The sequence below is a fragment of the Moritella sp. Urea-trap-13 genome (genome assembly GCF_002836355.1).
GTDB lineage: Bacteria > Pseudomonadota > Gammaproteobacteria > Enterobacterales > Moritellaceae > Moritella.
In genome coordinates this window covers 115,344-208,819 of sequence record NZ_PJCA01000038.1, presented here as the reverse complement: position 1 = coordinate 208,819, position 93,476 = coordinate 115,344, and the positions used below count along the sequence as shown (strand labels likewise).

The following is a 93,476-nucleotide window of genomic DNA, read 5'->3' as shown; positions in this document are numbered from 1 at the left end:
TTTTTATTCAAGAAAAAATCTTGAATAAAGAATGTATTAAGATTATTCTTAATATGAAATATGCCTAATAATTTAGACATATAGGCCCATTAACCATCAGGTTATTGTGCCAATGATAGGGGTGTAGCTCCAACGGCAGAGCAGCGGATTCCAAATCCGCGTGATGGGAGTTCGAATCTCTCCACCCCTGCCAATTTTTAATAAATATCAAATCAAAGAAACAGATTTAACTTTAATTAAAATTTAAGTTATAATCCTGTTCATCTTGTAGGGGTGTAGCTCCAACGGCAGAGCAGCGGATTCCAAATCCGCGTGATGGGAGTTCGAATCTCTCCACCCCTGCCAATTTCTTCTGTAAATCTTCATGATATGGTTATCCAATGAGTAATTTTTCACGTTATTACTTGCAGCAAATGGGTATCACATTATGGCAATGTCATAAGCCTGAACAATTCCCACATCTCGCTAGTCAAGCTGAAAAAATAGCACTGCCTAAGCATTGCCAAATTTTAATTGTCGCTAATGATAAACTTGCTCCGCATAATCAATTTATTAACCAGATCTTGCGTACATTGCAGTTAGAATTAAATCAAAGTCATATCATCACAGAAGAACAATTGAAGTATTGTTACCAAACACCTGAGTGGATTTGGACGATTGGCTGTAAGCAATCTGAGCTCGCAGCAAAAAAACAACTCTCATCACCTCATCTAGATGTACTGTTACATTCTGCTCAAGCGAAAAAGCAGCTTTGGCAACAAATCGTCGGTTATATGTAATCTGTTATAATAACGGGATCTTGAATGCCAAAAATTATGCCTCTAACACCTGAGCACTTACCTTTAATCCTAAAAATAGAAACAGCAAGTCATGCCTTTCCCTGGTCAGATAAAGTCTTAGCCAGTAATTTTGGTGCTCGATACTTTAATTTCATATTAGTTAAAGATGAGCAAATCGTAGGTTATTACTTTGCCAATCAGGTAGCAGGGGAAGCCAGTCTACTTAATATAACCGTTGCGCCAGAGCAGCAAGGTAAAGGTTACGGTAAACAGCTTATTAACCACCTGATTCAACAGTGCCAACAGCAAGAATTGTTTCAATTATGGTTAGAGGTTCGTGAATCTAATCATGGTGCTTATCATTTGTATCTAAATACGGGTTTTAATGAGGTAGATCGCCGCGTTAACTATTATCCTGCTGCCAAAGGCAGAGAGGATGCGATCATGATGTGCTACATAGTTTAGAAACAAGACAGGGTGATTCTTTGTTGTTTTTACTATAGCTAACTCTTATTATTTGTATACTTATTCCTGATTAATTATTACTATTCGTGATTATTTACCCAAGCGTTTCGAAGTCGTTTGGAGATATTTGCGTTTAATTCTATTTATGGATAATCAGAGAAGCTAATGACACAACATTTAGTAAACAGTTTTAGAGTTAAATTTGCAGCACGTAAAGCGACAACTGCGATTCGCTTTAAAGAGCAAGGTGAATGGCAAGATATCAGCTGGTCTGCGTTACTTGATAATTCAGATCGCGTTGCCAAAGCGTTGTTATATCTCGGCAGTGAAGTGCAAGCTAAAGTTGGTATCTTTGCCAACAATCGCCCTGAGTGGAGCTTTGCAGATTTAGGTATTTTAGCTGCCCGTTGTGTCACCGTTCCTATTTATCCTACCAATACCACTGAACAAACCCGCTATATTGTTAATAATGCCGATATTGATTATCTATTTGTCGGTGCTCAAGAGCAGTTTGATAAAGCCCTTGAACTATTAGCCAAGAATGACTTAAAGTTGATCATAGCGCTGACGGATGCCATCGATTTAAAAGGTGAAGTTAATGCTATGCACTTCGCTGATTTCATCAAGCAAGGTGATAACGCGTCCGATGCTGAATTTGAGCGACGACTTGCTGATGCCAAGATGGATGATCTGGTTACTCTTATCTACACATCTGGTACAACAGGTCAGCCGAAAGGTGTGATGCTTGATTACACTAACTTTGCCGCGGCATTTACTAGCCATGACAAAATGATTGAGGTGTCGGAAGCCGATACTTCAATTGCATTTCTGCCATTAAGTCACGTGCTTGAGCGCAGTTGGTCTTTTTATCTGATGCATTGCGGTGCGACCAATGTGCACCTCGAGAACCCTAAATTAATTATCGATGTCATTGCCGAAGTGAAACCCACACTACTTGTTGCTGTGCCACGCTTATATGAAAAAATATACAGCACTATCCATAGCCGGTTAGAATTGGCATCGACAATTAAGAAGGCATTGTTTAGCTGGGCGACGAAAGTCGGTTTAGCATATTTCACAAAAATACATAATAACCAACAACCATCATTTTTATTAGCTAGTCAGCATAAGCTCGCCGACAAGCTTATCTTTTCTAAACTCCGTGGTATTCTTGGTGGCAACACTCGATTTTTACCTTGCGGTGGAGCCAAAGTTGATCCAGATATCAATAAGTTCTTTCAATCTATTGGTATTCAGTTACAAGCGGGTTACGGCATGACAGAAACAACCGCGACGGTTTGTTGTCATCGTGGTACTGGTTATGACTTCGGCTCCATTGGTTTACCATTACCGGACATGGAAGTGAAAATAGGTGCTGATAACGAGATATTAGTGCGTAGTGATACGGTAATGAAGGGTTATTACAAGATGCCTGAAGAAACCGCAAAGAACTTTATTGATGGTTGGTTGAAAACCGGAGATGCGGGTAAAATTTTAGCGAGTGGTGAAGTGGTAATGACGGAACGCATTAAAGAGTTAATGAAAACCTCAAATGGCAAATATATTGCTCCGCAGTTGGTTGAGGGCACATTGAACAAAGATCATTTTATCGATCAGGTCGCTATTGTTGCCGATTCCCGTCATTTTGTTAGCGCCTTAATAGTGCCGTCATTTGAAGCGCTAGAAGAATACGCCAATTCGATTAACCTGCAGTTCTCAAGTAAAGCTGAGCTATTACGCCATAGCCATATTGTCACTATGTTTGAGAAACGCTTGCAAGAGTTACAAAGTGAATTGGCTAATTTTGAAAAAGTAAAAAAATTCAAATTACTTAATCGTGAATTTTGTATGAAAAAGGGTGAAATCACGCCGACTATGAAATTACGTCGTAAAGTGATTGAAAGTGAATATAAAAAAGACATTGATGAAATGTATAACAGTGATAAAAAGTAATTACTGTTAAGAATAAGAATAAGAATAAGAATAAGAATAAGAATAAGAATAAGAATAAGAATAAGAATAAGAAATAGAAAAGGGAGCTAATTAGCTCCCTTTTTAGTATTTACGCTTACAATTTGTTACTAGCAGTATTTACTAGCAGCAATAAGTAGCAGTCTATTACGACTTACTTAAATTGTGTTTGTAGCGGTGGTAATACTTGTTTTTTACGGCTTACAACATTTGGTAAGTCGATAAGTTCGCCAACGAATGTACCGCCTAGTGTTTCTGCTACTAGTGTACTTTCTTCACTTTCGATTAAAGCAATAGAGTTCAGGTTAGTAATATCAGTTAATAATACTAATGCAGTGTGGTAACCGAATTCAGCTTTATATTTAACAAGTTCAGCTTGTAACTCTTCTTTACGTGCTAGCGCAGAATCAATGTTAGTGATCTCTACTTGTGCAATTGAGAAGTCTTTTTCACCAATTGTGTAAACTTTAAGGTCACGTAAGATAAGTTCTTCAGACGGTACTGCTGCAATATCTGATTTAGCTGCAAATTGAGCTGTAACGAAAGCATCAATATCATCAATACCCGCTATTTTAGCCACTTCGTGTGCTGCATCAATATCGATCTGTGTACATGTCGGAGAGTTGAAGTGTACTGTGTCACTTAAGATTGCACCTAACATCATAACCGCAACTTTCTGGTCGATTTCGATATTGTGGATCTTATACATGTTGTAAACAATCGTGTTTGAACAGCCACAAGCCCAGATCCACGCTTCAAGTTGCTCGTCAGTTTCTACATCACCGAGTTTGTGATGATCAACAATACCGCGAATTTTAGCTTGGCGTGCATCTTTTGGGGCTTGGTTGAAGTCAGAGTAATCAATGATCCAAACTTCTTCACCTGCAATTGATGTACGGATTTCAGGGCACGCTAGACCAGCTTGTTCAAGCAGGAAAAGACCTTCTGCATTCGGTTCGCCTTGCATAATTGGTGTTACTGTTTTGCCATCGCGTTTTGTTAAAAATGCAGATAGAGAGATTGAGCCTGCTAAGCTGTCACAATCAGGGTTTGTGTGTCCTAGTACTAACATCATTGCTTCCAAATTAATTATAGGTTTATGGATTAAAGAACATAATAGTGATCTCGGTTAAGCTGTGCAACCTTATCTGTCCGATCTCCGCATTATTTCCACGGATTATTTACGCTTTTATATCGACTATTATTCATTATTTAAGTATAACATCACATTTTTAATGTGATCATAAACACATACTCAGACAATTAGTCGGTAATTCTGATATGAATCAAGCAAACGACTATTTTGTGGCGAAATGACGTGACCTTGATTGTATCTGTTACTAAGACGATTATAATTGCGTGATCTAATTAACACTTTAAGGCGGTATAATGCAGCACAGGGCTCATCTTTTTTCGTTACGTATTGCACACGCATTACGTGAGTCGTTTAGTCGTTCTGACTATAACTCGGCTAAATTCGGAAAAGATTTATTAGCAGGTATCACTGTTGGTATCATTGCTATTCCTTTAGCCATGGCGCTTGCGATTGCCAGTGGTGTTGCACCTCAGTATGGACTCTACACGGCAATTATTGGCGGTATTGTGATTGCAATATCAGGTGGTAGTCGTTACAGCATTTCCGGACCCACTGCCGCTTTTGTTGTTATTCTTTATCCCATCGTTCAGCAGTATGGTTTTGGCGGCTTATTATTAGCAACGATAATGTCGGGACTGATCTTAGTTATCATGGCGGTATTACGCCTTGGGCGTTTTATTGAGTACATCCCAGAAGCAGTAACGCTAGGTTTTACTGGGGGGATCGCGGTAGTGATTGCTACATTGCAGTTAAAAGACTTTTTTGGTCTGCCCATTGAGTCTTTACCGGAACATTACTGGGATAAATTGTCGCTCTTAGCTCATACTCTGCCACAATTACATTTACCGAGCTTTGCTGTCGCAGCCTTTACGCTTGCTATCATGCTCGCTTGGCCAAAATTAAAAACCGTGGTACCAGCTCATTTACCTGCCGTTATCCTCGGCAGTTTATTAGCGCTGGGATTAAATGAGTGGGGGATGGATATTGCCACGATTGGTAGTAGCTTCCATTACTTATTAGCAGATGGAACTCAAGGTGCCGGCATTCCACCCTATTTACCTACCTTTGAGTGGCCTTGGTTACAAGCAGGCGCGAATGGGCAGTCATTAGTGTTAAGCTGGAAATTACTGTCGGACCTATTACCTGCTGCATTTGCGATTGCCATGTTAGGGGCGATTGAATCCTTGCTGTGTGCCGTGGTGCTTGATGGTATGACAGGTAAGCGCCATAGTGCCAATAGTGAATTGTTGGGTCAAGGTATTGGTAATATCGTGGTGCCGTTCTTTGGCGGCATTACAGCTACAGCGGCTATCGCACGTTCTGCTGCGAATGTTAAAGCCGGAGCGCAAACACCGATATCAGCCGTGATCCATGGTTTAGTGGTGCTGGCGAGTCTAGTGTTACTGGCACCATTATTAGCTTATTTACCTATGCCGACGATGGCGGCGCTATTACTCGTTGTTGCTTGGAATATGAGTGAAGCAGGTAAAGCGTTACATTTATTAAAAACGGCGCCAAAAAGTGACCTTTGGGTTTTTGCTATTTGTTTTTCGTTTACTATCTTGTTCGATATGGTACTCGCTATTACGGCGGGTATTTTATTAGCTGCAGTGTTGTTTATGAAAGAAATTGCGGAAATGGTTAAAGTGACCGACATTACCGATAATAAACGTATTGTCACCGTTAATATTCAGCCTGGCTGGCGAGTATTTAAAATTAATGGACCGTTATTCTTTGCTGCTGCAGACCGAGTATTTTCGGAGTTAGCAGACAAAACCAGTGAAGTTGATGGTTTTGTCCTGTATTTAGATGCAGTGCCTTTACTTGATGCCGGTGGTTTAGCGGCTATGGAGCAGTTTATTAAAGAATGCCAAATTTATAATACCCAAGTTATATTCTGTGACCTGCAATTTCAACCATTAAAAACCTTAGCAAGAGCGGGTGTGCAACCGATTGGTGGTGTGACTTCTTTTAGTCCGACATTGCATGAAGCATTAACTGAAATTGGCAACTATTAATTGCAAGCCGACCTTGTGTCTTATCGTTATTTCAGCGAAAATAGCGCCCATTAGATTTAACCCAATGAGAAGACTCATTCATGTCAAATAGCATTCTTGAGCAAGAGGTGTCGAAAAGACGTACTTTTGCGATTATCTCGCATCCCGATGCTGGTAAAACAACCATTACCGAAAAAGTACTGTTATTCGGGAACGCATTACAAAAAGCCGGTACTGTAAAAGGTAAAAAATCGGGTCAGCATGCTAAATCTGACTGGATGGAAATGGAAAAAGAACGTGGTATTTCGGTGACGACATCGGTAATGCAGTTCCCGTACCGCGACTGTCTGGTTAACTTACTGGATACACCAGGACATGAAGACTTCTCGGAAGATACCTACCGTACCTTAACGGCGGTAGATTCATGCCTAATGGTCATTGACTGTGCAAAAGGTGTAGAAGCACGTACTGTTAAGTTAATGGAAGTTACACGTCTACGTGATACGCCAATTATTACCTTCATGAATAAAATTGACCGTGATATTCGCGATCCAATTGATTTGATGGATGAAGTTGAAGAAGTATTAAAAATTGCATGTGCACCCATTACTTGGCCGATCGGCATGGGTAAAGAACTAAAAGGTATTTACCATATTTTACGTGACGAAGTGGTCATGTATAACAGCGGTCAGGGTCATATGATCCAAGATAGCCGTGTGATTAAAGGTATTAACAACCCTGAACTTGACGAAGCGCTTGGTGATTACGCCGCGCAGTTACGTGACGAGATGGAGCTTGTTGAGGGGGCTGCGAATAAATTCGATTATGATCTATTCATGGCGGGCGAGTTAACACCGGTATTCTTTGGTACCGCCTTAGGTAACTTCGGTGTTGATCATGTTCTTGATGGTTTAGCTGAGTGGGCACCAACGCCACAGTCTCGTGAATCTGATGTACGTACTGTTGAACCAAATGATGAAAACTTCTCTGGTTTCGTATTTAAGATCCAAGCTAATATGGATCCAAAGCATCGTGACCGTATTGCTTTTATGCGTGTTTGCTCTGGCAAATACAGTAAAGGCATGAAAATGAAACACGTGCGTCTAAATAAAGACGTGAGTATTTCTGATGCAGTGACCTTTATGGCTGGTGACCGAACTCAAACGGAAGAAGCCTACCCAGGTGATATTATTGGTTTACATAACCATGGTACGATCCAAATTGGTGATACATTTACCCAAGGTGAGTCACTTAAATTCTCTGGTATTCCTAACTTCGCGCCAGAAATGTTCCGTCGTATTCGTTTGAAAGATCCACTTAAACAAAAGCAATTGCAAAAAGGCTTGATTCAATTATCTGAAGAAGGTGCTGTGCAGGTGTTCCGTCCGCAACGCTCAAATGATTTAATCGTTGGTGCGGTTGGTGTGCTACAGTTTGATGTAGTTGTACATCGTTTACGTAGTGAGTATAAAGTGGATGCGATTTATGAAGGCATCAGCGTTGCGACAGCACGTTGGGTTGATTGCGCTGACTCACGTAAGCTAGAAGAATTCAAAAAGAAAGCATGGGACAATATTGCCTTAGATGGCGGTAATAACTTGACGTATATCGCGCCGACTATGGTGAATTTACGTTTAGCACAAGAGCGCTACCCTGATGTTACTTTCCGCGAAACGCGTGAGCATTAATTAATATTGGGCAGTGAAACAAGCTGAAAACTTTACCTCTTAAGAGGTGAGGTTTTTTGGGAACGTTATTTCTACTTGTGAACTGCTTTTTTTTGTTAAATTTAAGCTATTGATTTATAGTAATACTTTTTTAGTTTTTAACTTTTTCGTGATTTTTTGTGATTTAGGTCTCATATGTTGGGATTTTTATTTTTAAATGATGTACACTACGTCAGCCTTTTTATGTGGCTTCGCTCATCAAGAGACTTTGAGCAAAAGACCACTAATTTTGCGCACGAAATACTATATGTGGAGCTATAATTGATATAGCTTTATTCAAAGACCCGTCTACCTGAGGCCCGTGAATGTCTGATACATCACCCGTACAATTTACTGATTTAAATTTACCTGAACCAATCTTAAAAGCGTTGAATGATCTAGGTTATGAAACACCTTCACCGATTCAAGCTGAATGTATTCCATTACTACAGAATGGTGGTGATGTGCTAGGTATGGCACAGACTGGTACGGGTAAAACAGCTGCGTTTGCATTACCATTATTGAGTAACATTGATACTGCATTGACTAAACCACAGATATTGGTGCTAGCACCAACTCGTGAGTTAGCTATTCAAGTTGCTGAAGCATTCCAAGCATACTCACGTCATATGCGTGGATTCCATGTACTACCTATCTACGGCGGTCAAAGCTACCCGATTCAGTTAAAAGCACTGAAACGTAACCCACAAGTAATTGTTGGTACACCTGGTCGTGTGATCGATCACATCAACCGTGGTACGCTTGATCTTTCTGGTATTAAAGCATTAGTACTTGATGAAGCTGATGAAATGCTACGCATGGGCTTTATTGATGATGTTGAATCAATTCTGTCTAAAACACCTGAAAAACGTCAAATGGCGTTATTCTCTGCAACTATGCCAGATGAAATCCGTCGTATTACTAAACGTTTCATGACTGATCCAACTGCAGTTAAAATTGCAACTAAAACATCAACTGTTGAAAACATTGAACAAAAATGTCTAATCATTGGTGGTTTACAAGCAAAACTTGATGGCCTAACACGTATTCTTGAAACTGAAGACTACGATGGTGTGATCATTTTTGCTCGTACTAAGACTATGACTGTTGAACTTGCTGAGAAATTAGAAGCTCGCGGTTACTCTGCTGCAGCACTAAACGGCGATTTAAACCAAGCAATGCGTGAACGCACTGTAAGCCGTTTGAAAAGTGGCCAGTTAGATATCGTTATCGCAACTGACGTTGCGGCACGTGGTCTTGATGTTCCTCGTATTGATCTAGTAATCAACTACGATATCCCAACTGATACAGAATCATACGTTCACCGTATTGGTCGTACAGGCCGTGCTGGACGTAAAGGTACTGCAATTTTATTCGCAGCACCACGCGAACGTCGTTTATTAAAAGCGATCGAACGTGCTACACGTCAGCCATTAACTATGATGGAATTACCTTCACGTGATGATGTTACGAAAAAACGTATCGCATCTTTCCGTGATGACATTGTTAAAATGCTTTCTGGTGACGAAAAACTAGACTTCTACAAAAACTTAACAGCGCAATTGTCTGAAGAGTTAGAAGTTAGCGAACTAGACCTTGCTTCTGCGTTATTATTTATGGCTCAGAAAGAAAAACCATTAGTATTACCTCCTGAAGCTCCACGTCGTGAACGTAGTTTCCGTGAAGATGATCGTGGTGAACAACGCCGTGACCGTAACGACCGTGGCGAACGCCGTGAGCGTAGCGACCGTCCAGAACGTGGTGAGCGTCCTGAACGTGGTGAGCGTGGCGAACGTCGTCCAGCTGCTGAAATGGAAGTTTTCCGTATCGAAGTTGGCCGTACTGATGGTGTTCAAGTTAAGAATATCGTTGGCGCTATTGCTAATGAAGCGAATATCAACAGCCGTAACATCGGTGGTATCCGTCTACATGATGACTACTCAACAATTGAATTACCAAAAGGTATGCCAAGCGAGCAGTTACAACAACTACAACAAGTTTATGTTTGTAACAAAGCATTACGCATGAGCAAACTTGAAGGTGTTGCAGCTGAAGGTCGTCAAGAACGTAGCAGTGCTCCACGTGATAACGATCGTCCTGCACAAGGTCATCGTGGTCAACGCCGTGATACTACTGGTGGCGAACGTCGTGAATCTACTGGTGGCGAAGAACGTCGTCCACGTCGTCCACGTCGTGACTAATTAACTCGTTAACAATTAATCGTTAATAGTTAAATATATGAAAAGGAGCGCTTGCGCTCCTTTTTTGCATCTGGGATATTAATACTTATCACCTTAGGTAAATGCGTTTATTTAATGTAATGAGTACAGAGTCATCAATGCTTAGTTATAAATACTTAGTTATAGATACTTAAGTCATACCTCTTCAGTTAATTTATAGGATTTCTTGTTGTGAAAATGGAACTCTCTACCACAGCGCCAGTTGCGATGAAGCAAGCGCATTCAATGACCATTCATCAGCATACACGCCAGGATGATTACTTTTGGTTACGTGATGATGAACGTAAAAATAAACAAGTTTTAAACTATTTAGAGCAGGAGAACAATTATACTCAATCGGTGTTATCGCCATTAGAGTCCCTGCAAACCCAATTGTATGATGAAATGGTGGCACGGGTTAAGCAAGACGATGCTTCGGTGCCTTACTTGGAAAAAGGTTATTGGTATCAAACCAGCTTCTCTGAAGGCAAAGAGTACCCGGTATATCGCTGGCGCAAGAATGATGAAGATGCACCATGGTTAGTATTGCTCGATGCCAATGAGCGTGCCAAAGGCCATCAATACTATCAGTTAGGTGAATTAGCAATAAGTCCGGATCATCAGGTATTAGCTTTTTCTGAGGATACCGTTAGCCGCCGTCAATATCGTTTACGTTTCCTTAATCTGGAAACGGGCGAAGCTTACCCAGAAGAAATCGAAGATACCGAATCTGTGGTTTGGGCGAATGACAGCAAGACTTTTTTCTATGTCAAAAAACACCCGACCACGTTATTACCTTATCAGGTTTATCGTCATCAACTGGGAACTGATATCAGTACCGACGTATTGATATATGAAGAACTCGACGATACCTTCTACACTGACATCTATAAATCGACCTCTGACGATTACATCATGCTGTCGCTCTGTAGCACCATTACCACTGAGGTACATGCGTTATCTGCAGACAAACCGACTGCTGCATTGACGTTATTACGTGGTCGTGAACGCGGTCATGAATATAGCGTCGATCATTATCGTCAGCAGTTTTATATTCGCAGTAATAAAACAGGTAAAAACTTTGCCTTGATGTCTGCAACATTAACAACGATAGCAGATACCCAACAATGGCAAACCATCATCCCAGCACGAGACGATGTACTGCTAGAAAGTTATGAACTGTTAAGAGATTGGTTAGTTGTTGAAGAACGTTCGCAAGGTTTGACGTTTTTACGCCAAATTAATTGGCAGAGCAATGCCGAGAAAATCATTAAATTTGATGATCCAACCTATACCGCATGGCTAGGGACAAACCCGGATCCAGATACTGATAAACTGCGTTACGGTTATTCCAGCTTAACAACACCGACGACAACTTATCAGTTAAACCTTGATAGTGGTGAGCGTGAAGTATTAAAACAGCAAACCGTTGTTGGTGATTTCTGCGCGCAAGATTATCAGAGTGAACGAGTGTGGATTGCCGCTGAAGATGGCGTCAAAGTACCGGTATCGTTAGTCTATAAAACTGCTCTATTCTCTAAAACTAACGCCAACCCAATACTGCAATACGCTTATGGTTCTTATGGCTCGAGTATTGATCCGTATTTTAGTGCCTCGCTATTGAGCTTACTCGACCGTGGTTTTGTCTATGCCATTGCCCATATTCGCGGTGGTGAAGAGCTAGGGCGTGATTGGTATGAAGACGGTAAACTACTGAAAAAAATGAATACCTTCACCGATTTCATCGCAGTAACCAAAGGTCTTTTGGCTCAAGGTTATGCTGATCCTAAGCGTGTTTATGCCATGGGTGGTTCTGCTGGCGGTCTATTGATGGGCACTGTGATAAACATCGCGCCTGAGCTATATCATGGTGTCGTTGCGGCAGTGCCTTTTGTTGACGTAGTCAGTACCATGCTCGATGAATCGATACCACTGACCACGGGTGAATATGACGAGTGGGGCAATCCTAATGAGGCGGAATATTATCATTATATGTTGTCTTACAGCCCTTACGATCAAGTCACTGCACAAGCTTATCCACATCTGTTGGTGACAACTGGGTTACATGATTCACAAGTGCAATATTGGGAACCTGCCAAGTGGGTTGCTAAACTGCGTGCATTGAAAATCGATGCCAATGTATTGTTACTGCATACCGATATGGAAACGGGTCATGGTGGTAAATCAGGACGCTTCCAACATTATCATGATACAGCGCAAGAATATGCGTTCATGCTTGATCTAGCAGAGAGTTCGACGCTGTAAAATAACCAATATGCAATGCCTCTAAGTGATATGAGGCATTGCATATTAAGCACGCTTAATGATTTAACGGGGTAATGGCATTACCCGATTTCGACCAAGACGCTTTGCTTCATATAATTGCAGATCAGCACGGGTTAAAATTTCATGACTGCTATCACGGGGTTTATTCTCACTGACACCAATCGATACTGTGATGTTATCAATTACTTTACCTGAGCGTTTGTCGCGAATGCTGAGTCGCTCAATGGCACGACGAATCGATTCTGCATTTTGACGAGCAACGGTAAAGGTTTTATTCGGCAGAATAAGCACAAATTCTTCGCCACCGTAACGGAATACTTGTTCACCCTCCTGACAGCTATCTGAGATACGCTTGGCTATGACTTTTAATACTTGATCACCGAGTTGGTGGCCAAAGTCATCGTTGAATGCTTTAAAGTTATCTATGTCGATCATTAAAATAGAAAAATTACGATTCAAACTCGGGTTACTACAGAAGGTCTCGATCTCTTTAGCAAATACCCGGCGATTGAGTAGTCCAGTTAAGCTGTCATGCATGGCATCATGCTGAGTTTCGACTAAGGTTTCACGTAATTGCGCAATTTCAGCCTGCGCTTCGTGTAACTGACTTTTGAAATGCCGGGTTGATGAACGTACATCATGAGACTCTTTCACCAACTCTCGTACAGCCGAAAGGGTTTTTTCAATCGAGAAACCATCTTCTTCAACACCGGATAATTCGTTCAGACATTTATTCAACATCCGATCAAATTCATTGGTATCATTAAGGGTATCGTGTAACGAACTGCTTAATTCATTGGTCATCGAGTCAAGTTCACTGCGTAATTGGGTGATCTCTTGCTCGCGCTTATCAACGATAAAACGTTGGTAAAGCTCTTCACTTGCCGCTGGTGTACAAGTCCCGTGCAGGGCAATTTTTTCATCTAACTGTTTTTGTAATGCACTATTATTATCAGAAACATAGTGATACCACAGCGCATAGTTGGTTGGCGTTGTCGGAATTTGATACTGGATCATCAACGGCATGGCTTTTTTAAAATATTGAGCCGATAAAGCAAAGAGTTTTTTAGACATGCACCGTTCCATAGAGGTTCTTAATTATGATTAACGCTGCTATTAAATCAAATTATGCCCCAAGTTACACTATCTGTTTATTTATCTCTTTATCTAACTCTTTATCTAACTCTGTATCTCATTGTTGTTCATGACCGATTAAAAGGCGGCTTATTTCATGCTAGAACTCATCGACAGCCATTGTCATTTAGACTTTGCTGATTTTAATCCTGACCGACTTAAGGTATTAGCCAGAGCCAAAGCCAAGGGGGTCACGCATTTTTTAGTACCCGGTATTGGTGTACATAATTGGCAAGCGGTATTAACGTTAGCCAGTCAGCACCAAGGGGTTTATGCGGCATTAGGTATCCATCCTTATTTTCTCGCGGATTTCGATGACAGTCATTTGCAGTTACTTGATGACTATTTAGCGACAGCAAAGAATGTGGTTGCGGTTGGTGAGTTCGGACTCGACAAAATGGCCGACTTTCCGTTCGAGCAACAATTACAGATTTGTCAGCAACAACTGTTACTGGCTAAGCAACATCACTTACCGGTTATTCTCCATTGTCGTAAAGCCCACAATGAACTAATCCAATTATTGCAGCAGGCCAAACTACCCCGTGGTGGGGTGTTGCATGGTTTTAGTGGTAGTCGTGAATTGGGTATGCAATATATCAAGCTGGGGTTTAAGTTAGGCATTGGTGGGGTGATCACTTATCCACGAGCGGCAAAAACTCGGCAAGCAGTAAGTGAATTACCTTTAACGTCATTATTGTTAGAAACAGATTCGCCAGATATGCCTATTTCGGGTTATCAAGGGGGGCGAAATGAACCGGCTAACATTACAGAAGTGTTACAGACCTTGACAAAATTACGTCAAGAGCCAGAAGAATTAATTGCAAAAACCAGTGTTAGTTCATTTTTTGAACTATTTCTGTCGTAAGTTGACTATTTTTTTTAATAAATGAACTTTTTTGAAACTTTTTTGAGAGGTCTGATCTCAAGCACTTAACAAGTTGCTAATAACAGTTATAATCGCGCCAATTGTTATAATCAATGACTACAGCGTAACTTTACTATTAATTACACTTTAATCGATTATTTTGGTTATGGCGCACATAAAAACTTCTGAAGTGAAACTTGGAGATTATTCCTGATGAATTTTGTAATGGGTATTGTAGGCATCTTTGTTCTACTTGGTTTAGCTGTGTTGTTATCGGATAACAGAAAGGCAATTAACCTTCGTACTGTTGGTGGCGCGTTCGCTATCCAGGTTGTTATTGGCGCTTTCATTTTGTACGTGCCAGTCGGTAAAGATATGCTACAAGGTCTTTCAACTGGTGTTGCTAACGTCATTGCTTACGGTAATGAAGGTATTCAATTCTTATTTGGTGACTTGGCGAAATTCAAAGTTGGTTTCATCTTTGCTATTAACGTATTGCCAGTAATCGTGTTCTTCTCATCATTAATCGCGGTTTTATACTATATCGGTGTAATGAGCGTGGTAATTAACTTTATCGGTGGTGGTTTACAGAAGTTACTTGGTACAAGTCGTTCAGAATCACTTTCTGCAACTGCAAATATCTTTGTTGGTCAAACTGAAGCACCACTTGTTGTGCGTCCGTTTATTAAATCAATGACTAAATCAGAGTTATTCGCTGTGATGGTTGGTGGTCTTGCTTCTATTGCTGGTTCAGTACTAGCGGGTTATGCGGGTCTTGGTATTAAAATTGAGTACTTGGTTGCTGCGTCATTTATGGCTGCACCGGGTGGTTTATTAATGGCTAAAATCATCAAACCAGAAACTGAAACGCCGAAAGTATCACTTGATGATCTTGATGATAGCGATGAAGAGAAACCAGCAAACGTGCTAGATGCTGCAGCTGCGGGTGCATCTTCAGGTATGATGTTAGCACTTAACGTTGGTGCAATGTTAATTGCATTCGTTGGTCTAATTGCATTAGCAAATGGTATCACTGGTGGTATCGGTGCTTGGTTCGATATGCCAGAACTAACAATCCAAATGATCTTAGGTTGGGTGTTCTCACCACTTGCATTCGTAATCGGTGTGCCATGGCACGAAGCGGTTGCTGCTGGTAGCTTCATTGGTCAAAAACTGGTTGTGAATGAGTTTGTTGCTTTCCTAGATTTCGTTAACTACATTAAAAATAACGAATTGTCGGATCATACACAAATCATCATCTCATTTGCACTATGTGGTTTTGCTAACTTCTCATCGATTGCAATCTTGCTTGGTGGTTTAGGTAGCTTAGCGCCTACACGCCGTGCAGACATTGCAAGCATGGGTATTAAAGCGGTACTTGCTGCTTCTTTAGCTAACTTAATGAGTGCGACATTAGCGGGTCTATTCCTGGCTTAATGTAGCGATAATTTATCAACCGTTGTCATGGCGGTTATAAAATAGATAATGCCCTCAAATTGTATAAAAACAGTTTGTGGGCATTTTTTTTAAGCAGAATAAAACATTATTTTTATCGCCGTAGTTATCGGCGTCGTTATTGCCTAAAATACAAATAATAGAATATTTACTCACCTCGCTATTTAATCCTTCTTTTTATGCTTAGCTATTTTCTCGGAGTGAGACCTGGGTCGGTTCTGACGGTATTTATGGCTTGATTTCCTTGTCACTGAGAGTAACCTCAACTAGGTATTTTAGCTGATTGTACATGAAGTGCTTTTGGTGTTTTCGTTCAATACTACGGACTCTTTAAACCTAATATTTAGGTGCTAGAACAGTGGTATTAACGCGGTTACAAGGATGTTGATTGATAGTTATATCAAGTCTTCACGGAACCAAGTCCGCATAGTTATTCTTAATAGATATTTATCTTAAAGATAGTTATGTCGATAGCTAGATTAATGCTTATTTTCATCTCAGTGTTAATCATTAATTCGTCATCTATTTACCTTAGGTTCTAACCAAAGGTAAACACGTCTTTATTTGAATAATGCCAGAATAGCTACCGCTAGTAATTAACATTAATTACTATGATTTCATTATTGGTTAATAAAAATTTCAATAAATTCGGAGACTTAATATGATTAACTTTAAAATAGCAGCAAAAACTGGAGATGATTCCTGATGAATTTTTTAATGGGTATTGTGGGTATTTTCGTACTGCTCGGTTTAGCGCTGTTGTTATCAGATAATAGAAAAGCAATTAACGTACGCACTGTTGCTGGCGCATTTGCTATTCAAGTTATTATTGGCGCGTTCATTTTATATTTTCCTCCAGGTAAAGAGTTACTACAAAGTCTCTCTACTGGCGTCGCGAACGTCATTGCTTATGGTAATGAAGGTATTCAATTCTTATTTGGTGACTTAGCCAGATTCAAAGTCGGCTTCATTTTCGCGATCAACGTATTGCCCGTGATTGTGTTTTTCTCATCATTAATCGCGGTGTTATACTATATCGGTGTAATGAGCGTGGTGATTAACTTTATCGGTGGTGGTTTACAGAAGTTATTGGGCACCAGCCGTGCGGAATCACTGTCTGCGACCGCAAATATTTTTGTTGGTCAAACTGAAGCGCCACTTGTTGTGCGTCCATTCATTAAATCAATGACCAAATCAGAATTATTTGCAGTGATGGTGGGTGGCCTTGCGTCAATCGCTGGTTCAGTACTTGCAGGTTATGCTGGTCTTGGTATTAAGATTGAGTACTTGGTTGCGGCGTCATTTATGGCTGCACCGGGTGGTCTATTAATGGCTAAGATCATTAAACCAGAAACTGAAACACCGAAAGTATCACTGGATGATCTTGATGATGGCGATGACGAAAAACCAGCCAATGTACTCGATGCTGCCGCTGCGGGCGCCTCTTCAGGTATGATGTTAGCACTTAACGTCGGTGCAATGTTAATTGCCTTCGTTGGTCTAATTGCCCTCGCGAATGGTATCACCGGTGGTATCGGTTCTTGGTTCGATATGCCAGAGCTAACGATTCAAATGATCTTAGGTTGGATCTTCTCACCACTAGCATTTGTTATTGGTGTGCCATGGCACGAAGCGGTTGCGGCGGGTAGCTTCATCGGTCAAAAACTGGTGGTGAATGAGTTTGTGGCTTTCTTAGATTTCGTTAACTACATTAAAAATAACGAACTCTCTGAGCATACCCAAATTATCATCTCATTCGCACTGTGTGGTTTTGCTAACTTCTCCTCGATTGCCATCTTGCTTGGTGGTTTAGGTAGCTTGGCACCGTCACGTCGTGCTGACATTGCCAGCATGGGGATTAAAGCGGTACTTGCTGCTTCTTTAGCTAACTTAATGAGTGCAACATTAGCGGGTTTATTCTTAGTTTAATATAATGTCGTATTGCCGCTATATCGTTAAAGCAGCGTAATACAACTCGATACCCCCGGCCTGTATTTATTACGGTTTGGGGGTGTTTTTTTTATACATTGTTATATTGTTGTTTATTTACTCGTTGTGAGAGGTAGGTAGGTTATGAGGGCATTTATTGCTTGATTTCTTTGCCACTTAGCGTAACTTTAACATGGTAGTTTAAGCTAATCGTACATGAAGTACTTTTGGTGTTTTTCGTTAAATACGTCTAACCTTTCAGCTTAAGATAGCGCCTAGGTTAGTGGTATTAGCGCGGTTATAGGGATGTTAATTGATAGTCATATCAAGTCTTCACGGAACCAAGTCCGCATAGTTATTCTTCATGGATATTTATCTTAAAGATAGTTATGTTGATCGTTAGATTAATGCCTATATTAATACTTATATTGATAGAACATATTAATCAGTTATACGTCATCTTTTACCTTAGTTACATTAAGGTGAGCACTTCTTTATTAATACATATCCAGAATAACTACCGCCAGTAATTAATTTTAATTACTGCGATTTTTCTATTGGTTTTTTTACACACTATATTTTTAAATGTAATCCGGAGACTTAATATGAGTAACTTTAAAGTAGCAGCGCAACGTGCACTAAGCATGATGGATCTTACTACGCTTAATGATGATGATACAGATGCAAAAGTCATTGAACTGTGTCATAAAGCCAAAAGCGCTGCGGGTAATACTGCTGCTGTTTGTATTTATCCTCGTTTTGTTCCTATCGCCCGTAAAACGCTGAATGCAATCGGCGCTGAGACGGTAAAAATCGCCACGGTAACGAATTTCCCACACGGTAACGATGATGTTGCTATCGCTGTCGCTGAAACCAAAGCTGCTGTAGCTTATGGCGCAGATGAAGTTGACGTGGTATTCCCATACCGCGCACTAATGGCGGGTAATGCGGAAGTTGGCTTTGAACTTGTTAAAGCGTGTAAAGCAGCTTGTCCTGCAAATGTGCAACTTAAAGTTATCGTTGAAACTGGTGAACTTAAGACTGAAGCATTAATCCGTCAAGCGAGTGAGATCTCAATTGATGCCGGTGCCGACTTCATTAAAACATCGACAGGTAAAGTGCCTGTAAATGCCACGTTAGAGTTTGCTAAAATTATGCTTACTGTGATCAGTGAGAAAAACCCTGCTGTTGGTTTCAAACCCGCTGGTGGCGTTAAAAATGCTGAACAGGCAGGTGAATACCTGGCATTAGCAGAATCAATTCTAGGTAAAGACTGGGTTACGCCAGCAAAATTCCGTTTCGGTGCTTCAAGTCTACTGGCTAACTTATTAGCTGAACTTGAATTAGCTGAAAAGCCCGCTGACAACAGCGGTTACTAATTATCTTACTCTAAGGTTCGATACAGAGTTATTTGGCATTTGTTCGATCCTGATTTTCTGTTTTTAAGCTAAGATTTTTCCAATTCAAGGAGTAGATAGTTATGTTTATACCGCAAGAAATTATTCGCCGTAAACGTAATGGTGAAATATTAAGTCGTGCTGAAATTGAATATTTTGTTAATGGAATTACTGATAACAGTATCTCGGAAGGCCAGATTGGCGCCTTTGCCATGGCAGTTTATTTTAATGACATGAACATGGAAGAACGTATTGCCATCACATCGGCAATGCGCGATTCCGGTGATGTATTAAATTGGGATGCGATGCAACTCAATGGTCCTATCGTTGATAAGCACTCAACCGGCGGCGTGGGTGATGTTATTTCCTTGATGCTTGGTCCTATGGTTGCGGCTTGTGGTGGCTTTGTACCTATGATCTCTGGTCGTGGTCTGGGTCATACCGGTGGCACACTCGATAAACTCGATGCTATTCCGGGTTACCAAACCACGGTTGATAACGCGCAGTTCCGCCAAGTAGTCAAAAACAGCGGTGTGGCGATTGTTGGTCAATCAGCAAATTTAGCACCAGCAGATAAACGTTTATATGGTGTACGTGATATTACCGCGACGGTAGAGTCTATCTCGTTGATCACTGCATCTATTTTATCGAAAAAATTAGCCGCTGGTCTTGATGCGCTAGTGATGGATGTTAAATCGGGTAGTGGTGCTTTCATGCCAACCCATGCGCAATCAATTGAACTGGCTAAAAGTATTGTCTCTGTGGCCAATGGTGCGGGTTGTAAAACATCGGCACTCATTACTGATATGAACCAAGTATTAGCCAGCAGTGCGGGTAATGCCGTTGAAGTGCGTGAAGCAGTGCGTTTCTTAACGGGTGAATACCGTAATCCACGTTTATTGGCTGTTACCATGGCTTTATGTGTGGAAATGTTAGTGTCAGCAAATTTAGCGACAAATACTGATGATGCCCGAAATAAATTACAAGCCGTGTTAGATAACGGTAAAGCGGCGGAATTATTTGGCACTATGGTGACAGGTTTAGGTGGTCCAGCAGATTTTGTAGACAATTATGACCTACACTTACCAAAAACAGACATAATTCGTCCGGTATTTGCAACGCAAACTGGTTATCTAACGGCTATGGATACCCGTGGTTTCGGTATGGCGGTTGTGGCTATGGGCGGTGGTCGCCGTGTGGCAACTGATCAAATCGATTATGCCGTGGGTTTATCTGATATTGCTGCGCTAGGTCAGCAGTTAGATGCACAAACACCTGTCGCTATGGTTCATGCACGCAGTGAAGCACAGTTTGATGCAGCACAAGCGGAAATTTTAAAATCAATCCATATCGGCGATACGCAACCTGCAGCAAGTGCAGATGTTTATCAACAAATTCGACTTTCTGATGTCTAACGTGTAGTACAAGACTTTAATGCTTAGTACAAGACGCTAACGTTTAGTACCAAACAGTAGTCGATAACGAACAGTACTGTTAATAATGAATAGTACTGTTTATAAAGAATAGTTAATGGAAATAGGTCAGTGTGATGAAACGTACAATTATATTAATGTTGGATTCATTGGGCATTGGTGCTTCGGCCGATGCGGATAAATTTGGTGATGTAGGCAGCAATACTTTTGGTCATATCGCCCAGTGGTGTGCTGAAGGTAAAGCGGATATCGGTCGTGAAGGCTCTTTGCATATTCCTAACTTAACTAAATTAGGTCTTGCGCATGCTTGTGCTGATAGCGTGGGTTCATTCCCTGCAGGTTTGGATGCAAGTACTGAGGTGATTGGCGCATACGGTTATGCTCAAGAGCTATCAACAGGTAAAGACACACCTAGTGGCCATTGGGAAATTGCTGGCGTACCAGTACTGTTTGATTGGGGTTATTTCTCTGATCTGGAAAACAGCTTCCCACAAGAATTGCTAGATAAATTAGTAGAACAAGCAGATTTACCGGGTTATTTAGGTAACTGCCATTCTTCTGGTACTGAGATCTTAGATCTGATGGGCGAGGAGCACATGGCTTCTGGCAAGCCAATTTTCTATACTTCGGCAGACAGTGTATTCCAAATTGCTTGTCACGAAGAAAGCTTTGGCTTAGAGCGTTTATTGAAGTTGTGTGAATTAGCCCGTGAATTATTAGAACCGTACAATATTGGTCGTGTTATTGCGCGTCCATTTATCGGTAATGATAAGAGTGATTTTGCTCGTACTGGTAACCGCCGTGATTATTCACTACTACCACCGGCACCAACATTATTAGATCGCATGGCAGAATCTGGCGGTGAAGTAGTGAGTGTCGGTAAAATTGCGGATATCTATGCACAGCAAGGTATTACTAAAAAAGTCAAAGCGACAGGTCTTGAAGCATTATTTGATCTGACGTTAGAGCAAGTTAAACAAGCGGGTGATCATACTATCGTATTCACTAACTTTGTTGATTTTGACTCATCATGGGGTCACCGTCGCGATGTCGCTGGTTATGCAAAAGGCTTAGAGTATTTCGATACTCGTTTACCTGAGCTACTGGCGATATTAGATGAAGGTGATGTGGTGGTATTAACCGCCGATCACGGTTGCGACCCAACCGCGCCAGGTACAGACCATACCCGTGAACATATTCCAGTGCTTTTCTATGGCCATAATGTGCCGAAAGGACCATTGGGTTTACGTGATACGTTTGCAGATATTGGTCAGTCAATAGCGGCTTACCACGGTCTACCAAAACTCGATTACGGTAAAAGTTTTTTATAAGCTAGCCGGGTCTTAAATCGTTTTTATATTTATAAAAAATAGTTTTTATAAATAACACATTTTATAAACAATCGTACCTAGCTACAGAATGCTGGGTATAACCAAAACAAAGAAGGTAACAATATAATGGCTACTCCACATATTAATGCAGAAAAAGGTGATTTCGCTGAAACGGTACTATTCCCAGGTGATCCGCTACGCGCTAAGTACATCGCAGAAACATTTTTAGAAGACGTTAAGCAAGTGAACGACGTGCGTAACATGTTAGGTTTCACTGGTACTTACAAAGGTACTCGCGTTTCTGTTATGGGTTCAGGTATGGGTATCCCATCTTGCTCTATCTATGCAAAAGAACTTATCACTGAATACGGCGTTAAAAACCTTATCCGTGTAGGTAGCTGTGGCGCGATCAGCACTGACGTTAAAGTACGTGACGTTGTGATCGGCATGGGTGCATGTACTGACTCTGCAGTAAACCGCGCACGTTTTGATGGTTATGATTTCGCTGCTATCGCATCATGGGAATTATTAAGCAAAGTAACACGCGCTGCTAAAGCTGCGGGTATCGATGCTAAAGTAGGTAACATCTTCTCTGCTGATTTATTCTATACACCAAAACCAGAATTATTTGATTCAATGGAAAAACTGGGCATTCTTGGTGTTGAAATGGAAGCGGCTGGTCTATACGGCGTTGCTGCAGAATTCGGCGCAAATGCTATCTGTATTTGTACTGTATCTGATCACATCCGTACGGGTGAAGTAACAACGGCTGAAGAACGTCAATTAACGTTCAATGACATGATCGTTATGGCATTAGAGTCTGTGTTAATTGAAGACTAATATTTAGTTTTTAATGAAAATACCCGGCAATCTTGATTGCCGGGTATTTTTTTATCTGTAATATGCCTCATCGATCACCACTCATACGCGTGACACCGATGAACACTTGTATCAACCGCATGCAAGGTTTAAACTTATCCCACATTCCTTATTCCTTGTTAAAAGAGAACATAATGGCTGGTCCTCAGTTTATTTATTCGATGCATCGTGTTGGCAAAATTGTGCCACCGAAGCGTCACATTCTTAAAGATATCTCGCTTAGTTTCTACCCAGGTGCCAAAATTGGCGTATTAGGTCTAAACGGCTCTGGTAAATCAAGTCTATTACGCATCATGGCTGGTGTAGATAAAGATTTCGAAGGTGAAGCGCGTCCATTAGCGGGCACTAAGATCGGTTACTTACCGCAAGAACCTGTACTAGATCTAGAAAAAACAGTACGCGAAGTCGTTGAAGAAGCAATTTCAGAACTGAAAGATGCAATGGCTGGTCTTGACCAAGTTTATGCAGATTACGCAGAACCAGATGCAGACTTTGATAAGCTAGCGAAGAAACAAGAAAAATTTGAAGCTATCATTCAAGCACAAGATGGCCACAACATCGAAAATCAACTAGAGCGTGCTGCTAATGCATTACGTTTACCAGACTGGGACACGAAAATTAAAGTCCTATCCGGTGGTGAACGTCGCCGTGTTGCTATTTGTCGTTTGTTACTTGAAAAACCAGACATGTTATTACTTGATGAACCAACCAACCATTTGGATGCTGAATCTGTAGCTTGGTTAGAACGTTACCTACTTGATTATGAAGGTACTGTTGTTGCTATTACGCATGATAGATATTTCCTTGATAATGTAGCCGGTTGGATCTTAGAGCTTGACCGTGGTGAAGGTATTCCATGGGAAGGTAACTACTCTTCTTGGTTAGAACAAAAAGATGAACGTTTAGCACAAGAATCATCAAAAGAAAGCGCGCGCAAAAAATCGATTGAAAAAGAATTGGAATGGGTACGTTCAAATCCAAAAGGTCGTCAAGCGAAAAGCAAAGCCCGTATGTCGCGTTTTGAAGAGCTTAACCAATCAGATTATCAACGTCGTAACGAAACCAACGAACTGTTTATCCCACCGGGTGAGCGTTTAGGTGACAAAGTTATCGAAGTTGAAAACCTAGGTAAAGCCTATGATGGTCGTGTACTAATTGACGATTTATCATTCTCTATGCCAAAAGGTGCGATCGTCGGTATTATCGGTCCCAATGGTGCAGGTAAATCGACGTTATTTAAAATGTTAGATGGCAGCGAGACACCAGACAAGGGTTCTATCTCTGTTGGTGAATCGGTACAAATTGCCAGTGTCGATCAGTTCCGTGATCACATGAACGGCGAAAATACAGTGTGGCAAGAATTGTCAGACGGTCTTGATATCATCAAGATTGGTAACTTTGAAATGCCATCTCGTGCTTATTGCAGCCGTTTTAACTTTAAAGGTATCGATCAGCAGAAACGTGTTGGTCATCTTTCGGGCGGTGAACGTGGTCGTTTACACCTAGCTAAATTGCTGCAAGCTGGTGGTAATGTATTACTACTGGATGAGCCAACCAATGACTTGGATATCGAGACATTACGTGCACTTGAAGAAGCAATTCTTGAGTTCCCGGGTTGTGCTATGGTTATTTCCCATGACCGTTGGTTCTTAGATCGTATTGCCACGCACATCTTAGATTACCGCGATGAAGGTCAAGTGAACTTCTACGAAGGTAACTACACAGATTACGAAGCATGGTTGAAGAAAACCTTAGGTCCTGAAGCGACTCAGCCACACCGTATCAAGTACAAACGCATTAGCTAATGTTGTTGTCGGTATTACTGGCGTAGCAACAAAGACTAATTAGATTAAAAGCCTGTGATTAATGATATTACGGGCTTTTTTTTGCCTGCTATTCAATGCTGGCTATGTAGATGTAGATGTGGCTGGTGATGAACTACTTATTGCCGCTGTGCAGCCTATTTGGCATCACAATATGCGTGCGATGAGCGATTAACGGGAATCGATAACCAGAACTTATAACCAGAGATAGGCGCTAAAAAGTGACCTGTATTTAAAAATAACTAAAATAGTTTGTTAAATGGCATTTATTTTGCTTAGTTAAGGTTATTAGCAATTAATTGACAGTTTTTGTAGGTATTTTGTAGGTATTTAGTAGTACTATGGTTAACTGTCATAGCGCTTTAGCTAATCGTAATCGTTTATTCATTTTCAAACTTAAGCAGTGATCGCCAGCATGGAATTATCTAATTACGCGGATGTAATTAAAAAATTAACGACCTTGTATCATGAGCCTGACTTCAGTCGCTTAGTCGAGCAGTTGACTGAGGGAGAAAGTAATAGTACCCGTTTTTTAATTAAGATGGAGGTGAACCGCCTTTCTGCCCTGACTCGAAGGATCCTTGATTTTCGTCAGCGTGGTGACAATGGCGTGATCGGTTATCAATATGAAGGTATTCTCCATCATATTAGCCCGACTGAAATTAAGTTATTAGAAACCCTGTTAGTAGAACAGCAAGGTAATTATACTTTAGGTATATACGAAGAAGTATTAGCTTATCATCAACGTGAACGCGCTAAGCCCGCAGATGAACGCGATGTGGTGGTGATGGATCCTGCTGCTCAATTTGCTGTTGAACCGGTTCAATACGCGTCTTATTTTATCCGTAACGAAGAGCGTATGCATTATAGCTCGGGCATAAAGCTGCGGGTTGGCGATCGGGTTGTCGATGCGATAACGTCGGATATATCAACCAGTGGCATCAAAGTTAAAATAGACAAAGCCCATAATATTGCTGCTGGTAGCTTAATTAATGTCAATTTTTCCAGTTTACGCCAAGAGTACGCCAATCATTTTTTGCGTAACTTTTTTGCTTATAAGCTGATGGGTATCGATGAAGAAGAAAAATGTGATTATTTGCGCTTGATGCGGATTGATGATAACAACGAATTAGATATTTTTATCTCTAAGTTGATCAGCCAGAACAAAAGCAAGTATAAAGTCAACGTACGCTATCAAGAAGAAAATGTCGTCGTTAAAGGCTACGAGCAATTCTTTTTACCGCGCATGTCAGGTTTGCCGTTATATGTGTCCAATGCTGCGAAACCAGTATTAAGTCATTTATTATTAAATGAAAATAATCGTGGTGTATACGATTATTGGACCAATGAAGAATCGAAGAGTCAGTTAGAAGCCTGCTGGCAAACACCTTGGATGCAAGCCTTGCTACAAGCGCAGCAAAGTATCGATACGACGATTTACAGTTTTTATTATACTCAAAATGGTCGTTTGCATTTTTATGCTGCAGATGCGGCTAGTCTGACTAAGTCCGCTTCTAAAGCCCTATTTTTATCGTTTGCCTGTCAGCGGCCTAATTTTCGAGTATTTAAACTGTCATTAAACCCATCTAAATTTGATGAAAAGAAACATTTGTTAGAAGCTGAAAGTAACCAGCAGCCGATCGGCACGACAAGGCTAGCTGCGCTGCAAGATATTCGTTGGGTGGGGTTATTACAAGATATAACCAATGAAAACATTCTCAGTGATTATAAAGCCTACGCCCAGCAAGGCAGTGACTTTAATCAGTTACATCAATATCGCTTACCAGCGGCTGAACAACGCGCGCTATTAAGCCAGTTTAAATATGTACAATTACGCAAAGAAGCGCGATTCAGTTATAAAACTGCGATTGTAGTGAGTAATACCGAGTATAATATTAAAGGTTGGAGTAATGACTTTTCCACCGAAGGTTTACAAATCGAATTAGAAGCATCATTGGATGTGCAGATTGGTCATCGTGTTTACCTTGAATTGCCTATGTTGCAAAAGTTGTCAAAGAAAGTCGCACTGACTAACTTAGCTTACAGTGTGGTTGGCTGTAATAAAGCCAAGACTATTTTACACCTGCAGATATCCGGTGATAAAGAGGCGCATATTGGCTGTCAATTTTTTAGCCTATTGATTAGCAGTAATAAAGATAAACTTAAGAGCATGCCTGAGCCGAGTCAATCTCCGGGTGTTGCCACGGTATTACGTAACATGTATTGTCAGTATTTAGCGACGATGCCCTTGTATATCCATAAGGTAAATAATAATTATCAGATGGATAGGATAGGTATTAGCCCGAATGAAAATAGCTTATTACCGTTATTTGAATTTTTTGGTCAGCCTGAAGCGCCATACAATCTTTATCCTTTACTGTCTGACAATGGTATTAAGCAGGTGTTTGATGAGGTATTAGAGGGCTTAAAGTCAACTTATCGTCCTTGGCAACGGGTACTTTATATTGCTATTACCTCTAGTGATTCCACTGTATTAACCAAATTTGAGCAGGACTTTACTGATGAGCATGAGCGCCGCCAGTTTGTGTCCCATGGCTTACAAAAAGGTGCTTTTTTTGCTATTCAAGTGATGTTATCGCGTACTGGCCGACCGGATATGGAATACATTGAAAAAGAACTGAATTACGTCAGTCATTATGCGGTGCACAGAGCGCAAAAATTGGAAGAGGAATTGTGGAGTGTCCGCGGTGTGGTTGACTTGATTGATGTCTCGGATGAACTATTCTATCGATTAGGTTTACGCCGCGGACGTTAATACAGTCCACGTCATACGAAAAGTCCACGTAACAGATAAAAATGAGTACGTGGACTTTCATTTTATAACATTACGACCAGCTAGCCTCGACACAAGTCGCCGCTTGTAATAATCCGACCAAGCCTTCTAAATCATGATGATTCAACGCCACTTGGGCTTGTTGCTGGACAATCGGTTTAGCATGGATCGCCACCCCTAAAGCCGCACTTTTCAGCATAATTAAATCATTAGCACCATCACCAATCGCTACCGTTTGTTGCGGCGCTATCTGATATTGTTGGGCTAATGCTTGCAGCGTATCGGCCTTTACCTGTGCATCGACAATACCGCCAATCACCTTACCGGTTAAGATACCATCGACGATCTCGAGTTCATTGGCATAAACAGCATCAAAGCCGAGGTCTGTTTGCAAACGCTCAGCAAAGTAAGTAAAACCACCTGAGGCGATGGCTACTTTCCAGTTGGCTTGGTGTAACGTGGCAATCAGTAACTCTAGTCCTGGCATCAGTGGCATGGCATCAGCAACTTGGGTTAATACGGCTTCTGGGCAGTGCGTTAATGTCGCCACGCGTGAGCGTAAGCTTGCTGCAAAATCTAATTCGCCATTCATGGCCTTGGCTGTCACTGCTGCTACTTGCTCTCCGACGCCAGCTAGTTTGGCTATTTCATCAATACATTCAATTTGAATAGTGGTTGAATCCATATCCATCAGCACGATACCAGGCTGACTTAAACTCGGTAGTGTTTGACTCAAGGCATAATCAATCTGGTAATCATTGCTCCAGCTCGCTAAGGTAGCCTTAAACTGTTGCTGTAGTGTGGCTGTTAATTGAGTAAAACCTAAAACAACGATATCACCCTGGGTAGCGCTATTATTGCTTGTTGTTGCAGTACTGCTATTGTTTGTTACGGCGTTGCTATCGGTTGTCGCGAGCTGTAATGGATAATTTGCTGGTGGATAAATAACAATATCACCGCTAATCTGCGCTGATACTTGCAACTGACTTAATGCTGACAGTAAATTGAGTAATGCATCACTGGTCACAGTCGTGCCGATTAGGGTGAGGTAATGACTACTAGCTGCATTCATTACTTGCTGTGCTTGCGCAGAAATATTAAATTGACCCTGACAGTATGTGACTTGTTTTATTTTAGTGCTATTTTCATCACTTTTTTTAGAACTGTGCAAGCTTAACAATTGTTGCCATGCTATTGGCGGGGTATTACTAAATAAAGTCTCAGCGAGTTGAGTCATTTTGCTACTAATCCTTGTAATCGATAGGTTACTACTAGCAAAGATAACGCATTAGACTTAAAATTGCGATTCGTAATTACGCTATTCAGGAAGGATCTCGTTGTGGTTAAAATGAAGAATAATGACAACTCGGCGTCTGTTGCGCATGAAGCACTGTTAGTTACAGATAAGGCTACAGAGCAAGCGACTGAACAGACGAACCAAGACCGTCAGGATAAGAAGTCTAAGCGCCGCAATAAATTTCTGAAAGGGCAAACCTCATTACTGATTGCATTAAGTTTGAGTTCACTGTTCATTTTCATTGCCATCTCGGTATATAACAATGTTACGGCTTCACGCTATCAGCAGGTGGATATGTTGGTGAGTTCATTATTGGATTATCCGACTAAAATGGCGGCTAATCTGATTGTGGCGCGTAGCTCGACAGATCGTGATATCCGCGTTAACAGCAAAAAACAACTGCAACAGCTGGTGGATGAGGTAAGCAAGAATCAATATGTGACCAGCCTGCATATCTTTGCCGAAGATGGTAAATTATTAAGTTCTTCACAAGACGACTATATCGATACGTTAGTGGCGCAAAAACAGTATGTAGCACCAACGGGCGTGCGGGTATATCTGAAGCCGATATTAGCAGGCGATTTATTAGTCAACGGTTTGTTAACAAAAGATAAACCCGTGGGTTTTTTACAGCTGCATTTTAGTTATCAAGAAATGCTGAAAACCTTCACGATCTTCCAGTTTGATGCCACTATATCTATTTTATTATTGTTTCTGTTGTTATTGCTGTTCGGTGTCATTATTGGTGTGACCATCAACCGCGTACATCATAAATTTCGTTCAAAAAGGTAATCTGATGTCTAAACATATACATATTCTCGGTATTTGCGGCACTTTCATGGGTGGCATTGCAGTACTGGCTAAACAGCTTGGTTATAAGGTCACGGGTTCGGATGCTAATGTCTATCCGCCAATGAGCACACAGTTAGAAGAGCAAGGTATCGAACTGATTGAAGGCTATGATCCAAGTCAGCTTGACCCAGCGCCAGACATGGTGATTGTCGGTAATGCTATGTCACGCGGTAATCCTTGTGTCGAGTACCTGTTAAATCGCAAGCTGGCTTATACCTCTGGCCCACAGTGGTTATCAGCGCATTTATTACAACATCGTTATGTTATTGCCGCGTCGGGTACGCATGGTAAGACTACCACTGCTGCTATGGTGGCGTGGATCTTAGAATATGCTGGACTCGAACCAGGTTTCTTGATTGGCGGGGTACCACAGAACTTTACTGAATCTGCACGTTTAGGTGGTGGTTATTTCTTTGTTATCGAAGCTGACGAATACGATACGGCCTTTTTCGATAAGCGCTCTAAGTTTGTGCATTATCAACCAAATACTCTGATCATGAATAATCTCGAATATGATCATGCCGATATTTTCCCGGATCTAGCCGCCATTCAACGCCAATTTCATCATGTAGTGAGAACAGTACCTGGTAATGGCCTGATCTTAATGCCGGATAACGTACCGGCATTAGATGAAGTCAAAGCCCAAGGTTGTTGGACACCAGTGCAGCGCTTGTCTTTAGAAAGTGGGGAAGGGCGGGATATGCATGACAGTCACTGGCAAGCGAAGAAGTTGCGTGCAGATGCCAGTCAATTTGAAGTTTACTGTAAAGGCCAATTAGCTGGAGTCGTACAATGGAACTTAATTGGTGAGCATAATTTACAAAATGGCATGATGGCGATCGCCGCAGCGCATTATGCCGGTGTTGAATTAAGCCAAGCGATTGCCGGGCTCGGTGAGTTCAAAACCCCAAAACGCCGTATGGAAGTTAAAGGTGAAGTACAAGGTATCCGTGTTTACGATGACTTTGCGCATCATCCTACCGCTATCACCACGACATTAGCCGGGTTACGCGCGGCAGTGGGGAGTGAACGTATAATTGCGGTATTAGAGCCGCGTTCAAATACCATGCGTATGGGCACCCATCAACAAGCGTTAGCACAATCGTTAACTGTGGCTGATGATGTATTGCTATACCAACCTGAAGGCTTAGATTGGAATTTACAGCCTGTTGCTGATGAACTGTGTATTAGTGATGATTCTGGTCTAAGCAATAATTCTGGAGTTCGCAATAACGCTAAAGCGGTTATTCATCAGCAGATTGATAGCTTGATTAGTGAAATAACCAAACGAGCTCATGCTGAGAATGGTCCTTGTCATGTACTAATTATGAGTAATGGTGGTTTTGCTGGTATTCATGATAAGTTGCTCGCTAAGCTGTGATTTACAATAATAGCTGCTAATTAAAGTTAAAAGCACAGTTAATAAAACGCAAGAAATAATGATTAATATGAATAAGGGTTATGAATACGATGCAAACTAACGCGGCGACAAGCACTAAAGCAGAATTCAGTAGACGTATTACCTTGGGTATCAGTGGCGCGTCAGGCTCACAATACGCGGTGCGTTTATTAGAGTTATTATTAGCGGCGAATGTACAAGTACATCTGTTGATGTCGGATGCTGCAAAAGTAGTGATGGCGACGGAAACTGATGAAAAATGGCCGGCAGATAATAAATCACTACAGCTGTTTTTAACCGATAAATACCAAGCCAAAGCAGGGCAGTTGTTAGTACCAAGCAGCAAAGATTGGTTCTCACCCGTGGCTTCTGGCTCTGGTGCGCCAAAACAGATGGTGATCTGCCCGTGTAGTATGGGCACGGTAGCGGCGGTAGCGCAGGGTATGTCGACCAATTTATTACAACGTGCTGCGGATGTGGTATTAAAAGAGCGTGGCCAGTTAGTTTTGATCCCGCGTGAAACACCACTGTCACCAATCCATTTAGAAAACATGCTGAAGTTATCGCGCTTAGGGGTAACCATCATGCCCGCAGCACCGGGTTTTTACCGTAAGCCTAAAACCTTAGATGATTTAATTGATTTGATGGTCGCGCGTATTCTGGACCACTTGGATGTGGACCAGTCTATTTATGCGGGGTGGGGGCGTTAAGGTCTAGGGCGGAGCTCCGCCCATCTTTAAACTTTACCCAATGCCGACGTCACATACTTCTCTAAAAACGCAATAATACCTTCTCTGTCCATTGCCTTTGGTTGATTAACCAACTGCAAGATCATGTAACCTTGATTGCAGAGACTGCGAGCAAACTCTTTGGTGGTTAAATAAGTATTTATTTCGCCAGATGCGATAGCGGGTTCGATCTTGTTACTGATAATGGCGATGTTGTTATCTAATAAGGCTAAGTAACGTGGCCAAGTGTCCTCACGAATAGACGAACTCCATTCCAGCCAGATATAAGTGAATTGCGGATTGCTGATCGCCGCGTCGACAAAATCGGCTAAGTAATCATGAATGGCTTGCTGTGCACTGTTGTTTACTTGGGAACTGTTATTTGATTGGTGAGTGTGGTTTGATAGTTCGTTAATATCAATAAAGTGCTTACGGACCATGTTACTGAAGAAATCTTCAACCTGTATTAGTACATTATCAACCAGCTGCTCTCTACTGCTGAAGTAGTTAAATACAGTAGCGACTGAGACTTGTGCTAACTGGGCTATTTCAGCGTGACCTGCACGACCCAGACCGCGTTTGGAGAATACCTCGATGGCACACTGCATTAATTGTTCACGACGTGCTTCGGGAGAGAGACGGGTACGCCGTCTTATTACTGCAGGCATTTCCATATGTTGTAGCATCCTAGTGCAAAGTAGAGAATAAAGTAGAAAGTAAGTAGAAAATAAACTAGAGAGTAGATGTTAATTTATTGTTAAGTTTATCATTAGGCTGATACTTAGTTCAACAGGCATGTGAAACTAATCACCCTTCTTCAGCCGTGTTAGCAACCGCGTAATGAGTAAAGCCAGGCTGTTTTTTTATGAAACTGTTTAGATTATTGCCACAGGGCTGTTAAACTACGCCCTGCTATATTCGAGATGTTATTCTTGAATTATAAGATAACCCTATTTTTGATTGCAATTACTGCCTGCAGTACTGTAATCGTTTGGAGAAATTAACATGAAACACACTGTTGAAGTGATGATCACTGAAGCTGATATTCAAGCAAAAGTAAAAGAGTTAGCGGCACAAATTGAAACGCATTATAAAGATACTGATACGCTAATCATTGTTTGCTTATTACGTGGTTCGGTTATTTATATGTCGGATCTGTGTCGCCACATTAATTTACCGGTTGAATTAGATTTCATGACTGCATCAAGCTACGGTAATTCAATGGAAAGTAACCGTGATGTGCGTATCTTAAAAGACTTAGACAGCGACATTAAAGGCAAAGACGTACTTATCGTTGAAGACATCATTGATACTGGTTTCACGTTAAGCAAGATCAAAACCATGTTAGAACTGCGTGATCCTAAATCAATCACTATCACAACGTTACTAGATAAACCGTCTCGTCGTGAAGTTGCTGTACCAGTTGATTGGGTTGGTTTTGAGATCCCTGATGAATTCGTAGTTGGTTATGGTATTGATTACGGTCAAAAATACCGTAACTTACCTTACGTAGGTAAAGTTGTACCGCTAGAAGGCTAAGTTCTACTGTTAAGAGTAGTTCTAGTACTTGCTATTCGAGTCGATTAAAGACGTTCAGCCCGCCGTAAATACATCCTTGTAGGCTTGGGCTGGCATCCCTGCCAGCAACTGCTGATCTTACTTTAAACGACTCTCTTTTATTATCATCGTTCTGCACTTTAAGTTTTAGAGTCGGATTACATGATGAGTTAATACTTCACCCTCGCATTTCTACGCTATTCCAGTATAATTCAGCTCCCATTCTTGATTAGGTTTGTTCATCACATGACGTTAGCACTGGAAATAAAAGGGCTGCAGAAGACGTATTCTGGCGGAGTTCAAGCGGTAAAACGCATAGACCTGACTGTCGAAAAAGGCGATTTTTATGCGCTGTTGGGGCCTAACGGAGCGGGTAAGTCGACGACTATCGGCGTGATGAGTTCACTGGTGAATAAAACCGCAGGGCAAGTTAAAATCTTTGGTTTTGATATTGATACTGACCTTGAAGCGGCAAAGAGCCATATTGGTTTAGTACCGCAAGAATTTAATTTTAATCCGTTTGAAAAGATTGAAAACATTATCGTCAATCAAGCGGGTTATTACGGCGTACCACGTAAAGAAGCCTTGGTACGTTGTGAAGCGTTATTAAAACAGTTGGAGTTATGGGATAAACGCCATGAAGCGGCGCGTAATTTATCTGGTGGTATGAAACGCCGATTAATGATTGCGCGGGCGTTAGTACATAATCCACAATTACTTATTCTAGATGAACCGACTGCGGGCGTTGATATTGAATTGCGCCGTACTATGTGGGAGTTCTTGCAACGTAAGAATGAGCAGGGCATTACTATTATCCTGACTACCCATTATTTAGAAGAAGCGGAAATGCTGTGCCGTAATATTGGCATTATTGATAAAGGCCTATTAATTGAGAATACTTCGATGAAATCGCTGTTATCGAAACTCAATAGTGAATCCTATCTATTGGATGTTAATAGCCAATTAATTAAACCTGAATTAGACGGTTACAGCTGTCGATTATTGGATGCGCATACTTTAGAAGTGGATGTTGCTAAGGGCCGTGGTTTGAATTCGTTATTCGTGCAATTGGCGGCGATGGACATTCAAGTGCAAGGTATCCGTAATAAAGAGAATCGTTTAGAAGCGCTGTTTATGGATATAGTGGAGCAGGGGCGGGGAAAACAAGCGTAATACTTGTTTGTTCCACGAATTGATTAAAGACGAGAGCTCGCCGTAAACCCATCCATGGGGGCTTGCGTTGGCATCCCTGCCAACAACAGCTCTCTTTCTTTAATTAATTCGTTATTTTTGGAGATAGTGCTAGGCTGTCTGCATCGTATTAAGAGTTAGTTTTCACCGATATTTTAGTAGGTTAGTTAAAATGAAACAAAATTATTTAATTGCGTTTAACAGTATTTTGAATAAAGAGATCACCCGTTTTACCCGTATTTGGGTGCAAACTTTAGTGCCGCCAGCGATCACTATGTCGTTGTACTTCGTGATCTTCGGTAATCTCATCGGTTCTCGCGTGGGTCAGATGGACGGTTTTAGCTATATGGCGTTTATCGTACCGGGTTTGATCATGATGTCGGTGATCACCAATTCATATTCCAATGTCGCTTCGTCGTTTTACAGTGCTAAGTTTCAAGGTAATATTGAAGAATTGTTAGTATCGCCAGTACCTACGTATATCATTATTGCAGGTTATGTCGGCGGTGGTGTTGCCCGTGGTTTGCTGGTGGGCTTTATTGTTACCTGTGTATCGCTGTTCTTTGTACCATTACAAATTCACAGCGTACTGGTGATCATCACTACGTTATTACTGACTTCTATTTTATTCGCGTTAGCGGGTTTATTAAATGCCATCTTTGCAAAAAGCTTTGATGACATTTCAATTATCCCGACGTTTATATTAACGCCGTTAACCTATCTCGGTGGGGTGTTTTATTCAACATCATTGCTACCACCTGTATGGGAAACTATTTCACACGCCAATCCAATTATCTACATGGTCAGCGCGTTTCGTAATGGTTTCCTAGGCATTGAAAATATTCCATTATTCTATTCATTTGCTGTCATTATAGGTTTTATCGCTGTGTTATATACACTGGTATATCGCTTGATCAGTAAAGGTGTTGGTTTAAGAAGTTAATAGCGCGTGCTCTCTCTAGCTCCTCCCCTACTTTTTATTGATAAAGAATAAGGGGGAGGTTGCGAGGGGCTCAGCTCTTATCACTAATATTTAAAAATCGGTAACAAAAATGAACACTCAACAAACAGAACAAGATGACGCTATGGGTAACTCTCGCGAGATCACCACTAACCAAACAGGCTTGAACGAGCACTTAGACGAAGTGGTACTAAAGCATTTAGCCCATAAATTCCGTAAGCCATACCGTCAGCATACCGTTGAAGCGTTTGCACAGATGCAAGCGATCGTCGCGGCTGATCCTCGTCCTATTATCTTTGATTCATGCTGTGGCGTGGGTGAAAGTACCGCGAAGATCGCACAGCTGCACCCAGACTGTTTAGTGTTTGGTATGGATAAGTCGGCAGACCGCTTGGAGCGTAACGATCAGCATCGTCATGCACATCAAGTGGACGGCCAGGTTTATCACTTATTCCAAGTGGATTTAAACGATCTATGGCGTTTAGCTGTGGATGCGGGTTGGCAGTTACACAAGCATTATATCTTGTATCCAAACCCTTGGCCAAAAGCCAAGCACCTGCAACGTCGTTGGCATGGTGCGGCGGTATTCCCGTCTATTATTGCTTTGGGTGGTGAATTGGAGTTACGTAGTAACTGGCCACTGTATTTACAAGAGTTTCAGCGTGCGTTGGAATTGGCTAAAGTGGATAGTAAGTTACAGACTTATACCGCAGATGAAGCTACAACCCCGTTTGAACGTAAATATTGGGCAAGTGGTCAAACCTCATGGCAATTAGTCGCTAATTTGTAATTAATTTTCCCGACCCGACGATACTTACATTTGCTTACAGTTTTAAAAGGCGCAGTTTGGTATTTTAATTAATACACTGCGCTTTTTTGATGTTAAGGCGTGTAAGTCGTCATATTTTAAATGTTTTTTGAGTTAATTATATTTAATGCTTAATCATGATTATTGGCTTATTTGACTGGAAGGCGAGATTCTAGATATCAATGCTGATATTATTTTATCACTAACAATTTGATTATCTATTATGGAGTAGCTAAAGCTCTTGATCAATGTAATTGATTGTGCGAATATTGCAGCGTTTTTGAGTGTTAATAGAAAAGTAATAAGATAATAAATCACTGTTTATAGTATTTTATAGAGTTGTTAACAGTGATTTATTATGCTTTATAATTTAATGAGTTATCGGTCTTGGGGTACTGCAACCCTAGGGCGGTAGCGTGCTTTTTGTGGTGTGAACTATTTGTTTTTGGTTAAATATTTGCGTTTATAATCAGATGCACGTGCAAATATAACCACAGAGACTAACGTGAAAGCGATGCCGTTTGCATAGACGAGTTGCTCGTTTTCGATTAACTGATAAAGACTAACTAGCATCACCAAGATAACAATCATCAGATTGATATTGTGTAGCCCTGAGTGGTTGTTAGTAAAAATGGCATAACGTCGGAACATGATAATGTTTTACTCTGTAGTTGCATTGCCAATCGCCTCATTAATTATATTTTTAATGACTAACAATGTTAGTTTGAGGCTGTTGTTACATATACGAAAATATGTATATGGTTAACCTAACACATCTACATCGTACAGAATAAATAAAAAATAGAAATTAACACCTAAAAATGTGACCGGTATCTTGTTACCTTGTTCATTTTAGTTATTTCCTCATCATCGGGGTATAATCCCGCCACTTTAAAAGATGTAACTCTGGAACCTATGAATCATTATAAAAAATTATTGGTGGCTGCGGCCTTACCTATAATACTAGCGGGTTGTACCGTGCCAGGCTCTTATTTAAATGTAGATAGTTTAAATATAGATGATAAAAAGACAAGTGCAAATGATGATAGTTCAGAAAACGTTGATATTTTAGATCGCGTTAATTTATACCCATTAACAGCAGATAAAATGGCGACCTATAAAGCGCCACGCCAAAGTGCGCAGATTAACCCAGCATTAGATGCCAAGCTAGCGGCGTATGAATACCGCGTTGGTGCTGGTGATATTTTAAATGTCACTATTTGGGACCACCCTGAATTGACCATTCCAGCAGGTTCTTACCGTAGTGCCAGTGAATCAGGTAACTGGGTACACGCAGACGGTACTATTTTCTATCCTTATATCGGCTTTGTTCAAGTTGCAGATAAAACGGTAGTTGAAATTCGCGCCATGTTAACCACAAAGTTAGCCAAGTTTATCGAAACCCCACAAGTAGACGTGAATGTTGCCGCATTCCGCTCTAAAAAAACCTACATCACAGGTGAAGTGAACAAACCCGGTCAACAATTTATTAGCAATGTGCCATTAACAGTATTGGATGCGATTAATAGTGCAGGTGGTTTAGCTGAAGACGCAGATTGGCGTAATATTACTTTAACGCGCCAAGGTTCTGAACAAGCGCTGTCGTTATATGCCTTGATGCAACGTGGTGATTTAACGCAAAATCGGTTATTAATGCCGGGTGATATTGTCCATGTGCCACGTAACGATGGCCAAAAAGTATTTGTCATGGGTGAAGTTAACGAACCTAAACTATTGAAAATTGACCGTGCGGGTATGAGTCTGACGGAAGCACTAAGTAGCGTGGGTGGTATTAACCAGCTGGCTGCCGATGCGACTGGTATCTTTGTGGTTCGTGCTAACCGTGCAGTTGAAACTGACAGCTCTGATTTAGATAACTCAGGAACAACCGAAAATGAATCTGAGCAATCAAACCGCAATACCATTGCTGATATCTATCAATTAGATATTACTAATGCAGCTGCATTGGTGATTGGTACCGAATTTGAATTACAACCTTATGACATAGTTTATGTCACAGCGGCGCCTATTACCCGTTGGAACCGTGTTATCGGTCAAATACTACCAACTATTTCAGGCTTTAACGATCTTACTGAAGGTGTTAATCGCGTTCGTACTTGGTAATCAATCAGTCCTGAATTGAAGTATTAATCGAAGGTTATGAATTAAAAGGGTTTACTATGTTTAATAATATTTTAGTGGTGTGTGTGGGTAATATTTGTCGCTCACCCTCTGGCGAGTATTTACTTAAGTCACTATTACCGAGCAAGAACATTGAATCAGCGGGTGTTGGCGCTTTAGTAGGTAAACCTGCAGATAAACAGGCTTGTCAGGTCGCTGAAGAACACGGCATTAGCTTAGCGGGTCATCAAGGCCGCCAGCTAACGTCTGCATTGTGTCGTGAGTTTGATTTGATTTTAGTGATGGAACAAGGTCATATCAATGCGGTGACTAACATTGCCCCTGAAGCCCGTGGTAAAACCATGTTGTTTAGCCAATGGTTGCAAAAACAAGATATACCTGATCCGTATCGCCAAAGTAAAGAAGCGTTTGATCATGCTTATAAGCTCATTGAAGCTTCAGCTAAGGCTTGGGCGCTGAAGTTAAGTTAAAAGCAGCTAAGAGTCATTAGGTTAATAACAGCTAAGAGCAATTAAGTTGATAGAGCTAAGCTAAAAGCAGTTTGGTAAATAGACAAAAGCTAAATTTAAATATTGGAATTAGATAATAATTATGAGCAGTAATACTCTTAATCAAACGAACAAACCGCAGCAGTCAAACAGCGATGCTGACGAAATCGATCTCGGAAAATTATTCGGTATCTTACTCGACGCGCGTTGGAGCATTATCGCTGTTACTTTTATCTTTGCGATATTTGGTGTCAGCTATGCGTTATTAGCCACGCCGGTTTACAAAGCCGATGCGTTGATCCAAGTTGAACAAAAAAGCAGTGGCATGTCGGCACTGGTTGGCGACATGGGCGACATGTTTTCCAGTGAATCGTCTGCAACGACCGAAGTTGAGATCATTAAATCACGTATGATCTTGAGCCAAACAGTTGAAAAGTTAAATTTAACTACGCTTGCAGCACCAACCTATTTACCGGTTATTGGTAAAGGCTTAGCACGCATGGGCGGTCAACAAAATGACATTGCTATTAGTCGTTTTGAAATTCCAAGTTACGCTTCTGCCTATGCTAAATCTGCATTTAGTTTGATCATTGATGATGCCAGTAAAGGTGCTTATTCGTTATATAACGCTGATGAGCGTAAAGTATTATCAGGTGTCGTGGGTGAATTAGCGCAAAACAATGATTACCGTTTATTTGTACAGGTATTAGTGGGTAACACTGCTGATGAATTTTCTGTTGTTAAGCAATCTCAACTTGATGCGATCCAATGGTTACAACAGAATTTGTCGGTAAGTGAACGTGGTAAACAAACAGGTATTTTACAATTATCATTTAGTGGTGAAGATAAAGTTTTAATTGAAGCTATTTTGAATGACGTAAGTCAAAACTATTTTTTGCAGAATGTAGAACGAAATTCGGCTGAAGCTGAAAAGAGCTTAACGTTTTTACAAAGCCATTTACCAAATATTAAGACTGAATTAACCGCAGCTGAAGATACGCTTAATCGTTTCCGTCAAGCCAATGAATCGATTGACTTGGGGTTAGAAGCGGAGTCAACGCTAAAAGTCATGGTGGCATTAGAGTCACAGCTAAACGAGTTAACCTTTAAAGAAAGTGAGATTAGCCAACGTTTTACCAAAGATCACCCTGCTTACAAATCATTACTCGATAAACGTGAAGTTTTATTAACAAAGCAAAGACAGCTTAATGATCAGGTTCAACAATTACCGAAAACTCAACGTGATGTATTACGCATGAAGCGTGATGTTGAAGTGAATCAACAGATTTATATTCAACTGCTGAACAAGGTCCAAGAGTTGAGTATCTTGAAAGCGGGTACGGTAGGTAATGTACGTATTTTAGATACTGCACAAGCCTATAGTAACGCGGTTAAACCGAAGAAATCACTGATTGTGGTATTAGCGACATTATTAGGTGGCATGCTCTCGGTTGCAGTTGTGCTAGTACGTGCGGCATTACATAAGGGCGTTGAAAATCCAGATGAAATTGAAGCGTTAGGTTTACCGGTTTATGCAAGCATCCCAATGTCTGATTGGCAGGCAGAGATGGACAGCAAGCTTAAACAAAATAAACGTAAGAAAAAACTCGAATTGCATGAAACATTATTAGCAGAATCAAACCCTGCTGATTTATCGATTGAAGCATTACGTGGTCTGCGTACCAGCATGCATTTTGCCATGATGGAAGCGAAGAATAATGTGGTTATGATCTCTGGTCCTGCGCCTGGTATTGGTAAATCGTTTGTATCGGTAAACTTTGCTGCTGTGATTGCTAAAACAGGTCAAAAAGTACTGATTGTCGACGGTGATATGCGTAAAGGTTATTTACAACGTCATTTCAATCTTGACTGGGATTGCGGCTTGTCTGAAATGCTCTCTGGTAAGTTAGACACTAAAGACGTAATTAAAACATCAGGTATTGAAAATCTAGATGTTATTACGCGTGGTCAAATCCCACCTAATCCTTCTGAGTTATTAATGCACCCACGCTTTAGCGATTTTGTTGAGTGGGCATCAAGTCAATATGATTTAGTTATCATCGATACGCCACCGGTACTTGCGGTAACAGACCCAAGTATTGTTGGTGCGCTTGCGGGAACAACCTTGATGGTTGGTCGCTTTGGTCAAAATACAGTGAAAGAAATTGAAGTCGCACGTCACCGCTTTGAAATGGCTGGAATTGAAGTGAAAGGCTTTATTCTGAATGCTGTTGAGAAGAAGGCGAGTGCGTCTTATGGGTATGGTTATTATAACTATAGCTATGAGAGTGATAAGTCTTAGTTTTAAAGTCGGACCTATTGGTTAAATTTAAAGAGTTAGGCTAAATCAAGGTATTACGATGAAATAGGCTGTCTCAAAATGGAATTGAAGTGTCTCAGGGTGTTATCTAGTACTAATATTTAAAATTGAAATTATTCAATGCCATTGTGTTCAAAGTAAATAATAATTTTTTACTCTTGGATTGAAATATATGTTTCAGAGAAGCGTTGTTGACTAAATCAGGGAGCCTTTCGTAAATCTTGTGATCCGATCATTATCACGGATTTAAAAAGGTTCATCTGATGGGTAAGTCGAAGAACAAAGTCACAAACTGGCCAGAGTCTAATCGTGCGTTAACTCAACGTGGCTCAATTACATTTTGGGTAGACAAATATGGACTTGCACTAAACATTACGGAAAGCGTGGTCGATGATTTCAATTCTCTGATGTAATAGTGAAAGGTGTATTTTCTCTGCCATTACGCTCATTACAAGGCTTTATCGATTCCATTTTTTCTCTGATGAATGTTCCACTGCGTAGTCCTAATTATTCGAGTATAAGTAAACGAGCCAAAACGGTTGAAATAAAATATCGTAACCCATCGAGAGGTGCTATTCGACATATCGCCATCGATTCAACGGGCTTAAAAGTGTTTGGCGAATACGAATGGAAGGTTAAGAAGCACTGCCGTGAAAAGCGTCGAACGTGGCGCAAGTTATATATGGCGGTAGATGTTGATATTCATGAAATTATTTCTGCTTAAATGACGCTTGTTAATGTTGGTTACAGTGAAGTACTACCTTCGTTGCTTAACCCTCTACGTTGACGTATTTTAGAAGTCTCAGGTGATGGTGCATACGACACAAAAGAGAGTCATAAATACTTAAGAAAAAAATATAAAACCACTTACCGTATCACGAAAAAGTGCTAGATTGTGGGAACCTGGACATCCGAGAAATGAAGCTGTAATAGCACTTAAAGCAGGTGGACTGAAACAGTGGAAAGTCCATACGTGGCTACCACGATAGATCGTTATCGGAAACTGCGATGTATCGGTATAAAACGCTCACTAGCGGAATACAATCACTTCGGTTGTTACAACACTCAAGTTGTTGAAGCCAATGTCAAAGCGATCAATAACGTCGTTAGACTCGGCATTCCTGAAAGAAACATGAGTATTTAGACTTTCATAAATAAGCGAGATGATCAAATCTCTCGTTGATTCGATCAACAACGCCCTCTCGACTGAGGTGATTAAATTATCAAGATTAAAGATGGTCAAATGGTCTTAAGTAATTAACATATTTTTTTAATTACTTATAAAAAAGGAAAAGATAATGAGTTTTTTATCAAATATAAAATCTGACTTTCAAGTCAATAAGAATTTCATTTCAAGACTAGCTATATTAATTATAAGAACAGAGCGCCTACCATATATTTCTTGGTTGATAACACCCTTTAGAGTTATTTTATTAAATTTAATGATGAATTGTGAGATACCTAAAACGGTTAAAATTGGACGTTACTTTAGGCTACCCCATCCCTTTGGAATCATCATTCACTCTACAGCTGAAATTGGTAATTATGTCACAATTTATCAACATGTAACTATAGGCAGTAATGAGTTTATCAGCTTGGGGTGTTCAAGGAAGGCAAGCTCTATTGGTGATTTCACTTTAATTGGAGCTAATAGTTGTTTAATCGGAAAAATTGATATTGGTAGCAATGTAATTATAGCTGCAACAGAGTTAGTCTCAATTGACATAACATCAAATAGTTTTTATAAAAATGGTATTTACAAAAACAATATAGATTTAGCTAATTATAATTATAATAGAAAATCTATTTTAAATAAATAACCAAGGCTGTTACTGATACATGAAATCACTAATTTTACTTATTGTATTATCTATACTAGGAAAAGTAACTGGTTTATTTAGAGAGTTGAGTATTGGCATCATCTATGGTATAGGTGATGTATTTGATATGTATATATTGTCGATGATGCTCCCGAGTATTATATTAGATGTAATGAGTAGTGGTATTAATAGTTGTTATATTCCTATGCATCAGAAATACTACAAAAAAAAACCGAATGTGTTGATTGCAATTGGAGGCGTAACGTTATTTATTTCATTTGTTCTATCTGTAATGATTTATCTTTTAAATTTTGAGATTATAATTTTATTAAATTCTAATCTGACTGATATTAAAATAGATTATTTATATTTGTATTCTATTCCTGTTTCCATATATATGTTTTTTTATATAGTTTCAGAATTTTACAAATCAATATTGATTTGTAATGGAAAGGTTTCATACATACCGATAGTAACTAGTATATCAAACATTATGTTTATTTCTGTTCTGTATCTATTGTATATCAACTCAATAAATAGTGCCATTGCACTTTCTTATTGTATTTTTGCATTAATACAGATTTTTTTAAATTATTATATTTCAAAAGTTAAAATTATTAAATTAATTAAAAGTAATGGCTTTTCATATGGTGATTTGAAATATTTCATTAGTAACTATATGGTATTGTTCTTACCTGTTGCAATTGGTTCTATAAGTAATCAGTTAAATAAAGCCGTAGATAAAACAATTGTTTCAAATTTAGAGAATGGAAGTTTATCACAACTGTATTTTTCACAACAGTTGTATGCCGTTATGGTTGGCGTTTTTGCTGTTAATGTTTCATTGTATTATTATCCTAAAATATGTAATTTTATCAATAATCGCGATAATGTTTTATTGAATTCTACTATTAATCAATCAATGTATATTCTTTCTTACATATCAATAGCCTTATTAATAGTTATAATCATATATGGGGAAGCCTTAGTTGATTTAACCTTGGGGTATGGGAAGCTAACAGCTGAAGATATTTCAGTGATCACATTGTTTTTTTCTATTTATGCATCCGGTCTTATTTTTGAGTCTATATCTGCAATTAGCAAAAGAATCTTATGGGCATCTGGTGATACACGAACTCCAATGAAAATAATGCTGATTTGCGTTGGTATAAATGTAATTCTGAGTGTTTATTTATCAACTAAAATTGGTGTTTATGGCGTTATAATAGCTACTGTGATAACTAATTTAGTTGCCATGATTCTACTTATGATAAAGGTAAGTAAAATGGAAGGTGTGAATTACAATTTTATTTATCTTATAAGTCGTGATGTGTTTATGTTTTTTCCATTGATAACAATTTCCGTCTTATTTTTTGAGTCAGTATTTATTGAAAGTCAAGTTGTAGATATAATAATGACTATTGTTTTTATAATGATAGTTTCAGTTAAATTATATTATAAAAGGAATGAAATTGAAAATTTATAATTTTTTATATTTAAGTGAATGTAATGATATGGGTGGGGCTGAACATAGCTTGTTTAGGCTAATGCAGGGTATTAGCGACCTTGGGCACAATGTTATATTAGCATCGCCAAGACATGGTGTTTTAAAAAGAAAATGTAAAGATAATAGCATTGAAACTATCGATATAGAATTTCCTCAGTTAAAAGGTCAAGGGATTAAAGCTATTTTTAATATAGTTTCATTTTTATTTAAAATTAAAAAGATAATTAAAAATAATAATGTAGATATTGTTCATTCAAACACTGCGAGAACTAGGTTTTATTTGTTTTTCATTTCTATCATATTTAATGTGAAGACTGTTGCTCACGTTAGAGATTTACAAAAAAATAGGTTTGAATTTATTTTGTTATTTGTGATAAATAAAACAATTGCAATTTCAGATGTAGTTAAGAATATGATTCTTAGCAACTCATCTGGGATGTGTGAAAATAAGTTAATTAAGATATATAATGGAGTTGAAGATTTATCTGATTTCAATTCATTATTAAACTTAAGGACGAAACATAATATTTCTGAAAATGTTGTTTTGATTGGAATTATCGGAAGGATTGAAGACTGGAAAAGGCAAGATATTTTTATTGAAGCTGCAAATTTATTAGTTGAATATAAAAATGAGCTGGCATTTTTTATTGTCGGAGATGCATTCAGGGAAGAAGACAATGAATTTAAAGAAAAATTAATCAAGTTGAAATCGAAGAGTCCAATGAATATTATTATGACAGGGCATGTGGATAATCCTTTTGACTATTTGAAAAATTTTGATTTATTAATTTGTCCATCAGATAATGAACCGTTTGGGCGTGTCATTATTGAAGCTATGTCGATGAAAAAGAATATTATTTCAAGTGATAATGGAGGTGGAAGTGAGATTATAAAAAGCCACAGGCAGTTTTCATTATTTAAGGTTAATGATTCAAATGCATTAGCTAAATCCATTAATGAAATGTTGAGTTGTGATAGTATTGAAAAAATAGTTAATGATAATTATTTGAATTACAAAAATAACTTTTCTTTACAATCAAATATTAAACAAACTGAAAAAGTTTATGGTGATATTTGAAAATGGATTTTTTAGCTATAGTCCTATCTTCATATTTTATATCATCATTAATCCCCATTTCATTTCTAGGTATTCGAATATCCGATTTCTTGTTATTACTTAGTATATTCTTATTGATTTATAATTCGATTAAGTTTGGGGTTGCAATAAAACGTTCGGTGACAATAAAGTTTTTAATTGTTACATTTTTTATTATATTTGTTTTTATAAATTCAGCGTTGAATGATTTTAATGTAGCTAATCTAGCTAATCATGAGAGCCGTATATATAGCGTATTAAATTGGTTGATGGATGATCGAGATATAGGGTCATTTTTCAATTACGGTGATGTATATCGAAATACTCTTATATATCTTCGTTATATGTTTATATCAATATATTTCTTTATGGGTTACCAGTTGGCGATAAAGAAAAATTTTAAAATAGAGTATATTTCTAATCTATTATGTTTATGTTTGATTTTAAATTTATTATATTCTCTTTTATTTTCATTAGAATATCGAGTTAGTGGTTTTTTTGGTAATCCCGCTGAAATATCTTCTCTAGCTTTAATTTCAGTTTGTTTTATATTGTTTAATTGTGAAAGTAAATTCAAGTTAATTATACCTATATCTACAATAATTTTATCGGTAACACTTAGTGCGTATATGACATTGTTTTTTTTATTGATATATTCAATTAAAAAAAATAAATTAAAGACTAATAAATTTAAAACGAAGTTCGTTGTGTTGACTTCTTTAGTTTTATCCTTTTTTGTAGTAAATGAATCTATATATGAAATGATAGTTGTAACTTTGTCTGAACACATATATGTGGGTTCTTTTATCAATAGAATTAATATATGGTCCACTATATCTTATATCTTTGATACGGATGTTTATTTATACATAACAGGTTTTGGTGCGTTTCCATTATTTACTGATAATTTGTTTTGGTTTTTAACTAGTGGTCTAGGTGTAGCTGCGTTTGCAATTATGATTTTATTGTATGATTTTATTGGTCGTAGTGAATTGTTAAATAGTATTGTTATGGTTGTTTTTTTTCAAGGTGTATTATTTCCCGGTTTGATAATGCCATATTTTATCTCGTTGTTAATTTTTATAATAGGTTACGTATATATATCAGGAATTGAAAATGAAAATATTAAAAGAACTGAAATGTGATGTTTACAGATATTCGTATGGTAATGGTAATGGTAGTATATTTTATTTTATTTTTTTAATTCTTAGATCATTTTCTAAATTTGGTTTTTTAGCGTTGTTAAACTATAGAATTGGTAAAGAATTACGTAGAGTAAGTGCCAGAGTTATTTTTTTTAAACAATTGATCTGGATTATAACTGGTATCTCTAAAATGATTGTTGAAATTTTATTTGGAATTAGTCTTTCATACAATTCAAAACTTGGGAAAGGAATGTTAATTGCGCATTTTTCTAATATAATTGTTGGAGATGGCGTTGTCATTGGGGATGATTGCACCTTGCATCAAGGTGTTACTATTGGTGTTTCTGGTCGTAATGAGAGAGGGTTACCTACAATAGGAAATAATTTTTTTGCCGGTGCAAACGCAGTTATTGTAGGTTCCATTATAATTGAAGATAATGTGGTAGTTGCCGCTAATTCATTAGTATATAAAGATGTGAAATTAAACTCAGTTGTTAGTTCACATCGAATGTATGTTATCAATACAAGAGGAAGTCGTGGTGTGTAATAAAATAAAGGTCGCATTTTTGCATTCTAATTGTAAAGATTTCAGGTTCCCTGTATTTAACGGTCTTAGTAAAAATGAAGGTGTTGATATAGACTTTTTCTTATTAGATGAACCTTGTTCAAAACTTGATGATTTGACGTTAATTGACAGTGTTAGAATCCCATTATGTCAAGATTTGGTTATACCTTTTAATTTATCTAAAGAGCTTAATAAGAAACAATATGATGTGATAATTAGTACTGATTTAGGCTATGCAATTACATATGTTGGCTTTTATCATTCTATTCGTAATAAAATTAGATTTATTCTATGGAATGAACAGTGGGCTGATGTAATTCATCCTCGTAGGTTTATAACTAAACCTCTTGAAAGGTATATTGTTAAAAATTGCTATAAAATACTATCATTTGGTAATAAACAAAAAAAATATTTACTCGATAATGGTGCTGAATTAAGTCAATTGATTCATGCTCCAAATGTAGTCCCTTTATCGAATATACCTTTTCATGATGATTTATATATTAAAGATATAGCTGAATGTGAATATATCTTATGCTTTGGTAGATTAGTTAGCTTTAAAGGGCAGGCTAGTTTGATTAAAGCATTTAAATTAATATCAGATAAATATCCATTAAAGAAATTACTTCTTGCCGGAGAGGGTCCTGAATATAAAAAATTGCATGATTTAGTTAATAAGCTTGGTTTGTCAGGAAAGGTTATAATACCAAATAAAAAAGTATTAACTAGTCAAAAGTATAGTCTTTTAAATAAAGCAGAGATGGTTGTTTTACCTTCAATTAGAACTAGAACAACGGAAGCGTGGGGATTAGTCGTCAATGAAGCCGCAACTTTAGGTAAACCTATTATTGTAAGTGATCATACAGGTGTTGCTGACGATTTGATTATTAATAATGAGAGTGGATTAGTCTATTCTCAAAATAATGAAGTTGAACTTTATAAATGTATAGAACAGTACATTAATAATCCTACATTTTCTCTTCTTATGGGAGCTAATGCAAAGAAAAAAATAGAAGATTACTTCAATGTCGATGTGCTAATAAATAAAATATTGAGGTCTTTTGATGAATAATAGTAAAGTATTGTTATTATCTATTAACTCACCTTCAGAGTTGACTGGAGGTGGGCATTATTTCAGAACATTGATAGATGGATATTCTAAAAATGTAGAAACTCTTACAGTTATAGGTAAGTCGGATGGGAATTCGACTAGGAATACTAAAAATGTCAAATATAAAACATTTGATAAGTCGTTGACATCTGATTTTTTTTCTAGAGTTTTGTTGTCACCTAGTTTTTTGTTTTTTTATATATTGTCATTAATTAAATATATTAAGATTTCAGATGTTATAGCTATTCATTCTTCACGATTAGGTTTAATTGTCGGTTTTGTTCGTTTGTTTTTTCCAAATAAAAAAATAATAACTCATTTTGATAATAATGAATCTAAGTTATTGTTTTCAAGATTGAAAAAACCACAGGCTAATTATAGATATTTTATAGCCGTTGTTGATTTTTTGTTGATTCAGTTGTCTGAAAGATTATCTTTGAAATTATCTCATAAATTAACTTTTATTACCAAAAATGATGCTAGCTCGTTTAGTTGTTCAGACGTTTATATCATTCCTATATGTTTTGATAATATAAATTTTTCAAAGGAAATGGATGCAGGATATGTATTGTTTACAGCGTCATTTGATTTTGAACCGAATTTATTAGCATTGAGTGATTATATTAAAACAGCTGTAAATAATCCGAGTATGAAATTTATTGCTGCAGGTCGACAGTTATGTAATGTGAATTGTAAAATTCCAGATAATATGGTTTTTTGTAGTGATCCTTCTATGAATGAAATGGAGTTATTGTTTAAGGAAGCTAAATTCTATATTTCATGTGTGAATGTAGGTAGTGGGATGAAAACTAAAATTGCAGAAGCAATGAAATATCAAATACCTATTTTTGCTACGTCACACTCGCTAATCGGATATGAAGATGTGAAAGATAAATCATTTATTTTTGAGTATAGTACTATTGAAGATATAAATTCTGACACATTTGATATTTTATCTGCGAGAGTCAATAAGAAAGAAATAAACGATGATTATGTTAATTATTATTCTTACTTTCGTGTAAATGAAATTATTTCTTTAGTTTTATCGGATTTGTAATTATGAAAAAAATATTAGTTTTGACCCCTCGTTTTCCATATCCAGTGATCGGTGGAGATAGGTTAAGAATTTATGAATTGTGTAAAGAACTGTCTAAAACTTATTCTCTGACACTTTTAAGTTTATGTGAGACAAAATATGAAATGGAATTGAATACTCCAAATGACGGAGTGTTTTCTGAGATTCATCGTGTGCTTTTACCAAAACTTAATTCTTATGTTAATTGCCTTTTAGCGCTGCCAACAAAAAGACCACTACAGGTTGCATATTATAAATCTAATCAGTTTAAGAAATTAGTAGAAAAATTAGCAAAAGAACATGATCTTGTTCTACCTCATCTTATTCGAGTCGCGGATTATGTAAAGAATCTACCGAATAAGAAAGTACTTGAAATGACAGATGCTATTTCAATGAATTATACGCGAGCTTGTGAAACAAAAAATAATGCGGGAATTAAAGGCCTGATCTATAAGTTAGAAAAAAACCGTTTAAATAATTATGAGAAGGACGTTGCTACATTATTCGATCATAATATTTTAGTTTCACAGTTCGATAAAGATTTCTTATTTAAAAAAGGCACAGAAAGCTATAATAAAACGTTAGTTTGTTCTAATGGCGTTGATTTATCTACGCTACCTTATGAATTTTCGCTAACGAATAAAGAAGTAATATTTATTGGTAATATGTATTCAGCCCAAAATTTTGATGCTGCGATGTGGTTTGCTAAAGAAAGTTTACCGCTGTTAAGAAAACATGGCGATTATAAATTCAAAGTTATAGGCCGAATAAAACCTGACGACGAAAGGAAATTACGACGTTTAGATGGCGTTATCGTTACAGGAGCTGTAGATAATATTGTATCTCATGCTCGAGGTGGTATTGCCGGTATTTGTTCAGTTCGTTTAGCTGCTGGTGTGCAAAATAAAATTTTAGAGTATATGGCTTTAGGTATACCATCTATAACGACTAGTACAGGATTAGAGGGTCTTGAAGCTCAGCCCGAAAAAGATATTTTAATATCAGATAATCCTGAACAGTTTGTTTCTCAAATCATTAAATTAGAAAAAGATAGGGACTTTGCTCAAAAAATATCTATAAATGCATTTAGATATGTTCAATCTACTCATTCTTGGTCTGGGAAATTGAATCCAGTGACCACTGCAATAGAAAAACTTCTTCAAAATTAATTGGAATTTATTATGATATTACCGGTAATCATGTCAGGCGGTAGCGGCTCACGCTTATGGCCTTTATCTCGCGCATTACATCCAAAGCAATTCCTAGCATTACTTAATGAAAATACCTTATTACAAGAAACGATTAATCGTCTTGATAATACTCAATGCTTAAATCCGTTGATTATCTGTAATAACGAACACCGTTTTATCGTGGCAGAGCAATTACGCGTAAACGATACAGCTGCAAGTGACATTATTCTTGAGCCTATGGGTAAAAACACCGCGCCTGCAATCACTCTTGCTGCATTAGCTGCAGTTGCAAAAGGCGATGACCCATTATTACTTGTACTTGCTGCTGACCATGTGATTAAAGATGTTGCCGCTTTCCAACAAGCCGTGCTTGATGCAAAGGGATTTGCAGCGCAAGATAAACTCGTTACTTTTGGTATCGTCCCCACTCATGCTGAAACCGGTTATGGCTACATCAAGCAAGGCGCGAAACAAACGCCCAATGAAGCGATTGGTTTTGACGTTGATAGCTTTGTTGAAAAACCAAATCTAGCAACAGCGCAAACCTACCTAGATTCTGGTGAGTATCTGTGGAACAGCGGTATGTTCATGTTTAAAGCATCTCGTTACCTTGAAGAACTGGCTAAATTCTCGCCGGATATGTTAGCGATATGCACACAAGCGTATGAGAACAAAACGCAAGATTTAGACTTCACACGTATCAGTGCTGATATCTTTGCCCAATGCCCTGAAGATTCCGTTGATTATGCGGTGATGGAGCGCACTAGCGATGCTATTGTCGTACCAATGAGTGCAGGTTGGAGTGATGTCGGTTCATTCTCATCATTGTGGGAAGTTAGCGAGAAAGACGAGAATGGTAACGTTAATCACGGTGACATCATCTCGCACAATACTACTAACTCATACATTAATGCTGGTCACAAACTTGTAACGACGGTTGGTGTTGATAACTTAGTGATAGTTGAAACTAAAGATGCGTTATTAGTGGCTTGCAAAGACCAGGTTCAAGATGTGAAAACTATCGTTGAAAAGTTGAAAGCACAAGACCGCTACGAATATAAACATCAACGTGAAGTGTTCCGTCCTTGGGGGAAATATGACTCACTTGATTTTGGTGAACGTGACCAAGTTAAACGTATTACGGTTAATCCAGGTGCTAAATTATCAATACAAATGCATCACCACAGAGCGGAACATTGGATTGTAGTATCGGGTACGGCAAGTGTAACTAACGGTGATAAAACGTTCTTAGTGACAGAGAATGAGTCGACGTATATTCCATTAGGTCAAATTCACGCGTTAGAAAATCCGGGCGTATTACCGCTTGAACTGATTGAAGTGCAAACGGGTTCGTACCTTGGTGAAGATGATATTGTTCGTTTCGATGACAAATATGGAAGAGTATGATGTTAATTAGCTCTAATGAAATAGAAAAATCAGGCATTCAATTTGGTACGAGTGGTGCCCGTGGTTTAGTTACTCAATTTACAGATAATGCTTGTGCTGCATTTACCCATGCTTTTATTAGCTGCATGAAAAAAGAATTTACATTTAAGCAAGTCGCTATCGCGATTGATAATCGCCCTAGTAGCCCTGGAATGGCGCAAGCATGTATTAAAGCATTAGAACAACTTGGTATTGAAGCTATTTATTATGGTGTTGTACCAACACCCGCTTTAGCTTATATATCAATGCAAGATAACATACCGTGTATCATGGTCACTGGTAGTCATATTCCTTTTGATCGCAATGGGCTTAAATTCTATCGTCCAGATGGTGAAATCAGTAAAGTAGATGAGCAAGGTATTTTAAATGCAACGGCTGAATTTGAAGCTATTTCTGACCTGCCTGAATTAGTAACAAATACTAAAGCTGCGGTAGCTTATGTTGAGCGTTATACCTCTTTATTTGATAGTTTATTACTTGCTGGTAAACGCGTAGGTATTTATGAGCATTCCAGTGCTGGTCGTGATCTGTATGCAGATATGTTCATTGCACTTGGCGCTGAAGTTATTGCGTTAGAGCGTAGTGATGAGTTTGTGCCTATTGATACTGAAGCGGTGTCAGAAGCTGATAAACTCAAAGCCAAAAATTGGTCAGCACAATATGATCTTGATTTTATTTTCTCTACCGATGGTGACGGTGACCGCCCGTTAGTTGCAGATGAAAATGGTGATTGGCTACGTGGCGATGTACTTGGTTTATTATGTGCAAATGCAATGAAAATCGATGCGCTAGCTGTACCTGTAAGCTGTAATACTTCAATTGAAAGCTGTGAGTTATTTAATCATGTTACGCGTACTAAGATTGGTTCACCGTATGTTATCGCTGAATTTGAAGAATTAGCTAAAAATTACGTTACAGTAGCTGGCTTTGAGGCTAATGGTGGTTTTTTATTAGGTACTGATGTTGTTGTTAATAACAAACTCGTTAAAGCATTGCCAACTCGCGATGCGGTATTACCGGCGTTGATGTTGTTAGCGGCAGCAAGTGAAAAGAATATTTCAGCATTAGTTAATGCATTACCACAGCGACTGACTCACAGTGATCGTATTCAAAATTTTGCAACCGAAAAGAGCTTCGCTATTTTAAACATTGCGAAAGAACAACCAGCGAAATTTTTAATTCAATTAGGTTTCTCTGATTTAACTGTAGCTGAAATTAATACTACCGATGGTTTACGGTTGACATTAATGACGGGTGATATTATTCATTTTCGTCCGTCGGGTAATGCGCCAGAGTTACGTTGTTATGCTGAATCAAATTCAATTGAACAAGCTCAGTATTTAGTGAACCATGCGTTGCAACAGATCCAATTAATTAATATTACTGCTTAAAAATACAGCTGTAATAAGGGAATTAAAATGAAAATAGCCATTGCCGGAACCGGTTATGTCGGTTTGTCGAATGCGATGTTACTTGCGCAGAACAATGAAGTGATTGCAGTTGATCTTATTGAAGAAAAAATCAATCTACTAAATCAGAAAAAATCACCGATTGTTGATGTTGAAATTGAAGATTTCTTGAAGAATAAAGATCTTAATTTCACTGCAACGCTAGATAAACAGATCGCTTATCAAAATGCTGAATTTGTGATTATTGCAACACCAACTGATTATGATGTTGAAAATAATTATTTCAATACATCTTCTGTTGAATCTGTGATTAAAGACGTTATGGCTATCAACCCACAAGCTGTGATGGTGATTAAATCTACTGTACCAGTTGGTTATACAGCGCGTATTAAACAAGAGTTAGGTTGTGAAAACCTGATGTTCTCTCCTGAGTTCTTACGTGAAGGACGTGCGTTATATGACAACTTACATCCATCACGTATTATTGTCGGTGAGTGTAGTGAACGCGCTGAGGTATTTGCAAGTTTACTAGTACAAGGTGCAGTAAAAGAAGATATTCAGGTATTGTTTACCGATTCGACCGAAGCTGAAGCTGTAAAGCTATTCTCTAATACTTACCTTGCTATGCGAGTTGCTTATTTCAATGAATTAGATTCTTATGCTGAATCACACAACTTGAATGCCCGTCATATTATTGAGGGGGTTGGTTTAGACCCACGTATTGGCAGTCATTATAATAATCCGTCATTTGGCTATGGCGGTTATTGCTTACCAAAAGATACCAAACAGTTGCGTGCTAACTATGCAGATGTACCGAACAGTATTATCGGTGCGATCGTAGAGGCAAATACTACTCGTAAAGATTTTGTGGCAGATTCAATTTTAAAGCGTAATCCCAAGCGCGTCGGTATATATCGTTTGATCATGAAGTCGGGGTCGGATAACTTCCGCGCATCAAGTATTCAAGGCATTATGAAGCGCCTGAAAGCTAAAGGTGTTGAAGTTGTTATTTATGAACCAGTACTTGATGAACCAGAGTTTTTCCATTCTCAAGTAATTAAAGACTTAGCTGAATTTAAAGCAACGTCAGATGTCATTGTATCTAATCGTATGGCTGAAGAGTTGTCTGATGTTGCTGATAAAGTTTATACCCGCGATCTTTTCGGTTCAGATTAACTTAAAACTTAAAACTTAAAACTTAAAACTTGGAATTTGTAATGATCAAAAAATGTTTATTCCCTGCAGCGGGTTACGGAACCCGTTTTCTACCTGCAACTAAATCTATGCCAAAAGAAATGATGCCTGTTGTGAACAAGCCATTAATCGAATACGGCGTTGAGGAAGCGATCAGTGCTGGTATGACCGGCATGTGTATTGTTACTGGTCGCGGTAAGCACTCTCTGATGGATCACTTTGATAAAAACTACGAACTTGAAGATCAAATACAAGGTACGAACAAAGAAGAATTGTTAGATGATATTCGCAGTATTATCGATGCAGCGCAATTCACTTACATTCGCCAACGTGAAATGAAAGGCTTAGGCCATGCAATCCTGACTGGCCGTGAGTTAGTGGGTGATGAACCATTCGCAGTTGTACTCGCTGATGACTTGTGTGTTAACGAAGAAAAGGGCGTGTTAGAGCAGATGGTTGCTTTATACAATCAGTTCCGTTGTTCTATCGTTGCCGTTGAAGAAGTGCCTGCAGGTGAAACCCATAAATATGGCGTTATTGCTGGTGATGAGATCCGTGATGATCTATTCCGTGTGACGAACATGGTAGAAAAACCAGCACCAGGTACAGAACCAAGTAACTTAGCTATTATTGGTCGTTACATTCTAACACCGGATATTTTTGAATTCATCGAAAACACAGCACCAGGTAAAGGTGGCGAGATCCAAATTACCGATGCCTTGTTAAAACAAGCGCAACAAGGTTGTGTGATTGCCTATAAGTTTAAAGGTAAACGTTTTGACTGTGGTTCAGTAGAAGGCTATATCGATGCGATCAACTACTGTTACGACAACGTCTATTTAAAAGATGACAAAGCGCAGTTAGATAAAGCAAAAACTGAAAAGAAATCAGCTTAATGGCTTTTATCTTGGTTCATAATCGAAGCTGTAATAAGAACCGTCAGCTTCGATTATTTAATGTGTAAATAACTATATTACCTGTACGTCTAAAATAATACCTATATTCTGGTGTAGTGCCCTATCAAGTTAATCCGCTACTAATCAAACTAATCAAACTAATCAAACTAATCAAGGTTAAAATCAGCATGTTAATTGAACTCGGTTTTGTTTTCTTTTTCTCTTTAGTGACGCTATTTACCATGCGTAAAATAGCTAAAAAGATCGGTTTAGTTGATAAACCAAATGCACGTAAACACCACAGTGGCGCAATTCCATTAGTCGGTGGTATTACGATTTGTATTTCGTTTATGTACTTCTTATTCAATAATCCCGAATTGTTACCGAACTACCGCTTGTTCATGTTGTGTATTTTTATCCTTACCGTAGTCGGTGCATTGGATGATAAATATGACTTGAGCTTTAAGATCCGCTTCGTGGTACAAGCCGGTTTATCTGTTGCCATGATGCTTGTTGCCGATATCCAGTTACATACATTAGGCAACATGCTGGGCTTTGGTGATATTAACTTAGGCTTGGTAGGTTACTTAATTACAGTGCTTGCAGTAGTTGGCGCAATTAACGCGTTTAACATGGTTGATGGTATTGATGGACTACTTGGTGGTCTCTCCATCGTTACCCTAGGTGGTTTAGGTTTTGTGTTGAGTATTGATGCGCAAGCTAACTTGGCTTACTTATGTCTGGTGCTAATCGTCATCATCTTACCTTATGTACTCTTCAACCTTGGCTTATTAGGTCGTGAGCGTAAAGTATTTATGGGTGATGCCGGTAGTATGTTAATCGGCTTTACTGTGATCTGGTTTTTATTGTTATCGTCACAAAAAGGCGAGGCATTATTACGTCCTGTCACTGCTCTTTGGTTAATAGCCGTGCCGTTAATGGACATGGCCGCGATCATGATCCGTCGTGTTCGCCGTGGTGACTCACCGTTTAAACCCGATCGTGAACATTTACACCATATCTTCCAACGTTTAGGTCTGAACAATACCCAGATATTATGTGCAATTTGTTCTATTGCCATCGCCTATGCTGCTTTTGGTATCTATGCTGAAATAGTCGAGATCCCTGAATACATCATGCTGATATTGTTTTTATTGTGCTTCTTTATATACCAACTATTGTTATCTAAAGTTTGGGTGATCACGGCAAAGATCCGCGCTTGGCGTATAGAGTCACATAAAAATAAATTACAGGAATAGTACCATGACAATCTTAGTCACCGGCGGTGCCGGTTATATCGGTAGCCACACCGTATTAGAATTATTAAACAACAACCAAGATGTGGTGGTGATTGATAATTTATGTAACTCAAGTGAAGAATCATTAAAGCGTGTTAAAGCCATCACCGGTAAGTCTGTGACTTTTTATTGTGGTGATGTGCTGGATACTGAATTACTGAACCGTATCTTTACCGCACATAATATTAAATCGGTGATCCATTTTGCTGGTCTGAAAGCAGTGGGTGAGTCAAGCCAGATCCCGTTAACGTATTACCGTAATAACATTACCGCGACGGTTAACGTGTTAGAAGCGATGACTGCGCACAATGTGAAGAACTTTGTATTTAGTTCATCAGCAACTGTGTATGGCGATCCGGCTTCTGTGCCGATTGATGAAAGCTTCCCAACGTCTGCGACTAACCCTTATGGCCGCTCTAAGTTAATGGTCGAAGAAATACTTGCCGATCTGTATAAGTCAGACAAAAGCTGGAACATAGCCCGCTTACGTTACTTCAATCCAGTGGGTTCACACGAAAGTGGCTTGATTGGTGAAGATCCCAATGACATTCCAAATAACCTCATGCCCTATATCTCACAGGTGGCTGTGGGTAAACTAAAGCAACTGAGTGTATTTGGTGATGATTATGCAACTGTGGATGGCACAGGCGTACGTGATTACATTCACGTAGTTGATTTAGCGTTAGGGCATTTAAAGGCGCTAGATAAGCTAATGACAAATCCTGGCTTAGTCACCTATAACTTAGGCACAGGCCAAGGTTACAGCGTACTCGAAATGGTTAAAGCCTTTGAGCAAGCTTCAGGTAAGACCGTGGCTTATCAAATCGCTCCACGTCGTGAAGGTGATATTGCCCAGTGTTACGCTGCAACTGACTTAGCTGAGCGCGAATTAGGCTGGAAAGCACAACGTAGTATTAGCGATATGACGGCTGATACTTGGCGCTGGCAAGCAAATAACCCGGATGGTTATTAAAAAACCCGCACTTAAATAAGCGCGTTGACCTATTACTTTCCTTGGATCTAAACTTTAAACGGATGGTTCTATTTTTTATTTTCTATTATTCATGAAAATAGGATTATTCCGGACTTAGCGGTGCTGTGTCTAGCTTTACCCATGAGTTTGGACATCAGCTAAAGGTTCTGTACGCTTTGGTGTTGTTGAGTTTGATGATAGAATGGAATTTATATTGAAGAGAAGTCAATATAACCTAAATTTAACGTCTAATAAGTAGTTCTAATAAAAGGTAAATGATTCGTATGCGAGTATTGATTACAGGTTGTAACGGTCAAGTGGGACACTATTTAACAGAGCAGTTAAATAAAAATGAAAGTGCAATCGTACTCGCTCTAACTCGACATGATTTAGATATTACTGATGAAATTGCAGTGCAAAAAACAGTGTTAAAATTCAATCCGAATATTATTATTAACGCTGCGGCACATACTTCTGTGGACAATGCAGAAAACGAAATTGAATTATCTTTTAAAATAAACCGAGATGGGCCTAAATATCTTGCAGAGGCAGCCCAAAAAATTAATGCTGCTTTACTACATATTTCAACTGATTATGTATTTTCAGGTGATAAAAATGGTGAGTACCATCCGGAAGATAGCACTTCACCACAAGGTATTTATGGACAAAGTAAGCTTGCTGGTGAACAAGCCGTAATATCGGCATGTGATAAGCATATTATTTTACGAACAGCTTGGGTTTTTGGTAAACATGGTAATAACTTTGTAAAAACAATGTTCCGTTTGGAAAAAAATAACCAATCCTTGAGTATTGTTGGAGACCAATTTGGTGGGCCAACTTATGCTGGTGATATCGCTGCTGCGTTAATTGAAATCGCAATTCAAATTGAGAAAGGTCATGCAGTTGAATACGGTGTATATCATTTCTCTGGTTTTCCACATGTCAGTTGGTTTGAGTTTGCTGAGTCAATTTTTAGTGAAGCGAAGTCACAACAGATATTATATACAACACCAGTATTAAATAGCATCCCTACAAGTGATTACCCAACACTCGCCAAGCGCCCTGCCAATTCAAAATTAGCGTCAAATAAAATGATGGAATCTTTTGGTATTTCGCCTAGTGACTGGCAAGCTGCGTTAAGTCAAATTAAGTATTACGCGTAACGATATCTATTTTAAAGGGTTATTTAAATGAACGTAATAGAAACAAATATTCCTGACGTTAAAATTATTGAACCAAATGTATTTGGGGATGAACGTGGTTTTTTTATGGAAACATGGCAACAAAAGGAATTCGAAGAAAGAGTCGCTCCGCGTACTTTTGTGCAGGATAATCACTCCAAGTCATCGAAAGGCATTTTACGGGGATTACATTTTCAGACTGAAAATACCCAAGGTAAATTAGTACGAGTGACGAAAGGTGAAGTGTTTGATGTTGCGGTGGATGTACGTAAAGATTCTGTAACTTACGGACAGTGGGTTGGAGTTTATCTTTCAGAAAAGAATAAACGGCAACTATGGGTACCAGAAGGCTTTGCACATGGTTTTTATGTAACCAGTGATGAAGCTGAATTTGTATATAAATGTACAGATTATTATAATCCTACAGCTGAGCATTCTATATTATGGAATGATCCTGATCTCGCGATAGAGTGGCCAGTAGAAGGTAATGTTATATTATCAGAAAAGGATGCTAACGCAGTACTATTTAAACATTCTATAGGGTTGTAATCTAAGTATTTATCTTGCAGTTCAGATAGAAATTCTCAGTCTATTAAGCAAAACTGAGAAGTATGTTCTAACTGCAAGATCGTTCAAGTCTTCAGTATAAATTCTTCAGTATTAAACTCTTCTAGTACTACGCAAAGCATTAATTACTAATACATAAGCTACACCAAATATTAAACCAAGTAATGTACCTAATATTAGCGTAATAGAGCGTTTGGGATGGTCTTTTGTTTTTGGCAAGTGAGGTTTATCTGTAAGTTGATAAAAGTCAAACTTATCAAATTGCATTTTTTTATCATAATCATGCCATTTCGCTATTAACAAAGCACTGCTGTTTATGACTTTATTTTGTTCATAATTGTTTAACATTTCAGTTAGGATAGATTTTTCTGCTGATAGTATTTCATAACCCTTAGTATATTCAGGTGCTGATTCGAGCGAAATATTTTGAGTAACGAAGTTTTTTATTTTAGCGATTTTAGCTATTTTAATATTTTTCTCTATGTCGTTTATTTGTTTTTCGAGTATGAATTTTTCATGGATTTTCGTTTTTTCATTAAAATCTACTATTTGTTTCAGACTTAAGGATAATTCATCCGATATTAAATCTCGTAGGCGTTCTATCATAATATCGTTAATGAAATTAAGATAAGCCTTATTAAACTCTAATGCATCATTCGGGTTAGTAGCACTAATACGAATGTTAGTACCTATTATATTATTTGAATTTAGAGCGTGCTTCGCTGTGATCGATATATTTTTAGCAGCCCATTTATGTGCGTAATTATTTTGCGCTATTAAATTTAAATTATCTTTGGTAACCATTGTTTTAAATAGTTGTTGAGATTTAAAAAATGTAATTTGATTTTCTGTTTTTAGTGCTTCACTAACATATAAGTTATGTAAGCTTTTTATCGATGGGAGTCCTTCGTATTCTTGACCTTTATTTAAGCTTTTAATGCCTCTGTTGAACAACTCGCGATTCAAATTATACTGTTTTGTTTGTTGCGTCGTTGGTGTATCAATGGTAGCACTGACAGACCATTTTTCTGTTGTACTTAACACATAAATAACAGATATCGTCATGAATAAAAATGTAATTAAAGTGATAGTGATTTTTTCTTTCCATAGGGATGAAAAAAAATCGAAAAGATCTATCCGATTATCAGAAGAATTAGACGGTTGATTATTCATTTGTATCTCGACTTAAAGGAGTTTACTACTTGGAGTAGATATTTAGGCTAGTTTAGAATAATGAGTTAGATAAATCAATTTGAAGTTAATGCCTACTTAATAATATTTTATGACAGTGCTGCTATGGTTTAAGAGCGAGATTAGAGGCTTGAATGTTAGTGATGGTCCTGAATCACTGGGGTTGTCTTTAAGCAACTAGGGGCTCTCCAGTTGATAAAGAAAACGACTTGTGGCAAAATACTGGGCTTTAATATGCCGATTTACTTAATGCCCAACGGGTATCGACTATAATCTTGGTGCCTTATCAGTCTTGGGGAACTGCAACCCTAGGCGGTAGCGTTTGTTTTTATTGGGCGCAGCTGTGAGCATATGCTTTTCCTATCCTTGCATACTAGATGCTATCTACGTTATTAAATTAAAACACACTACTCTGAATTAAATAAATGTGCTTTATAGTCATGAAATTTACATTAAATGGTAATCCTAATATGACTAAAAATTGTACATGTTATTAACTGCACTGATTTAGCAATCGGAATTTGTAATGGGTAGGTATTTTAACACTACATATTATTGATTTTCATAGCGGACATTTAATTCATTTTTATTAACAGTCTCACACTCGTGAGTGAATTTAAGAATTATACAAGAGGGAAATATGAAAATCCTAGTTACTGGTGGCGCTGGTTTTATCGGCTCTGCTGTTGTTCGTCATGTAATTAATAATACGAATGATACAGTCATCAATGTAGATAAGTTAACTTATGCTGGAAATATAGATTCACTTATTGATATTGAAAATAGTGTTCGCTATTCGTTTGAAAAAATAGATATTTGCAATCGTGAAGAGCTCGATAGAGTTTTTTTTAAATATCAGCCTGATGCAGTAATGCATTTGGCGGCGGAGTCTCATGTAGACCGTTCAATTGATGGTCCTGCGGCATTTATTGAAACCAATATTGTTGGTACCTATACGTTACTTGAAGCAACTCGATCGTACTGGAATAAATTAGAAGAAACTGCTAAAAATGCATTTCGTTTTCACCATATTTCTACAGATGAAGTATATGGCGATTTAGAAGGAACTGATGACTTATTTACAGAAACAACTTCGTATGAACCAAGTAGCCCTTATTCAGCGTCAAAAGCTGCAAGTGACCATCTAGTTCGTGCATGGCAGAGAACATATGGGCTACCAACATTAGTAACTAATTGCTCTAATAACTATGGCCCTTATCATTTCCCTGAAAAATTGATCCCATTAGTTATTTTAAATGCCGTAGCGGGTAAGCCTTTGCCTGTTTATGGTAACGGTATGCAGATCCGTGATTGGTTATTTGTTGAAGATCATGCGCGTGCTTTATATAAAGTGGTCACTGAAGGTATTGTCGGTGAAACCTACAATATCGGTGGTCATAACGAAAAATCAAATATTGATGTTGTAAAAACTATTTGCTCATTACTTGAAGAGTTAGTCCCAAACAAGCCTGACGGTGTTGCTAATTATCAAGATTTGATTACCTACGTGAGAGATCGACCTGGACATGATGTGCGTTACGCAATCGATGCTTCAAAGATTGAGCTAGAGCTAGGTTGGACCCCAGAGGAAACTTTCGAATCAGGAATTAAAAGTACTGTTGAATGGTATTTAAATAATAAAACATGGTGGTCTCGCGTATTAGATGGTTCGTATAATCTTGAGCGCTTAGGCGCATCAGAAAGTCATGGGGATAAATAACATGAAAGGAATTATTCTTGCCGGTGGTTCTGGTACACGTCTTTACCCGTTAACACGCGGAGTATCAAAACAGTTACTTCCTATTTATGATAAGCCAATGATTTTTTATCCATTATCAGTATTAATGTTAGCGGGTATTCGAGATGTGTTAATCATTACAACGCCTGAGGATCATGCCGGTTTTAAACGTTTACTCGGTGATGGTAGTGATTTTGGTATTAATCTTGAGTATGCGATTCAAGAAAGTCCTGATGGCTTAGCGCAAGCATTTCTAATTGGTGAACAATTTATTGGCAATGATAATGTCTGTTTAGTACTCGGTGATAATATTTTTTATGGACAATCATTTTCAGACATACTGAAAAAGGCTGCTTCTCGTGAAGCTGGGGCAACTGTGTTTGGCTATCAAGTCAAAGATCCTGAGCGTTTCGGGGTTGTTGATTTTGATGATAATATGCGCGCGCTTTCCATTGAAGAAAAGCCGAAGAAACCTAAATCAAATTATGCGGTCACAGGCTTATATTTTTACGATAATCGAGTCGTTGAGTTTGCTAAAAAAGTGAAACCATCTGAGCGTGGTGAGTTAGAAATTACGAGTATTAATCAAATGTACCTTGAAAACGGCTCTTTAAATGTTGAGCTGCTAGGCCGTGGGTTTGCTTGGCTAGACACTGGTACTCATGAGAGTTTGCACGAAGCATCTTCGTTTGTTCAAACTATCGAACATGTGCAAGGTCTAAAAGTGGCCTGCTTAGAAGAAATAGCATGGCGAAATGGCTGGTTAAGTAAAGAGCAGGTACTTGCGGTAGCAAAACCTATGATGAAAAATGATTATGGTCAATATCTTACTCGATTAATGATGGAATCGAAATAATGAAAAGGTTATATTTTAAATTGGTGGATCGTATATGATTGATATAGTTTTATCTATATTAGTGTTTTTTTTGATTTCGATATCTCAGGTTATCGAAATGCATGCGTACACACTGAAAGGTGTACATTCTGAAATATACGCTCGGCAATTTTTAGGTTTAGCTAATTGGATGCAGTATCTGGCAAGGATTATATATGTCTTTGTTTTAATGCTTTTATCTTTTATGTTTGAATTTTTAAATTTAGGAGATGGAATATTACCATTAGTTATGGGGGCCTTTGTTTTTTCTTTTATTTTGAGCATTTTATTTTTTACTTATCAATCCTTCAGGGATAAAATTGTCTTTTTATTAAGGCCTGTCGCAGCGTTTAGTTATCCTGAATTAAAAAATATGAAAATAAATGTTACAATAAATGACGCTAGTTTTGATCGGGTATTTTTTTATACTGTCTTTAGTACTTGGTTGATAGGCTTGGCATTTATATTGCCATTTTTCATTGCTATAAGGTATCCGGAGTTTCGGATGATGGCGACTTATACTGGACAAGCATTGAATTTTGTCGCTACAGCAGTAATTTTTTCTAGAATTGAGCCGAAAATATTTCAAGAATTAGATCAAACCGTATTTTCAGGTGATAATGTTTGCTCATCAATACAGTCTTTACTTAAAGCTCGAATGTACGCCCAATTATTTATTGTAACAACCATATTTTTAATGATGATGCTATGAAACATTTAACATTATTTTATTTTTTTTTATTGTTCATTATAACTCTAACTGTTTATTATTTAATTGGAGGGGATAAGTTTCCTGACTATAATAATTACCTTTCAATAGCTAACGGTAGTGTGCAATGGAGTAAGGGTACTTATTTAACTGAGTTTTTAACGCAAGCTATATTAATTCAGCCTATAATGATAGAAAATATAAATAATGTAGATATATTAGCTTTTTTTGTTCAGATGTTTATTTTCATATTGTCAATGTATTATGTTCGGAATAATGTTAACTACCTTTATCCAATGGTTGTTTTTTTATCTCTGTATTTACCTATTTTCTTGACTACTACATTAAGAGCTGCACCATTATATTTTTTATTTTTTATCATGTCACTTAAAATATTCAAATCTGAAGTGCGTTATACTCATGTATTTATTTTTTTTATATTAGGTAGCTTGTTTCATGATAGTGTCTTTATTATTACCGGTGCTTTGATATTCTCTAAGTTGTTTGTTTTTATATTTAATAGTAGTGTTAAATCTTATCGCTATTTATTTTTAATTTCGTTGTTAGTTTTATTAGTTGGCTCACCATTAAAAGAATTTATAATTCAGAATATAAATTTAGATTTTTTAGGTGAAAGAGCTGTCTATTTACGAGGTTATGAATATAGTTTTATGAAAATGGCATATGTATTAATTATTAATTTTTTATGTTTGTTATTTATTGTCGATACTAAAGTTTTTAATTCTAGTAAGTTAATTGCGTTGGCATTAACGTTAAGCTTAAATGTCGTGTTCGTATTATCAAGTACCGCAGGAATAAGGTACTCTATTTTTATTTTAGCGTATCTTATAGCAGGTCGAGGCGTTTTACTCCATCAAGATGAATTGTTTAAGCGTAATCCTATAATTGTTCTTCCCTTCCTTTTATTAATATTTTTTATACAGTTTAGAGTACTTATATGAAAAAACCTAAAGTAGCCGTCATTATGGCAACATACAATCCAATATATTTTATTAAAGAGCAGATAGATTCAATCTTAAATCAAAAAGATGTTGATATTACAATACATATTTTTGATGATGGTAGCTCAGATCAAACGATGTTATTAGAACCATCTATTGCGAACTCAAAAAAAATAATTGTTAATCAGTGCGAAGCTTCTGGTTCGGCGGGGAAAAATTTTTTAAGAGCAATTAGGGATTTACCTTTAAATGATTTTGATTGGATATCTATTTCAGATCAAGATGATATTTGGTGTGATAAAAAAGTAATATCGGCGATTAATAAATTAAAGGAAAGTAAGGCAAATGGTTACTCAAGTAATTTAGATTTGTATGACGGTAAAGAAAAATATGGGAAACTCATAAAAAATGATAGTAAGTGCGATTTTGACCACTACTTTCAAGGGGCTAGTGCCGGTTGTACATATGTCTTAGATGTAAAGCTATTTGAAGCATGTAAATTAGCTTTGAATAATTGTGACATATTAAACTTATCCGCAGACGTGTCTCATGATTGGGCTATTTACTATATTTGTCGTACATCTTCTTTAAATTGGTATGCTGATAGTAATTCTTACATTTTGTATCGTCAACATGATAATAATGTTTATGGTGCGACGAGAAGTGTTATGGAATCTTTAAAAATGATTTTTGGAGGGTGGTTGTATAATAACGTCAGTTTCATGGACTCTTTAAATACTGAGAAAAATATAAATATTAACGGTTCTAAAATCTATAAGTTATCTAAAATTGTAAATGTTTTTTCATTTAGGCGAGGTAAAATAGAATCATTGATAGCTTATTTTTGGTGGTTATTCTGTTTCAATTCAAAAAAGTGATAACTAATGAAGAAAATGTATTTGACCTATGGGTTTTGGGGATTAATTAAGTTAATTCTAGATGTCATCATTTCTCGATGTTTCTATTCTGGAGTTCGAGTTATTCGACGCCCTTTCTATATTAGAAATAATGGGATTTTAAATTTAGGGAAATCTTTAACTTCTGGTGTTGGTTTAAGAATTGATATCATAAGTGAGACATCTGAATTAGTGATCGGCGACAACGTTCAACTTAATGATTATTGTCATTTGGGCGTTGCAGATAAAGTAACGATCGGAAGTAATACCTTGATTGCGAGTAAAGTCTTTATAACTGATCATGGACATGGCCGTTTTAAAACACCATGTGAGCTTAGTGCGCCTAATACTTGCCCTATATCTAGACCTCTAGAATCAAGTGCTGTTGATATTGGAAGTAATGTTTGGATCGGTGAGAGTGTGATGATATTACCTGGAGTGTCTATAGGAGACGGTTCTGTGATCGGCGCTGGTTCTGTTGTATCAAAAAGTATACCGCCGTATACTATCGCTGTTGGAAATCCAGCAAAAGTTATTAAAAAGTATGACTTTGATAAGAAGGAATGGATCAAGTGTTAAAAAGAATATTCGATATCGTGGTTTCTTTTTGTTCTTTACTATTGTTATCTCCAATTATGTTTATAGCAAGTCGAAAAATTGCTAAAAATCTTGGAAAACCAGTATTTTTCTATCAGCAACGTCCGGGGTTGAATGGAAAGGTATTTAAAATGATAAAGTTTCGCAGTATGCGAGATGCTAATGATGAAAATGGAAATATATTACCTGATGTAGAGCGTTTAACGCCATTTGGTGAAAAACTTCGTTCTAGTAGCTTAGATGAATTGCCTGGGCTTTGGAACGTACTGAAAGGTGAAATGAGCTTGGTTGGACCTCGGCCATTACTGGTTGAATATTTACCTTTATATAATAAGGAACAAGCATCACGCCATAATGTTCGCCCTGGTATTACTGGCTGGGCACAAGTGAATGGACGGAATGCTATTAGTTGGGAACAAAAATTTGAACTTGATGTTTGGTATGTTGAAAATCAATCATTTTGGTTAGATATTAAAATTTTACTTTTGACAGTAAAAAAAGTATTTGTACGTGAAGGTATATCCCAAGATGGGGAAGCTACAATGACTAAATTTGAAGGAAGCCAAAAGTGAAAGAATTAGTAATTATTGGTGGCGGTGGTTTTGCCAAAGAAATCGTATGGTTAGCTCGAGATTGTGGCAGAGTTATTAAAGGTGTTCTGGATGATAACCTTGATATACAAGGCTCTTTGATCGCTGGTGTGCCAATCATTGGTGTTGTAGATGATTGGCATAATTTTTCAGCATGTGAATTTGTTATTGCTATTGGTTCTCCACGTACCCGTCGTTCAGTGGTTAACAAAATGAAATTAAAAGGAACGCCAACGTTTACTAAACTAATTCACCCTAGCGTACGTATGTCTGAGTATGTAGACATTGGTGAAGGTGCAATGATCTGTGCTGGGAGCATACTAACTGTTGATATCTCTATTGGAAAACATTGTATTTTAAATTTAAATGTTACAGTTGGTCATGAATGCTGTTTTGATGATTTTGTTACTGTAGCGCCGATGGCTGCAGTTTCAGGTAACGTTAGGTTACATAACTGTGTTGAGATCGGGACTGGTGCGGTATTACGTCAAGGGTTAACCTTAGAACAAGGTTCAATGCTTGGAATGGGCGCCGTTCTTACAAAAAATATAGCTGAAAATTATATATTCGCTGGTAATCCAGCTAGAAAATTAAAGGAATTACCAGGGGTATGAAAGTTACAATAGTTGGTAGTGGTGCGATGGGGTGTGGTATCGCACAAGTTTTGATTGCTTCGGCTGAAGTGACTGAACTTAATGTGATCACTCGTGGAGAGAGTCAATCGAGTCGGGTTGAAAAAGCATGTCATAAATATATTTCCCGTTTAGAGCGTAAAGGAAAGCTTAGTCATGAGGAACTGTTAGCTTTCAAGGTAAAGCTAAAAGTAAGTGATAATTATCGCCATATTGAAGGCTCAGATCTTGTTATTGAAGCTGTAGCCGAAAATTTTGATGTTAAAAATGCTGTTTATAAAGAAATTAAACCGTATGTGTCAGATAAAACGATAATCGCTTCTAATACTTCATCTCTGTCTATCACTGCATTCTCTTCATTATTCGATAATCCAGAAAATGTAGTGGGGTTGCACTTTTTTAATCCAGCACCAGTAATGGAACTAGTTGAAGTTGTCGTTGGCCATGTGACATGTAAAAAAGTGGTAACTAGATTGGTAGCGTTTACGGATGCAATAGGTAAAACACCTGTTGTTGTTAATGAAGCTCCAGGTTTTGTTGTAAATCGAATGTTGATACCTATGATCAATGAAGCTGTGAGTATACTTGCAGAAGGAATTGCTACAGCTGGAGATATAGATAAAGCCATGAAGTTTGGTGCCCATCATCCAATGGGACCATTGGCATTGGCTGATTTAATTGGTAACGATGTTAATTTATCAATAATGGAAACGTTATATGCAGAAACTGGCGATCCAAAATATCGTGCTCACCCACTGTTAAGAAAAATGGTTAGAGCAAATCATTTGGGTCGGAAAACTAAACAAGGCTTTTACGAGTATTAAATTATGCTGAATACCTCTTTTTCTTCATGGCCTTCTTTTACACAAGAAGAGGCTGATAAAGTATCCGAAGTTATATTATCAAATAAAGTAAACTACTGGACTGGCACAGAAGGGCGTGAATTTGAAAAAGAATTCGCCATTTTCGCTGATTGTGAATATGCAGTTGCGTTAGGTAATGGTACTTTGGCGCTCGATTTAGCGTTGAAAGCGTTAAATATCGGTGCTGGTGATGAAGTTATCACGACTTCTCGCACGTTTTTAGCATCAGCCTCTTCTATTGTAACGAGCGGTGCAGCACCTGTATTTGCAGATGTTGATTTAAACAGCCAAAATATTACCGCAGAATCGATTGCTGCAGTATTAACACCAAAAACGAAGGCTGTGATAGTGGTTCATTTAGCAGGTATGCCTGCTGAAATGGATGCTATTATGGCGTTATCAGCAAAACATGATTTTTACGTGATTGAAGATTGTGCCCAAGCGCACGGTGCTAAATATAAAGGTAAATCGGTTGGCTCTATTGGCCATATTGGCGCTTGGTCTTTCTGTCAAGATAAGATCATGACCACTGGTGGCGAGGGCGGTATGGTCACGACCAATGACAAAGCGCTTTGGTCTGCAATGTGGTCTTATAAAGATCACGGTAAGAGCTTCGAAGCCATCTATGAACGTCAACATCCACCAGGATTCCGTTGGCTGCATGAAAGCTTTGGTACCAATTGGCGCATGACTGAAATGCAAGCGGCCATTGGCCGAATTCAATTGACTCGTATGGTGGACTGGACGACAAAACGCCAGGCTAACGGTAGTGCTATTGATACTGTGGTTAGCGATCTTGATGTTGTTCGAATCGTTGAAGTACCTGAATACAGTGAGCACGCTGAATACAAGCATTACCTTTTCGTGAGACCTGAACACTTAGCAAAGGGTTGGACAAGAGATCGTATAGTTGAAGCTATTACAGCTAGTGGCGTTCCAGCTTTTCAAGGTAGTTGCTCTGAGGTTTACTTAGAGAAAGCGTTTGATAATACGCCTTGGCGTCCTGAAAAACGCTTGTCAAATGCTGTTGAGCTGGGTGACACGAGTCTGATGTTCTTAGTTCACCCTACGTTACTCGATTCTGAAATTGAAAAAACATGTGTAGTGATACGTAATATTTTACTAAATGCTCAAAAGTAATCTTTGAGTTCGCATTAAACTCTGAATATCTTTTTCAGAGTTTGCTTTTCTATTGAATATTATTCTCATTTCATTTATTTTATAAACTAAAGCGATATTTCATGCTAAACCTTAACTCTATTTGGTCACTTCCTCGTTATCAAAAACGCCTGATTAGTATATGCATTGATTTCTTTTTCATCGTATTATCTTTCTTTGGCGCTTACTGGGTCAGAATCGGTAAATTTGCGATGTTAGACACTACTGATAGCTTATATGTATTGTCTAGTACGCTAATTTTAACTTTACTTGTTTTTACTAAATTAGGTCTATATCGAGCGGTTTTAAGGTATCTTAGCCTACACGTATTAGCTATAGTCGGGCTCGGGACTGTATTTTCAGCAGTTGCAATGGCTGGTTTCGCTTTCTGGTTTGATGCGCTTATCCCTCGTTCTTTACCTATTATTTATGGTGCTTTTTTGGCTATTTCAATCGGAGGTAGTCGATTAATTGTCCGAAGTTTAGTCGCCCAGTCATCCAATAAAGTCGGTATACCTGTGGTTATTTATGGTGCTGGGAGTGCAGGGCGACAATTGGCACTTGCTCTTCGCCAGTCATCAAGTCATCAGGTTATCGGCTTTGTTGATGAAGATAAAACATTGATGAATACCATGATGATGGGGTTGTATGTTTATAGCGTTAATGATGTGAAATCAGTGATTGTAAAACATGGTGTAAAACAAATTCTACTTGCGATACCGAGTGCTTCTCGTCGTCGACGTAAAGAAGTGTTAGAGCATGTTGCGTTATTATCTGTTGAAATTAGAACTGTTCCAGAAATGCAGGATATCATTTCTGGCGATGCTCGTATTGAGGAACTTAAAGATGTCTCTATTGAGGACCTCTTAGGTCGCGATTCTGTTACTCCCCAGCAGTCGTTAATGGAAGCAAACATCAAAGATAAAGTCGTTATGGTGACTGGCGCTGGCGGATCTATTGGCTCGGAACTGTGTCGTCAAATTATTCGGAACCAACCAAAAACACTCGTATTGTTCGAGTTGTCTGAATTTGCTTTGTATCAGATAGACCGAGAATTGTCTTTGCTGATTGAGAAGGAAAGTTTAGACATTAATGTTATCCCTTTACTTGGCTCTGTTCAACGGATTAATCGTTTATCGAAAGTAATGGAAAGCTTTAAAGTTCAAACTATTTATCATGCAGCAGCTTATAAGCATGTACCACTAGTTGAATATAATGTTGTTGAAGGTGTTCGTAATAATATCTTTGGTACTAATTATGCGGCCCGCGCTGCTATTGAAGCTAAAGTTGAATTGTTTGTATTAATTTCTACGGATAAAGCTGTACGCCCAACAAATATAATGGGTACAACTAAACGAATTGCAGAGCTAGGTTTGCAAGCCTTGGCTGAGCAGCAAAATGCTATTAATGAAAAAGACGGAACTTTAGGTACCTGTTTTTGTATGGTACGTTTTGGTAATGTATTGGGTTCTTCGGGTTCTGTTGTTCCAGTGTTTAAGCGTCAAATTGAAAACAGGGCCCCTATTACCGTGACTCATGAAGATATCACTCGATACTTTATGACGATCCCTGAAGCTGCACAGTTGGTTATCCAAGCTGGTGCGATGGGTAAAGGCGGAGATGTATTTGTACTTGATATGGGGGAACCTGTTAAGATTGTTGATTTAGCGAAAAATTTGATTCACCTTTCGGGATTAGAAGTTAAAGATGAATTCAATCCTTATGGTGATATTGAAATTCAATATACAGGCTTACGTCCAGGTGAAAAATTATATGAAGAGCTGTTAATTGGTGATGATAATGTAGAAAGAACGGCTCATGAGCGGATCATGACTGCTCAAGAAGATTTTTTACCATTAGATAATTATAATCAATTACTGGATAGGTTAGATACTGCATGTCATGATTTTGATCATGAAGCGATTAGACAGTTGTTACTTGATGCTCCCACTGGTTTTAATCCTGTCGATGGCATTGGTGATCTAGTATGGAAAGCCACAGTGTTAGATACTCAACTAACTTAATATATCCATAATAAACATAGTTATAATAATAGGTCGAGATACTGATTTAAATCATACTTAAATCAGTATCTCGACCTATTACCTTTCTTGGCATAACATTTTAAACTTAACGTTTAATTGTCTTTCAAGGATGGAAGCTATGCGTATTTTACATCACGGTGCCGTTAATGGCGTAACTGGCTCTTGCCATCAATTGTATATGAATGACTATAATTCAGTATTAATTGATTGCGGCCTATTTCAAGGCACTGAAGCCGCGGCTAACAATAACAACAAAGACCAACTCTCTATCGACTTTAATGTCCGTAGCATTAAAGCGCTCATTATCACCCATTGTCATATCGATCATGTCGGTCGCATTCCCTATTTATTAGCCGCAGGCTATACCGGTCCAATATACGCAACCCAAGCCACTGCAGCACTGCTACCCCTTGTCATTGAAGATGCCCTTAAAGTTGGTGTCACCCGCGATAAAAAACTCATCCAAGCTTGCCTGTCCTTATTAGATAAACAACTCATACCCGTGGCTTACCATCAATGGTGTCCCATTGATGTGCTGAAAATACCGCAACAAGATATAAATAAAGGTGAAATCTGTTATCAGCGCCAAAAGATCCGCTTTTGTCCTGCAGGGCATATCTTGGGGTCAGCCTATGTCGAAATTGAACTGGCCACCGATAAACCCATTCGCCGTCATCGGTTGGTGTTCTCTGGCGATCTGGGCGCCGCTTACAGCCCATTATTATCAGCGCCGCGGGCCCCGTATCGGGCTGATACCCTGATTATCGAAAGTACTTATGGTGATAAACGCCACGAGCATCGCAACCAGCGTAGCCAAAGACTACAAGCTGTGATTGAACACGCGGTCAGTGATAATGGTGTGGTCTTGATCCCGGCATTCAGTATCGGCCGTACCCAAGAGTTACTCTACGAAATAGAACAGTTTATTTATGCCGCACCAGAAAACAGCTTATGGAAAAACATCGAAATCATCGTCGATTCGCCAATGGCCGCTAATTTCACCAGTAAATACCGTGACTTTAAAGAGCTTTGGGACAAAGAAGCACAAGGCATACTAAAACAAGGCCGCCATCCGCTTAATTTCGAGCAACTGCACACGGTAGACAGCCATCAAGACCACCTTAGTGTGGTGGAATATTTGGCTAAGCGTAACAAACCCGCTATCGTTATTGCCGCCAGTGGCATGTGCAGTGGCGGGCGAATTGTTAATTATCTCATCGAGTTTTTACCTGATAGCAAAGCCGATGTGATCTTTGTCGGTTATCAAGCTCAAGGCACACCCGGTCGTGATATCCAAAAATACGGACCTACGGGTGGTTATGTGACATTGAATGATAAACGTATCCCCATTAATGCCGGTATTCATTCTATCAGTGGTTATTCTGCCCACGCCGATCAGCAAGACTTGCTTAACTTTGTCAAACACATCAAACATAAACCACAAGAGATACGAATAGTGCATGGAGATGAAGGGGCAAAGGCGGTGTTAGCGGAAAAATTGGGGCAATTAGTGCCGGATGCGCGGATATTGCGACCGAGTGAGTAAGTTTAAATATAGTTAAGAAGATAGTTAAGCGATATATTAGGCATCTGTTATAGCTACAACAAGTTAAATGCTGAAATTAACAGATGTGGTCATATTTTGATATACTGCTTACATTACTGAATGATGAGTCATCAGCTCAGTCAACCTAATATATTGTTACCTTAAGGAACCAATTGATAATGGCATCGATCTTATCTCTTATCGGTCGTGAAAACGAACTGTTCACCACCGATATTCAGCAACACGAAGCACAATTGCAACAAGCCGTATCTGGATCTCGTTTTTTAGTTTTAGGTGGTGCAGGCTCAATTGGTCAAGCCGTAACAAAAGAGATATTTAAGCGTCAGCCGAAGAAACTCCATGTTGTCGATATCAGTGAAAATAACATGGTTGAATTGGTGCGTGATATTCGTAGTTCGTTTGGCTATATTGATGGTGATTTCCAAACATTTGCATTAGATATCGGTTCATTAGAATACGATGCGTTTATTAAAGCGGATGGACAATACGATTACGTATTAAACTTATCAGCACTGAAACATGTGCGTAGTGAAAAAGACCCATATACCTTAATGCGTATGATTGATGTGAACGTCTTTAATACTGAAAAAACCATGCAACAAGCCGCTGCTGCAGGCGCTAAAAAGTATTTCTGTGTGTCGACTGATAAAGCCGCTAATCCGGTAAACATGATGGGCGCGTCGAAACGTATTATGGAAATGTTCCTGATGCGTCGCAGTGCTGATATTGCTATCTCAACAGCGCGTTTTGCCAATGTTGCCTTTTCTGATGGTTCGTTATTGCACGGATTTAATCAGCGCATTCAAAAGCGTCAACCTATCGTGGCACCACAAGATATTAAACGTTATTTTGTCACGCCAAAAGAATCGGGTGAACTGTGCCTGATGTCTTGTATTTTTGGTGAAAATCGCGATATCTTTTTCCCTAAATTAAGTGAGTCATTACACTTGATCTCGTTTGCCGATATCGCGATTAAATACCTAAAACAACTCGGTTATGAACCGTATTTATGTAAAGACGAAGATGAAGCACGTGCATTAGTGGATACCTTACCCGAACAAGGTAAATGGCCATGCCTGTTTACGGACAGCGACACCACGGGTGAGAAAGATTTTGAAGAATTTTTCACTGATAATGAAACCTTAGATATGCAACGTTTTAATAATTTGGGTGTCATTAAAAATGATGCACTATTTGATGCAGAGCTAGTGACCTTATTTGAACAATCTATTGCTGATATGAAAACTGATTGCGCTTGGACTAAAGAGCAAATAGTCGAGTTATTCTTTACCATGATCCCTGATTTTGGCCACAAAGAAACCGGTAAATACTTAGACAGTAAAATGTAGGATAGCGTTAATGCATAATGAACTAATTAAGTTTGTCCGTGATACGTATGCCACCGATGACTTTATCCCGTTGCATGTACCGACATTTAACGGCAATGAAAAAGCTTATGTAAACCAGACTCTCGACAGCACATTCGTCTCGAGCGTTGGTCAGTATGTGAATGACTTTGAAGCACATATTGAGCGTTATACTGGTGCAGGTAAAACGGTCGCAACGGTTAATGGCACCGCTGCTTTGCATACGGCCTTGTATATGGCTGGAGTACAAGCTGGCGATCTGGTGATCACCCAAGCACTTACTTTTGTCGCCACTTGTAATGCGCTATTCCATATGGGCGCACAGCCTATTTTTGTAGATGTATCAAAAGTCAGTTTGGGTTTATGCCCACAAGCGATGGCAAAATACCTACAGCAGTTTGCCAAGTTGAATGCACAAGGTGAATGTATACACAAGATCACTGGTCAGCGTATTCGCGCCGTGATCCCGATGCATACCTTTGGTCATCCTGTCGAAATGGATGAGCTTATAGCTGAGTGTTTACGTTGGAATTTGGTCTTGGTCGAAGATGCAGCTGAAAGTCTTGGTTCATTCTACAAAGGCAAGCATACCGGCAGCTTAGGCGAATTTGCTGCGATTAGCTTTAATGGTAATAAAGTGATTACCACCGGTGGCGGCGGTATGGTGTTGTGTCGTGATCCTGATGTTGGTTTACATACCAAACATGTGACGACCACAGCGAAAGTACCACACCCTTATGAGTTTTATCATGACGAAGCCGGGTTTAACTACCGCATGCCTAACCTGAATGCGGCATTAGGCTGTGCACAGATGGAAGTATTACCCACATTCCTTGAGCAAAAGCGAGAGTTAGCTGCAAATTATGCGACGTTCTTTGCTGGCAGTGATTTTCACTTTGTGCAAGAGCCTGAATACGCGAAATCAAATTATTGGTTAAATGCCATTATTTGCCCGGATGTTGCTAGCCGTAATTTAATGTTAGAAAAAACCAATGCAAGTGGTGTCATGACCAGACCTATTTGGCAACTGATGCACCGCCTACCTATGTTTAAAGATGCCTTACGCGGTGATTTAAGCGTATCTGAGTGGGTCGAAGCACACCTGATTAATTTACCAAGTAGCCCAGTTGGAAAATAGTATGACTGAACATGTAATTAATTTAGGCGATGATATTTATTATCAAGATGCCTATGCCGCATTATATGAAAGTAATGATGGTGAATTGTTTAATTTTGTTTTTCAACAAGCTGAAAATAAAATCATATTTAGATCGATTAAACGTCAAATCACTCAGGTTGCCGGTATACCTGTTACAGAAGAGTTATACGATCTAGAAACACCCTATGGTTATGGCGGTCCGCTGACCAACTGTTATGACAGTGCATTTTTGACAGTGGCATTTGCTGCGTATAAAGCGGAATGTATTAAACAGCATATCGTTTGTGAATTTATCCGTTTTCATCCGTTTAACCCATTAACGCAGCATGATGAATGTTTTGATTTTTTCTGCCAAGAGCGTCAGGTAGTGATCGTTGATTTAACGTTGGAGCAGCCTGAGCGTTGGAGTAAATATTCAAAGACGACGCGTAATATTATTCGCAAAACCCAAAAAGTGTTAACACGTCATCAAGCTGATGATGCGATGGACGATTTTTTAAATCTATATCAACAAACCATGGATAAAAACCAAGCCGCAGAATTTTATTATTTTGATCGTGATTACTTTAATCAATTATCAGCCATTCCAGGCGTAGAGCTGTTAGCGGTAAAGTTAGCTGATGAACATGTGTCTATGGGCTTCTTTATGCAAACGGGTGAGTTAGCTCACTACCATTTATCAGCAAACAACAGTGAGTTATTACGTGAAAATGGTAACTATGCGTTATTGGATTTTGCTTTTGAGCGAGCACAACAAAACGGGTGTAAATGGATGATGTTAGGTGGCGGACGAACGTCTGCTAGCGATGACAGTCTATTTAAATTTAAAACCAAGTTTTCTGATCACATTAAACCGTTTTATATTGCCGGGCTGGATTTTATGCCGGAAAAACGTGCCGAGTTAAATAAACTGTGGGCGTCAAAACATAAAGATGATCCACGAAAAATGTTTCAGTTATATCGTGCGTAATGATTGAACGTTGAATACGGAACTGTATTTAATAACCACTAAATTTAGTTATAAAGAATGATACACATAAGGTGTTATTCAGAGGTTTAAACATGAGAAATAAAACATTTATTATTGCCGAAGCAGGCGTTAATCATAATGGCGATTTTGCACTGGCAAAGCAATTGATTGATGTAGCAGTAACGGCAGGTGTAGATGCGGTTAAATTCCAAACTTGGAAAACAGAGCTACTTGTTACTGAAGATGCCGAAATGGCCGAGTATCAAAAAGAAAATACCCAAGTTGAAGAATCGCAATTTCAAATGCTGAAACGTCTGGAATTAAGTTATGACGATTTCTCTGAATTAAAAGCCTACTGTGATTCATTGAATATTATGTTTATGTCAACGCCGGACGAAGAGCAAAGCGCTACATTTTTAGATTCACTGCAAGATATCTTTAAAATTGGTTCTGGTGAATTAACCAATACGCCATTTTTACGCCATGTTGCTAAATTCGGTAAACCTGTGATTATTTCCACTGGTATGGCATACCTTGCCGAGGTCGAGCATGCATTATCGGTATTGACGGACGCTGGATTAACGCTCGCAGATATTACTGTGTTACATGCAACAACCGATTACCCAACTGCGCCAGAAGACGTTAATTTACTGGCGATGCAAACCATTAAAAATGCGTTCCCTGGTGTGGCAGTCGGTTATTCTGATCATACGTTAGGGATTGAAGTACCGGTTGCCTCTGTTGCCTTGGGCGCAAGTGTCGTTGAAAAACACTTTACCTTAGATAAAACCATGTTAGGTCCTGACCATAAAGCCAGTTTAGACCCAAGTGAATTGATTGCTATGGTTAAAGCCATTCGTAATATAGATCTGGCGTTAGGTAATGGTTGGAAAGTACCGACTGAGACTGAAGTTAAAAACCGGGTGATAGTGCGAAAAAGTTTGATTGCTGGTTGTGACATTTGTGCGGGTGACATACTCACGGCTGAGATGGTTGAAATTAAACGTCCTGGTTCGGGTATTTCGCCAACACGTTGGGATGAAATTATAGGTACGCCAGCCAAGCAAGATTATCGCGCTGGGGAGTTAATTTAACATGCGTAAAATTTGTGTGGTGACAGCAACACGTGCTGAGTATGGTTTATTAAAATGTTTACTTGATGATATTAATGCTGCCGCTGATCTTGAGTTACAACTCATTGTCACTGGTACACATTTAGCCCCCGAGTTTGGTTATACCATTGAGCAAATCATTGCTGATGAGATGACTATTACCAAAAAAATAGAAATTTTACTCTCTTCAGATAGCCCCGTTGGCGTAAGTAAAAGTATGGGCTTGGCGCAGATTAGTTTTGCTGAGGCATTTGATGAACTAGCCCCAGATATGGTCTTAGTACTCGGCGATCGCTATGAACTGATCCCCATTGTATCGGCGGCGAACATCGCGCGGATCCCGGTTGCACACTTAAATGGTGGCGAGATCACCGAAGGTGCCATTGATGATGTGATCCGTCATGCGGTGACTAAGTTATCACAATTACATTTCACGGCAATTGAAGAATACGCACAGCGCGTCATCCAAATGGGTGAGCAACCTGCAAGCGTCTTTAACGTGGGCGAAGTGGGTTTAGATAACTTTAAACGTATGCAGTTTTTTACTCAGAGTGAATTTGAAACGTCGATTGATTGTAAGCTGAAACGTAAAAATATTTTAATCACTTATCATCCAGAAACAACGGAAGATAGTGCTACTTCCGTTGCTAACTTTAATCTATTAGTCGCAGAGCTTGACGCATTAGAAGATACGCTATTAATTTTTACTAAGGCGAATGCAGATGTGGGTGGGCGTGCGATTAATGCATTGATTGATACTTATGTTGCAGCACATAGTGATAAAGCGATTGCATTCACTTCTCTTGGTCAACGCCGTTATTTATCGGCACTGCATTATATTGATGCAGTGGTGGGTAATTCATCGAGTGGTATTGTCGAAGCGCCAACCTTTAAAGTTGCTAGTATTAACATGGGTGACCGCCAAAAAGGCCGTATTAGAGCCTCAAGTGTCATTGATGTAACTTGTAATGCAATGCAAATAAAACAAGCGCTAAAAACAATCTATACTGCTGATTACCAAAATGAATTAGCAGGTGTTATTAATCCTTATGGACAAGGTGAAAGTACTGAGCAAGTTATTAAAGTACTACAAACTGTCGATCTTAAAAAATTAGCGATAAAATCTTTTTATGATGTGCGCTTTTAACATGCGCCATGTCGGTGGTGAGCAAGAACTTACTCAACAAGATTACTTTCGTGAGCTAACTAATTCAGGGCGGTCATCACTGCGTTGGATCATTGAATCCGCGCAACTTGCATCTAAACGTTTATTACTGCCTGACTTCTTGTGTGAAGTGATTTTAGATGTGCTCGCTGAATATCATATTGATGTTGATTTCTACGTTGTCGATAGTCAATTAAGTTATCAATTACCGGATAATTTAAATGACTATGATGCGCTGTATTTAATTAAATACTTTGGTGCGACGACGGCTTCATTTGAGTGTGCCGTTGCTACATTTAAGCAGTGCGTTATTGTCGATGATGTTTTTTCGCCTTATCCACATATTCTCGATATTCGTCAATCGTGGTACTCATTTAACAGCTTGAGAAAGATATCGGCGGTGGCAGATTTTAGTATGCTGTACAGTAATCAACGATTAAAACAACTTGATGTCAAACCATTGACTGAATTTGCCACGCTTAAGTATCAAGCTAAGCAATATAAATATGATTATTTTAATGCTGATAAAGGCGAAGAACAGGTATATTTAAGTTTATTTAATCAAGGAGAGTCTTGTTTAGATAACCATAAGGGCATATTTTCGCCGAGTTCAAGAAGTGTTTTAGAATCGATTGATTTTTATCAATATTTAGATAATGAGCGAGCGCTGCGCTGTAAAAATTATGCAGTTGTATGTGAACTTTTAGGTGAATATATAGTACCTATTCAAAGTGATTGTTATTCTTTTGCCCCATTATTATTGCCCAACCGTGATGCCGTAAGGCGAAGGTTGATGGGGCATAATATCTTTCTTGCAGTGCATTGGCCTGAAGCCACAACAGTAACAAATGAACTCTGTCATTCAATTTTATCAATACCATTAGATAGCCGATATGATGAGAAGGATATGAGTAAAATCTGTGAATATATCTTAAGTTAGAACAAAAATTTTAGAACATTACAATAATAAATCATGATTAATTTTATCAGCCATTAAAAATGGATAATCTGTAAGGTTTCAACTGTTATGAGCCATAACTGGAAAAATATTTTAGTTTCTCCTGATATTAATGTTCAGGAAGTATTACAAGTCCTTAACAAAGAAGCGATGCAACTTGTACTCGTCGTTGACGAAAACGACAAGTTGCTTGGCACTGTGACGGATGGTGATGTACGTCGAGCATTAATTAATAATATTGCGCTTTCGGCACCTGTGCGTGACATTATGTTTACTACGCCAACGACTGCGACTGCGAGTACTACCAAAAAATCATTGTTAGCACTAATGCAAAATAAAGGCATTAATTCTATCCCTATTTTATCGGCTGATAAAGTCGTTGGTGTGGAAACTTTACAGCATGCCATGATGAAAAATAGACATGAAAATCCGGTCTTTATAATGGCGGGTGGTTTTGGTACTCGCTTACGTCCATTAACGGATAACTGCCCAAAACCCATGTTACATATTGGTGATAAACCCATATTAGAGACGGTTATTTTAAGTTTTATAAATTCTGGATTTATTAACTTTTATATCTCAACCCACTTTATGCCGGAGCAAATACAAGCGCACTTTGGTGATGGCAGTAAGTGGGGGATCAATATTCATTACGTGCATGAAGATAGCCCATTAGGCACTGGTGGTGCGTTAGGTTTGTTACCAAATAATATGCCAGATTTACCTATTATCATGATGAATGGTGATGTATTAACGAAAGTTAATTTTGAACGTTTATTAGAATTTCATAATGACAATGCTGCACATGCGACCATGTGTGTACGTGAATATGACTATCAAATCCCTTATGGCGTGATTAATGGCGAAGGTAATAAAATTATCAGCATGGTAGAGAAACCAACCCAACGTTTCTTTGTTAACGCCGGTATTTATGTTGTCAGCCAAGCGTTAGCACGCTCAGTACCTATTAATCATATTGTCGATATGCCAACGTTATTAGAACAGCATATCGCTAAGCAAAAAGACGTACTGATGTTTCCTATCCATGAGTATTGGTTAGATATCGGTCGAATGGATGATTTTAATCGCGCACAAGCGGATATTTATAGTTTAGGAATGAACGAATGATTAAAGGGAAGAAGGTACTGGCAATTATTCCTGCTCGCGGTGGCAGTAAGCGGTTACCGCGTAAAAATGTGCTACCTCTACAGGGCAAGCCATTAATTGCTTGGTCTATTGATGCAGGGTTGAATTCACGCTATGTCGACCGTGTCGTTGTCAGTACTGATTGCAATGAAATTGCCGATATCAGCAAGCAATATGGTGCGGATGTTCCCTTTATGCGGCCGGAGGATATTGCCGGTGATACGGCCACGACGAACAGTGTTATTTTACATATGATAAATGCGTTAAGTCGCACTGAACTGTTTGATATTGTAGTTATATTACAGCCGACATCTCCGCTGAGAACATCGACAGATATTGATGATGCACTGGACATGCTTGAGACTAAGCAAGGCGATGGCGTGGTATCGGTATGTGAATGTGAACACAGCCCGCTTTGGAGTAATATAATTCCTGGCGATGACAATATGGGCGGTTTTATTCGTGAAGATATTAAAGGTAAGCGCAGTCAAGATTTACCGACTTATTACCGCTTGAATGGTGCTGTATATGCTTTTACTACGGATGCGCTTATTGTCAACCAAGGTATTAGTTATTCTAACGCGGTATTTAGTATGAAAATGCCAGCCTTGAGATCGGTTGATATTGATAATGAGCTTGATTTCAAGTTAGCGGAAGTTATTCTTAATTCATAACAGATGATACGGCTAATGTACCGCCCCCTTAAACTATACTTAAGTTAGTTTAAGGGGGGGGGTAGTAGCTAAAAAGCATTTTAACTATTTATAAAAATCTAATAATTCGCTTAATGTATCTCTACGATTTGAACTGCAAATAAAATAGCCTAACCTATCTATTGATTGCTTAAGCTCTGTACTTAAATTATCTTTAAAATAGAATTCAATAAATGTAGGTACTTTATGTTCTTCTTTTAGAGTGAGGCATTTATTTATAGCACTTTTATTCAAAGGCGTTATAAACTGTATCCCAGAGAAGGATTTTTTAGTTGCGGTATAGTCGACCTTAATACCTAGTGATAAATTGAGCATATTTCGATACATATTGATACCGGTAGCTAATTCAACCAACTTGAAACAAATATTATCTCCCCCTGGTCTTGAGGCCGTTTCAATGATAACAGGGCCACGTGAAGTTAACATTACTTCTGTATGAGCTATGCAATTATTCATCCCCATGACATTCGCCATCTCTTTCACTTCTTTTTTTATACTTTGTTCTGCAGCGGCTGATAAATTAGCTGGTATTATATGTCTATCTTCGACAAATCGTTGCTCTCCGACAATATGCTTCTCTGTAATGGCAACTACATGAGTAACATCATGTTGAGAAACGGTTTCAATACTGTATTCTTTACCGTATAAAAATGATTCTGCTATTGCTCTTTTTGATACGCTACTACTTAATGATTCGGCCTTGTGCTTTATAAAATCTTTTCTATTTTCAATAAGAACAACGCCACCACTACCACTAAAATCCACTGGTTTTAATATGAAAGGATATGCAAGTTCATTTTCAATTTGTTCAACCGTGGTACATTCATCGACTAGCAAATAGTCTGGAACGGCTACTCCTGCATTTTTCATGAATTCTCGAAATAAATATTTATCATTAGATAAAGAAGAAACCAATACCGAGGGACCAAATAAACCTAGTTTTTCACAAATAAAAGAAATCGTTGGCAATAACATTTCAGTTCTTGTCGTAACAGCTTCGACTTTATACTTAACTGCTAGCTCGAGCACCTTTTCTTTATCAAGAGAATCTAATATGACTGGGATATCAACATACTTTAATCCTTCCGAATCTGGATTCCTATCTGTAGCCAAAACTTTATATCCATTTTCTCTAGCAATATCAACTAGCGGAAACAACTCTTCTGTTATGCCTAAAATCATAATTGTTTTCATAGCGATTCAATATCCCAATATGTTTTATTATTTTACTTGTTCTATAGCTTGAAAAATTCGTTTATCTATTGAGCTAAAATCATTTCGCCAATGTTTAAAAATCATGTCTACTTGTTCTATTTCACTATCTTGGATAAGGTTAATACGCTTGCAATATTTTTCGAATCCAATACCTGCTGTTGAATAAATGGACAGTATTGCACATGGTTGTGGAGAGCTCACAACGATAAGCTCTAATGGTATTTTACTCTCAATTAATTGAATGTTTGGAAATTCATCGATATAACGTTGGATGCTTTCGCTTGGGTGAGGTTTGATTACACAATCAATATTGTGCGAAAGACACAAGTCGATTACTTTTCTGTAAATGGCTAAATCAATACCTGTCTCTATTAGTGGCTGAGTTGCTAAAATACATTGCGGGCTTTCTATTGCTTGTATTTTAAAGAGTTGTTTACAAGTTTCGATTGAAGATTTATTTTGTAAAAAAGTGATAGATCTAACTTTATCACGTAATTCATAAGGTACATCTTTATGATTAACTAAAAAAATATTCTCACAGCGTTTATCATCACCGTAGTAGCGCATTTTATATTTATTTAATGTGATTAATCGGTATATTTTTTTTAATGGATTTAATTTAATTCCGCTGTAGTTCGCTAGGCCTTCTTCAATCAAGGTATATTTCTTAAATGCGAGTCTAAATAGACGCGATATTTTATTTCTATCATTAAATAAAAATAACTGGCCTTGTTCTATATCATTACTGTGCAATGACAAGTCAAGTGATTGATTGAAAAGTAAGTTTCTTATTTTTTCGCGAGTTGATGGGGACGTTGTTACGTTAAACCTCGCCATCTGTTTGATTATGTAGCCCTTAACGTCTGAGTAAATCAGGTTCCTTAATTTATCTCTTTCGATGAAAATTATGTCGATGTGTGCCGGTAACACTTTACAATCAAAATTGGTTTGATCTATGTGTTGCTGGTCTGTGATCATAAATATAAGATTTTTATCATCAGATTCAGGTAAGCTTTTCAACAGTGAAAATAAAAGGTGACGGACTGTTGAGCATAAATATATATTCATAAATAAGTAACCTGATATGATATCGCTATACTGGTTGGGTAGGCTGAGGATGATACTATAGATAGTGTAAATAAATTTATTTTTATGTCCACTATATTAATGAAAATCAAACGTATTAGTTCCGATAAATCAGCTATTTCATCAAATTGTCTATGCGATAGCCCATTCTTTCGTCTTGATTAGTCATATAAATAAAGCTAACATTCGCAGCGTAATCACTCAATGCTTGATTAAGTAGATTAACTGAAATTAACATGTTTAAGGGTCAGTGGAAAGTGACAGATAAATTATTGAAAATACTAATATTAATGCCTTTTATATGGACTTTTACGGGCTTGCTATTATTGCGAAATGGCGACAAGTTGATGATTGTCGCTATTATGATATCAATTATTGCGACTTTATTAAGTTATGGCTTTGATTCGATTAAAAAAAATATTCATGATAAAGGCCTATGGATTGTTTTGGTGGTTACTGGGTATACGGCTTTTAGTTACTATTACCATGGCGCGAGTTCTAGAGAAATAAGAGCGTTGGTAGGGGTTTTATTGTTATTGTTAACCTTCCCACGCGAACTGATTAATACACATGTCTTGAAGTGGCTTTTGTTTTTTGGCTCCATATTTTTGTTTTTGAGCAGTTATTATTTTAGTGTGTACTTACATCTTATTCGTGGAGCATGGCCGATAAATGCAATTCCTCACGGTACGATGGGGGCTACAATCGCAATTTTAGCATTAGTGTGTCTTCTTAATGAACGGGAGAGTCGGAATAAGATAATATTAGCATGTGCATTGTTGATATCAATCTCTGGTTTAGTTATGAATCCAACAAGAGGCATTTGGCTAGCATTACTTATTGCAGCTTTTGTCATATTATCACCAAAGATTAAAATGTTTAGCTGGAAGTACTCTCTGATTTTTATTGCTATTTTTGCCTTTGCTCTTTACGTTGAGAAACCTAGAATAGAGCAACACGTCATGACAGTAACTCAGTCGGAAATAAAAGATATTAAAGTAGGTAATTTTAATAATTCAATCGGTGTCAGGTTACAATTGTGGATGGCGGCAGCTAAAAATACAGCGGTTAATCCTATTTTAGGAAGTGGTGACGGGCATCAAAAACTACTTGAAAAATTATCACTCGAAGGCGACGTCATTAGTGTTGTCACAATGTTTAGTCATTACCACAATCAATTTTTGGATCGTTTAGTTAAAGGAGGGATTGTTGGATTAATGTTATTATTAACCATCTTTATTTATCCCTTTTATTCTACATCAGCAGGTATCTACAGGCAAATAGCTATTGCTGTTGTAACTGTTTATGCTGTTGCGGGGCTAACTGATGTGCCGTTAAATCATGGTGCTCCCTTGTTCATGTATTTATTATTAATGTTTACATTAAAAAACCATAATGAGGCTAGCTGTTAATATTTATGATTGATATTTTTGTTATAAATTTAAAACGTTCTGTTGAGCGTAAACAACATATTACTGAACAGCTAAATGCATTACATGCTCAATTCAATATTTTTCCTGCGATCAATGGTCGCGATTCAGAGCAAAAAATACTGAACATGTATAATGATGAATTGAGCCAAGCATATCGATGTAAGTCTTTGAGCAAAGGCCAGTTAGGTTGCTATGCTAGCCACTATTTACTTTGGCAAAAATGCGTTGAACTTAATAAACCGATTATTATTTTGGAAGATGATATTGTTTTCGACAAGCCAAATTTCACTGCGTTTTATAATTTAGCACCAAAATTAGATGCTAAGTATGAATGTATTCGATTGTTTTCTAATCATAGACGTAAAGTTAGCGTTAAAAATATAGCAACAATCGATAAATTGACTATAAATAGATCGAGTAAGGGCCACATGCGGGGCATGGGATATTTTTTAACGCCTAATGGGGCGAAAAAATTCTTACAACATTCAAAGCAATGGTACATGGCTGTTGACATATACATGGATCGTTTTTGGATTAATGGTGTCGAACCTTATGGTATTGATCCGATATTATTGACTGTCGACCCCTCATTTGACTCTGATATTGGCTACGAACAAAATGCTAAACGTTTAATAACAACCCGTTGTCGTAGAGAATATTTTAATTTCATAGAAAATGTTAAACGTATCATTCACAATTTAAAATTTGCGGTTAAGCATAAATTAAATAAAGGTTAGGTTGATGAGTAATAAGATTTCAGTTTGCATTATCTGTAAGAATGAAGAAAATAAAATAGAAGCATGCTTACAGTCTGTCACATGGGCGGATGAAATTGTGGTTGTTGATTCCGGTAGTACTGATGCAACGCTTGCGATTGTTAAAAAATATACTGATAAGGTGTTTGTCCGAGAAGATTGGCCTGGTTTTGGTGAACAAAAACGTCGTGCTGAAGCCTTAGCTAGTAATGATTGGATCTTTTCAATTGATGCCGATGAAGTTGTCCCGGAAACGTTAGCGTTAGAAATTCAAGCTGCAGTATGCAATGCGAATGATGAGCAAGTATTTAGCGTAAATCGCCTAACGCATTTTTGTGGTGAATTTGTTTATCACAGTGGTTGGTATCCAGATAAATTACCGCGTATATATAACCGTAGCCGCTATCGCTATAACCAAAAAATGGTGCATGAGTCGTTGGAGTGCAAAGACGCGCCCATTACCGACTTACAACATAATCTACTGCATTATACGTTTTCTGATCTGAGTATTTATTTGCAAAAGCGTACTGGTTACGCAGAGGCTTGGGCGCTAGAAAGATATAACAAAGGTAAAAAAGGCTCAATGTTAAAAGGTTCATTGTCTGCTGTGTTTGCTTTTATTCGCCATTATTTTTTACGTCGTGGTTTTTTAGATGGTCGTATTGGTTTTTTGATCGCAGCAATACAATTCCAATATACTTTTAATAAATATGCTTTACTGAAATTTAAATACATTAGTGAAAACAAAAAGAAAGATAAACAGTAAAATAAGCAATAAATAGCAAAATGAATGTGAACAGCTCAACTTGGGCGTCTACTACTGCAGAATTTGATAGGTTGAGAATGAGAATATTAGCATTTCCCGGTTGTGCCAATGCATATAATAGCGTGCGTCCTGAAGTTGAAACATTTATTGGTCTGGCTAAAAAAGGCCATGATGTAACCGTGATGATACCTGAAGATTCAAATGCCTTAAGTTATTATCAAGAGGCTGGGATTCACGTTATATTCGGTTATCCGAAACGTAAGATATGCTTTGAGACAATCAAGGTGTTACGTACTGAATTAAAAATACATGATTATGATGTTGTTTATGCCACAAATTCTAAAACCATCCCTAATGCGGCCTTTGCCTGTATTGGTTTAGCCGTTAAGTTAGTTGCTTACCGTGGTACTACTGGTGGTTTGTATCGCCATGATCCCAGTGCTTATCTTACTATCTTACACCCACGTGTGGATGGCGTTATATGCGTTTCGGAAGCGGTAAGACAAGATATCCTCCAGCAAGCGTGGAAAGGTAAAGACCAAATCGTGACTATCCATAAAGGGCATAATCTTGCTTGGTATGATCATAAAGCCGCTGACTTGTCTGAGTTTGGAATAAAAGACACTGACTTCACTGCTGTGTGCGCGTGTAATGTGCGCCCAAGTAAAGGTATCGAGGTTATGTTAGATGCCGCTAGTCAACTTATAGATTTAGAAAACTTTCACTTAGTATTAGTCGGTAAAGGACTTGATCAAGAACCTTATAGCAGCCTTATTGCCAAGCATCCGATGAAAGATCGTATTCATGTAACGGGTTATCGTAAAGATGCCCCTGAAATTATTACTGCCTGTGACGTATTGGTACAACCATCGATTAGTGGTGAAGGTTTACCACGTACTGTGATGGAAGCGATGTCATGTGGCACGCCGACAATTGTGACTACGACTGGTGGTGGTAAAGAAGTGGTACTTGATGGTATTAGCGGATTTGTAGTACCAGTAAAAGATGCGGATAAAATTGCCGAGAAAGTTCGTTTTTTCCATAGTGATCCACAAGCGGTTACGGAATTTGGTGCTGCAGGTAAAACTAGGTTAGCAAACGAATTTTCGACGAAGAATACTGTTGATAAGTTTGAAGCATATTTTCAACAATTATAATTTCACTACATTGTTTTAATAAAATCCCCCTTTCATTACTTTGCTCTTTATATAAAAACAAGAGTAATAGAGGGGGATTTTAGTATCTGCTTAAAAGCGGTATAATTATTTTTTATGTAAATAATACGCTGATTATTGATACTCGGGGGATGATGGCGGAACTCTGGTTTAACTTTCCCGTCAAAAAGGACTGATATGTTCAACAATAAATCCATTCTCATCACCGGCGGCACCGGCTCTTTTGGTAAGAAATACACCAAAACCATTCTTGCCAATTACAAGCCAAAACGCTTAATCATTTTATCGCGTGATGAACTCAAGCAGTTTGAAATGCAGCAAGAGTTTAATGATCCGTGCATGCGCTATTTCATTGGTGATGTACGTGATGGCGAACGTATGATGCAAGCAATGCAGGATGTGGATTTTGTTATCCATGCGGCCGCATTAAAGCAAGTCCCTGCTGCAGAATATAACCCGATGGAATGCATTAAAACCAATATCCACGGTGCCGAAAATGTAATTAAAGCGGCGATTGCTAATAAAGTTGAAAAGGTTATTGCACTGTCGACAGATAAAGCGGCTAACCCGATTAATCTGTACGGTGCAACCAAATTAGCATCGGATAAGTTGTTTGTTGCTGCCAATAATATGGTCGGCAGCGGCCCGACTCGTTTTGCTTGCGTGCGTTATGGCAATGTCGTTGGTTCGCGTGGTTCGGTAGTTCCATTTTTTAAAGGTTTACTTGCAAAAGGTGCGGATTCATTACCGGTGACCCATGCTGAGATGACGCGCTTTTGGATAACCCTGCAAGATGGCGTTGATTTTGTACTTACTAACTTTAAGCGCATGCAGGGCGGCGAAATTTTTATTCCTAAGATCCCCTCTGTACACATCATGGATTTAGTTGAGGCTTATGCACCGGGTATTAAAACTGACATTGTTGGTATTCGTCCAGGGGAAAAATTGCATGAGATTATGTGCCCTAAAGATGACTCACATTTAACCTTAGAGTTTACAGATCATTATGTTATCTGTCCGACCATTACCTTTTTCGGTCAAGATATTGATTATACCAATAATCGTCTAGGTGAAGTCGGTCAATCAGTGCAACAAGGTTATGAGTACCATTCGGGTAATAACCCTGATTTTTTAGATATTCAACAGATCCGTGATTTTGATCGTTTGGCTGAACTGTAGGTGAGGTTGCTATGATCCCCTATGGTAAGCAAGATATTAACCAGCAAGACATTGCTGCTGTGATTGCGGTATTGCAATCAGATTTCCTTACTCAAGGTCCACAAGTACCTTTGTTTGAAGCGGCGTTAATGCAACACACCGGCGCAGAGCATGCCGTGGTCTGTAACAGTGCCACATCAGCCTTACACCTTGCTTGTTTAGCGTTAGAGCTAGGTACAGGTGATTGGTTGTGGACAACACCGATTACCTTCGTGGCGTCGGCTAATTGTGGCTTATATTGCGGCGCACAAGTCGATCTTGTCGATATCGACCCTGCTACTTATAATCTCTGTCCAAAAGCACTTGAACAAAAGCTGATTATTGCCAAAGCCCAAAATAAGTTACCTAAAGTTGTGGTCCCTGTACATTTGTGCGGCCAGTCTTGTGACATGGTCGCTATTCATGCCTTATCGCTACAATACGGTTTTAAGATCATCGAAGATGCTGCACATGCCATTGGTGGTGAATATCAAGGCAAGCCAATCGGTGGTGGTGACTACAGTGATATCACTATATTTAGTTTTCATCCGGTAAAAATAGTCACAACTGCTGAAGGCGGCGCTGCATTAACCAATCAGCAAGCGTTAGCGGATAAAATGGCCCTGTTACGTAGTCATGGTATTACCCGAGATAAAGCATTGATGGGCCCTGTGGCGGGATTCGATATGGACGGGCAAGGTGATTGGTACTATCAGCAAGTAGCACTAGGTTTTAATTATCGTATGACGGAGTTACAAGCGGCATTAGGTGTATCGCAAATGCAGCGATTAACCCAATTTGTTGTCGAGCGTCGACGCCTTGCACTACGTTATAATCAGTTACTCGCCGATTTACCGTTAACATTACCTGTGCAGCTCGGACAAACCAATTCAGCTTGGCATTTGTATGTTGTCGGTTTGCAATTGGAAGAGGGGGGCTTTTTTCAAAAAAAACAGTTATCTAAGAAACTGGTCTTCAGCCAGTTACGTACGTTAGGTATTGGCGTGCACGTGCATTACATTCCGGTACATACACAGCCTTATTATCAGGCGATGGGATTTACCGTTGGTGACTATCCGGTCGCAGAAAGTTATTATCAACAAGCGCTGTCATTACCGTTATTTCATGGTATGACGGATGTGCAGCAAGATGAAGTGGTCGCTGCGTTACATGATGTATTAGTAGACCATGAATTAGAAAGTAGTGTACGACGGACTGGTATTTAAGGATTAATATGAAGATTGCAGTGATACCAGCGCGTGGCGGCAGTAAGCGTATTCCGGGTAAAAACATCAAATTATTTCATGGTAAGCCGATTATTGCTTATTCAATTGAAGCGGCTATCGCCTCGGCTTGTTTTGATAAAGTGATCGTATCGACCGACGATGAAGATATTGCTGATGTCGCGCTAGCGTATGGTGCCGAAGTGCCCTTTGTACGCCCCGCTGATATTGCCGATGATCATGCAACAACCATGGAAGTCATTCAGCATGCCATCCAGTGGTGTGAATCTCAGCAACTGCCGGTAGATTTACTTTGTTGTATCTATGCCACTGCACCCTTTGTATTACCGAGTGATTTATCTGCTGGGTTGGCGGTATTATCCGATGATGATATTGACTATGCCTTTAGCGCTACTTCTTTTGGTTTCCCTATTCAACGGGCTATTGCACTACGTGAAAATGGCACAGTGCAAATGCTGCAACCTGAGCACTTAAATACCCGTTCACAAGACTTAGAAGGTGCTTATCATGATGCTGGGCAATTCTACTGGGGCAGGGTATCTGCATTTAAACTCGGTAAACCCTTTTTCTCAGCCTCGGCTAAAGCGGTATTGCTACCGCGTAAAAGAGTGCAAGATATTGATAATCAAGAAGACTGGGAACTTGCTGAAGCCTTATATGCAGTGATGAATCATTCGTGATGGGCTATTTTTAATGAGCACTTGTAATGAACAGTTTTGATAGACAACTTTTAATGGCCTATTTTTGATGAACGTCGTCATACGCGCTGATGCCTCGACTCATATTGGCAGTGGTCATGTGATGCGCTGTTTAGTATTAGCGCTGGGACTTGTTGAGCAAGGGCATCAGGTGAGTTTTGTGTGTCGTCCACAAACCGGTGATTTAATCGAGTTTATTGAGCATAAAGGCTTTACGGTGCATTTATTGGCATCGCCGCAAACTTGGCTGGAGCCTCAACATAGCGCTGATTATGTTGCTTGGTTGCAAGTGCCGTGGCAGGAAGATGCACAAAACTTGTTAATGCTGGTGGCAGTTGCAGATCTGGTGATTGTTGATCATTATGCTTTAAATAAAGACTGGCAGCAGCAAATAAAACAAGCCTTAGATTGCAAAGTAATGGTTATCGATGATTTAGTGCGAGAGCATGCCGCTGACCTGATCTTAGATCAAACTTTATTACGGCTAAAAAGTGAATATCAAGCAACTGATGATACTAAGCTATTAACCGGTTGTGACTTCGCGTTATTAAATCCACGATTTAGTGATTATCGTCAACATGCTTTAGCAAATGATATACTTTGCGATCGACCAAAATTATTATTATCTATGGGCGGTAGTGATCAACCTAATGCGACACTGTCTGTATTAACGGCGCTTGCTAAGATGCCGACATTATCACGCCCGTTAGTCACGGTATTGTTAGGGCCACGTGCTCCGCATTACCAGCAAGTAAAAGCGTTCTGTTTACAGCATGATGACTGGATCACTCATTTAGATTTTGTTGATGATATGGCTGAGTTAATGTCGCAACAGCAAGTGGCGATTGGCGCGCCAGGCACAACGTCTTGGGAGCGTGCTTGTTTGGGGTTGCCGAGTATTATTGTTCCGTTAGCGGACAATCAGCAAACCATCAGTCGTAATCTGGTTGCGGTTGACGCTGCCTATAAACTTGAGCTTGATGAGATAGCGGAGCATCTACTAAGCAGCTATCAAAGACTGCTACAAAATTGGTCTCAGTTAAGGGGGAATAACCTCAGGTTGTGTGATGGGTTAGGTTTAAAGCGGGTATTAACAGCGATTGGTGATTTTACTGGTGCTTGTCATTTACAATTACGCGCTGCTACAGGCGCGGATATCAAACTGGTATTTGATTGGCAGTGCCAGCCGTCCACACGGCAATATGCGTTAAATAAACAACTCCCGACTTGGGCTGAGCATAATAAGTGGATGACGGACAAACTCCTGCAACAGCAAGATTATTTTTATATTATTGAGATTGCGAATAGTGTAATAGCCGATATTGAAATAACAGACACTGAAGTAGAAAATAGTGAAGTCGCAAAGAGTGAAGTAGTAAAGAACGAAGTGGTAAATCGCTCTGGTAATCAGTTAGACAGTGACCATATTAGTGTTGGCGTAGTGCGACTGGATAAAATTACTAAAGCTGAATACCTGCTGTCTATTTTTATTGACCCTGCTTATTATAGCCAAGGTATCGCTAAGCGGGCACTGGCTTATTTGGATGCATTACATCCGCGTATCACTATACATGCTCAGGTATTAACGGCGAACTTAGCGTCACAGCAGTTGTTCACTCAGGCTGGTTACCAACGCTTAAGTGCGGAAAGCTTTATTCGTTATCCACAGGCTTAAATCTCTATTTACCGATTACCTATCATTTACTTATCTATTACTTAC

The 93,476-nt window shown here is 38.5% G+C and carries 79 protein-coding genes, 2 tRNA genes and 1 pseudogene; 74 read left to right on the top strand and 8 right to left on the bottom strand.

What is annotated here, in order from left to right; genetic code table 11:
* The first annotated feature begins 117 nt into the window (after nt 1-117).
* From CXF93_RS18915 to CXF93_RS18895, 5 genes are all read left to right on the top strand, one after another.
* Nucleotides 118-193: transfer RNA gene (locus CXF93_RS18915), tRNA-Trp, on the top strand.
* 76 nt (nt 194-269) lie between these two features.
* Nucleotides 270-345, top strand: a tRNA-Trp gene (locus CXF93_RS18910).
* Nucleotides 346-380: 35 nt separating this feature from the next.
* Nucleotides 381-779: a DNA polymerase III subunit psi gene (locus CXF93_RS18905; RefSeq protein ID WP_101064063.1), complete on the top strand. Its 399-nt coding sequence runs from the start codon at nt 381-383 to the stop codon at nt 777-779.
* A 24-nt stretch (nt 780-803) separates the two neighbouring features.
* Nucleotides 804-1,244, top strand: coding sequence for a ribosomal protein S18-alanine N-acetyltransferase (rimI, locus tag CXF93_RS18900; RefSeq protein ID WP_101064062.1), 441 nt, complete (start codon nt 804-806; stop codon nt 1,242-1,244).
* A 165-nt stretch (nt 1,245-1,409) separates the two neighbouring features.
* Nucleotides 1,410-3,197 carry a long-chain fatty acid--CoA ligase gene (locus CXF93_RS18895; RefSeq protein ID WP_101064061.1) on the top strand — a complete coding sequence of 596 codons (1,788 nt, stop codon included), beginning with the start codon at nt 1,410-1,412 and terminating at the stop codon, nt 3,195-3,197.
* A gap of 172 nt (nt 3,198-3,369) precedes the next feature.
* Here CXF93_RS18895 and CXF93_RS18885 read toward each other — a convergent pair whose 3' ends face one another.
* Nucleotides 3,370-4,287: a manganese-dependent inorganic pyrophosphatase gene (locus tag CXF93_RS18885; RefSeq protein WP_101064060.1), complete on the bottom strand. Its 918-nt coding sequence runs from the start codon at nt 4,285-4,287 to the stop codon at nt 3,370-3,372.
* 317 nt (nt 4,288-4,604) lie between these two features.
* Between CXF93_RS18885 and dauA the strand changes: the two genes are divergently transcribed.
* The 4 genes from dauA (at nt 4,605) to CXF93_RS18865 (ending at nt 12,498) form a co-directional block, all read left to right on the top strand.
* Nucleotides 4,605-6,329, top strand: coding sequence for a C4-dicarboxylic acid transporter DauA (gene dauA / locus CXF93_RS18880; RefSeq protein WP_101064059.1), 1,725 nt, complete (start codon nt 4,605-4,607; stop codon nt 6,327-6,329).
* A gap of 80 nt (nt 6,330-6,409) precedes the next feature.
* Nucleotides 6,410-7,996: a peptide chain release factor 3 gene (gene prfC / locus CXF93_RS18875; protein WP_101064058.1), complete on the top strand. Its 1,587-nt coding sequence runs from the start codon at nt 6,410-6,412 to the stop codon at nt 7,994-7,996.
* A 344-nt stretch (nt 7,997-8,340) separates the two neighbouring features.
* Nucleotides 8,341-10,215: a DEAD/DEAH box helicase gene (locus tag CXF93_RS18870; protein ID WP_101064057.1), complete on the top strand. Its 1,875-nt coding sequence runs from the start codon at nt 8,341-8,343 to the stop codon at nt 10,213-10,215.
* 216 nt (nt 10,216-10,431) lie between these two features.
* Nucleotides 10,432-12,498: a S9 family peptidase gene (locus CXF93_RS18865; protein ID WP_101064056.1), complete on the top strand. Its 2,067-nt coding sequence runs from the start codon at nt 10,432-10,434 to the stop codon at nt 12,496-12,498.
* Nucleotides 12,499-12,561: 63 nt separating this feature from the next.
* Here CXF93_RS18865 and CXF93_RS18860 read toward each other — a convergent pair whose 3' ends face one another.
* Nucleotides 12,562-13,593: a GGDEF domain-containing protein gene (locus CXF93_RS18860; protein WP_101064055.1), complete on the bottom strand. Its 1,032-nt coding sequence runs from the start codon at nt 13,591-13,593 to the stop codon at nt 12,562-12,564.
* Nucleotides 13,594-13,750: 157 nt separating this feature from the next.
* Here CXF93_RS18860 and CXF93_RS18855 point away from each other — a divergent pair, with 157 nt between their 5' ends.
* The 10 genes from CXF93_RS18855 (at nt 13,751) to CXF93_RS18815 (ending at nt 27,541) form a co-directional block, all read left to right on the top strand.
* On the top strand, nt 13,751-14,518 hold the full coding sequence (locus CXF93_RS18855; protein WP_101064054.1) for a TatD family hydrolase: 768 nt from the start codon (nt 13,751-13,753) through the stop codon (nt 14,516-14,518).
* A gap of 213 nt (nt 14,519-14,731) precedes the next feature.
* The gene (locus tag CXF93_RS18850; protein ID WP_101064053.1) at nt 14,732-15,955 is read left to right on the top strand and encodes a NupC/NupG family nucleoside CNT transporter; all 1,224 of its coding nucleotides are present in this window, start codon (nt 14,732-14,734) and stop codon (nt 15,953-15,955) included.
* A gap of 723 nt (nt 15,956-16,678) precedes the next feature.
* Nucleotides 16,679-17,902, top strand: a complete 1,224-nt coding sequence (locus CXF93_RS18845) for a NupC/NupG family nucleoside CNT transporter (RefSeq protein WP_101064052.1) — start codon at nt 16,679-16,681, stop codon at nt 17,900-17,902.
* Between the two features lie 605 nt (nt 17,903-18,507).
* Nucleotides 18,508-19,281, top strand: a complete 774-nt coding sequence (gene deoC / locus CXF93_RS18840) for a deoxyribose-phosphate aldolase (RefSeq protein ID WP_101064051.1) — start codon at nt 18,508-18,510, stop codon at nt 19,279-19,281.
* A gap of 101 nt (nt 19,282-19,382) precedes the next feature.
* Entirely contained in the window at nt 19,383-20,714 is a 1,332-nt protein-coding gene (gene deoA / locus CXF93_RS18835; protein ID WP_198551709.1) for a thymidine phosphorylase, read from the top strand.
* Nucleotides 20,715-20,848: 134 nt separating this feature from the next.
* Nucleotides 20,849-22,063 carry a phosphopentomutase gene (locus CXF93_RS18830; RefSeq protein ID WP_101064049.1) on the top strand — a complete coding sequence of 405 codons (1,215 nt, stop codon included), beginning with the start codon at nt 20,849-20,851 and terminating at the stop codon, nt 22,061-22,063.
* Between the two features lie 126 nt (nt 22,064-22,189).
* Nucleotides 22,190-22,903 carry a purine-nucleoside phosphorylase gene (gene deoD, locus CXF93_RS18825; protein WP_101064048.1) on the top strand — a complete coding sequence of 238 codons (714 nt, stop codon included), beginning with the start codon at nt 22,190-22,192 and terminating at the stop codon, nt 22,901-22,903.
* Between the two features lie 173 nt (nt 22,904-23,076).
* The gene (gene ettA, locus CXF93_RS18820) at nt 23,077-24,747 is read left to right on the top strand and encodes an energy-dependent translational throttle protein EttA (RefSeq protein ID WP_101064047.1); all 1,671 of its coding nucleotides are present in this window, start codon (nt 23,077-23,079) and stop codon (nt 24,745-24,747) included.
* A gap of 61 nt (nt 24,748-24,808) precedes the next feature.
* The gene (locus tag CXF93_RS22390) at nt 24,809-24,940 is read left to right on the top strand and encodes a hypothetical protein (RefSeq protein WP_255418852.1); all 132 of its coding nucleotides are present in this window, start codon (nt 24,809-24,811) and stop codon (nt 24,938-24,940) included.
* Between the two features lie 240 nt (nt 24,941-25,180).
* Nucleotides 25,181-27,541, top strand: a complete 2,361-nt coding sequence (locus CXF93_RS18815; protein WP_101064046.1) for a PilZ domain-containing protein — start codon at nt 25,181-25,183, stop codon at nt 27,539-27,541.
* Between the two features lie 70 nt (nt 27,542-27,611).
* On the opposite strand, the gene serB is transcribed toward CXF93_RS18815, so the two are convergent.
* Nucleotides 27,612-28,796, bottom strand: a complete 1,185-nt coding sequence (serB, locus tag CXF93_RS18810; protein ID WP_101064045.1) for a phosphoserine phosphatase SerB — start codon at nt 28,794-28,796, stop codon at nt 27,612-27,614.
* Between the two features lie 111 nt (nt 28,797-28,907).
* Here serB and CXF93_RS18805 point away from each other — a divergent pair, with 111 nt between their 5' ends.
* The 3 genes from CXF93_RS18805 to CXF93_RS18795 all read left to right on the top strand — a co-directional run bounded on the left by CXF93_RS18805 (nt 28,908) and on the right by CXF93_RS18795 (nt 31,817).
* Nucleotides 28,908-29,648: a hypothetical protein gene (locus CXF93_RS18805; protein WP_232784260.1), complete on the top strand. Its 741-nt coding sequence runs from the start codon at nt 28,908-28,910 to the stop codon at nt 29,646-29,648.
* Between the two features lie 4 nt (nt 29,649-29,652).
* A complete protein-coding gene (gene mpl, locus CXF93_RS18800) occupies nt 29,653-31,089 on the top strand; it encodes a UDP-N-acetylmuramate:L-alanyl-gamma-D-glutamyl-meso-diaminopimelate ligase (protein ID WP_101064043.1) in 1,437 nt (478 codons plus the stop codon).
* Between the two features lie 89 nt (nt 31,090-31,178).
* Nucleotides 31,179-31,817 carry a flavin prenyltransferase UbiX gene (locus tag CXF93_RS18795; RefSeq protein ID WP_101064042.1) on the top strand — a complete coding sequence of 213 codons (639 nt, stop codon included), beginning with the start codon at nt 31,179-31,181 and terminating at the stop codon, nt 31,815-31,817.
* A gap of 26 nt (nt 31,818-31,843) precedes the next feature.
* Here CXF93_RS18795 and CXF93_RS18790 read toward each other — a convergent pair whose 3' ends face one another.
* A complete protein-coding gene (locus CXF93_RS18790) occupies nt 31,844-32,509 on the bottom strand; it encodes a TetR/AcrR family transcriptional regulator (RefSeq protein ID WP_101064041.1) in 666 nt (221 codons plus the stop codon).
* Nucleotides 32,510-32,840: 331 nt separating this feature from the next.
* Between CXF93_RS18790 and hpt the strand changes: the two genes are divergently transcribed.
* From hpt to CXF93_RS18770, 4 genes are all read left to right on the top strand, one after another.
* A complete protein-coding gene (gene hpt, locus CXF93_RS18785; RefSeq protein WP_101064040.1) occupies nt 32,841-33,374 on the top strand; it encodes a hypoxanthine phosphoribosyltransferase in 534 nt (177 codons plus the stop codon).
* A gap of 264 nt (nt 33,375-33,638) precedes the next feature.
* A complete protein-coding gene (locus CXF93_RS18780) occupies nt 33,639-34,565 on the top strand; it encodes an ABC transporter ATP-binding protein (RefSeq protein WP_101064039.1) in 927 nt (308 codons plus the stop codon).
* Nucleotides 34,566-34,755: 190 nt separating this feature from the next.
* Nucleotides 34,756-35,526, top strand: a complete 771-nt coding sequence (locus CXF93_RS18775; RefSeq protein WP_101064038.1) for an ABC transporter permease — start codon at nt 34,756-34,758, stop codon at nt 35,524-35,526.
* 109 nt (nt 35,527-35,635) lie between these two features.
* Nucleotides 35,636-36,334: a tRNA (guanosine(46)-N(7))-methyltransferase TrmB gene (locus CXF93_RS18770; RefSeq protein ID WP_101064037.1), complete on the top strand. Its 699-nt coding sequence runs from the start codon at nt 35,636-35,638 to the stop codon at nt 36,332-36,334.
* A 453-nt stretch (nt 36,335-36,787) separates the two neighbouring features.
* Here the strand turns inward: CXF93_RS18770 and CXF93_RS22150 are convergent, their stop codons facing one another.
* The gene (locus CXF93_RS22150) at nt 36,788-37,003 is read right to left on the bottom strand and encodes a hypothetical protein (protein WP_101064036.1); all 216 of its coding nucleotides are present in this window, start codon (nt 37,001-37,003) and stop codon (nt 36,788-36,790) included.
* A 264-nt stretch (nt 37,004-37,267) separates the two neighbouring features.
* Between CXF93_RS22150 and CXF93_RS18760 the strand changes: the two genes are divergently transcribed.
* The 20 genes and pseudogenes from CXF93_RS18760 to rfbC all read left to right on the top strand — a co-directional run bounded on the left by CXF93_RS18760 (nt 37,268) and on the right by rfbC (nt 59,757).
* Nucleotides 37,268-38,476 (top strand): polysaccharide export protein, encoded by a 1,209-nt coding sequence (locus CXF93_RS18760; RefSeq protein ID WP_101064035.1) that lies wholly within the window; start codon nt 37,268-37,270, stop codon nt 38,474-38,476.
* 56 nt (nt 38,477-38,532) lie between these two features.
* Nucleotides 38,533-38,964, top strand: coding sequence for a protein tyrosine phosphatase (locus tag CXF93_RS18755; protein WP_101064034.1), 432 nt, complete (start codon nt 38,533-38,535; stop codon nt 38,962-38,964).
* Nucleotides 38,965-39,085: 121 nt separating this feature from the next.
* Nucleotides 39,086-41,284: a polysaccharide biosynthesis tyrosine autokinase gene (locus CXF93_RS18750; RefSeq protein WP_101064033.1), complete on the top strand. Its 2,199-nt coding sequence runs from the start codon at nt 39,086-39,088 to the stop codon at nt 41,282-41,284.
* 281 nt (nt 41,285-41,565) lie between these two features.
* A pseudogene (locus tag CXF93_RS18745) lies at nt 41,566-42,446 on the top strand (IS5 family transposase).
* Between the two features lie 154 nt (nt 42,447-42,600).
* The gene (locus tag CXF93_RS18740) at nt 42,601-43,122 is read left to right on the top strand and encodes a hypothetical protein (RefSeq protein ID WP_101064032.1); all 522 of its coding nucleotides are present in this window, start codon (nt 42,601-42,603) and stop codon (nt 43,120-43,122) included.
* A gap of 19 nt (nt 43,123-43,141) precedes the next feature.
* Complete coding sequence (locus tag CXF93_RS18735) at nt 43,142-44,608, top strand: lipid II flippase MurJ (protein WP_101064031.1); 1,467 nt, start codon at nt 43,142-43,144, stop codon at nt 44,606-44,608.
* Nucleotides 44,595-45,707, top strand: a complete 1,113-nt coding sequence (locus CXF93_RS18730; RefSeq protein WP_198551708.1) for a glycosyltransferase family 4 protein — start codon at nt 44,595-44,597, stop codon at nt 45,705-45,707. Before CXF93_RS18735 ends, CXF93_RS18730 begins: the two co-directional genes overlap by 14 nt.
* A gap of 2 nt (nt 45,708-45,709) precedes the next feature.
* Entirely contained in the window at nt 45,710-46,870 is a 1,161-nt protein-coding gene (locus CXF93_RS18725; RefSeq protein WP_101064029.1) for a hypothetical protein, read from the top strand.
* Complete coding sequence (locus CXF93_RS18720) at nt 46,842-47,417, top strand: serine O-acetyltransferase (protein WP_101064028.1); 576 nt, start codon at nt 46,842-46,844, stop codon at nt 47,415-47,417. Before CXF93_RS18725 ends, CXF93_RS18720 begins: the two co-directional genes overlap by 29 nt.
* On the top strand, nt 47,410-48,507 hold the full coding sequence (locus CXF93_RS18715; protein WP_157824467.1) for a glycosyltransferase family 4 protein: 1,098 nt from the start codon (nt 47,410-47,412) through the stop codon (nt 48,505-48,507). The genes CXF93_RS18720 and CXF93_RS18715 overlap by 8 nt, the downstream gene beginning before the upstream one ends.
* Complete coding sequence (locus tag CXF93_RS18710; RefSeq protein WP_101064026.1) at nt 48,500-49,603, top strand: glycosyltransferase family 1 protein; 1,104 nt, start codon at nt 48,500-48,502, stop codon at nt 49,601-49,603. The genes CXF93_RS18715 and CXF93_RS18710 overlap by 8 nt, the downstream gene beginning before the upstream one ends.
* Before the next feature lie 2 nt (nt 49,604-49,605).
* Nucleotides 49,606-50,790 carry a glycosyltransferase family 4 protein gene (locus CXF93_RS18705; RefSeq protein ID WP_101064025.1) on the top strand — a complete coding sequence of 395 codons (1,185 nt, stop codon included), beginning with the start codon at nt 49,606-49,608 and terminating at the stop codon, nt 50,788-50,790.
* A gap of 12 nt (nt 50,791-50,802) precedes the next feature.
* Nucleotides 50,803-52,218: a mannose-1-phosphate guanylyltransferase/mannose-6-phosphate isomerase gene (locus CXF93_RS18700; RefSeq protein ID WP_101064024.1), complete on the top strand. Its 1,416-nt coding sequence runs from the start codon at nt 50,803-50,805 to the stop codon at nt 52,216-52,218.
* On the top strand, nt 52,218-53,648 hold the full coding sequence (locus tag CXF93_RS18695; RefSeq protein WP_101064023.1) for a phosphomannomutase: 1,431 nt from the start codon (nt 52,218-52,220) through the stop codon (nt 53,646-53,648). Before CXF93_RS18700 ends, CXF93_RS18695 begins: the two co-directional genes overlap by 1 nt.
* Nucleotides 53,649-53,675: 27 nt before the next feature.
* The gene (locus tag CXF93_RS18690) at nt 53,676-54,842 is read left to right on the top strand and encodes a nucleotide sugar dehydrogenase (protein WP_101064022.1); all 1,167 of its coding nucleotides are present in this window, start codon (nt 53,676-53,678) and stop codon (nt 54,840-54,842) included.
* 41 nt (nt 54,843-54,883) lie between these two features.
* On the top strand, nt 54,884-55,756 hold the full coding sequence (galU, locus tag CXF93_RS18685) for a UTP--glucose-1-phosphate uridylyltransferase GalU (RefSeq protein ID WP_101064021.1): 873 nt from the start codon (nt 54,884-54,886) through the stop codon (nt 55,754-55,756).
* A gap of 188 nt (nt 55,757-55,944) precedes the next feature.
* Complete coding sequence (gene wecA / locus CXF93_RS18680) at nt 55,945-57,015, top strand: UDP-N-acetylglucosamine--undecaprenyl-phosphate N-acetylglucosaminephosphotransferase (RefSeq protein ID WP_101064020.1); 1,071 nt, start codon at nt 55,945-55,947, stop codon at nt 57,013-57,015.
* A gap of 4 nt (nt 57,016-57,019) precedes the next feature.
* Nucleotides 57,020-58,027 (top strand): UDP-glucose 4-epimerase GalE, encoded by a 1,008-nt coding sequence (galE, locus tag CXF93_RS18675; protein ID WP_101064019.1) that lies wholly within the window; start codon nt 57,020-57,022, stop codon nt 58,025-58,027.
* 284 nt (nt 58,028-58,311) lie between these two features.
* Nucleotides 58,312-59,190 carry a dTDP-4-dehydrorhamnose reductase gene (rfbD, locus tag CXF93_RS18670; protein ID WP_101064018.1) on the top strand — a complete coding sequence of 293 codons (879 nt, stop codon included), beginning with the start codon at nt 58,312-58,314 and terminating at the stop codon, nt 59,188-59,190.
* Nucleotides 59,191-59,217: 27 nt separating this feature from the next.
* Complete coding sequence (gene rfbC, locus CXF93_RS18665; protein WP_101064017.1) at nt 59,218-59,757, top strand: dTDP-4-dehydrorhamnose 3,5-epimerase; 540 nt, start codon at nt 59,218-59,220, stop codon at nt 59,755-59,757.
* Nucleotides 59,758-59,868: 111 nt separating this feature from the next.
* Here rfbC and CXF93_RS18660 read toward each other — a convergent pair whose 3' ends face one another.
* Nucleotides 59,869-60,948 (bottom strand): Wzz/FepE/Etk N-terminal domain-containing protein, encoded by a 1,080-nt coding sequence (locus CXF93_RS18660; RefSeq protein WP_101064016.1) that lies wholly within the window; start codon nt 60,946-60,948, stop codon nt 59,869-59,871.
* Between the two features lie 658 nt (nt 60,949-61,606).
* On the opposite strand from CXF93_RS18660, the gene rfbB reads away from it, so the two are divergent.
* From rfbB to CXF93_RS18560, 20 genes are all read left to right on the top strand, one after another.
* A complete protein-coding gene (rfbB, locus tag CXF93_RS18655) occupies nt 61,607-62,686 on the top strand; it encodes a dTDP-glucose 4,6-dehydratase (RefSeq protein ID WP_101064015.1) in 1,080 nt (359 codons plus the stop codon).
* Between the two features lies 1 nt (nt 62,687).
* The gene (rfbA, locus tag CXF93_RS18650; protein WP_101064014.1) at nt 62,688-63,560 is read left to right on the top strand and encodes a glucose-1-phosphate thymidylyltransferase RfbA; all 873 of its coding nucleotides are present in this window, start codon (nt 62,688-62,690) and stop codon (nt 63,558-63,560) included.
* A gap of 34 nt (nt 63,561-63,594) precedes the next feature.
* Entirely contained in the window at nt 63,595-64,290 is a 696-nt protein-coding gene (locus CXF93_RS18645) for a hypothetical protein (protein ID WP_101064013.1), read from the top strand.
* The gene (locus CXF93_RS18640; protein ID WP_101064012.1) at nt 64,287-65,249 is read left to right on the top strand and encodes a hypothetical protein; all 963 of its coding nucleotides are present in this window, start codon (nt 64,287-64,289) and stop codon (nt 65,247-65,249) included. The genes CXF93_RS18645 and CXF93_RS18640 overlap by 4 nt, the downstream gene beginning before the upstream one ends.
* Nucleotides 65,246-66,127: a glycosyltransferase gene (locus tag CXF93_RS18635; RefSeq protein WP_101064011.1), complete on the top strand. Its 882-nt coding sequence runs from the start codon at nt 65,246-65,248 to the stop codon at nt 66,125-66,127. The genes CXF93_RS18640 and CXF93_RS18635 overlap by 4 nt, the downstream gene beginning before the upstream one ends.
* Nucleotides 66,128-66,133: 6 nt before the next feature.
* A complete protein-coding gene (locus CXF93_RS18630) occupies nt 66,134-66,724 on the top strand; it encodes a DapH/DapD/GlmU-related protein (RefSeq protein WP_198551707.1) in 591 nt (196 codons plus the stop codon).
* Nucleotides 66,709-67,314 (top strand): sugar transferase, encoded by a 606-nt coding sequence (locus tag CXF93_RS18625; protein ID WP_101064010.1) that lies wholly within the window; start codon nt 66,709-66,711, stop codon nt 67,312-67,314. Before CXF93_RS18630 ends, CXF93_RS18625 begins: the two co-directional genes overlap by 16 nt.
* The gene (locus tag CXF93_RS18620) at nt 67,311-67,946 is read left to right on the top strand and encodes an acetyltransferase (RefSeq protein ID WP_101064009.1); all 636 of its coding nucleotides are present in this window, start codon (nt 67,311-67,313) and stop codon (nt 67,944-67,946) included. The genes CXF93_RS18625 and CXF93_RS18620 overlap by 4 nt, the downstream gene beginning before the upstream one ends.
* A complete protein-coding gene (locus CXF93_RS18615; protein ID WP_101064008.1) occupies nt 67,943-68,788 on the top strand; it encodes a 3-hydroxyacyl-CoA dehydrogenase family protein in 846 nt (281 codons plus the stop codon). Before CXF93_RS18620 ends, CXF93_RS18615 begins: the two co-directional genes overlap by 4 nt.
* A gap of 3 nt (nt 68,789-68,791) precedes the next feature.
* Complete coding sequence (locus tag CXF93_RS18610; RefSeq protein WP_101064007.1) at nt 68,792-69,967, top strand: DegT/DnrJ/EryC1/StrS aminotransferase family protein; 1,176 nt, start codon at nt 68,792-68,794, stop codon at nt 69,965-69,967.
* Between the two features lie 101 nt (nt 69,968-70,068).
* Nucleotides 70,069-72,009: a nucleoside-diphosphate sugar epimerase/dehydratase gene (locus CXF93_RS18605; RefSeq protein WP_101064006.1), complete on the top strand. Its 1,941-nt coding sequence runs from the start codon at nt 70,069-70,071 to the stop codon at nt 72,007-72,009.
* Between the two features lie 139 nt (nt 72,010-72,148).
* The gene (locus CXF93_RS18600) at nt 72,149-73,576 is read left to right on the top strand and encodes an MBL fold metallo-hydrolase RNA specificity domain-containing protein (protein WP_101064005.1); all 1,428 of its coding nucleotides are present in this window, start codon (nt 72,149-72,151) and stop codon (nt 73,574-73,576) included.
* 179 nt (nt 73,577-73,755) lie between these two features.
* The gene (locus CXF93_RS18595; protein ID WP_101064004.1) at nt 73,756-74,946 is read left to right on the top strand and encodes a UDP-N-acetylglucosamine 4,6-dehydratase; all 1,191 of its coding nucleotides are present in this window, start codon (nt 73,756-73,758) and stop codon (nt 74,944-74,946) included.
* A gap of 10 nt (nt 74,947-74,956) precedes the next feature.
* Nucleotides 74,957-76,102: a LegC family aminotransferase gene (locus CXF93_RS18590; protein ID WP_101064003.1), complete on the top strand. Its 1,146-nt coding sequence runs from the start codon at nt 74,957-74,959 to the stop codon at nt 76,100-76,102.
* A gap of 1 nt (nt 76,103) precedes the next feature.
* A complete protein-coding gene (locus tag CXF93_RS18585) occupies nt 76,104-77,093 on the top strand; it encodes a GNAT family N-acetyltransferase (protein ID WP_101064002.1) in 990 nt (329 codons plus the stop codon).
* 92 nt (nt 77,094-77,185) lie between these two features.
* The gene (gene neuB, locus CXF93_RS18580) at nt 77,186-78,187 is read left to right on the top strand and encodes an N-acetylneuraminate synthase (protein WP_101064001.1); all 1,002 of its coding nucleotides are present in this window, start codon (nt 77,186-77,188) and stop codon (nt 78,185-78,187) included.
* Nucleotide 78,188: 1 nt separating this feature from the next.
* A complete protein-coding gene (gene neuC, locus CXF93_RS18575; RefSeq protein WP_101064000.1) occupies nt 78,189-79,352 on the top strand; it encodes a UDP-N-acetylglucosamine 2-epimerase in 1,164 nt (387 codons plus the stop codon).
* A 1-nt stretch (nt 79,353) separates the two neighbouring features.
* Entirely contained in the window at nt 79,354-80,310 is a 957-nt protein-coding gene (locus CXF93_RS18570; protein ID WP_101063999.1) for a hypothetical protein, read from the top strand.
* A gap of 87 nt (nt 80,311-80,397) precedes the next feature.
* Nucleotides 80,398-81,456: a nucleotidyltransferase family protein gene (locus CXF93_RS18565; protein ID WP_101063998.1), complete on the top strand. Its 1,059-nt coding sequence runs from the start codon at nt 80,398-80,400 to the stop codon at nt 81,454-81,456.
* Entirely contained in the window at nt 81,453-82,148 is a 696-nt protein-coding gene (locus CXF93_RS18560) for a cytidylyltransferase domain-containing protein (protein ID WP_101063997.1), read from the top strand. Before CXF93_RS18565 ends, CXF93_RS18560 begins: the two co-directional genes overlap by 4 nt.
* Nucleotides 82,149-82,232: 84 nt before the next feature.
* On the opposite strand, the gene CXF93_RS18555 is transcribed toward CXF93_RS18560, so the two are convergent.
* Together CXF93_RS18555 and CXF93_RS18550 are read right to left on the bottom strand one after the other, a co-directional pair.
* Nucleotides 82,233-83,381: an acetyl-CoA carboxylase biotin carboxylase subunit family protein gene (locus CXF93_RS18555; protein ID WP_101063996.1), complete on the bottom strand. Its 1,149-nt coding sequence runs from the start codon at nt 83,379-83,381 to the stop codon at nt 82,233-82,235.
* A 27-nt stretch (nt 83,382-83,408) separates the two neighbouring features.
* A complete protein-coding gene (locus CXF93_RS18550; protein ID WP_101063995.1) occupies nt 83,409-84,470 on the bottom strand; it encodes a glycosyltransferase family 52 in 1,062 nt (353 codons plus the stop codon).
* A gap of 275 nt (nt 84,471-84,745) precedes the next feature.
* Here CXF93_RS18550 and CXF93_RS18545 point away from each other — a divergent pair, with 275 nt between their 5' ends.
* The 8 genes from CXF93_RS18545 to pseG all read left to right on the top strand — a co-directional run bounded on the left by CXF93_RS18545 (nt 84,746) and on the right by pseG (nt 93,431).
* Nucleotides 84,746-85,900, top strand: a complete 1,155-nt coding sequence (locus CXF93_RS18545; RefSeq protein WP_101064070.1) for an O-antigen ligase — start codon at nt 84,746-84,748, stop codon at nt 85,898-85,900.
* A 5-nt stretch (nt 85,901-85,905) separates the two neighbouring features.
* The gene (locus CXF93_RS18540; RefSeq protein WP_101063994.1) at nt 85,906-86,658 is read left to right on the top strand and encodes a glycosyltransferase family 25 protein; all 753 of its coding nucleotides are present in this window, start codon (nt 85,906-85,908) and stop codon (nt 86,656-86,658) included.
* Between the two features lie 4 nt (nt 86,659-86,662).
* Nucleotides 86,663-87,442, top strand: coding sequence for a glycosyltransferase family 2 protein (locus CXF93_RS18535; protein ID WP_101063993.1), 780 nt, complete (start codon nt 86,663-86,665; stop codon nt 87,440-87,442).
* A gap of 77 nt (nt 87,443-87,519) precedes the next feature.
* Nucleotides 87,520-88,599 carry a glycosyltransferase family 4 protein gene (locus CXF93_RS18530; RefSeq protein WP_101063992.1) on the top strand — a complete coding sequence of 360 codons (1,080 nt, stop codon included), beginning with the start codon at nt 87,520-87,522 and terminating at the stop codon, nt 88,597-88,599.
* 195 nt (nt 88,600-88,794) lie between these two features.
* The gene (gene pseB / locus CXF93_RS18525; protein ID WP_101063991.1) at nt 88,795-89,796 is read left to right on the top strand and encodes a UDP-N-acetylglucosamine 4,6-dehydratase (inverting); all 1,002 of its coding nucleotides are present in this window, start codon (nt 88,795-88,797) and stop codon (nt 89,794-89,796) included.
* An 11-nt stretch (nt 89,797-89,807) separates the two neighbouring features.
* Nucleotides 89,808-91,040, top strand: a complete 1,233-nt coding sequence (gene pseC, locus CXF93_RS18520; RefSeq protein ID WP_101063990.1) for a UDP-4-amino-4,6-dideoxy-N-acetyl-beta-L-altrosamine transaminase — start codon at nt 89,808-89,810, stop codon at nt 91,038-91,040.
* A gap of 8 nt (nt 91,041-91,048) precedes the next feature.
* Nucleotides 91,049-91,738, top strand: coding sequence for a pseudaminic acid cytidylyltransferase (gene pseF / locus CXF93_RS18515; RefSeq protein WP_101063989.1), 690 nt, complete (start codon nt 91,049-91,051; stop codon nt 91,736-91,738).
* A 67-nt stretch (nt 91,739-91,805) separates the two neighbouring features.
* Complete coding sequence (gene pseG / locus CXF93_RS18510; protein WP_101063988.1) at nt 91,806-93,431, top strand: UDP-2,4-diacetamido-2,4,6-trideoxy-beta-L-altropyranose hydrolase; 1,626 nt, start codon at nt 91,806-91,808, stop codon at nt 93,429-93,431.
* The last annotated feature ends 45 nt before the right edge of the window (nt 93,432-93,476 follow it).

Coding starts and splice junctions, on each gene's coding strand:
- pseG (WP_101063988.1), top strand. CDS start 91,806: ATGAACGTCGTCATACGCGCTGATGCCTCGACTCATATTGGCAGTGGT.
- CXF93_RS18750 (WP_101064033.1), top strand. CDS start 39,086: ATGAGCAGTAATACTCTTAATCAAACGAACAAACCGCAGCAGTCAAAC.
- CXF93_RS18855 (WP_101064054.1), top strand. CDS start 13,751: ATGCTAGAACTCATCGACAGCCATTGTCATTTAGACTTTGCTGATTTT.
- rfbC (WP_101064017.1), top strand. CDS start 59,218: ATGAACGTAATAGAAACAAATATTCCTGACGTTAAAATTATTGAACCA.
- CXF93_RS18795 (WP_101064042.1), top strand. CDS start 31,179: ATGCAAACTAACGCGGCGACAAGCACTAAAGCAGAATTCAGTAGACGT.
- neuB (WP_101064001.1), top strand. CDS start 77,186: ATGAGAAATAAAACATTTATTATTGCCGAAGCAGGCGTTAATCATAAT.
- CXF93_RS18720 (WP_101064028.1), top strand. CDS start 46,842: ATGAAAATATTAAAAGAACTGAAATGTGATGTTTACAGATATTCGTAT.
- CXF93_RS18560 (WP_101063997.1), top strand. CDS start 81,453: ATGATTAAAGGGAAGAAGGTACTGGCAATTATTCCTGCTCGCGGTGGC.
- CXF93_RS18700 (WP_101064024.1), top strand. CDS start 50,803: ATGATATTACCGGTAATCATGTCAGGCGGTAGCGGCTCACGCTTATGG.
- CXF93_RS18805 (WP_232784260.1), top strand. CDS start 28,908: ATGAAGAATAATGACAACTCGGCGTCTGTTGCGCATGAAGCACTGTTA.
- CXF93_RS18595 (WP_101064004.1), top strand. CDS start 73,756: ATGGCATCGATCTTATCTCTTATCGGTCGTGAAAACGAACTGTTCACC.
- CXF93_RS18860 (WP_101064055.1), bottom strand. CDS start 13,593: ATGTCTAAAAAACTCTTTGCTTTATCGGCTCAATATTTTAAAAAAGCC.
- CXF93_RS18755 (WP_101064034.1), top strand. CDS start 38,533: ATGTTTAATAATATTTTAGTGGTGTGTGTGGGTAATATTTGTCGCTCA.
- CXF93_RS18605 (WP_101064006.1), top strand. CDS start 70,069: ATGCTAAACCTTAACTCTATTTGGTCACTTCCTCGTTATCAAAAACGC.
- neuC (WP_101064000.1), top strand. CDS start 78,189: ATGCGTAAAATTTGTGTGGTGACAGCAACACGTGCTGAGTATGGTTTA.
- CXF93_RS18845 (WP_101064052.1), top strand. CDS start 16,679: ATGAATTTTTTAATGGGTATTGTGGGTATTTTCGTACTGCTCGGTTTA.
- CXF93_RS18705 (WP_101064025.1), top strand. CDS start 49,606: ATGAAAAAAATATTAGTTTTGACCCCTCGTTTTCCATATCCAGTGATC.
- CXF93_RS18585 (WP_101064002.1), top strand. CDS start 76,104: ATGACTGAACATGTAATTAATTTAGGCGATGATATTTATTATCAAGAT.
- ettA (WP_101064047.1), top strand. CDS start 23,077: ATGGCTGGTCCTCAGTTTATTTATTCGATGCATCGTGTTGGCAAAATT.
- CXF93_RS18865 (WP_101064056.1), top strand. CDS start 10,432: ATGGAACTCTCTACCACAGCGCCAGTTGCGATGAAGCAAGCGCATTCA.
- CXF93_RS18640 (WP_101064012.1), top strand. CDS start 64,287: ATGAAACATTTAACATTATTTTATTTTTTTTTATTGTTCATTATAACT.
- CXF93_RS18645 (WP_101064013.1), top strand. CDS start 63,595: ATGATTGATATAGTTTTATCTATATTAGTGTTTTTTTTGATTTCGATA.
- CXF93_RS18815 (WP_101064046.1), top strand. CDS start 25,181: ATGGAATTATCTAATTACGCGGATGTAATTAAAAAATTAACGACCTTG.
- CXF93_RS18610 (WP_101064007.1), top strand. CDS start 68,792: ATGCTGAATACCTCTTTTTCTTCATGGCCTTCTTTTACACAAGAAGAG.
- CXF93_RS18775 (WP_101064038.1), top strand. CDS start 34,756: ATGAAACAAAATTATTTAATTGCGTTTAACAGTATTTTGAATAAAGAG.
- CXF93_RS18535 (WP_101063993.1), top strand. CDS start 86,663: ATGAGTAATAAGATTTCAGTTTGCATTATCTGTAAGAATGAAGAAAAT.
- CXF93_RS18905 (WP_101064063.1), top strand. CDS start 381: ATGAGTAATTTTTCACGTTATTACTTGCAGCAAATGGGTATCACATTA.
- pseF (WP_101063989.1), top strand. CDS start 91,049: ATGAAGATTGCAGTGATACCAGCGCGTGGCGGCAGTAAGCGTATTCCG.
- rfbA (WP_101064014.1), top strand. CDS start 62,688: ATGAAAGGAATTATTCTTGCCGGTGGTTCTGGTACACGTCTTTACCCG.
- deoC (WP_101064051.1), top strand. CDS start 18,508: ATGAGTAACTTTAAAGTAGCAGCGCAACGTGCACTAAGCATGATGGAT.
- pseC (WP_101063990.1), top strand. CDS start 89,808: ATGATCCCCTATGGTAAGCAAGATATTAACCAGCAAGACATTGCTGCT.
- CXF93_RS18780 (WP_101064039.1), top strand. CDS start 33,639: ATGACGTTAGCACTGGAAATAAAAGGGCTGCAGAAGACGTATTCTGGC.
- rimI (WP_101064062.1), top strand. CDS start 804: ATGCCAAAAATTATGCCTCTAACACCTGAGCACTTACCTTTAATCCTA.
- prfC (WP_101064058.1), top strand. CDS start 6,410: ATGTCAAATAGCATTCTTGAGCAAGAGGTGTCGAAAAGACGTACTTTT.
- CXF93_RS18630 (WP_198551707.1), top strand. CDS start 66,134: ATGAAGAAAATGTATTTGACCTATGGGTTTTGGGGATTAATTAAGTTA.
- wecA (WP_101064020.1), top strand. CDS start 55,945: ATGTTAATTGAACTCGGTTTTGTTTTCTTTTTCTCTTTAGTGACGCTA.
- CXF93_RS18690 (WP_101064022.1), top strand. CDS start 53,676: ATGAAAATAGCCATTGCCGGAACCGGTTATGTCGGTTTGTCGAATGCG.
- CXF93_RS18740 (WP_101064032.1), top strand. CDS start 42,601: ATGAGTTTTTTATCAAATATAAAATCTGACTTTCAAGTCAATAAGAAT.
- CXF93_RS18570 (WP_101063999.1), top strand. CDS start 79,354: ATGCGCCATGTCGGTGGTGAGCAAGAACTTACTCAACAAGATTACTTT.
- CXF93_RS18635 (WP_101064011.1), top strand. CDS start 65,246: ATGAAAAAACCTAAAGTAGCCGTCATTATGGCAACATACAATCCAATA.
- CXF93_RS18625 (WP_101064010.1), top strand. CDS start 66,709: ATGGATCAAGTGTTAAAAAGAATATTCGATATCGTGGTTTCTTTTTGT.
- CXF93_RS18725 (WP_101064029.1), top strand. CDS start 45,710: ATGGATTTTTTAGCTATAGTCCTATCTTCATATTTTATATCATCATTA.
- CXF93_RS22390 (WP_255418852.1), top strand. CDS start 24,809: ATGATATTACGGGCTTTTTTTTGCCTGCTATTCAATGCTGGCTATGTA.
- CXF93_RS18695 (WP_101064023.1), top strand. CDS start 52,218: ATGTTAATTAGCTCTAATGAAATAGAAAAATCAGGCATTCAATTTGGT.
- CXF93_RS18590 (WP_101064003.1), top strand. CDS start 74,957: ATGCATAATGAACTAATTAAGTTTGTCCGTGATACGTATGCCACCGAT.
- CXF93_RS18870 (WP_101064057.1), top strand. CDS start 8,341: ATGTCTGATACATCACCCGTACAATTTACTGATTTAAATTTACCTGAA.
- CXF93_RS18830 (WP_101064049.1), top strand. CDS start 20,849: ATGAAACGTACAATTATATTAATGTTGGATTCATTGGGCATTGGTGCT.
- CXF93_RS18895 (WP_101064061.1), top strand. CDS start 1,410: ATGACACAACATTTAGTAAACAGTTTTAGAGTTAAATTTGCAGCACGT.
- CXF93_RS18540 (WP_101063994.1), top strand. CDS start 85,906: ATGATTGATATTTTTGTTATAAATTTAAAACGTTCTGTTGAGCGTAAA.
- CXF93_RS18790 (WP_101064041.1), bottom strand. CDS start 32,509: ATGGAAATGCCTGCAGTAATAAGACGGCGTACCCGTCTCTCTCCCGAA.
- deoA (WP_198551709.1), top strand. CDS start 19,383: ATGTTTATACCGCAAGAAATTATTCGCCGTAAACGTAATGGTGAAATA.
- CXF93_RS18710 (WP_101064026.1), top strand. CDS start 48,500: ATGAATAATAGTAAAGTATTGTTATTATCTATTAACTCACCTTCAGAG.
- mpl (WP_101064043.1), top strand. CDS start 29,653: ATGTCTAAACATATACATATTCTCGGTATTTGCGGCACTTTCATGGGT.
- CXF93_RS18555 (WP_101063996.1), bottom strand. CDS start 83,381: ATGAAAACAATTATGATTTTAGGCATAACAGAAGAGTTGTTTCCGCTA.
- CXF93_RS18735 (WP_101064031.1), top strand. CDS start 43,142: ATGAAATCACTAATTTTACTTATTGTATTATCTATACTAGGAAAAGTA.
- CXF93_RS22150 (WP_101064036.1), bottom strand. CDS start 37,003: ATGTTCCGACGTTATGCCATTTTTACTAACAACCACTCAGGGCTACAC.
- rfbB (WP_101064015.1), top strand. CDS start 61,607: ATGAAAATCCTAGTTACTGGTGGCGCTGGTTTTATCGGCTCTGCTGTT.
- CXF93_RS18565 (WP_101063998.1), top strand. CDS start 80,398: ATGAGCCATAACTGGAAAAATATTTTAGTTTCTCCTGATATTAATGTT.
- CXF93_RS18530 (WP_101063992.1), top strand. CDS start 87,520: ATGAGAATATTAGCATTTCCCGGTTGTGCCAATGCATATAATAGCGTG.
- dauA (WP_101064059.1), top strand. CDS start 4,605: ATGCAGCACAGGGCTCATCTTTTTTCGTTACGTATTGCACACGCATTA.
- deoD (WP_101064048.1), top strand. CDS start 22,190: ATGGCTACTCCACATATTAATGCAGAAAAAGGTGATTTCGCTGAAACG.
- CXF93_RS18600 (WP_101064005.1), top strand. CDS start 72,149: ATGCGTATTTTACATCACGGTGCCGTTAATGGCGTAACTGGCTCTTGC.
- CXF93_RS18885 (WP_101064060.1), bottom strand. CDS start 4,287: ATGTTAGTACTAGGACACACAAACCCTGATTGTGACAGCTTAGCAGGC.
- hpt (WP_101064040.1), top strand. CDS start 32,841: ATGAAACACACTGTTGAAGTGATGATCACTGAAGCTGATATTCAAGCA.
- galE (WP_101064019.1), top strand. CDS start 57,020: ATGACAATCTTAGTCACCGGCGGTGCCGGTTATATCGGTAGCCACACC.
- CXF93_RS18760 (WP_101064035.1), top strand. CDS start 37,268: ATGAATCATTATAAAAAATTATTGGTGGCTGCGGCCTTACCTATAATA.
- galU (WP_101064021.1), top strand. CDS start 54,884: ATGATCAAAAAATGTTTATTCCCTGCAGCGGGTTACGGAACCCGTTTT.
- CXF93_RS18550 (WP_101063995.1), bottom strand. CDS start 84,470: ATGAATATATATTTATGCTCAACAGTCCGTCACCTTTTATTTTCACTG.
- rfbD (WP_101064018.1), top strand. CDS start 58,312: ATGCGAGTATTGATTACAGGTTGTAACGGTCAAGTGGGACACTATTTA.
- CXF93_RS18660 (WP_101064016.1), bottom strand. CDS start 60,948: ATGAATAATCAACCGTCTAATTCTTCTGATAATCGGATAGATCTTTTC.
- CXF93_RS18850 (WP_101064053.1), top strand. CDS start 14,732: ATGAATTTTGTAATGGGTATTGTAGGCATCTTTGTTCTACTTGGTTTA.
- pseB (WP_101063991.1), top strand. CDS start 88,795: ATGTTCAACAATAAATCCATTCTCATCACCGGCGGCACCGGCTCTTTT.
- CXF93_RS18615 (WP_101064008.1), top strand. CDS start 67,943: ATGAAAGTTACAATAGTTGGTAGTGGTGCGATGGGGTGTGGTATCGCA.
- serB (WP_101064045.1), bottom strand. CDS start 28,796: ATGACTCAACTCGCTGAGACTTTATTTAGTAATACCCCGCCAATAGCA.
- CXF93_RS18770 (WP_101064037.1), top strand. CDS start 35,636: ATGAACACTCAACAAACAGAACAAGATGACGCTATGGGTAACTCTCGC.